Here is a 113,442-nt window from a genome sequence, read left to right on the forward strand (position 1 = left end):
CGCCATCGCCGCTCCTCCGCGGGCGGCTATCGGCCCCGATAACTAACCGGACAAGGCGACCTCTAGGCCACGCTTACCATACTACCCGGCCATCCTCGCCAGCAAGTTGCGCACGCTGGATGCATGCCACTTGCCCTTGCCGGTCGGGGTGCGGATCTGCTCATCGTTGAGAGCAGAGGCAAGGGCGCCGAGAGACTGGTGTCCCTCCGCCCGTAGCCTTTCTACCGTCGGCCGAAGACCATCGGCGAATTCGTTGGCCTGAGATGCCTTTGCCTCTGCCGCCATCGCATTGGCTCCCTGATAGCGCCGGAGCGCGGCCGCCCCGTTCGGATTGCCCAACTTCTGCCCTCGCGCTTTGGCAGCGGCCAGAGCCTCCTTGGTGCGCTTTGAGATCGCCTTGCGCTCTGCCTGGGCAACAGCCGCAAGAATGTGCACGGTCAGCTCATTGGCATCCGGCATGTCGGCGGCAATGAACTTCACTCTGCTATCCTGCATGGTTGCTAGGAAAGCCACGTTGCGGCTGAGGCGATCCAGCTTGGCAACCACCAGCGTTGCGCCGGTCAGCTTGCACCGCTCGATTGCCTTCGCCAGTTCGGGCCGATCGTCCCGCTTGCCGCTCTCGATTTCCTCGAAGGGCGGGGCGATCAGGTCCAGTCCTCGTTGCCGGCAGCATTCCTCGACGGCCCTCCGTTGCGCGTCCAAGCCAAGGCCGCTCTGCCCCTGTCGCTTGGTCGAAACCCGGTAGTAAGCAACCGCTCTATCCATGCTGCTGGCTCCGTATAACTTCCAGAAACGAACGTTAGCGGATATTGTATGGCAGATTACAAGCGAGTGAGCGAGCGGTTTCTCACCCCACTGGAGGCTAACAGGCGGGCCTTCGCCGGGCCGCCTGCGGTCGGAGGCTGGGCAAGCCTCACGCGCGTGCGTACGCGATAGCTGTTGCGTGGGGGCGGGGCAGGCGCAACAGGCCTTCACCAGCAGCTGACAGGCGAATGAGTGCGCAGCCCCATGGCTATGCTGGATGGGCGCGACCGGTGCACAATGGGGTGAGGGACTGATGTCCGCGATGCCTGATGTCTCGATTGCTCGACCCCCAGGCTTAGACGTCCGAAACGCCTCGCGGCTCAGTTGCTATCGATAGCAGAGGCGGGGATGCAGCCGCAACGACGTTTTGGCTGGGCCGAATGTGGCGCAGATCCTTACTGTTCCCGGTCGGTGCAGTCGGTGAAGTCAGTGATCCAGCATTATCTTCCTACGCGCTCTCTCACGCGCACGTACGCTTTATGATTTTCAATGGGTTAGCTGTTTTGGTGTGGGAAGGCTTAAATGGCAGATCACTGACTTCACCGATTTCACGTATTTTGGCGGGGCACGCCGGGCCTACGTGCGCGGACGTAGTCGACACGGAGCGCAGAATTTGAAAGGACCCGCCCAGGGCAAAGGGGGTCTTTATGCGCTTTTGCACAGCAGTTATCCAATAGGCGAGTTTTACTCGGCGGGTGAGAAGCGTGTGAGAACGCTCGAAAAGCTGCGTGAGCTTCGGTCCTTTAGTCGCGAGCCTTCACCGTCCGACCAGCATTTCGGCAGCGACGATCGCGTCACGAGGCGAAAGGGTCTTTTTCGCATAGATGGCACAACGCCTGCCGTTGACCTTAAACAGACCGTCCTTCGCATCGCGGTTTCGAACCACGCTGTATCCGCACTCCTCAAGCCGGTGGGGGATCTTTCGGCTATTCTTCCGGTCGGAGAGGAACGCCCGGTACTCCTCGCATGCCGCCGCGGCTATGGAGACGATCGTTACCGCATTTGGATTTCCGAGCGTGTCGAGCGCGTCGGCGAGTTCGGCGTTCTCCGGCGCTTGGTTGGATGAGACGATGTCCCAGAAGGCCGGCGTCTTCGGGGGTGGAGCCTTGGCGTCGAAGCTATCAAGCGACTGTGTGGCGAGGTACGCGGCGACGTGCTCGATCCCGCCGTCGCGGTACCAGCAATACAGTCCGGTCCAGTAATCGGCCGGGAACGTATCGCGGCTGCATTCCGACCAAGCGACATAATGCCGCCGATCGTCGGCCGGCAGATAGATGCCGTCTGTCTTGTGGTTGGTCGTGATGATCACCCCGCAAACGTTGAAAACGGCATACTCGCGCACGTGCTTCTCATCGACGCGCAGCACGTCCGGCGGGGCGGCCGTGTAGGTCTTCATATGATCGTAAAATGCAAACCTATCCACGTCGCCAAGGTCGCGCGCCTCGCTCACGCGAAGGATCACCGATTTCACGAAGCCATTGAACCGCCCGAGCATGTGTTGCGGTGAGACTTCGGCGAAGTTCCACGGTCCGATCGCTGCCTTTACCGGCTCGAGGATCGTGTCCTTCCCGATCCCTTGCGCGCCGCCCATGACAATCGCATGGTTGATCTTCTCGTGAGGCCGCTGGACGCGGTGCGCCAGCCAGTTGATCAAGTGCTCGGCATCGTCCGGATAGATCCGCCGAACGTGTTCCAACCAAGGTCCTGCCTTGCTCGCGTCGCCGTCGATCTTCGCTGGTGGCCGGTAGAGATTGAAGACATTGCAGTCGGGGCGGCGGATCCATCCTCCGTCCGAGATAAGCCGGTCGTGCACGATCTGCGGTTCGCCGGGCGCCCAGGTCATCTGCTCGACGGGACTGTTCTGATCGAGCCAGCTGCTCGCGTTCTGCTGTTTCGGTTTGTCTTTGTCGTCGAGGATAGGGTCTCCGAACCGATCCTTGAACACGACTGGCGGGATACGGGAGTTCACACTCGCCGCCGGCCAGAACTCACCTGTGGGCGCGAAGATGTAGGAATGCGACGGCATGTAGGCGTGGAAGTCAGAGAGGCGCACGCCGCTCGCGTCGATTTCCGGGCATGCCTCCAGCGACGGCGTCGGATCCAATTCCCCAGCAGCCCAATCCGGCATTTCCTGCCAGCCTGGATCTTCCGAGCGCCAGTCTTTGGCCGTGGACTCGCTCACCGCAGGCCCTCCATCAGCTCGGCATTGAAGTCCTTCGCACCGACCGGGAAGAAGGCCCGAGCCATTAGGCCGCGCCCAGCGAACGAGGCTCGCGCTTTCTCGGCTGCCTCTCGTCCCGCCTGATCGGCATCGCCGCCGATTGCGACGGAGTGCACGATTGGCGGGAACTGCACCGCCGGCAGCATGGACGCTCCAGCAGCCACCCAGGCTGCCCGCCCGAGTTCCTGCTGAAGCGTCAGTCCATCCTCCAAACCTTCACACACGACCATTTCCTCGGCCGCAGGCGCCAGGCGGATGGCCCCGCCTGCCACTTTTCCGAGCGAGAGCTTCGCCTTCGGCACGGCCGCTTTCCCGGTGCCAGCCTCGTTCAAGTAGGTTCGCTGGATCCCGCAAAGGCGGTTGTCCGGCCCGGCGATCGCGGCGACTAGACAGGGGTAATCCCGCCCCTTCTTTCCGTAGCGCAGGCGCAAGAACCGGATGGTCGGCGGGATCGGAAGCGTCAGACCACGCGAGCGAAGATAACTCTCAGCTGGCGTCCCCGCAGCTGGGATAGCTTCACGCCATATCGCCCGAGCCTCGTCGCGCCGGTCTAGTTTTTCTACCGATGCGGTTGGCTCAATCTCGATCGAAGGCAAATCGCCGCCGGTGAGCATGGCCGCAGCTTCGCGCAACCCGACATTGTGAGCGCGCTGCACGAAGTCGAGAACGTCGCCCGATGCCCCGCAACCGAAGCAATGGAAGCGGCGCCCACCGTCGAAAATGGTGAAGCTGGGGGACTGGTCCGAGTGGAACGGGCAGCAAGCCTTGAACTCGTGCCCGGCCTTCTGCAGCTTTGTCACCGGGCCAACCACTTGAGGCAACAGATAGTCCCGACGGATCACTTCCATGTTCAGGAGATCAGCCATTGTGGGGCTCCTGCATGTGCAGCGGCGGGTAGATAGGCCTTGCGGAAGTTTTGAGCAGGTCCCGTATGTTCCTCTCGGCCTCGCTCAGCGTCGGGACTGTCCCGAAGCTGGTGAATCTCCAAGTGGGGATTGACGCGCCTGGCATCCACACGCCCACGTCCCAGCCCTCCTCCGTCTGCACAGCGCGAAACCCGATCGGCATCAGGTCGACCGAGATCACGCGACCATCAGAGTGGAAGTGGATCTGAACAGGGGTGGCAGTTTTGTACTGAAGCTGATCCTTCCACGCTGGCCGCGTAGGCTCGACCAAGTGCAACGCTGGTCTTGTCTGCTCAACGGAGTTCGTGTATTGGTCCACCCGATCGCCGCCAAGCTGATCAGAGCCGCCCCTGCCCGGGCGGCTTTTTCGTTCAGGAGTTCGGGGCATGGGCGCTCACCTCCCGAGTTGACGTGAACCGAGGACGGCTCAACACCCATGCGTCCAGATCATCTCTCTGGTACCGGACGAACTTGCCCAGCTTCCGAAAAGGCGGGCCATCGCCGCGCCATCGATACTGCGCTAGCGTAGCCGCCTTGAAGCCGAGATAGTTGGCGGCTTCTTCCGCCGTCATCATCTTGCTCATTGCCGTTTCCTTCGCTCTGCGATGCAGTGATTTCGCATCGCCTCGCGTCTGCTTCTACGGACGCCCAGAGAGCGTCGTTACCGCCGTCAGACGATGCCCGATTAGTTGTGAAGGGCGCGTCACTGGCGAGACCGGAAGGCTTCCTCGAGCTCTGACTTTCGGAAGTAGAGCTTCCTGCCCTTACGGATGCAGGGCAGCAGTCCGTTCTCGACCATGTGATAGATCGCACGGGGTTTTTCGCCGATGTAGTCAGCGGCTGCTTTCGCGCCGCCGAGAAGATCATTCGCTAGCATTGCATTCTCCGAAAGGTAAAAGGTGCCATTACCCTAACGTACGAATTGCTTCCGTCAATTCCAAATGGTAGCGATGCCCTTTCATGGCGTGCGGGATGGGCGTTTGATGGATCTCAGTTTTGCCCAAGTGGAGAACGCACTTGCTCTCACGCACGGCATTGTGGACGAGAAACGGTCGGCCTTCGCCAGTCGCTTGAAGCACTTGCAGAAGCTCGGATTTCCGCCCGGAACCAACACTGGGCGAGGGCGCGCCGCGAACTACCGAGCTGAACACCTCTTCCTTTTGGGAGTTGTGCTCGAGCTCAATCAGCTGGGTGTATCGCCTGAAAGGGCGATCGCCGTCGCGCAGGCAGGCCTGCCCAGCATAGCCAGAGGCATCCGAAACATAATCCGAGCTGGTCCACCGAGTGGTGGGAGATCAAAGACCTTTTTCTTTGCGTTCGACCCGGCGGTCCTTGCTGATCTCATGGGGATGGACACCGATGAGCAACGAAAGTCGATTTCGGCCCGCTGTATTGGTTTGAAGACGTTCCGAGGGGCAATCGAACGATGGGGTGAATGGGGGCTAAGGCGTCTTGCTCTTGTCAACCTGTCGCAGCTCATCTGGGATTTGGCAGAGTTTAGCCAAGGTTCGCCGACTGAGCAGAAAGTGTTCTTCGAAGATCTGTTCTTGTGGGCAGAGACAGTAGTTCGGCCAGATGGCGATACGTAAGCGCACCTGGACCGCCCCGGACGGCACTCCGAAGCAGGCGTGGCTTGTCGATTACCGCGACCAGGCAGGCAAGCGCCGGTTTAAGCAGTTCGCCCGCAAGAAAGATGCAGACGCGTGGATCACGCAAGCGGCTTGGGAAGTCTCGAAAGGGGTCCATACTGCCGACAGCCAATCTTCCACAGTCGCCGCCGCCGCGAAGCTATGGATCGAGAAGGCCGAGCAAGAGGGCAGGGAGCGAGGAACGGTCCAGCAGTACCGCCAGCTCTCGAACCTCCATATCGTCCCCCTGCTGGGCACTGAGCGCCTTTCCCGGCTCAATCGGCCCCGCATCGAGGCTTACCGCGACGAACTGCTGAAAACTCGCTCCAAGGCGATGGCCGGCAAGGCCGTCCGGGCGCTGTCCAGCATCCTGACCGAAGCACAAAGGCGTGGGCTGGTTGCTCAGAACGTGGCCCGCGACGTGAAGGTCGTTCGCTCGTCACGTGAGAAGGGCAAGGTCGAGATACCGGCCAAGGCGGAACTGAAGGCCCTCTTGGACAACGCCGCCGATGATTTCCGGCCCCTAGTTATGACCGCCATCTTCACCGGCCTGCGCGCCTCTGAGCTGCGCGGGTTGCGCTGGTCGGACGTGGATATGAAAGGCGGCTCGATCACCGTTGTGCAGCGTGCCGACAAGTTCGGGGAGATTGGCTCGCCCAAGTCGGAGGCAGGGCACCGGACCGTTCCGATCCCGCCCGCGCTGATCACTGAACTGAAGGCGTGGAAGCTGCGCTGCCCCAAGGGCGAACTCGGCTTGGCGTTCCCGAACACAAAGGGCGGAGTGCAGAACTACGAGCATCTGCTGCGTCGGAAGTTCTTTCCCCTCCAGGTCGAAGCCGGGATCTGCAATCAGGTGGGCAAGGATGACAAGGGCGAGCCGATCCTGAAGGCCCGCTATGGCTTCCATGCTCTGCGCCACGTCGCTGCAAGCGCGTGGATCAAGCAGCGGATCGATTTGAAGCGCCTGCAGGTCTGGATGGGTCATTCCTCGATCCAGATCACGCTCGACACCTACGGCCACCTGCTGGCCGATGCCTCAGGCGATGCCGCATTGATCGCGGCGGCACAGGCGGAGTTGCTTGGCTAGATGCAACATGGATGCAACATGATATGGGCAAAGCCAGCTTTATCTAGGAGCTGCAGAAGATTCCTAATCTGGGGGCCATGGGTTCGAATCCCGTCGGGCGCACCATTCCCCTTCAGTGTCATGGTTGCTGCCCTGAACTAAGTGCGCGCGCCTGGTTGCGAACGCGGCTGATCACACCCCGTCTCCGCAACCTCCCCCTATCGCGCGGCGTCCGCTCGTTCGCGGATCTTGCCTAGCGAGCGATCAGCCGATGCGACCAGGCGCTGCGAGTCGATCTGCGTCAGTTGGCTATCCCGCTTCACGACATTCCCGCCAACCATAACCGTGCTGACGTTCTCGGGCCTTGCCGAGTAGACGAGAAGTGACGAAGGATCGGACACAGGGAAGCCCATGTTGAGGGCTTGCGTGTCGATCAGGATCAGATCGGCGAGCTTTCCTGGCTCCAGCGACCCAATGCGGCTGTCCAGCCTGATCGCACGGGCTGCCTCGATTGTTGCGAGTTCCAGCACCTGGCGCGGCAACATTGCGAGTTCATCGCCGCTGACGGCTGCCTGCACCAGATGACCCGCCCGCATGACCGCGAACATGTCGGGTGCGCCGGCGAGAGCGCCATCGATGCCGAGTCCGACGCGGCTGACCCGGTCGGTATAGTGCTTCAGCCGGGTGAGGCCGAAGCCGACCCGCTGTTCGGTGATCGGGGTCAGCGCGATCGCGGAGCCTGCGTCCTGGACTGCGCGCAGAGCCTCAGGCTCCGCACCGGTTGCATGTACGAGCACCATGTCCTGCCCCAGCAGACCGCGTGAAATCAGCAGGTCCAGCTGGTCTGGCCCGCTGTCGCCGCTGATATGCGTGGAGACAGGCAAACCGATCGCGCGTATACGGCGAAGCTCCTCCAGCGCAACGGACAGGACCGCCTCACCCGCACTGGCGGTGGGCGTGCGCCAACCGAGTCCAAGATCGATCGGCGCCTCGCCCGCCCAAGCGGCGCGGTTCCGATGCAGGCTTGCAAGATGATCGATCGCGAGCGGGACATCGGGCGCCAGCTTGTCATGCCCGGCGTAAAGGAACCGCGCCCGGATTCCCGCATCGATGAGGCCGCTCAGTGCTGCTTCGGCATCTTCGGGCGTACGGATGTTGTCGCAGTAGGCAAGGGTGGTGGTAATGCCCGCCTCCAGCGCTCCGGCTGCGCCGAACAGCGTACCGATGCGCATGTCCTCGGGCCGATAGGCAGCGCCGAGCCGCTCGGTCAGCCGGAAATAACGCGTCTCGGGGGAGCGGCCGAACAGCCCGCGCATCTGCGAAAGCCAGAGGTGATTGTGCGTGTCCACGAAACCGGGGAGCAGGATCTGGCCACGCGCGTCGATGACCTCGGCTCCGTCGGCCGCGAGCCCGATGCCGACAGCGGCGATCTCGCCCCCGCGTACCAGAACGTCCGCGCGCGGCAGGTCTCCGGCTGCGCCCATCGTCATCACGTAAGCGTTGCGGATGAGAAGCGGCCGCGGCACACGCGGTTGCGGCAAGACCCGCGCAGAGCATGTCGCCAGCATCGTCGCCGCAGCGCTTTTCAGAAATAGGCGGCGGCCCAGCGGAAGACAGTCGGCCGACTGCACTATTCCTGTTCCCGTGCACTTGCCGGAGAGTTGTCCAGCGCGGCGAGCAGCTGCGCCCCGAACCGGTCCGGCGCCTCAACCTGCGGGGAATGGCCGAGATCGGCGAAGGTCACGAGCCGCGCATCCGGAATGCGCTGCGCTGCTGCGGGCGCCAGTTTCGGGATGGGCCTTAACCGCTCTGCCACTTCGGGCGGGGCCTGCCCCTTGCCGAAGGTGGTCGTGTCCAGCATTCCAATCATCAGCGTCACGCGCATGGTCAGCCGCTCAAGATGGTGCGAGACGGGCTGCGTCAGGATCATCTCGCTGGTCTTGGCCTGCGCGAAAGCGACGTCCTCGCCATTTTCGCTTGCGTATTGGCCCGCCAGCATCGTCACCCAGCGATCGTAGCGCGGCTGCCATTCCCCGTGATAATAGACATTGCGCTGATAGGCCTTGATCGATGCGAAGTCCTTCTCGCGCTCCTGCGTGACCAGCTCGTCCAGCGGGAGGTAAGGCACACCCTCGGCCGTGCGGTCGGTCAGGCCGAGCGGATTGACCAGCACCAGGTGATCGACCGCTTCCGGGTACATGAGCGCGAAGTGCATCGCCAGCATGCCGCCGGTGGAATGACCGATCACAATCGCGTCCTCGACACCGCGCGCTTTCATCAACTCTCGCGTGGAATGGGCCAGCATCGCGAACGTATATTGCGCCTCCCGCGGCTTGGATGACTTGCAGAACCCGATCTGGTCAGGGATCAACACGCGGTATCCAGCCGCCAGCAGCGCGCGCCCGGTGTCTTCCCAGGTCGCGCCGCAGAAATTCTTGCCGTGGAGGAGGACAATCGTGCGACCATTGGACCGTTCCGGCGCCACATCCATGTAGGCCATGTGCGCAGGCGTGATGCCGACGGTAACGGGGAACTCCCGTACGGGCCAGGGATAGGCGAAGCGTTCGAGATTCGCTCCCAAAGCAGGCGCGGCGTTTTCCTGCGCCTGCACGGGCGCCCCTGCACACAGGACCGCAGCAAGAACGGAAATCGCGAATGTGCTGCCCGAACGCCGCATGTCAGCTCAGGAAATTGGCTGAGCGTCCGGCATTCACGTCCAGCGTCATTCCGCTGATGTGATTGCTTTCCGGGCTGGCGAGGAACACCACGGCCCGGCCGATCGCCTCCGGCTGGGTCTGGTCGACCGGCAGGACGTTGCCCTCACGTGCATCGCGATCGGCTTGTTCCTGCGTTTCCTCGGTCCAGCGGCCGCCGACGTCTCGATAAGCCATCGTCGTCTCCACCGGACCCGGCGCCACCGCGTTGACGGTGATCCCCTCCGGACCGAGGTTCAAGGCCGCGGCTTTCATCACGCCCGCGGCACCCCACTTGGAAGAGCCATAAGCGAACAGCGGAGTGCCCGAACGCCCGGCAAGCGAGGTGGTGACGATGATCCGTCCTCCGGGCCGGGGAAGCACGTCGGCAGCCGCCTTGATCGTATTGGCTACCCCGCGGACGTTGACGGCATGAATGGCGTCGAAGACGTCGGGCTCATAGCTGGCAAGGCTGTCCTCGGCGATGTTGATGCCCGCGTTGGCGTGGACGATGTCGAGCCGTCCGAACCGCTCCACCGCTTGGGCAACCGCCTGCTGCAAGGCCGGCAGGTTGCGCACGTCGGCCACGATGGGGAGCGCCCGCACACCTTCCGCTTCCACCATGCGCACCGCCTCGGCCAAATCCTCACGCGAGGCCAGGGGGTAGGGCATGAAGGAAAAGGCATCGGGGTCGGCAATATCGAGCAACGCGACATCGGCGCCGGCTTGGGCAAGCGCGACCGCCGTGGCGCGTCCAATGCCGCGAGCGGCTCCTGTGACGAGCGCAGCGCGCCCTACCAGCGGTTTGCCCGTGGTAGGTGCGGATCCAGCAGTCGGCGCTGCTTGCGCAACAGGGGGTCCCGCAGCGGCGGCAGAAGCGGCCGCGGCGGACAGGATCAGGGTTCGGCGGTCGAGATCGGTCATGGGCGCTGTTCCTCCTCAAACTTTTGCTGAACGACAGGCGCACACAGCAGCGATCTTGCCGGTGGGATTTGCGCCCCGGCTCCAGCGCGGGTGAGGCTTACCTATTCGGCCTGCGCCACGATCCGAACCGGTACCCCTTTGGCCGCAGGCGTTTTCGATAGCTTGTCGTGATACCACAACGGGATCAGCGGGTTCATTTCCGGGTAGTATGCACCAAGAGTGCCGCGGGGCAGGTCGAAGGGGGTGACTGCAAGGCCATCCACCTGACGGTGGACGCCATCCCCGGCATCGCTCACGAGCGAAACCGTCTGGCCTTCCTGCAGTCCCGCCGCTTCGATTTCCTCCGGGCTCATCAGCAGGACGTCGCGCGTGCCGTCGATGCCGCGGAGGCGATCGGAATACCCGTAGATGGTTGTGTTGAACTGGTCATTCGACCGCATGGTGATCAGCCGGAAGCGTCCCGGCTCATCAGGGACGCCCATGGCCGACAGCGTGTCGGGCGCCGTGAATTCGGCCTTCCCGCTCTCGGTCTCCCAGATCCGCTCGCGCGCCTTGTTGCCCTTGTAGAAGCCGCCGGGCGTGAACAGCCGCTGGTTGAAGTCCTTGAACTTGTCGGGGTAGGTCGCTTCGATCAGGTCCCGCACCTTCGCGTAATCCGCAACCCATTCGTCCCACTTGACGTTGGGGTTCGGCGGCAAAGTGGCCTTGGCAATCCCGGCGACGATCGCAAGTTCGGGAAGAAGATGCTCGCTGGCGGGCTCCTTGTTGCCGACGGAGCCATGAATCATGCTGAGGGAATCCTCCATCGTGACCGCCTGCTGTTCTTCGGAACGGCCGCAGCACGGAAGGAGATAGGCGACCTCCCCGTTGATCAGGTGACTTCGATTGAGGCGGGTCGCGATCTGTACCGTCAGGCGCATGTCCGACCATGCCGCTTCCATCTTCTCACGCTCCGGAATGGCGCGCACGAAGTTGCCGCCAAGGCCGATGAACGCCCTTATCGAACCGTCGAGGATGCCCTCACACGCCTCCACGGTGTTCACGCCTTGCTTCGGGGGCGGATCGAAGTCGAACAGCGCCTTCAGGCGATCATAGGGGACGAGGTCGGGCTTCTCGGAAATGCCGACGGTCCGCTGGCCCTGCACGTTGGAATGGCCGCGCACGGGCGAGATGCCGGCACCCTCGCGCCCGATGTTCCCGCGCATCAACAGCAGGTTCACGAGCATGCCGATGGTCTGCGACCCGTGGACCTGCTGGGTCACACCCATGCCGTAGATGCCGATCACCTTGTCGGCTTCACAATATACGTCCGCTGCGACCGCAAGATCGCTGCGCGAAATCCCCGACTCTTCCTCGATCTGTTCCCACGAAGTGGCGTCGACCTTCGCCTTGAACTCCTCGAAGTGAGCGGTGTGCTGTTCGATGAAGTCGACGTCGAGCAGGTGGGTTCCGGTTTCGGCCCACTGCTTTTCCTCGCGCTCCAGCACGTATTTGCAGAGCCCCATGATCACCGCGATGTCGCCGCCCGGGCGGACCTGGCAGTACAGGGATGAAATCTGTGTCGACTTGGAAGTGACCATCTCCACCGGGCTCTGCGGGTTCGCGAACTCGATCAGACCCTTCTCACGCACCGGGTTGAAGGTGATGATCTTTGCGCCGCGCTTCACTGCCCGCTGCAAGGGATGCAGGAAACGCGGACTGTTGGAACCGGTGTTCTGGCCGAAGAAGAACATCGCGTCGCACTTGTCGATGTCTTCCAGGGTGCAGGTGCCGACCGGCGACCCTGTGACTTTCTTGAGGCCGACCGAAGTCGTCTCATGGCACATGTTGGAGCTGTCGGGCAGGTTGTTGTGCCCGTAAAGCCGCGCGAACAGCGCATAGCAGTAGGACGTTTCGAGACTTGCCCGGCCCGAGGCGTAGAATACCGCGGATTCGGGATCGAGCGCCCTCAGTTCGGCGCCGATCGCCTGGAATGCCTCACCCCAGCTGACCGGCACGTACGTGTCGCTCGCCCGATCATACCGCATCGGATGGGTGAGGCGTCCCGTCTGCTCAAGATCATGGTCGCTCCAGCCCTTGAGTTCGGTGACGGTATGTTCGGCAAAGAATTCGGGTGTCGCGCGGCGGCTCGTCTGCTCCCACAGGGTCGCCTTGGCGCCGTTCTCGCAGAATTCGGCGATGTGCGGATGCGCAGGCTTCGTCCAGGCACAACTGACGCACATGAAGCCACCCGGCTTGTTCTGCCGCCTGAGCAGGTCGAAGGCTTCAGGGCCGTCCACCTCTTTCCCGAAAATCCGGGCGATGCCCTTCAGCGAGCCCCAGCCTCCGGATGGTCCTTCATAGTGGACCGCATCCTCATCCTGGTGGGTGGCGGCGTCGTCATCGTGGGCCATCTCAGGCTCCTTGCTCGGGCAGGATCACGGAAGACACGTTTCCCCCGCTCCGAGAAAAGGCCTTCTGCGCGCTCTGGTTCCCGATCGGGGACGATCCGGCACTCCCGGTCGGCGGACGCTCCCGGCAAGGGGTCGTCTCCTCGTCAGCCGGTGCGCTCTGCGGCACCGTTTTCCTCCCGCAGGTATATCGTCTGCGTGGGGAAGGCGACAGAGAGGCCTGCCTCGTCCAGCCGCTCGAAGATCATCATCAGCAATTCCTGCCGGAACTTAAGGCTTTCGGCATAGTCGACCACCTCTATGTAGGCGAAGACTTCGATGTCCAGCGAACTGGGGCCGAATTCCTTGAGCGTCGCGCGGGGTGCATCTTCGCTTACGATCGGATGCTCTTCCAGGATCTGCTCGATTATCTTCACCCCCTGACGAAGCTGCGCGGGCGTGATGCCGTATTCCAGCCCTACGATGGGGTTGAACAGGAAGCGATCGCGGCGGGCGTAATTCTCGATCTGGCGGGAGGAAAAGTCTCCGTTGGGGATCGTCACGACCGTCCTGTCGAGCGTGCGGATGCGGGTGGAGCGCATCCCGATGTCCTCCACGGTGCCAAGCACGTCGCCGACGCGGCAGAAGTCGCCGACCTCGATCGGCCGGTCGGCGACGACCATCACGCTGCCCACGAGATTCTCGACCGTCTTCTGCGCGCCGAGCGCCAGCGCGAGGCCGCCGATACCGAGAGCGGCGATGCCGGTGGTGACATCGATCCCGAACGTATCGAGAATCGCGACCGTGGCGATCGCGAGCACGATGAGCTTGACCGCGCGCCGTGCGAGGGTGATCGCGGAAACGGCCTGGCGTCGCTCGACCACTCCCAGCCGGCTGGTGAGCAGCGCTGCAACGGCGTCCACCAGCCTGATCGCGAACCAGGCAAGCGCGACCCAGGAGACGATCCCGATATAGCGCAGCACAAACTGCCGCGCGACGATGGATACCGGCGCCTCGGTTCCCCAGATCCGGAACACCACCACCGCCAGCAGCAGGCCGAAGGGTGGCAGCGCTGCGTCCAGGAAACGATAGATGCCGCTGGTTTGCGGAGTTCTGAGAGTGCGGCGCAGCGACCACAGGATCAGGGCGGAAAGAGCGCGCAAGCCAGCGAAGACCGCCACGAGAAGGCTGAGCAGAACGAACCAGTCGGCAAACGGCGCGCCGGCAACGAGAAACCCTTCCTCCACCGGAACGGCTGAGGAAAGCTCCTCCGCCCGGTCCTCCAGCGCTGCAATGGTCGTTTCCGCGATCTGCCAGACCGGCGTCTCCTCGCTCGCGGCTTCCCCGCCAGCTTCCGCAGCACCAGCCTGGACAGTGTCTTCTGCGCCAGGCTCCGGTTCCGCTGCGCTCCGCGTCAGCAGGATCGGCACTTCCTCCGCCCCGCCGAGTTTCCCCACCCGTTCCATCTGCGGCGGATAGCCGTCGGCAGGCGTTCCTTCCGGTTCGTTGGACAACTCACCGTAGGGGATCAGCCTGCCGCCGGCGTCGAGCGACTCCTGGAGCGCTCTGGCCAGCGTGGCGCCGCGGACAGGGTCTTCGTCCTCAAGCGCGAAGTAGTTGCCCGCGCGCGCGTAGTCCTGCTCAGCAAGCGCGCGGATCAGCGCTGCGACGGTTGAGCGGGGGGTTTCCCGCTCAAACGGGTCGGGCCGCTGTTCCGGCGTGGTGGCGTCTGCATCTGACGATGCAGACACGGCCAGTTGTGCCGCAGCCGGACAGGCGCCGAGCACGAGCGCGATCGGCATGAGCAGGCGTAGGACAATCGATCGAGGCATGGTGCCTCAAACTCCAAAGCCGTGGCGGATTCAAGAGGCGGGTGCGGCCAGACCCGACGGGTTGATCAAGCCATGGGCCGGGGAGGTCCTGATCCCGCCCCTGTCTGAGTTCCGCTCCCGCAGTGACCAGCATGCGCACAGCCGGCGTTGTCTGGATCAGCGGGGAGATATGCCACGAGTGTCGCCGGGTTACCGGCGCGCGACGATGCACGCAGGTTCACGCGCGGCGGTAGGAGCGCTGACGCCAGTTCATCACATGCCCGAAAGCCATGACAAAGGCGCCGAAGCTGGTGACGACCGGCTCCATCCACGATCCGTGAAGCGACAGGCCGACCGCCATCAGCAGAAAGCCGGCCACGCCCACCCACAGCGCGGCAAACCACCTGCGGCCGCGCGCCGCCCTGAACAGCACGCCGAGACTGAACGGGATCGCAAGCGCCAGTGCCCAGACATGGGATATCTCGGGCAAGGCAAGCCAGGCGGACCATGCCGGCAGAAAGGCGATCAGCACCGGCAGCGCCAGGCAATGAAGGACGCAGGTCAGCGACGCGCCGATTGCGAGCGCGTCGAGCAGGTTTGTCTTTGCCGTTGGCGAGCTGACCGGTTCCACGCCTGTTTACCTCGTTCGATTGGCCATATGATATAGTGTATCATACCGCGCGAGGTAAAGCCCATTCTGTGAAAAGCTGCGGGACGGGCTGTGGCGCTAGCTGGCGCAGCTCCTGCATCGCTTCTCGAGTTTCAGAATGGGCCGCGTCACGGCGAATCCATCTCTCGTCGCGGCAAGCCGGACGGTTCGTGCGGTTTCGTCGTCATCAGATGTGCGGGGTCGCCGCAGTCGTCGCAGATCAGAAAGATGCAGTCGTGAACGCAACCGGGATGGACATTCGCCAGGTACACGTTCCGGCTCTCAACCCTTAGGGCCGGGTTGTGCGCCACGAACAAGTCGAGGATGGGATAGACGCTGTGGCGCGGCTAGACGGCGGCCTTCAATCGCTCAGTCGATCGGCTACCTCATAGGCACTGACCGGCTGCGCCGAGGCGGCGAGCACTTCGAAGACTTTCTCGCGCATCGCCGTCCGCGATGAGCGCTTCGCGAGCGGCCGCAACATGCGCGGCGTCGTTCAGCGGCAGGTGAGTGTGAGCAGCAGCCGCCCTGCTCCATCGTTATGGGCCTCGAGACGCAAGGCTCAGGGGTAAGAGCCGAACAGGAATCCGAGAGGGGAGAATAGCCGGGCGCCGAACACGCCCGGCTATTCCTGTAATCAGGCGAAGCGGTCCACCAGATGGGCCGGTCCCACGACTTCGACGCCTTCGCCCAGCTTCCTGCGGCGGGCGATCCACTCCCGCAGTTGTTCAGCGGAGGTGTGATCGAAGCCTTGCACCTTCTCCAGATGCAGCCGGACGGGACGGGAAAGCGGGATCATCTCCAGCTTCTTGGTAAGCCCGGTCAGGCTGACGAACGTCGCGCTGCCTTCCAGCCACACATCCCGTGCCTCTCCTTCGTCGTTCTCATCAAACTTCAGGCGCAGGCTGCGCATGTGAGGAATGAGTTCGATCACGGTGAGCGCCAAGCCCACCAGCACGCCGGTCAGCAGATCGACCGCGACGACGAGGACGAACGTGGCCGTCCAGATCACCGCCGGAAGGACGCCGTAGGAGGCGTAGAGGTGCTGCACGTGCTTCAGGCTGACAAGGCGCCAACCGGTTACCACCAGCACGCCCGCCAAGGCCGCCATCGGGATTTCGCGCAGCAGCCACGGCAGCAGGGACACGAAGCCGAGGATCCAGATGCCGTGGATGATGGTCGACAGCCGGGTCTTGGCACCTGCCTGGACGTTGGCGGAACTCCGGACGATGACGCCGGTCATCGGCAACGCGCCGGCAAGTCCGCAAAGGAAGTTGCCGATGCCCTGCGCGCGCAGTTCCTTGTTGTAGTCCGTGCGCACGCCGTCATGCATGCGGTCGACGGCAGCCGCGGACAGCAGCGTTTCCGCACTGGCGATGAAAGCAACGGCGACCGCCGCGAGGATGATGGCGGGCTGCAAGATCAGGGCGACGAAGCCGTCGTCCGGCGGTGCAATGGCGCCGACGATCGATTCCGGCACATCGACGCGCGTGATGTCGAGCTGAAGCGCCCAGGCTACCAGTGTGGCAACCACGACGCCCAGCAGGGCGCCGGGAAGCAAGCCAAGGTGCTTCGGCCTGAACTTTTCCCACAGCAGCATAACCGCGATGGTTATGAGGCCGATGAACAAGGCCAGTTCGGTCGCTCGCAGATCGAACGGCGTAAGTCCGAGCAAACGAGCCGGCATGGCCGCGAGATTGGCAACACCGTTCGCCAGCGGCTGCGCGTCGAACAGGACGTGGAACTGGCTGAGGATGATCAGCGCGCCGATCCCGGCCAGCATCCCGTGAACCACCGCGGGAGAGATGGACCGGAAAAACGCGCCAAGCTTGGCCCAGCCGGCAAGAAGCTGCAGCGCCCCTGCCAGCACCAGCATCGGCCCCAGGGCGGTCAGCCCGTTGTTGGTGACGAAATCGAACACCAGCACCGCAAGTCCGGCTGCCGGGCCGCTCACCTGCAGAGGCGAACCGGAAAACATCCCGACGACGATCCCGCCGATGATCCCGGTAATCAGGCCTTTTTCAGCGGGGACCCCGGAAGCGATCGCAATGCCCATACACAACGGCATTGCGACGAGGAACACCACGACCGACGCGGTCAGATCGCGTGAGAAGTGCTGAAACATCCCTTTTTCAGCGACCGCAGCGCTCATGCGGCGACTCCCGCCCTTGCCGCTGTCGGGCTCTGCCGGCGACCATGGAGGGCGACGGGCAACTTCGCATCTTCACGCAGGGGCACGAATTCTCCGCTTTCGCCGTCGAGGCCCAGCACCTGACCGGCGTGAATGTCCACGAACCAGCCGTGCAGGGACATCTCGCCAGCGGCAAGCGCGGCCGCGACAGAGGGATGGGTCCGCAGGTGCGCGATTTGCGCAGTCACGTTTTCGAGGCTGATGGCCCGGATGCGCTCCGCACCCTCGAGCTCCGGCTGGCACGTGCTCACCACGTGTTCGGCGGCCGCACCGTGACGCAGCCAAGCTGCGACATTCGGCATGTTTGCCAGCAGTTCCGGCTCAGCCAGTGCCTTCATGGCGCCGCAGTCGGAATGGCCGCAGACGATGATGTCGCGCACCTTGAGGGCCGCCACCGCATACTCCACGGTGGACGAAACGCCGCCGTTCATGGTCGCGAACGTTGGAACGATGTTCCCGGCGTTGCGGCACACGAACAAGTCGCCGGGGCGCGCCTGCATGATCTCTTCGGGCACGATGCGCGAATCGGCGCAGGAAATCATCAGCGCCTTGGGGCTCTGGCCGTTGCGGGCGAGTGAGCCGTAGAGATCGCTGCTGTTGGGAAATACGGTTTTCTCGAAGCTGAAAACGCGTCCGATTAGCTCGTTCACGGGCCTGTCCTCCAGATGGCAGCCGCGGCGATTCTGCCACGGCGAGTTACTGCACACCTAGGCCTTCAGTTTCTCCGCAATCCTTCCCGTTTGTAAGAAATTGTTGCTGCGCAGCAGAACTCGGCGAAACGTTACTGCTGCAGGATGATCGGAAGGCGAATAACTGCTCGCAGCCCACCCTCAGGGCGGTTCGAAAGATCGAAGGTACCGCCTTCGGCACGGACGATCTGGTCCACGATCGACAGGCCGAGCCCCATTCCGGGGGTGTTTCGGCTGCGCGCTTCGTCGAGACGAACAAAAGGCTGCAACACGTCCTGAAGGCTTGCGGCGTCGATTCCCGGGCCGTCGTCCTCCACGACGACGACAAATTCATCGCCCTCTGCCCGCAGACGAACGACGGCGTTGCCGGCGTAGTGCAGCGCGTTCTCGATCAGGTTCGAAAGCATCCGGCGCAGGGGCAGGGGGCGGCCGTTGATCTCCAGGTGGGCGGGGCCGTCGTAGCGGGCGTCCAGCCCCCGGTCCCGGGCATCATCCACCAGCGTTTCGGCCATCGCCGCGATGTCGAGGCGCTCCAGCGTTTCCTTGTGATCGATCCCTTCGCTGAAAGTCTGGAGCGACTGCAGGAGCATGCGGATCTCGACGATGTCGTCCATCATGGCTTCCCGGTCCGCCGGGTCGCCGGTGTCATTCTCCAGCCGCATCTGCAGCCGCGTCAAGGGAGTCCGCAAGTCGTGAACGATGGCGCAAACCGTCAGCTGCCGGTTTCGGATCAGCTGGTGGATGCGATCCTGCATGATGTTGAACGCGCTCACCAGCTGGCGAACTTCGGGAGCGCCCGCGACCGGGATTGGGCTCGGTTCGTCGTCGCCCACCTTCCGGGTGGCCACCACGAGGTTGCGTAGCGGCTGCAGCGCAGCACGCACCAACAGCACCCCCACGATGACGAGCAGGAGCGCCGGCAGCATCACGAAGACGGCGCGTTGCGCGTTGAACCGCCAGGCTTCGTTGACGTCCGCCGAGAAGGAGACGACCGAACGATCGCTCAGGATCATGCTCCCGCCGACGTCGCCGCCATTGCTCAAGGGTTCGAGGTGGAGCCTGAGCCCGGTCTGGGACAAATCCGGCTCCCGCTTGAGGATTTGCTGCCGCAGGCCGTCGAGCTCAAGGCTTGCCGCCGCGCGGGTCGCCTCCTGCGCCCAGTTGGCCCGAAATCGTTCGGTGTGCAGCTCTTCCACGATTTCGGGCCGGGCGTGGGGCGGAGTCTGCTCAAGCATGCGATACGCCACGACGAGCTGATCCGACATGCGGGAGGCATCTTCTCCCTGAAGGGAGAACTCATTGGCGCGTTCGAACATGATTGCGCTGAGGATCAGGTCCAGCACGACCACCATGACCAGAATGCCCAGCAACCGGCCGAGCAGGCCAATGGAACGCACGCGTGTCACGCCAGGCTGACGCCGGCGCGGAACATGTATCCAATTCCCCGCACCGTGACGATAGGCGCTTCTTTCCCCTCATGGCTCAGTTTGCGGCGCAGGCGGCTGACCAGCACGTCCACGCTTCTGTCCGAGGCATCGCCGATGCGGGAGCGGGAAAGCTCGATCAGCCGTTCCCGGCTGATTGCCCGCTGCGGCTCCTGCAGGAAAACGCTCAGGAGGTCGAACTCGGCCGTCGTCAAATCGACCAGCGCTCCGCTGGGTGAGCGGAGTTCGCGCCGTGAGAAGGACAAGTGCCAGTTGCAGAAGACAGCTTCATCCCGTTTTTCATGTGGTTGCGACGCGTTGTTGCCATGGCGCCTGAGAACTGCGGCGATCCGGGCGATCAATTCACGCGTGCCAAAAGGCTTCGGCAGGTAATCATCGGCACCCAGTTCCAGTCCGATTACCCGGTCCGCTTCGTCCCCGCGAGCGCTGATGAAGATCACCGGCAAGTCGCTTTCCGTTCGCAGGCGTCGCAGGATCTCGATTCCGTTCTTTCCGGGCAGCATGATGTCGAGCACGACGAGATCGACACGTCCGTTCTCAAGCAGGACCTGCATTTCTGCTCCGGTCGAGGCAGTCAGAACGTCATAGCCATGCTCCTTCAACGCCCGCGCGATGAGCAAGCGAAGCTGGGGATCGTCTTCGACAAGGAGGATGGTCTGGCTGGACATAGGGCTGGGGGAAATCCGCGCATCCGGGCGGCTGGAGGCATCATCCATCTAGCTGCCCGCCCGCTCCGCTGCAACACGGCAGGTCATGCCATGTGCCCGATATGGCAGAGCGGTTGCTGTCATTTCCAGATCGCGGCTCATCGGCGTACCGGTGAGGTGCGGCGGCGTACATGCTTTGGCGGGGCGCCCGTCGACTTGGCTGAGGCAATCAGTGTGCGCGGCAACACGTTGTTTTTCTCCCCTTTGCATGGCGAAGATCGGGGATAGCCGGAGAAACGTTTCGGGGGCACGCCGAATGCGTAACAAATTGTTGCCGCCATTCACTGTCATCGTTCCCGCGTAGGTCCGGAGCGAACCCCTGCGCCGGGCGTTGAGCCGGTAGAGGAATGGAGGCTGCGTTTGGAACACGCCGGCAGGACCACCAAGTCGAACCGGAAGTATGCCAAGGGACTTGCGCGTGCATTCGCCGGGGCGATCCTGTTCTCCTTTCCCCTCATGATGACGATGGAGATGTGGTGGCTCGGCTTCTACGTAGACCGGACTCGGCTCCTCGTGTTCGTCATCCTCACGTATCTCCTGCTGATTCCCTTGTCCCGCTTCGTCGGCTTTGAGCGGACCGATACGGTTCTCGAAGATGTCGCGGACACGACTGTCGCGGTTGGCGTCGGCATCATCACTTCGGCCATCATGCTCCTGGTCCTCGGGATCCTGGAATGGGGCATGGCGGTCAACGAGATCGTGGGGAAAATTGCGATCCAGACGGTGCCTGCCAGTTTTGGGGCCATTCTCGCCCGCGGCCAATTGGCGGAAGAAGAGCAGTCGGAACAGCGGCAGTCGAAACAGTCCGACGATCCCGCCAAGCGGTATCTCGGTGAGTTGATCATCATGACAGCCGGCGCCTTGTTCCTCGCGTTCAATGTTGCACCGACCGAGGAAATGATCCTGATCGCGTTCAAGATGACGCCGCTGCACGCCCTCGCGCTGATCGCGATCTCGATCGGCGTGCTGCACGCATTCGTCTATGCCGTAGGCTTTGGCGGCGAGGAGGAAATGCCCGCTGACACGAGCCTGATGGGCGGCATCATCAACTACAGCATCGCGGGATACGGCATCGCGATACTCGTCAGTCTGTACGTGCTGTGGACCTTCGGCCGGACTGACGGAGCGTCGGTCTTCCAGATTGCAATGATGGTGGCGGTTGTCGGCTTTCCTTCCGCCCTCGGCGCCGCAAGCGCCCGGCTGATTATCTGACAGGAACAGGTCGTGGGTGAAGAAAAGCGCAAGAAGTCATCGTCGCTCGAATGGATTGCCGGAATCGTCGGCTCCTTCCTCACGCTGTCCCTGGTCGGGCTGATCGTGTGGCAGGATATTCGCCAATCAGGGAATCCTGGCCCCGTCATCACCGTACACGTGAGCGAGGTCGAAGCGGCAGGGTCGGGGTACAGGGTAGAATTCGTGGCCCGGAACATCACGGTGGCCACGGCGGCATCGGTGGAGATCGAGGGGGCGCTGAAAGGCGTGGCCGACGAACCCATCGTCAGCCACACCAACTTGTCCTACGTTCCTGGCAAGTCGGAGCGGAAGGGCGGGCTTTATTTCCCGATCGATCCTTCCACCGGCCAGCTGGAAATCCGCGCGCTCGGCTATTCGAAACCGTAAGGGGCGCGATGCCCGCACTCCGACATAGCCGAGTTGCCTGATCGATAGCGGCTTCGCCCGGCGGTCACATCGTAACGACGACCTTGCCGACTTGCTGGTTCGATTCGAGATAGCGGTTTGCTTCCACGATTGAATCGAACGGGAATATCTTCGCGATCACCGGCTTCAGGTGTCCGCCTGCCAATCCGGCAAGGATCTTGTCTTGCGCGTTCTTGTAGCGGTGCGGGTGGTTCCAGATCTCGCTGGCTACCCAGCCCCGCATCGACAACCCCTTGAACGCGCACTGCCAGTGGGGATACGGTGTGGGTTGTCCGCTCAATCCTCCGTAGATGAACAGGATTCCACGCGGGGCGAGGGCGGCGGCGAGGGTTTCGACGTAAGGGCCGCCAACCGGATCGAACGCGGCGCGTGCGCCCGTGCCGCCGGTGATCGCCATCACTCGCTCCGCAAGGTCTTCCTCCTCCGTCGCAATCACATGCGCGGCGCCCTGTTCCAACAAGGCATCGGCCTTGGCGCTGGTGCGGGTGGCGGCAATGGGAATGGCTCCCGCCCAGTTTGCCAGCTGGATCGCGGCGATCCCGACGCTGGAGGACGCGGCGCGGATGATCACGCCATCCCCAATCCCGATGTCCGCCACTTCGATCAAGGCAAAAGCCGTCATGTACTGCATCCAGATCGATGCCGCTTCCGCCGGTGTAAGCCCCGGCGGGGCGGGCAGGAGGATGCGGGCGGGCACAATCGCTTCTTCTGCCCAGATGCCGTATTCGCCCTGGGAGATCATGGGCAGCACGCAGACCCTGTCACCCAGCGCGAACCCCTGCACGTCGCGGCCAAGGGCCAGGATCGTGCCGACGCCTTCATACCCGATCAGGCTGGGGAGCTGCGGGCGCACCGGGTAGTTGCCGGCCCGGTACATCGCTTCCGCCCGGTTGAGGCCCACAGCCTCGACCTTGATCCGCACTTCGCTGGGACCCGGGCTGCCGATGTCCATATCTTCAAAGCGCAATGCATCGGGGCCGCCGGTCTCATGAAAACGTACGACTTTGACCATTCCCGCATCTCTCCTTGTCAGAGGGTAAGAGTGATCGGCCAGAATGACTTTGTCCAGACCGTTCCGGGGCCGCCGCACAAAGAAAAGGGGCCCCTCCCGAAGGAGAGGCCCCGAAGGCGTCGGCTCTCGCCGCAGGGACTAGAACTTGACGTTCGCACCCAGGTAGAAGCGACGGCCGTTGACGTCGTAGAAGGTGTTGTTGAACTCACCCCCGGGCAGCTGGCCGAGCGCGAGATTGGCGGTCGGGTTGATATTGGTCCGCGGCGGTGCCTTGTCGAACAGGTTTTCGACACCGAAGCGAACAGTCACATCTTCGGTAACACCGTAGCTGCCGTTCAGGTGGAACAGGTTGTACGCCGGTGCACCGGTCGTCGGGGTCGACCCGAACTGTGCTTCTGACGAGTCCTCCACCGAGGGCAGGTGCTGCCACTGAAGGGCAATCCGCGACCGGCCTATGCCATACCCGACCGTGGTGAAGACCCGGTACTCATAGACGCCCTGGCTCAGACCGCCTTCGGTGGTGCCGAAGGTCCCGGTGTAGTCGACCAGCGGCAGGACCGGCAGGCCGGCGGACCGGAAGTGCAGTTGGTAGTTGACCAGTGCGTTCACGTTGAGAGTACCCGGACCAACATCCGCCGCCCAGTCAAGCTGTGCGTCGATACCGGAAACCTCGAACCGGTTGTTGTTCACGTAAGTGGTGAGCACGTTTCCGAGACCGCCAGTCTGAACCCGCGGAACGTTCTGGCAGAACTCGGAGTTCGCCGCCGCGACCGGATCCGTCGCGATGAGCGGGTTAAGGCCTACGTCGAAGCACTGCTGAAGAGCGGTAGCGACGGTCTGGGCACCGATCGCGTCCTTCACGTTGATGCTGTACCAGTCGACGGAAAGCTGGAACCGCGACAGCAGGCCTGCAGTGAACGGCGAGCTTACGACCACGCCCGCAGTCCAGGTATCGGCAGTTTCCGGCACAAGGTTCTGGTTACCGACCAGGGTCGGGAATGCAAAGCCGAACGTGCTCGGATCCTGCGATGCGCTTCCGGCGTAGAACTCGCGGTCGGCATCCGGATTGCCCGACTGCTCCATCAGAATGCGGCAAACCGCCTCAACCTGCGCGCCAGTCGCATTGATTCGATTGGCCGAGAAGCTCAGCGGGTTCGCCAGGGAGCAGGGATCCCCGGCGGTGTTGATGCCGAACGTCTGCTGCGGCGCCAGGAACAATTCGCCGATGTTCGGCGCGCGCTGTGCACGGTTGTAGCCGCCACGGACCCGCAGCCAATCATTAAGCGCCCAGTCCCCCAGGATCTTGTAGGTGTATTGGGTCCCGGTGGTGCTGTAGTCGGAGATACGGCCGCCGATCTCGAGGCTCAGGTCCCGGGCAAACGGGAGATCCCGGACGATCGGAATGAGCAGCTCGCCGTAGACTTCCTTGACGTCATAGTAGCCGTCAGAATTACCGCTCGGATAGATGCCGAGAGCCTGGTCGTTGAAGGAACGGCCCTGCGTCGTCAGTGTATCGTTCTGGAATTCAAAGTCGTTCTCGCGGTAGCTGGCGCCCGCTGCAAAGCGGAGCTCACCGCCCGGCAGCTCGAACAATCCACCCTGGACGTTCGCTTCGGCGATTGTCTGCCGGAATTCGGAACGATTTTGCAGGTCGGCCCGAACTGCCTCAAGGCAGTCTTCCGAGAACCCACCCTCTGGCGGAATGAAGAAATTCAGACCCGAGGTGCACGTCGCTGATGATGCGCCGAAGCCACCGAAGGCGGCATTGCCCTGTGCCGAGAACCCGCGACCGAAGTTCGGTGCAGTCAAGACCGCACGGAGGCGCTGGAGCGAGTAGATTCCCGTCTGCACCGCGTAGGTTGACGACACGCCATGGTTGACGAAGGCTTCCCAGGTCCAGTCGAGGCTGGGAACACTGCCCTGCAGACCGGTGGTGATGTTGTACGTCATCACGTCGGTAGAGGTCTCGCGATTTTCGGGCAGCAGCGTCTGAAGTGTAAACGGCGCGTCCGGATTCTCGCGGCTGTTGAGCAGCGTCCAAAGATCGTCAGGAAGCTGGTCCTGATCGAGCCCCTGCGGATCGATGATTGCGCCCCAGCCCGCGAAGACGGGACCCGGCTCGTTCCGGGTGAAGGTTTCGACATGGCTGAAGAGAGCCTGTCCAAACACGCCGATCCAGTCGTTGATCTCGTAGTTACCGCGCGCAAAGGCGTTGTAGCGGGTCAGCGGCAGGATCAGGAACAGATCCGTGTTGTTCTGCACAAGGTCTCCGGCAGCGGTAACCTTGTACTCGGTGCCGAGGGGGCCATTGAAATTGGGAACCCCGCCACGCGCCTGGAACGACTGGGTGAATGCACTGCCATCGGTATTGGTGAATACCACCGTCCCTGGCGGAATCTCCGGATTGGCGCCAGGGAACACCGTCGAGAAGTCCGGCAGGTTGGCGAAACCGAAGTTAATGCCCGGATTATTGATGAAGAACTGCGCACCGGAATCCGTGAGCGGATCTTGCCACAGATCCCGGAACCAGGGGCGGTTGCGTTGCATGTTCGCACCGCGATCGTTCATCGACAGAGCAAGGCTGACATTCCCGCGCCCGTCATCGAAGTCGGTGCCCATGATGCCGGAAATCTGATACTCGAACCCGTCGCCCCGCGCAGTGACGCCCATCTGGCCGTCAAGCTCAAGCCCTTCGAAGTTCTTCTTCAGAATGAAGTTCGTGACGCCGGCAACGGCGTCCGCGCCGTAGGTCGCCGAGGCGCCGCCGGTGATCACTTCGACCCGCTCAATCGCCGCGGCCGGGATCGTGTTGATGTCGGTAACGCCAGACGCGTTGCTCGGGGTCGACCGGCGACCCTCGAGCAGGACGAGGTTACGGTTCGCGCCAATGCCGCGCAGCGAGATCGTGGCCGCACCCGGCGTGTTGGTCGCCGTGGGCTGGATGTCTGCACCAGCCGTCGGCGTCTGCGCCGGAACGAACTGGGGAAGCTTGTTGAGGTTCTGCTCCAGAGCGGCCGTGCTGGACTGTTCGAACAGGGCCTGGTCGACCGAAACGATCGGGCTGGTCGCCTGATAGTCGGGCCGGGCAATACGCGAACCGGTGACGACGATCTGCGAGATGCCCTGCTGTTCGGGCGCCGGCGGGAGAGTCGGGTTAAGGACTTCGCCGCTGTTGTTGTCGAGAACGTCTGCGCCGACTTCCCGGTCGACGTCCGGCGTGATCTGTCCCGGGGAGGGAAGGGCGGTACCGCGCTCCTGAGCCATGGCAGGGCTGGCGATTGCAACGGCGCTGGCGCTTCCGGCCAGCAGGAGAGCCTTGACGACCCCCGTCCTCGTGATTTGCAAACTCCTCACTTCAAACTCCCTTTGGTTTGCTGACGACTGCTGATGCTGCCGTCTTTTTTCAGTTTCTGTTAAGTTCAGGACCCGTAAGCGACGGGTATGACAAGGCGCTACAAAGCCAGCCGGAGCCGCGATGCGCGACGGACTTCGTGAAAGGATTTGAGTAGCACGGGGCGATGCAGGTTGCTGCACCGTTTGGAGCCGAAAGCGCAGCCTTGCGCAGAACCCATTTCCATCCCTCCCTTGCCGGGCCGCTGTTGAGTCGCGGTTTTCCCTTAGACATGGCGTCATATGGCTGCTCGTTGACAGTGTCTAGAGGACAGTGCTGTCAGAAGCGGCGGTAGGCACGTTGCGGGTGCCTGAACAACGCCGGAATCCGCGTCTTGTTTGTTTGGCGAATACAGTCAAAAAATTCTGGACTTTTGAAACGCCGCGGTTTTTCAGCCGCGCAGGGAGTGTTGCAGGAAGGTGGCTTCTCGCCCTGTGGTAAAAATGCACCGCTCACGTGAAATTGCTTGCAGGGCTATTCATTTCGCGACCGCGGCCTCGCGCCGGGGCGGATTGTGCGCAAGCGGGTAGGCAAGTCCCGACAATCTGTTACACCAATAAGGCTTGGCGGCGGCGGACAACAGCTTGGCTGCAGAAGCGGCGAGGATGAACGGGAATGAAAAACCAGGCAGCCTCGATGCTGCCCCCTTCTGGGGAGCGCGCGGACCCCGCGACAGGATCACCGGGCTGGCGAAACACGGTGCACGATCACGCGCGGCAAGTCTGGCTACATGCAGTTGCCCGGATCAAGCGGGGGGAAACGGCCCTGCCGCCGGGCGGCGACGCCTGGCCGGCGGGAAAGGTTCTGCCCGGTTCGTTATCGGGTGAGGCGAAGGAAATCCTCGATTCTTATACCATAGGGGCCGCTGCTCAAGCAGTGGCAAATGGGAGCGCAAGCGAGGAGCCGCCGGCGGAATTCATCTCGCGCCTTGATCTCATCCTGGACGGGCTGGCCCAATCCGCGGCCACGCGGCAGAACGAGCAGCAGGTAGAGCCGGCGCTCGCACCGCAGATTTTCCAGAGCGAATTGTGGCAGGTGCTGCACAAGGCGCGCGAGAGCGCGGAACTGTCCTACGCCCGCGAGTTCGACCTGGTGGAACTCGACCGGCGAATACTGTTTCTGCTGCGCAACCGGGGCCCGCTCGTCCCCGCCGGGCTTTCGAGTGCCGTGGGCGTGGACAAGGCGCAGGTCAGCCGCTCCGTAAAGCGCCTGCTGGAACTCAAGATGGTTGAGCGGTCGCAGATCCGGGCTCCGATTACACTGACGCGGAAAGGCGAAAGTCTGGCGGACCGGCTCCTGCGGCTTGCCGAATTGCGCAACCGGGAGCTCACTTTCGACATCAATGACCGGGAGTTGTCGGAGTTCTTTTCGATCATCGAGATCCTGCTCGACCGGGCGGTAATGCTTTATGAGCAGGAACGTGAACTCGCCCATTCGCAGGGGCGGAGCGAAGCCGAGCTGATCGGCATGGGGGCCTTGCAGGAACGCAAGTCCGGCGACCCGGTCATCATTGATCGGTCGAGAATCCTATCGCCGCTGATGACCCTCAGCTCATATTTCATGCGCAGCGCCGCGCTGGCCTACAAGCGGCTGACCGGCCTTTCGAACTTCGAAGCGTGGGTACTGACGGAGATTTCCAAGAATCCGCCGACCGAGTGGCCCAAGCTGGTCGCCGCGCTGGAGCGGGATCACAGCCAGGCGGGACGCACGGTCACCATGCTCACGGATCGAAGCCTGATCACGCGCGAGGGCAAGCCGGGTCGGCGCCACGGGCGGTTCACGCCCACCGATGAAGGCCAGCGGCTGTTCGAGATCATTCGGGAGACGAGCCGCAAACGCAGCGCCTTTCTCATGGCGCCGCTCCCTTCTGACCGGCTTTCCGGCTTTCTCGCCACGTTCGAGAAGATTCGCCGCAACACCGTCGTTCAGATGGAACGCGAGCGGGCGTTCGATGTGCTGGAACGCGATTCCTGAAAGCGTGAGGCCGCCAGCGGTTGTGCGTTACTTGACGCGCTGAATGCGGGCAGCCTCCTGGTTTCCGTAACGGAAAAGATAACCGCCCAGCGCGCCGCGCTCGATCTCCACCGTGTCTCCCCTGCTGGGCGGCCGATAGTAGTTCGGCACGGACTCCGTGAACATCCACTGCGCGCCGTCCTCGAGCGTTACGAGATACATACCCGGCTGGCGCATTTGCGCGGACACGACGCGCGCGGTCAGTTCCTTCGCCTGACCGTTGCCGGTAAAACGCTCCGGCGTGCGCATGCTGTCCGCGCCGAACCCTTCAGTCCTTGCCTGGGCGGGTGCAGCGGGGGCAGGCGTCGCGGGAACTCCGCGCGGAGTTTCGCGAAGTCCGAACCCGGCCGGATTACCTGACGACGCACCCGGACGGATGTTGTTGTCGTAACAGGCGAGCCGGGCCGATGGGTCACCGATCTTGGCGCATTCGCGCAGGATGTTGACCACGACCTGGTCCGGAATCTGGGCGGCAGCCGGGGCAAGCGGCGCCAGGCAGGCGGCTCCGGTCAGCAGGATCGCAGCGCGATACGCACTCATGAAGATCTCCTCTCGTCCGCCCGACAGTGGCGGGAACCCGCGGGTCGTGCAAGAAGAATGCACAAGGCCGCGAGGCGGAACACCGCCGCAGGCGAGTTTATCGATCCCGGCGGCAAAACAGGGCAGGCGGATCCGATCTGTTCACGCACTTCATTTCGCAATAGCGCATCAGGGATGAGCGCGAATCCCCAAGGCATCACGGAAGCCGAAGCCGCCAACGAGCTGATGCGGCTGGCGCGGTCCATCGCCCGGCACAACCGGCTTTATCACGCGGACGACGCGCCAGAGATATCAGACGCGGAATACGACGCGCTTGTGCGGCGCAATGCCGAACTGGAGGCCGCTTTTCCGCATCTGGTTCGCCCTGACAGCCCATCCCGCGCGGTGGGCCACGAAGTCTCCGCCTCCCCCCTTTCGAAAGTTCGGCACGAGGTCCGGATGATGAGCCTCGATAACGCGTTCACGCCGGAGGAAGTGGGCGAGTTCGTCGCCCGTGTGCGCCGGTTCCTCAATCTTCCGGATGACGAGCCAGTCGCCTTCACTGCCGAGGAGAAGATCGACGGGCTATCCTGCTCGCTCCGCTACGAAAACGGTGCACTGGTGCTCGCGGCAACGCGCGGTGATGGGCAAGTGGGGGAGAATGTTACTGCGAACGTAGCCTGTATCCCGGACATTCCGCCGCAGCTTAAAGGCGCGGTGCCCGCGCTGTTTGAAGTGCGCGGCGAGGTGTACATGGAAAAACAGGCTTTCCTCTCGCTCAACGCCGCGCAGGAAGAGAAGGATGAGCGGCCGTTCGCCAACCCGCGCAACGCCGCGGCTGGATCGCTCCGGCAAAAGGATGCCGCCGTAACCGCTCAGCGGCCCCTGCGGTTTTTCGCCCACGGATGGGGCGCGGTGAGCGAGGTGCCTGCCGAAGGCCAGTTCGAGATGATGCAGCGGATCGCGGAATGGGGCTTTGCCCTTTCCCCCGGGCTGAAGCTGTGCCGCTCGGTTCCTGAAATGCTGGACCACTACCGTGGCATCGCCGACCGGCGCGCGTCCTTGCCGCACGAAATCGATGGCGTGGTCTACAAGGTCGACCGGCTGGACTGGCAGCAGAGGCTCGGCTTCGTGGCGAAGGCGCCGCGCTGGGCGATGGCGCACAAGTTCCCTGCCGAAAAGGCTGAGACCACGCTGGAAGGTATTGCGATCCAGGTTGGGCGCACCGGCAAGCTGACGCCGGTGGGGCGACTGACGCCGGTGCTGGTCGGCGGCGTGACCGTCACCAATGTCACTCTGCACAACCGGGATGAAATTGCCCGGTTGGGGCTGCGGGAAGGGGATCGCGTGCGCATCCAGCGCGCGGGCGACGTGATCCCGCAAGTAGTAGAGAACCTCACGCGCGACGAAAGCCGGGAGCCGTACAAATTCCCGATCCACTGCCCGGATTGCGGCAGCGAGGCCGTGGCCGCAGAAGGCGAAGTGGACATCCGCTGCACTGGCGGGCTGATCTGCCCCGCGCAACGAATGGAGCGGCTGAAGCACTTCGTCAGTCGCGGCGCTCTGGATATCGAAGGGCTGGGTGAGAAGACGATCCAGCAGTTCCTGACATCAGGCTGGCTGGAAGGGCCTGCTGACATTTTCCGCTTGAAGGGCCGGCGCAAGGATATCGTCGCGCTTGAGGGGTGGCAGGACAAGTCTGTGGATAACCTGTTGGCTTCCATTGAGGCGCGCCGCAGGCCGGATGCTGCGCGCCTGCTGTTCGGCCTCGGCATTCGCCATGTCGGCGCGGTTACCGCGCGCGATCTGATGAAGCACTTCCACACGCTGCCTGCTTTGCGGAAAGCGGCGGAAAAGGCGCGTGGTGGAGACGAAGACGCGGCAGGGGAACTGACATCCATCGAAGGGATCGGTCCGGTAGTGGTGGAGGCCCTGGGGGATTTCTTCCACGAGGAGCACAACCTGCAGGCGTGGGATGACTTGCTCGGCGAACTCGATCCGCCCCACTATCAGGTCGAGACGCGGAGCAGTCCGGTTACCGGCAAGACCGTTGTCTTCACCGGCAAGCTGGAAACGATGAGCCGAGACGAAGCCAAGGCCCAGGCCGAAGCGCTTGGCGCCAAGACGGCCGGGGCGGTCAGCGCGAAGACGGACCTTGTAGTGGCCGGCCCCGGCGCTGGGTCCAAGCTCAAGAAAGCGGCCGATCTCGGGATCGAGGTGATCGACGAAGCTGCGTGGGCGGAAATCGTCAGGACGGCAGGATAGCTAAAGATGCGAAAAGGGCGGCGCGGATGATCCGCACCGCCCTTCTCGTTCTTGCGCCTGGGCTGGCTTATCCGCGCTCACCGCGAGGAGTGGGCGGCGGCGGCGGCGGCGGCGGCGGCGGCGGAAGCGGGCAGTTCGCGTTCATCGCCACGACGACGCCGTTCGGGCAGGTCTTCGTCTGCGGGGGAGGCGGCGGGGGCGGCGGCGGCGGGGGCGGCGGCGGAGCCGCAACGACCGGGTAAGCCACCGGCGCGCGACCGCCGAAGTTGAACATCAGGCTCGCCAGAACGGAATGAGACTGGAACTCGGTCTCGAACCGATCGTCGTACGGGCTGGACATATCCAGATCATCGACCCGGAAGTACTTGTACTTCAGCCCGACGTCGACGTTGGGGGTCACCGGGGCGCGAACGCCAGCGATCAGCTGCCAGGCAAAACCGCCATCGGAATCGTCGACCAGCGGAGCGGGTCCACCTTCCGCGTCTCCGTCCAGATCGGCCCAGGCGTAACCGGCACCACCGCCGGCGAAGAACTGAGGACCGGTATCCGGGCCCAGATCAATCAAGCCGTTGAGCATCAGGCTCTTGACGTTCATGTCACCGTCAAGATCGTACCCGCTGTCGATCGCAGCCGTGGTCGGATCGAGATCGAGCGTGGTGGAATTGGCCATCACGTTGTTGAGGCCGACGCGCTTGTATCCGGCTTCACCTTCAAGCCGGAACGCACCGAAGTCGTATCCGAGAATGGCGTCGGCTTCCCAGCCGCGATCCGTGTCGAATGTTACGAGATTACGATCCTGGTCATCGATAACGTCGTTGCCATCGACATCGACATCGAGTTCGACATCGGAACCGAAGACGACGCCGCCTTCGATTCCCGCGTACATGCTGCCGTCACGAGCGAGCGCTGGCGTTGCCAGAGCCGTCGAGACGAGCGCGAGTCCAATGATTGCTTTGCGCATAGGGAGTTCCCTGATTCCTTTTCCTCATGCGGAGGCCCCAAACGGCCTCCGGGAGATCGCGGGGCCGTTTGATTCCGGCCGCGGTCTCTCACGTCGAAAAACAGTGCACCCGCTCAGGTGTTCCTCTCCTGCTGCAAGTCTTATGATCTGTTGCACAAGTGTCACAGCGAGCCATCGGTCCCGTTCGGTGATCCCCGCCCGCGTTCTTGGCGAAAGAAGGGCCCCTGCTGTTCACGTGCTGGAGGAGGCGGCCCGGACCATCATGACCGGGTGTGTCGTTGCCCGAACGGGCCGATGCTCCTCTGGCTCCCGGTCGCGCCGGTGTCACTCCTGAATGCGCGGAGCCTCACCGGGAGCGGGGACCCATTTCATGACGCCGCCGGCGAAAGGCGTCCACCAGCCGATTTCCACCCCTGCTTCGGCCAGCATGTTGCTGGTCCACTGGTTGCATGTGTTGGCTGCCGTGTAGCGGCCCGGGGCATCGTAGAACACGTCCTGCGCTCCGTACCCGGGGTAGGAGCGCAGCGGCTTTGGCGGGATCGATCCCTCAATTGCCGAAACCAGCTCGCGGTATTCCGCGCGGGTCAGTGTCAGCGGGCGAGCATGTTCGGACGGGGCGGGACGAATGTAATGCCCGATGTGCAGCAACCCGCGGCCGCCCGCTCCGATCACCCGCAGGACCGTCATGGGCGACAAGTCGGCCCAAGTGCGCGTGTTGAGGAACACTTCGCGCTCTCCCCAGCTGACCGACACATGGGTGTAGGGGTAATGCGCTGCGGCGATGTCGGCTGCCGGGAACGTGGTGCGCCAGTCCTTTTCCGGCGTCACCAGCGGCAGGATCAGCGCGGTGTGAACGCCGTTCGTCTCGACCAGGATCTGGATGCCGTCATCCGCCTCCTGCCACCCGGAATTGCGCGGAATCGAAGACCCGGCCCACCCGGCCAGCACGAACACCGCAAGCGCCAGCACCACTCCCAGCGCGACGGCTCGGGCGGCGAGGGCTATCTTCCGGATCGTCTGCGCAGCCACAAAATCGACCAATCACCGTTCACCAGCCGCGCGGCGAGGCGGAAACCTTCTCGGCGATAGGCCCGGCGAACGGCTTGCTCCTGCGTTTCCAGCAATCCGGCGAGCAGCAGGCTTCCCCCGGAAGGGACGGCCCGGGCGAAAGCGGGGGCAAGCTCCACCAGCGGGCCGGCAAGGATGTTGGCGATCAGCAAGTCATAAGGGCCCCGCGCCTGCAGCAGCGGGTCATCCATCCCGTCGGCAACGACCATCGTCAGCGCGCCTGGACCCGATCCAAGCGGTATTCCGTTCTGTTCCGCGTTGTCCTCAACCACCCCGACACAAACCGCATCGATGTCGCTGGCGGTGGCTATCGCCCTGGGCCAGAGGTCGAGCGCAGCGAAAGCCAGCAGCCCGGTACCGGTGCCGATATCCGCGACCACCCGCGGCGCGAGGCCCCGCCGTCGCATCGCGGTCAACATCCGCAGGCATCCGGCGGTCGTCGCGTGCTGGCCGGTGCCGAACGCCTGGGAGGCCGGAATGGTGAAGCTGGTGATGCCCGGCTCCGCGCTTGGCGAAAACTCCGGCGTGTGGACGAAAAACTTGCCGGCGCGGATCGGGTCCACGCCTTTCTGGCTTTCGCTTACCCAATCAGCATCGGGCAGCTGCTGGATCTGGAACTCAGGCACTTCATCCTCGAACAAGGCGGTGATCGCCGCCTTGTCCCCTCTGGTCGGTTTCCGGGGAAGATAAGCCTGCAACACCCAGTCATCGGGCCGATCCTCGGCCACTTCGCTGCCGGTCAGGACGATGTCCCAGTCCCAGTCCTCGGCTCCTTCATGTGCGAGCAGTGCGGCCCGGATCACGACCTTGGGGCCGAACGCGCTGATCTTCCAGTTAGCCACGGGCTTCCTCCGCCAGACGGTCGTCCAGCCGTTTCCGGATACCATCGGCATAGGCGCGGCAGGCCGCTGGGTCGTCCAGACTGCCCTTGAGCAGACGCTCGCGCATTCCGCTTGCGGTGGGGTGCGGTGTCAGCAGGATTTGACAGTCGAACTGTGCGACCTTGTCGAGGCCCACGCGATAAGCCGCGAGATAAGCAGGATGGTCGCCGAAGCGGTATGCGTCGTTGCTGATCGGGGAGAGACTGTCCGCATAAACTATCGTGCGGCAATCGCCTCCTGCGCAGGATTTCCACTGCCAGCTTAGTGCGCCGGGCGAATGACCGGGAGTGGTTGTCGCCATCAGCGCCAGGTCGCCCAGCCGGACCACCTCGCCATCCTTCACTTCTCCGTCCACCCGGGCGGGGGGGAAACTGTCGAGCGTTCCAAATTGCGGATCGTCCGGCGCGGCGATGCCGCTCGTCAGAACAGGCGCCGCCTTTGGAGAGGCCAGCAAGCGCGCTCCGCTGCGGCGCTGCAGTTCGGCAAGGCCGCCGACATGGTCGAAGTGCTCATGGCTGTGGAGCAGGAGCTTTACGTCCGACATCCGAAGCCCGAGCGCTTCGACGTTCCGGGCGATGAGATCGGCGTCTTTCGCGGTTCCGCCGTCAATGAGGACATGGCCTGCATCGGCAAGGCTGTCCCCGGTGATGAGGACGGCGGCGATCCCGCAGGTGCCGACGTAGTAGGAATTGCCGTGGATCCGGAACGGTGGCCCCGGCTTGTCCCATTCGTCCCAATCCGCACAGCGGTCGGTCCAATGCGCCTGATCCGCGGGAGCGGACGGGGGCGGGGTTTGCGACTGGGCCGGGGCAGCCGGGAAACCGCTCAGCAGGACTAGCGCCCAAGCCGCCCGGTCCAGGCTAGCGGACATAGCTCGCCCCGTTGGCATCCAGCGTGGCCCCGGTCAGGCTAGGCGGAGCATCAAGTGCGCAGAACGCGGCGACAGCGGCAATCTCTTCGGGATTGGCCACGCGACCAAGCGGGATGTCGGCCAGCAGGCCGGGTCCGCCCCGACTGGCGAGATAGTCCCCGGCCATCGACGTTTCGGTGAATCCGGGCGTGATCGCGAAGCTGAGGATGCCCTTTCCGGCATAGGCGCGCGCGATGGTCTTGTGCAGGGCCAGCATCCCGCCCTTGGACGCGGCATAGTGCCAGTGCGCAGGCGAATCGCCGCGGTGACCGGCCCGGCTGGCGACATGGACGATCCGCCCTTCCTGTCCCTTGTCCAGCCAGTGGAGCACGGCATGGCGGGAAAGCTGCGCGGAAGCCGTCAGGTTGATCCCCAAGGTCCGCTCCCACTGGTCCATCCAGTCTGTGTCGGAGGCATCGAGCGGATTCGATTCGAACACGCCGGCGTTGCTGATCAGCACGTCAATGCGCCCGCCGGCGCGTTCCAGGGCTTCGTCCCACAGCCTGCGCGGCGCTTTGGGATCGGTCAAGTCTGCGGCAATCGTGTGGTCGTCGGTGCTGCGGGTTGCGTGACCGATCACGGTCACGCCGCGGTTGCGCAGCGCTTCAGCGGTTGCCTTGCCGATGCCGCGGCTCGATCCGGTAAGAAGAATGGTGGTCATGACCCGGTTCGTAGTGCGGGAAGGGCGGTCATCCAAGCCCTGTCCGGCTGCCTGTGCAAGAACGTCGGCATCGCGCACCGCGTCGCTCCGCTTGCCTCGCATTCCACAATCGCTAAGGGAGGGGCACATTTCGCATTCACTCGGGAAGCATCCATGGCCGAACGCCCGATTTCACCGCATCTGTTCGAAGGAGCCAGGCTGCACTGGCGCTGGGGCCCCCACATGGTGGTCTCGATTCTCCACCGGATCACCGGGCAAGGCCTGGTCTTCGTGGGCCTGCCGATCCTGCTCTGGTGGCTCGGCGCGCTGGCGTCCGGGCCGGAAAGCTACGCCGTCTTCCTGGCGGCGGCGACGTCCATCATCGGGTACATCGTGCTGATCGGGCTCAGCTGGGCACTTTTTACCCACTTGTGTTCCGGAATTCGGCACCTCGTGCTCGACATCGGCGCGAACTACGAGATCGACCGGAACAAGATCGGCTCGATCGTCAGCATCGTGGGCGGAATTGTGCTGACCGTGATCTTCTGGCTCGCGGTTTTTCTGTTTTAGGAATTGTTCGATGGGTAACGGAACGGAACTCGGCCGGGTTCGCGGCCTCGGTTCGGCGCACCACGGCGCGCACGACTGGCGGCTGATGCGCTATACCTCCGCTGCCAGCCTGGTGCTGGTCGGCTTTCTGCTGTTCTCCTTCCTCCTGCTGCCGGACTTGTCGTACTTGTCCGTCCGGGTCTGGATGGCGCAGCCGCTGGTGGCGACCGCGCTGGCACTGCTGGTGATCGCAGTCTTCTGGCACTCCCGCCTCGGCGTAGTCGAATTGATCGGGGACTACGTCCACGATGGCGGCAACAAGTTCGCCGCGATTATGGCGGTTAATCTCCTGACCGTGGGCGGTGCGGCCTTCGGCCTTGTTTCCATCGGGCGCGTCGCCTTCGGGGCTCTTCCTGCATGACCACCAATCCTTCTCCAACGACCCCGTCCACCACGCCGATCGGCGCGGGCGGAACCCAGCCGTCCTATCGGATCATCGACCACACCTATGACGTGGTGGTGGTGGGTGCCGGCGGATCGGGCCTTCGCGCTACAATGGGATCGGCCGAAGCCGGCCTGAAGACAGCCTGCATCACCAAAGTGTTCCCGACGCGCAGCCACACGGTTGCCGCGCAAGGCGGCATCGCGGCCAGCCTGGGCAACAACTCGCCCGATCACTGGCAATGGCACATGTACGACACCGTCAAGGGATCGGACTGGCTGGGCGATCAGGACGCGATCGAATACATGGTCCGCGAAGCTCCGCAGGCCGTGTACGAACTGGAACACGCCGGCATGCCGTTCAGCCGCAACGCGGACGGGACAATCTACCAGCGGCCGTTCGGCGGCCACATGCAGAACATGGGCGAAGGTCCGCCGGTCCAGCGGACTTGCGCCGCGGCCGACCGCACCGGCCACGCGATGCTGCACACGCTGTACCAGCAGAGCCTGAAGTACGACGCGGACTTCTTCATCGAATACTTTGCGCTGGACCTCATCATGGACGGCGGGCGCTGCAAGGGCGTGATCGCCTGGTGCCTCGACGATGGGACGATCCATCGCTTCCGCGCCAAGTCCGTGGTTCTGGCGACGGGCGGATACGGCCGCGCCTACTACACTGCGACCAGCGCCCACACCTCCACCGGAGACGGCAACGGAATGGTGCTTCGCGCCGGTCTGCCGCTGCAGGACCCGGAATTCGTGCAGTTCCACCCCACCGGCATCTACGGCGCGGGCGTGCTGATCACCGAAGGCGCGCGGGGCGAGGGCGGGTACCTGACCAATTCGGAAGGGGAGCGATTCATGGAACGCTATGCCCCGTCCGCAAAGGACCTTGCCAGCCGCGACGTTGTCAGCCGTTCGATGGCGATCGAAATGCGCGAAGGCCGCGGCGTCGGCCCACATGGGGATTACATCTACCTGCACCTCGATCACATCGATCCCAAGGTGCTGGCCGAACGGCTGCCCGGCATCACCGAAAGCGGGAAGATCTTCGCCGGGGTCGACTTGCGCCGCCAGCCGCTGCCGGTCACGCCAACGGTGCACTACAACATGGGCGGCATCCCGACCAACTACCACGGCGAAGTGCTGACCATTGGCGCGGACGGCGATCCGGAAACGGTCGTCCCCGGCTTGTTCGCGGTGGGCGAGGCGGCTTGCGTCTCGGTCCACGGCGCCAACCGCCTGGGCTCCAACTCGCTGATCGACCTTGTCGTGTTCGGCCGCGCCACCGGGCACCGGCTCCGGGACACGATCAAGCCGGGCGAAGCGTTCGAGGAACTGCCGAAAGACAGCGCGGATCTTGCGCTCAGCCGCCTCGATCACTTCCGCCACGCCAAGGGCGGATCGCGTACCGCCGAAATCCGCACCGACATGCAGCGCACGATGCAGGCGCATTGCGCGGTGTTCCGGGACCAGGAACTGCTGCAGGAAGGCAAGGACCGGCTGGCCGTGACCTACAAGCGGATGGAGGACATCGCGGTTGCCGACCGGTCGATGATCTGGAACTCCGATCTTGTGGAAACGCTAGAGCTCGACAACCTGATCTCTCAAGCCAGCGTGACGATCGCTTCGGCCGAAAACCGCAAGGAAAGTCGCGGAGCCCACGCGCGGGAAGACCACCCGGATCGTGACGACGCGAACTGGATGAAGCACACGGTCGCGTGGTTCGATGGCTGGGGCGGCAAAGGCGGCCAGGTCCGGATCGACTACCGCCCGGTCCACACCCATACGCTGACCGGCGATGTCGAGTACATCAAGCCGAAGAAGCGGGTTTACTGAGCATCCGGCCGGGGTGACGCGTTGCTCGTGTCGCCCCGGTCCACCCGCCGGACAGTTTCGATCCTGACCGGCTCGGCCAGCAGCTGGCCTTTCATCCAGCCTTCGCCTTTCTGCGGATCGATCGGCGCGTCAAAGATCTGGCGGATGATCTCCATCCCGCTCACCACGTGGCCGAAAGCGGCGTAACCCGCCCGTGCATCCTCGTCCGCCGCGTCCGGATCGGCATCAAGGCCGGGTTGATCCGACAGCATGATCGAAAAGTCGCCGGTCGCCGTTCCGGGAGCGTAGCGGGCCATCGACAGGGTTCCTGCCTTGTGCAGGATTCCGGTCTGGCTGGTTGGCTCGTGCGCGATCGGCTCCAGCACTCGGTCGGGATCGTTCTGCGTCCCTCCTTGCACCAGTCCGTTGGGCTGGTCTCCCCAGTCAAGCCGCATCGCGCGATAGAACGCGGTGCCGTCAAATCGATGCGCGTCGACATAACGCAGGAAATTGGCGCTGGTGACGGGAGCGCGCTCCGTCTCGATCGCAAGGGTGATCGGACCCAGCTCGGTGTCGATCAGGACTTCCTGCGTTTCGGGAGCGGGGACGGAAGGCGTTCCCTGCGCGAATGCGGGTGTGGAAAGAAGCAGGGCGGCAGAAAGGGCGAATCGCTTGAACATGCGGGAATGATGGCACCGGTCCCGCCCGACCGCCACTTATCCCGGCGGCGATCCATGGAAGTGCCAGGGGTCTGACTTATTGCAAGTCCGCGAAGGTATCGCACTGATCCTCGTCGCCGGTCTGCAGACCCACTTGCAGCCACCGCGTTCGTTGCTCGCTGCTGCCGTGGGTGAAGCTTTCCGGGCTGACCGCTTGTCCGGCCTGACGCTGGAGCGTGTCATCCCCGATCGCGCTTGCGGCGGTCATCCCTTCCTCGAAGTCACCCGGCTCGATCCGTTCGCGGTTCCGGCCGGCCCACACCCCGGCGTAGCAATCGGCCTGAAGTTCCAGGCGGACGGAAAGCTCGTTGGCGGCTTGAGGATTCGCCTGCTGCAACTGGCGCACCTGCCGCGCAGTTCCGACAAGGTGCTGGATGTGATGGCCATACTCGTGCGCCATGACGTAGTACCGGGCAAAGTCTCCCCGGGCGCCAAGCTGCTGCTGCATCTGGTCGAAAAAGGTCGTGTCGAGATAGATGCCCTGGTCCGCCGGACAATAGAACGGGCCCATCGCCGACGAAGCGGCGCCGCAGCCGGAACGGGTTCCGCCCTGGTAGAAGTTGAGCACCGGCTGCTGGAACGGAATTCCGGCCTGCTGGAAGCGCGGCTGCCATGTCTCGTTGAGGGAGCTGAGGGCGTTGCAGGATTCCAGCGCATACTGGTTGGTTTCGCACACCTCCGTCGCGCTTTGTCCCTGTGCCGGCCCCTGGAACCCCGGTCGCGGCCCGACGGGGGCCTGCTGCACGGTGCCCCCGCCGCCCAGCATCTGGGCGGGATCTATGCCGAAGAACACAGCGCCGATCAGCGCGAGGACCAATGTTCCGCAGCCGAACCGTCCGCCTCCGCCACCGGGAAAACCGCCGCCGCCTCCGCGGTTTGATACCATGATGTTGGCGGGGTTGAACCGGTTCAGCCGCATCGTGAATTCTTGCTCCGCATTTCCGCGAAAAAAGGCTGGACCGGACCGGCCACCCTCCCGCACATGACGAACAGGTCAATCGCTGTGGAGTTAGATATGTTCCTTGACGGCAAGCGCGCGCTCGTCACCGGCTCCACCTCGGGGATTGGCCTCGCCATTGCCCGGGCGATGGCCGCCGAAGGTGCCGATGTGGTGCTGAACGGCTTCGGCGAGGCGGGTGAGATCGCGGTACTCCGTGATGAGTTGAAGGCGACCCACATCAACGCCGACCTGACCGCCACGAAGGGCGTAGAGGATCTGATGGGACAGGCGGGGCCCATCGATATCCTGGTCAACAACGCCGGAATGCAGCACGTCTCCCCGGTGGAGGATTTCCCGCCGGAAAAGTGGGACGCGATCATCGCGCTGAACTTGTCCTCCGCCTTCCACACCAGCCGTTTGGCGGTGCCGCACATGAAAACGCAGGGCTGGGGGCGGATCATCGCCACGGCCAGCGCCCACTCGCTGACGGCCTCGCCCTTCAAGAGCGCATACGTCGCGGCCAAGCACGGGATCGCCGGGTTGACGAAGGTTCTGGCGCTGGAACTGGCGACGTCCGGGATCACCGCCAACTGCATCAGCCCGGGCTACGTCTGGACCCCCTTGGTCGAAAACCAGATTCCCGACACGATGAAGAGCCGCGACCTCACGCGGGAGCAGGTGATGAACGACGTCCTTCTGGCCAAGCAGCCCACCAAGAAGTTCGTCCAGCCGGAAGAAGTGGCCGCGCTAGCGGTGTTCCTCTGCCGGGACGAGGCGCAGAACATCAACGGAGCGAACTATTCGATCGACGGCGGGTGGACCGCCGAATGAGGCAGCAGGCAAAGGCATTATGCCCTTTTCGCACCAGCCTCTAGCACGCTTCACCCAGCGCGGTTACATGGGCCGCCACGATTCTTCCCGCGCGATTCTGCCTGAGCTATTCTAATGGTGGCACTATGAACATCGAAACCGGCCTGACTTTTGACGACGTCCTTCTCAGGCCGGCGGAAAGCGACATTCTCCCTTCTCAGGCGAGCACCAAGACACGGCTGACGCGGGATATCGGCCTGAACATCCCCGTTCTTTCCTCGGCAATGGACACCGTGACAGAGGCCGAGATGGCGATCGTCATGGCGCAGCTTGGCGGGATCGGCGTGCTCCACCGCAACCTCTCGATCGAGGAACAGTGCGACGCCGTGCGCCGTGTGAAGCGGTTCGAAAGCGGAATGGTGGTCAACCCGATCACGATCAGCCCGGACGCGACCCTGGGTGAGGCGCAGGCCCTGATGACCCGGAACCGGATCAGCGGCATCCCCGTGGTCGATGCATCGGGCAAGCTGCACGGCATCCTGACCAACCGCGACGTGCGCTTCGCAGACAATCCGGGTCAGCCGGTAAAGGAGCTGATGACGCACGAAAACCTCGCTACGGTGAGCGAAGGCGTCAGCCAGGAGGAAGCCCGCCGCCTGCTGCACCAGCGCCGGATCGAAAAGCTGCTGGTGGTGGACAGCGCCTACAAGTGCATTGGCCTGATCACCGTCAAGGACATCGAAAAGGCCGTGCTCAACCCCGATGCGACCAAGGATTCCACCGGCCGCCTGCGCGTGGCGGGGGCGACCACGGTGGGGGACAAGGGATTCGAGCGGACGCAGGCGCTGGTCGATGCGGAATGCGACGTGATCGTCATCGACACGGCGCACGGGCATAACCGCAACGTCGCCCGCGCCGTGGAGCAAGTGAAGAAGCTGTCGAACTCCGTCCAGGTGATCGCCGGGAACGTCGCCACCGCCGAGGCGACCCGCGCGCTGATCGACGCGGGGGCCGATGCGGTGAAGGTCGGGATCGGTCCGGGCTCCATCTGCACGACCCGGATCGTCGCCGGCGTCGGCGTGCCGCAGCTCACTGCTGTGATGGAAAGCGCGGCCGAAGCCGCCAAAAGCGGAGTTCCGGTGATTGCCGACGGCGGCCTCAGGACCAGCGGCGACGCTGCCAAGGCGCTGGCGGCAGGCGCTTCCAGCGTGATGATCGGATCCCTGCTCGCGGGGACCGAGGAAGCGCCGGGCGAGACGTTCCTCTATCAGGGGCGCGCCTACAAGGCCTATCGCGGCATGGGATCGGTCGGCGCGATGGCGCGCGGCAGCGCGGACCGTTACTTCCAGCAGGACGTCAGCGATTCGATGAAGCTGGTGCCCGAAGGGATCGAAGGGCAAGTCCCCTACAAGGGGCCGGCGCGCGACGTGGTCCACCAGCTGGTTGGCGGGATCAAGGCGGCGATGGGCTACACCGGCTCCGCCTCGATCGAGGACCTGCAGCAACGGGCAAAGTTCATCCGCATCACCAATTCCGGCCTTGCCGAAAGCCACGTCCACGACGTGGCGATCACGCGAGAGGCACCGAACTACCCTACGCGATGAGCGTGGCTCCTCCCTTGCCTGATCGGTTTGCCGCATGACCCCGGCTGCGCGCGTTCAGGCTGCGATAGAAATGCTCGACCTGATCGTCGGGGCGGCGCGGGAACAAGGCCCGCCCGCGGACCGCATTCTTGCCGAGTGGTTCCGTGGCCACCGGTTCGCCGGATCGAAGGACCGGCGCGCGATCCGGGATCTGGTCTATGCCGCGATCCGGGCATGCGGCCCCGTGCCGCAGAGCGGGCGCGCCGCGATGCTGCGGCTGGCGGCCGACGACTCGGATCTAGCCCCTTTGTTCGACGGATCGCCCTATGGCCCTGCGCCGGTTATGAGCGGAGAACCCGTGGCGGAAGGCGGGGTTGCTCCGGCTTGGCTGGTGGAACGGCTTGAACGCTCCGGCATCGCGAGGCAGCAGGCCCAGGCGCTGTTGGGCCGCGCGCCGCTCGACGTCCGGGTCAATGCCCTGAGGGCGGATCGCGACACCATCGACTTGCCCGAGCCCGGCGAGCCGCTGGCTCCGGCACAAGGCTTGCGCTTCCCTTCCGGTACTCCGGTGGACCAGTGGTCCGCGTATCAGGACGGGCTGATCGAGGTGCAGGATGGGGGAAGCCAGATTGCCTGCGAAGCTGTTCGAGCGGGACCGGGAGAGACCGTGATCGACTTGTGCGCCGGAGCTGGCGGCAAGACGCTGGCGCTGGCGGCGATGATGCAGAACGAAGGCGCGCTGATCGCCGCCGACACGGACCGGTCGCGTTTGTCGCGCCTGGGGCCGCGGGCTGAACGCGCCGGGGCAAGAATAGCGGAAACGGTGCTGCTGAACCCGGGGCGGGAATTGCAAGCTCTGGCACAGTGGCAGGGCAAGGCGGACGCGGTGCTGATCGACGCGCCCTGCTCTGGCACGGGAACCTGGCGACGCAATCCCGAAGCGCGCTGGCGCCTGACGGAAGCGCAGCTGGCGCGGCTCACGCGGACACAGGAACACCTGCTGGACATCGCGGCCGATTTGCTGCGGCCGGGCGGGCGGCTGGTCTATGTCACATGCTCGCTGCTGGACGAAGAAGGGCCGGACAGGATCGCCGCTTTCCTGTCCAAGCATCCCGGCTGGCAAGCCTCACAGCTCGATCTGCCCCGCGGCGCCGGGCGTGGAACCGGAGTTCGCCTGACTCCGTTTAGCGATGAGACCGACGGGTTTTTCATCGCGGGTGCAGAAAAGCCATGATATTCCTGACGTTGTGATGGCAGTATCCGATCCGTCCTCGCTGCCCGCGCTCAAGGAGTTCGTGATGCGTTACAGCCCTGCCGCCTTTGCCTTGTCCCTGGCGATTGCGCTTACAGCCAGCGTATCCCACGGTGCCGACCGGGAGATCGATCCGCGCGCGCTGGCGCTGGAGGAGCAGGGAAGGGCGCTGCTCGCCGCGGGTGAAGTCCAGGCCGCGGTCGACGATTTTGAAGCGGCGCTGGCGATCGATCCAAGCCACGCACGCCTTTACCTCGATCTGGGAGACGCCGCACGCCAGCAGGGCCTGGATGGCAAGGCGATCCACTACTACCGCGTGGCATTGGACAAAGACCCTGGAAACCTTGCGGCAATCACCGGGGAGGGCATGGCGCTGGTGGAGAAGGGCGCCGTGACGCGGGCCCGGCAGAACCTGGCCCAGCTCCAGTCGCTTTGCGGCACGAACTGCATGGAGACGAAGGAGCTTGCCTCCGTCATCGCACGAGGCCCGCAGCGGACGGTGCTGACCGCCGAAGCTTCGACTCCGGACGAAGGCGTCGTGCAGAACTGAGGCCGGGTTCCGCGAAGCGTCAGATCCTGTCGCGAAACGCGTCCAGAATCGCGGCATAGACTTCGCGCTTGAACGGGACGATCAGGTCAGGCAGCTGCGCCGGATCGGCCCATCGCCACTCGCAGAATTCCGGTGGATCGTGGGCCTCCAGATCGATGTCCGCGTCCTGTCCGGTAAAGCGCGCCAGGAACCAGACTTGCCGCTGGCCCTTGTACCGCCCGCCCCACAGTTTCCCGTCGAGTTCGGGCGGCAGGTCGTAGTAAAGCTCATCCCCCAGCCGATCGATCAACTGGACCTGCCCGGGCCGAACGCCGGTTTCTTCCGCCAGTTCGCGGAAGGCGGCCTGCTCAAGATCCTCTCCATCATCGACGCCGCCCTGGGGCATTTGCCAATAATCGGCCAGCTGGTTGTCGATCCGCTTGCCAACGAAGACTTTCCCGTCGGCGTTGACCAGCATCACCCCGACGCAGGGGCGGTAACGGGCGGGGTTCTTCTCGTTCACAAATGACGCTCCAGCAAAAGTTTGGTGGCTGAGATGATCGCGTGCAGGTCTTTCTGCGCGCTCGGGATCGCCTTACGCAAATTGGCGAAGCCGTGGATCGATCCCCGCATCTCCAGATAGATCACGTCCACCCCGGCTTCCACCAGGCGGGCGGCATAGGCTCGTCCGGAATCGCGCAGCGGATCGAGGGAGGCTGTCGCAACGACAGTCGGCGGCGTGCCCTCGTGCCGGGCAAGGATCGGGTGGTTGCGCGGGTCTTGCGGAACGGGTGCGTAGCTCGCGGTAAAGAACGCCATGGCTCGGCTCGACAGCAGGAAACCTTCCGCAAAGTCGCGGTACGACGGGTGCCGGGTGATGTCGTCGGTCAGCGGATAGATCGGCACCTGCAGCACCACCGGCGCCATCGCCGGGTCTCGGACCAGTGCCTGCGTGGTCACGATCGCAAGATTGCCGCCCGCGCTGTCGCCGATCGGGATCAGGCCGCTGACCTTCAGGCTGAGCTCGTGCGGACTTTTTGCTGCCCAGCGCGCGGCGGCCTCGGCATCTTCGGGTGCAGCGGGGAAGGGGTGCTCCGGCGCCAGCCGGTAATCGACCGCCAGTAGCGGCAGGTCCAGTTCGGCCGCCAATTCGGTGCACAAGGCGTGGTGACTCTCCAGATCGCCCGCCACGAAACCGCCTCCGTGGAGGAACAGCAGCAGCGGCCCGGCCTCCCGACGCTCCGCCTGTGCGTCGTACAGCCGCAGCGGAATGTCTCCGGCAGGCCCGGGGCAGGACAAGTCCCGGATCACCGGCAGGTCACGGGCGGGTCGCTCAACCATCGTCTGCATCGCGCTCATCGACTGCCGCACCTGCTCGATCGGAACCTCGTCCAGTTCCGGCCGCTGAAGTGAGCCGAGGAGGTCGAGAAGGGCGCGTACATCGTCACGCACGTAGGGTTCGGTGTCTGTCATTCGTCTCTTCCCCCATCTGCGTCCGGAAACCCGGGAGTGCCGGTTGCAAGCTCCCCCCATGCGATTGCTTGCGCCACAGAAAAACTTCATTGCGGCAGCGGAACTGCGAACCTACTTCGCTGGTCCAATACAAGCAATCGGCGTGCATCTGGCGCGCGAACAGGAACAGATCATGGCGACCAAAGCGGCCGAACGGCCGGCCGACACCCAGGCTCCCGAAGCGGTAGTGGTTCGTTTTGCGGGCGACAGCGGCGATGGCATGCAGCTGACCGGGGGACAATTCACCCTGTCGACGGCGCTTGCCGGCAACGACCTGGCGACCTTCCCGGATTTCCCGGCGGAAATCCGCGCACCCCAAGGGACGCTGTTCGGTGTGTCCGCCTTCCAGATCAACTTCGGTTCGACCCAGATCGAAACCGCGGGCGACGCGCCCGACGTGCTGGTGGCGATGAACCCCGCGGCGCTGAAGGTGAACCTTGCCGCGCTGAAGCCCGGCGGTCTGATCATCGCGGACAGCGGTGAATTCGGCCAGCGGAACCTCGACAAGGCGAAGTACGACCGTAATCCGCTGGAAGACGGCAGCCTTGTGAAGTGGGACCTGCTGGCGTTCGACATTTCCGCGCTGACGCTGGAAGCGGTCAAGCCGTTCGGCCTCGGCAACAAGGAAGCCCTGCGCTGCAAGAATATGTGGACGCTCGGCCTGGCGCTGTGGATGTTCGATCGCGATCGGGAGCCGATCATCGAATGGCTGCGCGGCAAGTTCCGCAAGGCGCCCGAACTGGCTGAGGCGAATATCGCCGCGCTCAACGCCGGCCACGCCTATGGCGAGACCGCTGAGATCTCGGGTCCGCTGAAGAAGCTCCACTTGCCGGCCGTGGAAGCCGAGCCCGGGCTCTACCGCACGATCACCGGAGCGGAATCGGTCTCGCTTGGCCTCGTGGCGGGCGCGCAGCTAGCCGAGCTGCCGCTGTTCTTCGGCGGTTACCCGATCACTCCGGCGTCCGCGATCCTGCATCACCTGGCGCGGCTGAAGGAATTCGGCGTCACCACTTTCCAGGCGGAAGACGAGATCGCGGCGGTCTGCGCAGCGATCGGCGCGTCCTACGCGGGGCAACTGGGCGTGACCAGCTCGTCCGGCCCCGGCATCGCGCTCAAGACGGAAGCCATGGGACTCGCGATCATGACCGAGCTGCCGCTGGTGATCGTCAACTCGCAGCGCGGCGGACCGTCCACGGGCCTGCCGACCAAGACCGAGCAGAGCGATCTTTACCAGGCGGTTTACGGCCGCAACGGCGACGCGCCGATGCCTGTGGTCGCGGCCCGCAGCCCGGCCGATGCGTTCGAATGCGCGATCGAGGCTTGCCGCCTCGCCACGCAGTACATGACGCCCGTGATGCTGCTGACCGATGGCTACATCGCCAACGCCGCCGAACCCTGGAAGGTGCCTGATCCCGCCAGCTATGAACCGTTCCCGGTGACCTTCCTGGAAGAGAAGAACGCAGGGGACGACCTGCTGCCCTACAAGCGTGACGAGAAGGGCGCGCGTCCCTGGATCAAGGCCGGCACTCCCGGCCTGATGCATCGGATCGGCGGGATCGAGAAACACGTCGAAACCGGCAACATCGATTATTCGCCCGCGAACCACCAGGCGATGACGGATCTTCGGAAGAACAAGATCGAAGGCATTGCCGTCCCTGACCAGGACGTCGTGCTTGGCAATCAGCGGGGCGCCCTTGCGGTGGTCGGCTGGGGCTCCACTTTCGGACCGATCCATCAGGCGGTGCGCCGCGCGCGCAAGGCAGGGCTGGATGTCAGCCACATCCACGTGCGCCATATCTGGCCGCTCCCGAAGAACTTGGGCGAGCTGCTGGCCGGTTTCGACCGCGTGCTGATGCCGGAAATGAACACAGGCCAGTTCAAGACGGTGCTGCGCGACCAGTTCCTCGTCCAAGCGGAAAGCCTGACGAAGACAAGCGGCCAGCCGTTCTCGATTGCCGAGATCGAAGAAGCTATCGCGAAGTACTTCGACGGAATTCTGGGCAACGAAGGCGGTACGGCGCCGTTCGATCCCGGCCAGTTGCCGGAGCCGCTCTCCGGCTACGACGATGGTACCTATCCCCCGCGCGATGCTGGCGCGGCGGAGCCGAATACCGGCTCCGACACCAAGGCGGTTAACCAATGAACGACATGACCCCCATCACCACCACGCTGAAGGACTGGGAGACCGACCAGGAAGTTCGCTGGTGCCCCGGCTGCGGCGACTACGCGATCCTCAAGGCGGTGCAGCGCACCCTGCCGCAGCTTGGCGCCGATCCGGCGAAGACCGTGTTCGTGTCCGGCATCGGCTGCTCCAGCCGGTTTCCGTATTACGTCGAAAGCTATGGCTTCCATACGATCCACGGCCGCGCGCCTGCGTTCGCGACCGGGATCAAGCTCGCCAATCCGGACCTGGACGTCTGGCTGGTAACCGGCGACGGCGATGGCCTTTCGATCGGCGGCAACCACCTGATGCATGTGTTGCGGCGGAACGTGAACATGCAGATCATGCTGTTCAACAACGAGATCTACGGCCTCACCAAGGGCCAGTTCTCGCCCACCAGCCGAATCGGCACCACTTCGCCGTCTACTCCGCTTGGCTCCATCGACCGGCCCGCGAACCCGTGCGCGTTCGCACTGGGCGCGGGAGCGCGCTTCGTGGCGCGGGCCTATGACATTTCGAAGGAACTTCCCGATGCGCTGAAGGCTGCGCATGCCCATCAAGGCGCGGCGTTTGTGGAGATCTTCCAGAACTGCATCGTCTACAACAAGGACGTGTTCGAAGGCTTCACCGATAAGAAGAACGCGCCGCAGAACCAGCTTTGGCTGACCGACGGGGAACCGATGCTGTTCGGCTCCGAAAAGTCCGGCGGGATCAAGGGCATTGCGCTCGATCTTGACCGGCTGGAACTGAAGGTGGTCGACGTTGCGGACGGCAACTGGCAGGATGCCGGCGTGCTGGTCCACAACGCGAAGAACCGCACGATCGCGCACTTGCTTATCGAAATGCCTTTCGGGCCGTTCCCGATGGCGCTCGGCGTGATCTACGACGATCCGGCCCCGACATTCGAAAGCGCGGTGATCGAACAAAACATTGCTGCCAGTGCGGGCAAGGAAGCGAGCCTGGCGAAGCTGCTTGCCAAGGGGCAGACCTGGACCGTCGACGGCACCGCGCAAGACCCGAACTGATCCCTCTCGGCCGGAGAGGGCGAAACCGCTTCGGCTGACAGCACCGGCAAGGTAGGTTGAGGAACAATGGACAACCTCACCCACAGCCTTGCCGGCGCGCTGATCGGGCAAGCGGGGCTCAAACGCCGAACCGGGCTGGCGATGCCCGCGCTGATCATCGGCGCGAATCTGCCGGATATCGACGCGACCTGTGCCTTGCTCGGCACCCGAAGCCTCGCGCTCCGGCGCGGACTCACCCACGGTCCGATTGCCTGGGTGATCCTGCCGCTGGCGCTGGCTCTAATCCTCTACGCCTACGATCGCTGGCAAACCCAACAGGGAACGCGGCCTGAAGAACGGCTGCCGGTTCGCTTCAGTTGGCTGTTTGCCTTGGCCTTCCTCGCCTGCCTCACGCATCCTGCCCTCGACTGGCTGAACAGCTACGGCATCCGCTTCCTGGAGCCGTTTAGCCACCGCTGGTTCTATGGCGATGTGCTGTTCATCATCGATGTGTGGCTGTGGGTCATCCTCGGGCTGGCCGCGTGGATTTCCCGGCGGCGGGAAAAGCGCGGCGGGAACTGGCCAATGCCCGCGCGCATCGGCTTGATGCTGGCGCTGGCCTATATCGGGGGCAATCTGGTGATCAGCCGGGTGGATGCCCGATCGACCCATCAAAACCATGCCTTTGCGCGGGTGGTAATTGCCAGCCCGGTTCCAGTCCAGTTCTGGAACCGGCAAACGATTCTAGGCGACGGAACGGGGCGGTGGCTGGTGGATGGCGCCCGATACGGGGAAGTTCGACTCGCGAGCTGCGATCTTGCCGCTGTAGCCAGAGTTGATCCCGAAGCCGCCGCTTTCCTGTTCTGGTCACGAGCGCCGTTTGTCGAACGTGCGGGAGAAGGCTGGAGCTTGCGCGATGCGCGGTTCGCCGGATCGATGGCCAGCGACCGTTTCAGCGTCCCGCTACCACCGGGTACTTGCTGACGCGAGACGCCTAGGCCGCACAGCGGCGTGCCCGCTCCGACCCCTTGGGGTCTCCTGAGTCCTGGTCTGAGACGCTTGCGGAGCGTGCGAGCAGGGACGCGCGGCCGGCGGTCTGCCGCTTATGGTAGCCCGACTCTTGCGGGAGACGGCGGAGCGGGTTCAGGCGAGGGGCTTGGGGGCAAAACTTCCGGCTTGGTGCGGCCTCGCTCCGGCGTAAACTCGGGCACGATGCGTTTCAGCGTCGCGCGTGCCTCGCGCAGTTCCCGATGCGCGAGTTGGTCCTGCAATTCCGCCAGCAGACGGTCCAGCTCCGACTGAGGAATAAACCCTTCCCGAGCGCGCAGGATCCGGGGGTGCGACGAGGGTATCGGGTTGTTGCCGATCAGCAGCTCTTCGTAGAGCTTCTCGCCCGGCCGCAAACCGGTGACCCGGATTTCGATGTCGCCGTCGGGATTGTCTTCGTCGCGCAGGGTAAGGCCCGACAGCGCGACCATGTTCCGCGCCAGATCCAAAATTCGCACAGGTTCGCCCATGTCCAGAACGAAGACGTCGCCGCCCGTGGCCATTGCACCGGCCTGAATGACCAGTTGCGCGGCTTCGGGGATAGTCATGAAGTAACGGGTCATCTCGAGATGGGTGAGCGTGATTGGCCCACCGTCGAGAATCTGTGATCGGAACAGGGGGACAACCGACCCGCTGGAGCCAAGGACGTTTCCAAAGCGAACCATCGAAAAGCAGGTTACGGGATGTAACGCGGCCATCGCCTGCAGCACGTTTTCGGCCGCTCGTTTGCTGGCTCCCATTACGTTGGTTGGGCGGACCGCCTTGTCGGTGCTGATGAGGACGAAATTTTCCACCTCGTAGGCCACGGCGAGTTCCGCGACCGTCCGCGTGCCAAAAGTGTTGTTCGCAATGCCTTCAGCGATATTCGCCTCGACCAGCGGCACGTGCTTGTATGCCGCGGCGTGGAAGATCGTGGACGGCCGCCATTCGGCCATGATGCTTTCGATCAGGTCCCGGTCTCGTACCGATGCCAGCAGCGGTACAAGCTGAATGCCGCTCGAGGCGATGCGCTTCTGCAGGTCGAGCTCGATGGCGTAGAGGGCGTACTCGCTCGAATCGATCAGCAGCAGCACCGCGGGATCGTAGCGTGTGATCTGACGGCAGATTTCCTGCCCGATCGATCCGCCCGCCCCGGTGACGAGCACGACTTTGCCTTCGATGTTCCGGCGCATCAGCGCTTCGTCAGGCGTGATGGGAAGCCGGCCGAGCAGGTCGTCCACGTCGACTTCGTGCAATTCGCCGATCGAAACCTTGCCGCGCGCGATGTCGAGCACTGCGGGAAGTGTTTTCACGCGCAAGTCGTGGTTCTTCAGCATCTCCACGATCGCCGCGCGCCGCGCCCGGCTGCAGGATGGCATGGCCAGCAGCACGTCCGCCACTTCGAAACGTTCGACGAGGCGCCCGACATCGGTTCCGGCAAAGACGGGCAATCCGTTGACCGTTCCTCCGATGAGCTGCGGGTCGTCGTCAAGGTAGCCGATCAGGCGCATGGCCCTGCTGTCCGTGATGGCCGAGGCAAGCTGGCGGCCGGCGGATCCCGCACCGTAGATCAGCACGCCGGGTTCGCGATTGCGGCCCTCGAACCCGGGTGGTGCTTCGCTCAGCCAGCGCTGAACGAGGATTCGTGATGCGGCCACCAGCAGCAGCACCACGATGGGCTGCAGAAGGCCGATTGTCCGCGGCACACGGGGAACGCCGTAGATCGTGAAAATGAGAAAGTAGACGGCACCGTAAGCCGCGACGGCTTTCGTGATCATCAACGCGGCAGACCAGCCGGAATACCGGAAAATCGCGCGGTAGAGGCCGAATCGCACGAATATCGGGAGAGCGAGGATCAGCGCGGCTCCGATCGGCGTGAGCAGATCATAGCCGTCCGGAATCTTGCCGATACGCAGGTAGAACGCCAGCCATGTCGCAGTCACAAGCAGAAAGCCGTCGAAGACGAGCGCGATTGCACGCTTTCCGTTGCGCGGGAGGCCAATCAGGTGCGCAGAAAACTGCCGGAAATCAGGCATTTATATGTCTCTTCGCATGAGGTGTATAGGCGGAAGGGCAAGATTAATGATGAACACCCTTTTTCCCGACTACGCTCGCCAAAGTGAGGAAGATGATCCGCACGTCGAACGCGAAAGTCTTGCGTTCCATGTATTCGCGTTCGAGATCCACCTTTCGGGGTATCGACAATTCGTCGCGTCCGTTGACCTGCGCCCAGCCGGTAACCCCCGGCACCAGTCGATCTATTCCGTGCTGCGTCCGCAGCGCGATCAGATCGCCCTGGTTGAACAAGGCGGGGCGCGGCCCGACCAGCGACATATCACCGCGAAGCACGCTCCACAGCTGCGGAATCTCGTCGAGGCTCGTGGTGCGGAGCAATCTTCCGATGGGAATCAGTACGGCATCAGGATCACGCAGCAGGTGCGTTGCAACGGGCGGTGTGTCGCGGCGCATGGTGCGGAACTTTGGCATCCGGAACAGTCGGTTTCCACGTCCGACCCGCTCGGACCAATACAGGACCGGACGCCCGTCGGACATCCAGATCGCCAGCGCAACACCGGCAGCCAGCGGAGCGACAAGCGGCAGTGAGGCGACCACGACAGCGATATCGAACAGACGCTTAACCATGACAATTCCAGATGATGTTCGCGATCCCCTTAGCGGTGTGTGACGCCGAATGGAACTACGCAACATGTCGGTGCCGCCTTCCTTTCTCGGAAGAATTTGCCATAGAGCCGGCATGTACGGCACGCGCCTCCCCTTGCTTGTAATCGGCGGCAACAGCGCGATCGGGCGCCATATTCTCGAACTCCTACCCGATGCTCGCGCCATCGCCCGGGACGGCGGCGGCGGGCATGTGAGCGCGGTAGGCAGCTATTTCGACCTTGCTCCCGATGCATTTGCAGGGGTGCACACGGTGATAAACTGCGCTGGGCTGGTCCAGGGCGGAGAGGATGAGCTGCGACGAGTCAACTGCGACCTGCAGCAGGAACTTGCTGAGAAGGCGAGGGCGGCAGGCGTGGCCCGGTACGTGGCAATTGGCTCGTTCTCCATCTTCGGGGCTCGCGAACAGATCACCGCCGGGCTTCAGCCTGATCCGATCGATGCCTACGGCCGCTCCAAGCTTGAAGGGGAGCGGCGCCTCGCGGCGGCGCAGGGGGAGGGATTTGGCGTCCTCAGCGTTGCGTTTCCCGCCATCATTGGCACGAGCCGGCCCGGTAAAGTGGAGCGCATGCTGCACATCTGGCGCCGTACACGCGTTTGGCCGATGCCTGCGGGCGACGTCCAGCGGTCGATGATCGGTGCAAAGGCCGCTGCACGCGTGCTGGTCGCAGCAGGCAGCAGCGATCGGACCGGGAGAGTGCTGGCCGCCGACCCTGTGCCGTTTACCTATCGCAGCGCGGCGCAGTGGATGCGGGAGGATCTTGGCGCCCGTGTGGGGCTGGCCCGTGTTCCAGGCGCCGTGGAAGCGCTGTTTGCCGCATCGGCGCCAGGGCTTCATCGCTCCCTGATGGCGGACAGCATGCTCCGTCCCGACGACAACTTCATGTCCACGCAGCGCCTCGAAAGTTCGCTCCGGCCCGAGCTCGTCGCTTCTGCCAAGAGGAAATCCGCCTTGTGACCAAACCCGTTCTCTGGGTCGTATCGGAATTGTTCTATCCCGAGACTACGTCCACCGGCTACTTCCTTACCGGCATCGCGGAAGGGCTGACCGATCGTTTCGACGTGCGCGCGCTATGCAGCCGGCCCACGTACAGCGAACGTGGGCAAGCAGTCCCACAGCAAGAAGTGCACGAGGGCGTCCACATTCGCCGGGTGCGCTCGACGAGTTTCTCAAAGGACTTCTTGCCGGGGCGTATTTTGAACATGGTGACGTTCAGCGCGGCCGCAGCGCTGACTGCGCTGTTCCGCTTCGGCAAGCATGACCACGTCCTTGTCGTGACGAACCCGCCGCTTGTCACGTTGTTGATCGGAGTCATCTTGCGGGTGCGCGGGTTGAGAGGCGTCTTGCTCGTGCACGATGTCTATCCTGAAGTGCTCCATGCGACCGGACATCTCCGGCCGGAGGGGGCCGGGAGCCGGGTGGTCAGCCGTATGATGCGGTGGGTGTTTCGATCCTACGACGAGGTCGTGGTGCTGGGCCGCGACATGGCGGAACTGATCCGGCGCAAGATAGGTGCGGGCTGGCCAATCACGATCATTCCGAACTGGGGGGACCCGGCAGAGGTGCAGCCGCTAGTCCGTTCGGCGAACCCGTTTGCGCAGCAGCATGGCCTGGTCGACAAGACGGTGGTCCAGTTCTCGGGGAACCTGGGTCGGACGCATGATGTGGAGACCGTGCTGGAAGCAGCCCGCCGCCTGCAGCAGCGGGATCGGCTGCGATTCCTGTTCGTGGGATCGGGCGGGAAAACGGGCCGGATCGAGAAGACCGCCGAAAGTCTTCCCAACGTTCTCTTCGCCCCAAGGCAGCCGCGCGAGATGCTGGGCCCGATGCTGTCCTGTTCGGACGCGACGCTGATTGCCTTCACCGACAACATGCTCGGCGTCTCCGTGCCCAGCCGCATGTACAACGTGATGGCGGCGGCCGCGCCGATCGTGGCGCTGGCCGACGAACGCTCGGAACTCGCGCAAGTCGTGCGCGAAGAGGGGTGCGGCTGGACATTGCGTACCGGAGACGTCGACGGGCTGTGTGCATTGCTTGAACACATCGACAGCGAAGCAGGGCAGGCCGAGGCGCGCCGGCGCGGCGCGGCCGGTCGGGAAGCCATGCTGCAGCATTACACCGCGCCTGTGGTGATCGAGCAGTTCGCCGAGGTGCTTTCCGCGCGCAAGTAGCGCAGCGGCAAAGTTTTCAGGCGCTACGTTTCCCGTTGCGCAACTCGGCCACTTCGCCCTTCAGAGTTTCGACCTCGCTAGCGAGCTCCTGCACGGCCTTGATGAGTGGGGCGATCAGTTCCGCGTAGCCCAGCGACAGGACATCTTCCCCGCCACCGCGCGCGTGATCCTGGAAGCCGCCGAAATCGGTTCCCGTACGATTGATGACGTCGCGAACTTCCTGGGCCACGAGACCATGATGATATCTCTGGCGCTTCTGGCTCTGTGTGCCTGCCGCCACAGCTTCGGCTGAGTTGTAATCGTCGCGCAGGTTCCAGCGGAAGTCGACCGGTCGCAGGGCCCTGATGAAGGAAAGGCCCAACCGGGTGTCCCGGATGTCGGCCTTGTCACGCTCATCCGATCGCAGTTGCAGCGGGGCAAAGGCATGGGGCACCGCGTGTGAATTGCCGAGCTGCACCTGATTGCTGCCCGTGACCGCGGCGCCTGTGCCAAGGCCGGTGCAGTTGTCCCACCCCTTCAGGGTCCCGAGTGCGCGCGATCCCACCGCCGTGTTGCCGTTTCCGGTCATGAGCAGGAGCAAGGCGTCACGTCCGACTGCGGTGTTGTCGGTCGCATTTCCCTGTGCGGAACTCAGCGCATAGCTGCCGATGCCCGTATTGCTGTTGCCTGAGACGAGGTTGGTCAGCGTTCCGATGCCGACGCACACGTTGTAGTTGCCTGTCTTCGACCGCATCAGCGCTTCTGAGCCGATTGCGGTGTTGAGATTCCCGCTGACGTTCGCGTTCATCGCGACGTGGCCTATGGCAATGTTGCTGCCGGTCGTTTGCCCCTCAAGCGCAGCCCACCCTATGGCAAGGTTGTTGTTCCCCTCGTTCACAACCAGGGCATAGGCACCAAGGGAGACATTGCAGCTGCCGTTCGTTCCGGTGATCTGGCTTTGGGGACCGATGGCCGCATTCCACTGGCCAGTCGTGTTGTCGCGCAAAGAGTAGGCCCCAAGCGCTATGTTCTCGAAGCCGGTCGTGTTTTCCTGGAGCGCGAAGTCACCGATGGCGAGGTTCGCATCACCAAGGGCAAAGTAGCTGCCGGGGTATCCGGGGGCTTCCTGGCCCCGCGCACCCGTAGCGTCACCTACCACGCTGGAAAGGGCTCGGTTTCCGATGGCAACAGAGCTGCGAACATGCTCGGCGGATGCGAGGGCATCGACGCCCCACGCGAAGTTGTTATGGCCTCCGACATTGGAATGCAGCGCTCGCAGGCCGCGGGCTTCGTTCCCGACCCGGATGTAACCCCCCGGCGGCTCCGCCAGCGGAGTCTCGTCGACGTTTTTCTGAGTGACCGCGCCCGTCCCGGCGAAACCTGCGCCAAGCCCGATTTCCACGCGCTCCGGCAGAATGACGGCATGGCCCCCGTGACTCACCAGCGCACCCGGCTCAAAGCGCAAGGTGACGTTGCGATAGGCAGACCAGTCCGCGTCGGTGGCCAGAGACCAGTTCCCCTTGGGGAACACCAGGGAAGCGGGGTTATCCATACCCAGTGACGTCAAGGCAAGGTGCACCGCCGGCGCGATGCTGTTGCCCTCGACCGCCCCGAAGTCGGTGATGTAGACCACTTCCGACAGGCGCTGCTCTAAAGGACGCGGAACCGCCCAGGGTCTTTGCAGGCGATAGAGGTCATTCTCGACCGGGTCCGAAGCGCTCAGCCTTGCAAGGGGGACAGTAGCCCCGGTTGCAGCCAGACCGGCCAGCGCACGACGGGTGAATCTTGGCAAAGCTTCGTCTCCTAGACGACCACTCCGGGTACTGTCTTCAAGCTCGGGAGGGGCGTGTCGGCAGGGGTACAAGGCCAGCGAGAGCTTGTCGACGGCTCACCAGCCGGCAGGTTCGATGAGGTGAGGCGGAAGCGCATAGTTTATCTCGCATCCCGCCGGGGTGTTTGATATAGGCCCGTCTTCCGGTTCCGTGACGGCAACGCCAGCTGGCACACTGGGTTCCAAGCGCAGCGAAGAGGTCGAATGCAACTCGATAGAGCAGAGGTCGGGGCCGGCGTGGCTCGGCGCGCGCCAGGTTCGGTGCGCTCGCAGGGGCGTCAGGCGCCGCGAAAAAGGGCGAGCTCGGCGTGGTCGCCGGCCATGATCAACGTCGTCGGCCTTCTGATACTTCTGTTCTTCACCGGCGGCAGTTCACGGATGGATGTCTGGTCGCTGGTCCTGTTGCGGCCGATTGCCGTCCTTTCCTTGTGTTATGGGCTGTGGGCCCTGACGCGGGCGGATGTTGCTCGCTATCGCTTCCTGCTGTCGATGGCAGTGCTCGTCACCGGGGCGGTTGCCATTCAGCTCGTGCCTCTGCCGCCGTTTATCTGGCAGGCGTTGCCGGGCAGGGGTATCATCGAGGCGATCGATGATGCTGTGGGGCTGTCCGGCGTCTGGCGTCCGATCAGCCTGGCGCCGCAATTTACCTGGAACGCCTTCTATGCGCTTGCGGTGCCGCTGGCGATCCTGGTCAATGCCGTTCGGCTGGACAAGCGGGACCAGCGGTGGATCATGCTGACGCTTATCGCGGGCGGGGTGCTCACGATTGTAGCGGGCGTCGCGCAGATCAGCGGTGGTGCGCGTTCGCTTTATTTTTACCGCATCAGCAATTTCGGCCTTCCTGCCGGCATCTTCGCGAACCGCAACCACGCAACCTTGTACCTGGCAGCGCTGCTTCCGCTGCTGGGAGTGGTCATCGCGTGGCGGGATGTCGATGCGCGCGTCGCACGCGGTCAGCGGTATCTGGCGCTCGCCGGTGCGCTTACAGTTGTTGCATTTCTCGTGGTGGCCGGCTCGCGCGCCGGACTTGGCGCCGGGATTGTCGGGTTGGCGACGTTTGTCCTGATCGCGTTCGTCGGACATGGTCGAGGCGGCTGGCGCGCGATCTCACGGGCGCAGTGGATCGGCGTCGCGATCGTGCTCCTCCTCGGGGTCGCTATCGTCCTGTGGGCAGCCCTTACTGGTAACGCTGCATCGATCAGTCGTACATTTGACAGCAGCATGGAAACCGAAGCGCGCTACGATGTCTGGCAGCTGACGCTTGCGGCTGTGCCTTATTACATGCCGCTGGGCAGTGGTGCCGGAACGTTCGAGCGGATTTTCCAGGTTCTGGAGCCGGACAGCCTGCTCAGTGCAAATTACTGGAATCACGCTCACAATGACTGGCTTGAGAGCTTGCTCACCTTCGGTGCCGTTGGCGCAGGCCTAATGGTTGTGGCTGTGTTCGCTTTTGTGGTAGCGGCGACTCGTGTCGGGCGTCTTCCCCGGGGGTACTCCCGCTCCATGGGTGGGGCTGGACTTGTTATCGTGCTGCTGCTGGCCCTGGGAAGCATCGTCGATTATCCGTTGCGCGCTCCGCTGATCTCAGCCTTGTTTGTGCTGGCGTGCGTGTGGGTCGCGAAAAGCCTCGAAACGCCCAGGACGAGCGGCGGCATAGCATGATGGCGAAGCGCGCATTTCTATCAACAGGTATGAAGCTCAAGATGAACGTTGGTCATTTCGCTGCGGTTCTGGTTCTCCCCTCGCTGTTGCTGGCAGGATGCGCCACGTCGAAGCCTTCGGCAGAGCCGGGGACGGCCGTCACGCGCCTGGATCAGCAGGTGATGCCCAATCCGACCCGCGCCGACTTGCCCTTGTCCACCCGCGTCTATGCACTTGGTGCATTCGACGAGATCCGGATCGATGTCTTCGGCATCGAGCAGATGACTGGCCTGACGATGCAGGTCGACGGCGGTGGTCAGATCGCCTTCCCGCTTGTGGGAACGATAGACGCTGCAGGCAAGACCACCGGCGACCTTGCTGCGGAGATAGAGACGGGTCTGCGCCAGGCGCATGTCCGCAACCCGCGGGTGACGGTTAATCTTACGGAAGGGGTCAGCAATGTCTTCACCGTACAGGGAGAGGTCGGAGAGCCCGGGGTTTATCCGATCAAGGGGCGCACGACTCTCATGAGTGCGGTCGCATCCGCTCGCGGCACGACCGAGTTCTCGAAGCTGAAGGATGTCGTTATTCTTCGCACGGTCTCCGGCCAGTCCTATGCCGGCCTCTATGATCTCGGCGCGATACGTGAGGGTGTATACGCCGACCCGGAAATCTTCGCGGGCGACGTCGTGATGGTTGAGGAGTCGCGAGGCCGGCGCCTGTTCCGCGATGTTCTGCAGGCTGCGCCGCTGCTGACTTCGCCCCTGATCATTGCCTTGCAATAGGTCCTGGGCAGCAGATCTAGGCATCTGTTCGATTCAATACGCTCCGTAATGGGCACTACTAGGTCCAGACTAACCTATGAACACCGCGATCAACATGAAATCTGGTTGGCTGACCGAACCGGATCCCAATCTGCCCGCGCAGGAACAGCCGCGCGGCGGTACGTTTGCTCCTTTGCTCCTTCAGTATTGGACGAAGGCGCTGCGGTGGCGATGGATCATGATCGCCATCATCGGCGGCTGTCTGCTGGCGGGCGTGACGATTACTCTTTTGATGCCCAAGCGCTACACGGCTCAGTCGCAGGTTGAGATCAGCCGCGACCAGAAGCAGATCACCAATGTCCAGGGTCTCGAGTCGCAGGAGGCGGGCCGGGATATCGAATTCTACGCAACGCAGTACGCGCTCCTGCAGACGCGCCCACTTGCAGAACGAGTGGTCGCGGACTTGAACCTGCTTGCCAATCCCGCCTTCTTCGTTTCCCAGGGAGAGGGGGACCGGTACGAGGAACTGGTTGAAAACCGTGATCTTGCGACACTGAAGCGAGAAGCGGTGGACTTGCTGCTGTTGAATGTGACGATCGACCCGGTCCGCACTTCGCGCCTTGTGAACGTGCGCTTCACCAGCCAGTCTCCAGAGCTTTCGGCCGCGATTGCCAATGACTGGATCAAGGCGTTCATGGCATCCAACATCGCGCGCCAGTTCGCGTCGACTGCGGATGCGCGTGAGATCCTCGAACAGCGCCTTGCCGTCCTGCGCGACCGGCTTGAACAGTCGGAGCGGCGCGTTGTGAACTATGCGACGAACCAGGGCATCGTGACCCTTGATCAGGCGCGCGACGAGACGGGTCGCTCGATGATAGGTCGCACGCTCGTCGCGACCGACCTGGAAGCGCTGAATGAGGCGCTTAATGGGGCGACCGCTGCGCGGATCGCTGCCCAGGCTCGCACGAATTCAAACCCGGGCGTTTCTTCCGAGGTCATAAACAGCCAGGCGATCGCGCTGTTGCGTCAGCAGCGCGCCGAAGCGGCAGGCAACTATGCGCAGCTGCTCGAGAACTTCGAGCCTGATTTCCCGCAGGCCCGCGAGGCGAAGCGGCGTCTCGACACGCTCGATACGATGCTCGAGCGCGAAGTCTCGCGAATTTCGGGCAATCGCGACGAGGAGTATCAGGAGGCTCTGCGCCGCGAGCAGGAACTGCGGGAACGGGTAACCGACCTGAAGCAGAGGCTCGACAGCCAGCAGCGGGCGAGCATCCAATACGCGATCTTCCAGCGCGAAGCCGACACGAACCGCCAGCTGTACGACGCGCTGCTGCAGCGCTACAAGGAGATCGGCGTTGCCGGGACCGTCGCGGCGAGCAACGTCGCCATTACCGAGCCGGCCGAAGTGCCGCGCCAGCCGTCTTCGCCAAGCCTGTTGATCAATCTCACCATTGCATTGCTGGCCGGCGTGTCGCTCGCCGCACTCACGGTGTTCGTCCTCGACCAGATCGACGAAGGCGTTCACGATCCGACCGAGCTGAAGGCGGAACTGGGTGTTCCTCTTCTGGGTTATACCCCGGCGATCGAGGGAGTGGTTCAGGACGAACTGGCCGACCCGAAGTCCGCGTTCTACGAGGCCTATTTCAGCGTCCGATCGAATCTCAGCTTCGCGACGACCAAGGGCTTCCCGAAATCGCTGATGGTCACCAGCACGCGGGCGGCGGAAGGCAAGAGCTCAAGTTCGCTTGCGCTTTCCGCGGTGCTTGGGCGCACTGGGCGCAGGGTGCTGCTGATCGACGCCGACTTGCGTTCGCCGTCGGTCCACGGCCTGCTCGACCTCACAAATCTGGAGGGTCTCAGCACCGTACTTTCGGGTCAGGAAGATTGGCGTTCCGTGGTGCAGCCGACCTCGCTCAAGAACGTCTCCGTTATCGCGACTGGTCCGATGCCGCCGAATGCCGCTGAATTGCTGAGCGGCGACAGTCTCGATCGCATGCTCGGCGAATGTGCCGCCGAGTACGATCATGTCATCATCGACGCTCCGCCGGTACTGGGGCTTGCCGACGCCCCGATCATCTCCCGTACCGTGGAGGGTGTTGTGCTGATCGTTGAGTACCGCGGTCCCGCTATCCGGACGATCAAGTCGTCCATAGAGCGGCTGCGGCAAGCCCACGGACATATCTTTGGTGCCGTGCTGACCAAGATGCGCACGCGCGACAGCGGGTACGGCTACGGTCGCGGATTCGGTGACGGCTACAGCTACGGCGATGACGAAGATGCGCGCACCACCGTCGCCTGACCGCAGGCGCCGGGGCCGCCGGGGCAGGATCTCTGTAACGCCGGGAGCTGCGATCGCCGCTCTCGGCGCGCTCCTCCTTGCCGGCGTGGCCGCGCGGGATGCGGTGGTGCCTTTCCTCGCGGCTCGCAGCCCGTCGCTGGCACTCAAGCTGGCGCCGCAAAACGCCAGTGCCATTGTCAGCGTGTTCAATTCGGCGATCACGTCGGGGGCTGCCGACGGACAGGAGATCAGCGGCTGGATAGATGCTACGCAACTGGCATTGCGCAGCGATCCGTTGAACGCCCGCGCGCTCCGCATGCTTGCCTATGTGAGCGGGCAGGATGAGGAAGACCTGCCCCGCGTCGAACGGCTTCTGTCACTGTCCGAAAGGGTTTCGCGCCGCGATCCGCTGGCGCAGATGTGGCTCATCGAAAATGCGGTGCGCGATGGGGACGTCGACAGCGCCTTGCGTCACTACGATCGGGCGCTGACCACTCGTCCGTCCAGCGCAGGGCAGCTGGTGCCGGTACTCGCATCGGCTTTGCGTGAACCGCTGGTACGGCAGGCTCTCGTGCCGTATGTGCGCGCTGAGCGCCCTTGGATTGAGCCAATGCTTTCCGTTGCGATCGACCAGGCGCGCGATCTCGATCCGGTTGTGGCCTTCTTCCGCAGCTATGGAGGCGCGCGCGCTGTACCTGGCCATGCCGAACTGGAAGCGCGGCTGCTGGAAAGACTGGCCAAGGCAGGACGGATCGACGACGCAGTGGCATATGCCGCCAGCGCCGGTGCCGACCTGAAGGCTTTCGGGATTACCGAATCCACGATCGACGAACGTTTTCGCCCGCTGGTCTGGACTTTTTACCAGGGTGCAACCGGCGAGGTTTCCGCTGGGCCGGACGGCGAATTGGCGGTGTCGGTCGACAGCAATACCAGGATCGTGGCTGCCACCCGGGTCGTGTCACGACCAGCGGGAAGCTATACGCTGGTGGAAGCAGTGAGCTACGCCGATTCGGCGCGGGCGCCTGAGATCACCTGGACTGCCTACTGCCGCACGGCCGAGGGTTCGCGCCAGTTCTGGACACGTACGTTGCCTGTCGTGCCGGATGCCAGACAAGTAGAGGCGCCTCTCCAGATCCCCAGCGGCTGCTCGGGCGTGCAGTTTGACCTGGAAGTCACGGGCGCTGACGCGATTGGCCGGTCAGAAGTCACGATCAGCAACTTGACGCTGGAAAAACGCTGAGTTCCAAGTGATGCCGCGAGGCCGCCATGATCTTTTTCCGCCGGTGGAGCCGCCGGGGGCAGTGCAGCCGCACGGCCCCGGCCGCTTCGCCATGGCAGCGCGCGTCCTCGACCCGGTCCTGAGCTTTGTCCGTGGGCTTCTGGGGAACTACCGCCGCGAAGTTGCCAACATGGGCTGGTTGTTCTTTGATCGGTTCGCGCGGGTATTTGGCAATTTCGTGATCGGGATACTGGCTGCCCGGCTGCTCGGGCCAGCCAGTTTCGGCGGGATCAGCTATGCGCAGACGGTAATCGCGTTTCTTACCTTGGTCGTGGCGCTTGGCCTCAACGGAGTCGTGATAAAGCGGCTGGTCGATCACCCGGCCGAGGCTGGCAGAACCCTGCTGACTAGCTTTGCCCTCCAGTTCGTGGCGATGCTGGTGGTGACGGCGGCCACTGTTTCCCTCGCACTGTTTGCCCAGGACGACGACCCTTACAGCCGGATCGTGGCGATTGTGGCGTGTGGGCTGATCCTCAGGCCGACCGAAACCTTTCGTTACTGGTTCGAAGCCAACGTGAACGCTCGCCGGGCCGTGATTGCCGATAACGCGGCTTTCCTGATCTCCGGTACCGCAAAGATCGCGGTCCTTTACACGTTCAGGAGCGTCGAGGCCCTGGCCTGGACGCTTGTGGTGGAGCAGCTGCTTGGCGGCATCGGCCTGGCCATAGCCTATGCCACCGACCGGAGCCGGCCGGGCGGGTGGAAGATCGACTTGGGTGTGGCCAAGGAGCTCCTCGTGGGAGCTTGGCCGCTGCTGCTCTCCGGGCTTGCGATCGCCATTTACATGCGGATCGACCAGTTCGTCATCATGTCGATGCGCGGGGCCACGGAAATGGGCATGTATGCTGCCGCGGTGCGCTTCAGCGAGATGTTCTACGTCCTCCCGACGATCCTCGCGACATCCTTCTTCCCACGATGGCAGGCGATGATGCGGGATTCGGGCGGCGAGCACTCCGCAGCCATTCGCACGGCGATGTACTGGATGGTCGGCATCAGTGCAGTCATCGCTGTTGCCCTTACCCTGCTGGCCGGGACAGCAATTCAGTTTCTCTACGGGGAGCCTTATGCCCGCGCGGTGCCGGTGCTCCAGGTTCACATCTGGACCGGCGTATTCGTAAGCATCGGGATTCTCGGCAACCAGTGGTACCTTTCACATGGACTGCAGAGCTGGACGCTGCTCTTCACCGTTCTGGGCGCGGCGGCGAACTTCGGGACCAACCTGCTGTTGGTGCCTGCGCTGGGTGCGGTCGGCGCAGCAATCGCGTCTCTCTGCGCGCAGATTATCTCCACCTTCCTCGCCGACGCGCTGAGTGCGAAGACGCGGCCGCTGTTCTTTATCAAGCTTGAGGCGCTGGTGTGGCCGCTGGCCGTATTGCGACGCAGGCTGTACCCGGCCGCAAAGTCAGAAGGCCCTGCATCGTGAACACCAATGATCTTCCGGTTCTCTTCATCGTTTTCAACCGCAAGGACACCTCGCTCGAGGTCCTGAGCGCCATTAGCGATGCGCGGCCGACCCGGCTCTATGTTGCCGGAGACGGCGCGCGTGCGGACCGACCGGGGGAGGCCGAGCAGATCGAGGAGGTCCGCCGTGCCGTCCTCGAGGCGATTGACTGGCCCTGCGAGGTCAGAACCCGGTTCCAGGATGAAAACCTCGGCTGCCGCCGCGGAGTAATCGCCGCCATCGACTGGTTCTTCGCCAACGAGGAAGAAGGGATCATCCTTGAAGACGACGTCGTGCCGTCGCCGGACTTCTTCCGCTTCTGTGCTGAGATGATCGAACGATATCGCGACGAGCCGCGCGTCATGATGGTGTCGGGGTTCAATCCGCTGGGGGCGGGGGTTCGATCATCCACCTATCTGTTTTCCAGTCTCGGCTCGATTTGGGGATGGGCAAGCTGGCGCGACGCGTGGGCGCGCTATGACGTTGGCATGACCGGGTGGAATCCAGCCCTCGCAACCCGGCTGCGGCAGCGACACGGGCGAGCGACGGCACGCTATCTCAGTCATATGTTTGACTTCCACCTGAGGCACAACGTCGACACGTGGGACACCCAGTGGACGTTCACCATCCAGGCACATGACGGGCTTGCGGTTCTGCCGGAAGCCAACCTTATTCGAAACATCGGCGTGGTAGGAACGCACTCCAGTATCGAAACGCGCAATCACAACGTCGCCCATGGTGAGATTATCTGGCCGCTTGCGGCTAAAACCCGCGAACCGATAGACGATCCGGAGTATCGCAAACGCCTGACGGAGGAGATCCTTGGTTCCGCGATGCTCGTCTCCGCCCTTTCCCAGACTGCTCGAAAACTGCGCCTGCATCGGCTGGCCAAGTGGGTCTACCAAACCTTTCGCAAGATGAGGAACCGCCCGCGTGTCTGAATGGATGAGCGTTGCGAGCGACCTGCCTCGCGATCCGATGCCGCGCGAGGTGCACGGCTTGTTGAACGGGCGGCGCATTTCGGCGCCCCTCGGGCAGGGGATTTGCGCCCTCGGCGAGGCGCGCTGCCGCACCATCTGGCGGAGCATCTGAAATGGCGACGCATGCGCTTCCGGGCGCATCTGCTCCGGTGGATGTGCAGACCGGGCCCCGAGGCCTGGCGAAATGGGCCACGTTCCACAATCTCATTCTCGCGATCTGTATCGCCATCCTGGGCTTGCGGCTCTGGACCATCTTTCAGGGAGGAGGCTGGGCGGATCGGGCCCAGTTCTTTGGCGAAGGTGACCTGCGGCCAAACCTGATCGACTTCGTATTCAGTGAAATTCTGGTCAATTATCTCGTCGTTCGGGTCATCGCATTCCGCTACAGTACCGTCGTGTATGGGCTGCTGGTTCTCTCTGCCTTCGCCTATTTTACGCGTGTTCCTCTAATTCTTCTTACAGTTGCCATCTTCTTTTCGGCGGGGATTACCAAGCGTGCGAAGGTCGTTTTGGGAGCGGCAGCGCTCTCGATGTCGGTCTTGCTGCTATACATCCGCTTCGGGGAAGCCATCGTTTACGGGGAGGCGACGGCCACCTTCTTCCTCACCTATCCGCTTATCGGCATTGCTCGCCTGCTCGAGACGCCACAGATCTACGATCCCACGGCGCTGCAGTATCTGGGCTTGTTCTTCAAACCGCTCGATGCGGTGCTGTTCGTGGTCGACTACATCCAGCAGTACGACGGCGAACTTTCGCCGGGTCGATTCGTCGGCATAGATCTGACGCGGTTCGTCTACATCCAGAGCCTGCAAAGCGCATATAACGCCTTCGGGACGGTCCTTTACCCCTTCATCCTGATCGCAGGATGGACGATCGGGCCAATTCTGTTCGTGCTGTTCATCATGTTCCAGTATCTGATGTACAAGTTCGCGACGCAAAGCGAGGTGATCAGTCGGCGCTTCCTTTATGTTCTTCTTACAACCGGTGTGCTATTCTCCTGGGCGTCGCCTTTTGTCTGGCTCGCACCGCTCCTCTTCACCAAATTCACCAATCGGTCGCAGAAATGATGGCGACCCGCGCGACCGGTGGCGCCCCGGACACTTCGGACAGACTTATTCTCGACAGCATCATCTTCGGTCTGCAGAGATTTGGGGGAATTTCGAACTTTTGGTCTCGTCTGGTCGAAGCGACGGGCAAGTCAGGCGTGTTCCCCGCTGCAGAGCTGCTGCTCCCGCGAACCTTACGCGCGCATCAGATGCCGGACCTGACCGGTTTTTCCGTGCGTCGCGAAACGACCCCTACTGCTGCGGCCCGTTACCTGCCTGTGCCGTCCGCGTCTCGTGGAGCGACATTTCACACGTCGTACTATCGAACTCCGTTCGGCCCGGTCGATCGCTACCTGACATCCGTCTATGACTTTACATATGAGCGGTATTTCGAAGGATGGTCCAAAAGGGTTCACCACTTCCAGAAGCGCAACAGTATTCTTGCGGCAGACATGGCGATCTGTAACTCCGCATCGACCCGTGCGGACCTTCTTTCATATTTCCCGCAGGTAGATCCCGCGCGTACATGTGTGGTGCCGCACGGGGTGGATCAGCAGATGTTTTATCCTGATCCGGAGACGCAGCCGGGCAGGCCTTATGTCCTCTTCATCGGCCAGAGGGTCGGGTACAAGCGGTTCGACCTGGCAATCTCAACCGTCGAGCGGCTGCCCGATATAGCACTGGCGGTCGCAGGGCCCCACCTGACCCAGGCGGAAAAGGCGCACCTGGAATTGCGCCTGCCGGGACGGTGGACCGAGCATGCTGCGGTAAGCTCCGAAAAGCTTCGGCGGCTATACAGCAGCGCGTATGCCTTTGTGTTCCCGTCCGACTACGAAGGATTTGGGTTGCCGATTCTGGAGGCGATGGCATGCGGCTGTCCTGTCGTTGCCGCTAATCGTTCGTCCTTTCCCGAGGTTACCGGCACTGCTGCGCTGCTGGCTGACGCACAAGACCCGGACGCTTATGCGACGCTGCTTCGCCGCCTCGAGAACGAAGATCGGCGCAATGAGCTGATCGAGGCCGGTCACCGGCGCGCCGATCTGTTCAACTGGGACAGCGCATCCGCCCAGATATGGGAGCTCTACCGTTGACCGACATGCAGCCTGAAGACGGAACCTCACCCGGTCGCATGCAAGACGGACGCAGCCTGTGATTCATCTGATCTATCCCCACCGCGCTCGCGACGCCGCACCGGACGTCATCGGTCACACTCTCCTGACGGAGCTCGGCCGGGACTGGCCGGTTACAACGCACGATTTCGACCGCACGTACACGATCAGGCCGGAGCCGGGAGATGTACTCATCGGTCACGCACACGCGGTTTCCCGAACGGTTTTTCGACGATCGTTGCAGGAACCGGGCTGGTCCCGGCGGATATTGCTTCAGCCATACAATACCGACTGGCAGCAAGTCGGCTTCCTCGACGATGTCGTCGATCACTGCGACCTTTTTCTCGCGATTACCGGCCGCTACTGGTTTGAGCACCCGAGCGCGGAGACGCGGCGGTGGATGCCGAAGATGGTTCATCTGGATCTTGCGGTGAACCGCGCACGATTTCCCCGGCTGCGCGAGACGGCTGCACCCAAGGGGGCGAGAAAGTTCCTATATATAGGTAACGACCACCCGGGGAAGAACTTGCAGTATCTGGACCGAATTGCGGGAGAATGGAGCGGCGGCACGATCGACTGGGCCGGGCGGGGCAAGCCGCTGCGTAACGTCCGCTCCCTGGGATTTGTCGACTTCTCATCGGAAGCAGGGCGCCGCCTGATCGCCCAGTACGACTTTATGATCACTGTCGGCCGCGCCGATGCCAATCCGACCTCTGTCCTCGAAGCGATGAGCTGGGGCCTTACTCCGGTTTGCACGCCAACGAGCGGCTATGTTGGGGAACCATCGATCGTCAACGTCCCCACCGATGACGTGAGGGGAGCATGCAAGGTCCTGGACGATCTGCAGTTTGCAGAAGAATCCGAGGCCATTGTCGCAAGGCGCCGCCTTGCTGATGCACGCCTGACGGAGCACTACAACTGGGAGCGTTTCGTCGGGCAAGTTCGTGAGGCGATCCGCTCTGATGCGTCGCCGGCGATCGCGCGGCGCGAGACCCCGCGAACCGTCAGCGGCGGCACGGATCTAGGCATGGCAGCGAAGCTGCTCGTCCGGAACATCCTCTACCGTCTGGAGGCACGCTTTCCCCAGTTAGGGGTGAACGGCCCGGTGGTGACGCAAATTCGTAATTTTTTCAGGCGCTGACTGGACACCCGTATCGTTCTGGCGGAAACCTCTGTAAGGCGCCTTGCTCTCGAAAATGCCTGCAACAAGTGTGGCAGATTTCGAGAGGGACTTCGGTGAAGGGCAAGAATTTTCAATGGGTAAGGTTGTATCGATCACTGGGATCACCGGACAGGATGGTTCCAGTCTTGCCGAGTTGCGCCTGAAAAAGCAGTCCGAAGTTCGTGCCGCCGTGGGCCGCTCTTGGTCTGCCGATTTCAAGCTGATCGGCCATGCAGTGGGCCAGCACGACTCGACGTGCAAGCTCGTTCGCCGAGCTGGCGAGTATCTCGTCATTGCTGCGAAGTACCCGCAGCTACGCGATAGTGGATTTGCCTTGGTAGCCAGCCGATGATGACGCCCGCCGTTTCCGCGAATGAGCTGGATGGTGAGGGTGTGTCGGCCGACCCGGACAGCACCATCGCCTGCCGCCTCTGCGAGGCTCCGGCCGCTGCGACGTTCACGCTCCGGCTTATCGAAAAGCACGTCGTTACCTTCTACCGCTGCAGCGGGTGTGGCTCACTGCAGAGCGAGGAGCCATACTGGCTGGACGAGGCCTATGCGAATTCGAACCTGGCTCGGATCGATACGGGGGCTGCGCAGCGGAATCTCACCAACCTGTCGGCGGTGTACACGTGGGCCCGCATCTCCGGCACACGCACGATATTTGATTTCGGTGGCGGCGATGGGCTGCTGTGCCGTCTGCTCCGTGATTATGGCCTCGATGCTCGAATGGAGGACCGCTACGCTGTCGCAGGATATGCGCAGGGAGTCCCGACGGAGCGTCCGCGCCGGCCGGTCCTGTACACTGCGTTCGAAGTGCTTGAGCACTTCGCTCATCCGCAGACGGATCTGGAAGCTCTTTTCGCCGCCCGGCCGGAATCGCTCCTCGTCACAACCGCTTTCTACGAGGGGCAGGGGCCCGACTGGTGGTATCTTGCACCAGCGTCCGGGCAGCACGTCTTTTTCTACTCGAAAGACGCGATGCGCCTGATCGGCAAGAGGTTCGGCTACTCAGTCCGCTTTCTCGGGAAGTACACGCTTTTCGACAGGGTTCCGCGGAACGCCGCTACGAAAGCGCTGACGGGGAGCATGCTCAACATCGTTGGCATCCGCGCCATCCGCACCCTCCTGATGCTCCTCCCCGCGACGGGAGCAGCGCGCGATTTCAAGCGGCTGACGGACGAAAAATCTCCCTGACCGGCCGATCGACGCCACTTCCGGGGTAGCCGCCGCAAGGCCGCCCAGAAACCGACGCCGCGCCCATGACAACAGGCTCGGCGAGAATACCGAAGACAGGACTATGTTGAATATGGCACGCAAGGGTTACGGTCGACGTCGCGTTCTGGTGACAGGTGGTGCCGGGTTCCTGGGATCGCACCTGATCGACCGCCTGATCGAGCGTGGGGATGAGGTTCTGTGCGTCGACAATCTGTTCACCGGGCAGAAGCAGAACCTCGATCATCTCCATGGCAATCCGGCCTTCGAGTTCATCCGCCACGATGTCACATTCCCGCTCTATGTGGAGGTGGACGAGATCTACAATCTCGCTTGCCCGGCGTCGCCTGTTCATTACCAGCACGATCCCGTCCAGACGACCAAGACCAGCGTACTCGGCGCGATCAACATGCTCGGCCTGGCCAAGCGGTTGCGGTGCAAGATCTTCCAGGCTTCGACGAGCGAAGTCTACGGTGACCCGACCGTCCACCCCCAGCGGGAGGAGTACTGGGGCAACGTCAATCCGGTCGGCGTGCGATCCTGCTACGATGAGGGCAAGCGGTGCGCAGAAACCCTGTTCTTCGACTACCGGCGACAGCATGACCTGCCGGTCAAGGTTGCCCGCATCTTCAACACCTATGGTCCCCGGATGCATCCATCGGACGGGCGCGTAGTGTCGAACTTCGTGATGCAGGCGCTGAAGGGAGAGCCCATCACCATTTATGGCGATGGTTCGCAGACGCGTTCGTTCTGCTATTATTCGGATCTCATCGACGGTTTTCTGCGACTGATGGACACCCCTGACGACTTCACCGGGCCTGTAAATCTGGGCAACCCGTCGGAGTTCACTATCCGCGAACTGGCCGAGCAGGTAATTGCGCTCACTGGTTCGAAGTCGAAGATACATTCGTTGCCGTTGCCGCAGGACGATCCGAAGCAGCGCCAGCCCAACATCGAACTGGCACGGCGCGAACTCGGGTGGGAGCCGCAGGTCGCGCTCAACGAGGGGCTTCGTCATACGATTGCCTACTTCGACAAGCAGATGAGCGAAGAAGGCCTGGCCGAAGCGGCGATATAGTGCTTGGCGAACCGGCCGCCACTCGCCTAGACGAATTCACGATGTCGACCGCTTGTCCGCCGCGAATGCGCAATTACGCCGCTGCTCTCCTCTGTTGTGTTCTCGCCGCCTGTTCGGACTCCCTGCCCGAGGGGGCGTGGCAGGATGCAGCAGCGCAACCGGAGGCCGCTCAAGCCGTGAGCGCCGAGCAGCGCCGTGCGGCGAATGCTCTTTCGTTCGGCGACCAGCAGGCGCTGGAGGATGCCGGCTCTCCCTACCTCCGCGCCCTGGCTTGCCGTGAAGCCATCGCTTCGGTCGTCGGTCGGCTGCAGGAGTCGGGGCTGGTGTCCGAACCGCAGCTTGCACTGCTCGACCGTGCTCGCGGGATCTATGCCAGCCGGGTGGAAGCGGCTGGGCCGCAGCCCGAAGCGCGCCCCGCAGAATCGGAGGGCGAATCAAACGCCGAAGCGGCGGTCGATCCGGCAGCCGCGATGGGCTCAAAGGCGCAGCTGGCGATCGCCTGCCTTCAGCGATTGCAGTAGCGGAACGACTTGCAGCAGAAGCTCACGATCGAGTTAGGTCGAGTTTTCCGCTGGTCTAATCGAAGGTGAGTGAGGCAGGCGCCGGTGAGCCAGACGCCGGTGAGCCAGGCGTTTCGGGCGCCTCTGCTCTTCGGCGCCCCTTTGCCAGCCTCTAATCGTTAGCCACTCAACCGCGCTCCCCCTCCGGCTGTCATCACCCCTGAAGCTTGGCGAGCTGATGATCATGAGGCGCCGAGTTCAGCCGGTCCCGATCGACCCGGCAAGATGTATCTCGAACAAGCGAAGCCAAATCGCTTGGGCCAAGCCTGCGGCCAGCGGATCCCGCGGAATAGAGCTTCTTTGTTTACATGCAGCTGCGCGCAGCGCTGCGCATGAACAGGGCGTCTTCGCACGTCCGGCCCGCTGCGGACCAGTTCGATTACGTCCGTCCGGAGGCTTCGATCCGTTCCCGATGGCAGGTCGGGAAATCTTCGCTCAGCAAAGCGACGATCCTGTCGGCCACGACTTCGGGTGGCTTCACGGCTTCGGGATCTTCACCCGGGAAGGCGCGCGCGCGCATGGCCGTGCGGGTACCGCCGGGATCGAGGATGGCAACCCGCGTCTCGGAGATCCGCTGAACTTCGTGCGCGTAGGTCAGGAGCAGGGTATCGAAAGCCGCCTTGCTTGCCCCGTAAGCGCCCCAGAAAGCCCGCGCTTCCGAACCGACAGAGCTCGTCATCCCGATGACCCGCCCTTGTTGTCCGCGCTTCAGCAAGGGATCAAAGTTGACCAGCAGAGCCTGCGTCGCAAGTACGTTGAGCGTCAGAGCCCGGTTGAACTCGCGCTGCTCGATGTGCGTCACAGGAGTGAGCGTGGGCAAGATTGCAGCGTTGATGACCAAAATGTCGAGTCGATCCCACCGTTCCGCGACAGCGTTGGCAAGGCGCGCTATCGAATCGCTTTCGGTCAGGTCCATCGGCGCGATCGTCGCCGCCCCACCATTCTGGTGAATTGCCTCCTCGACCTGCTCAAGGTCGCCGGCGTTGCGGGCAGTAATCACGACGTGGGCCCCGGCCGCGGCCAAGGCCTTGGCCGTGGCGGCGCCAATGCCGCGGCTTGCACCGGTGACGAGGGCGATCCGCCCCTCAAGCGGCTTGTTGCCAGACATCAGGCGACCTTGTTGGCCGGGCGGTCGAACGCGGGGTGATCGGCCCGGGCGGCAAGATCGGTCAGGCGCGTCGGATAATCCCCCGTGAAGCAGGCATCGCAGTACTGTGGGCAGGCGTTGTTGCGCTGTTCGTGCCCGACTGCGCGGTAGAGCCCGTCGATCGAGACGAACGCCAGACTGTCGGCCTGGATGAATTCACACATCGCGTCGACATCCATTCGCCCGGCGAGAAGCTTGGAACGTTCCGGAGTATCCACCCCGTAGTAGCAGCCATAGCCGGTCGGCGGGCTGGCGACGCGGAAGTGCACTTCCTTCGCGCCGGCATCCCGCATCATCTGGACGATCTTCAGGCTGGTGGTGCCGCGCACAATCGAATCGTCGATCAGTACGATGCGTTTGCCTTCCACCAGCAGGCGGTTGGCGTTGTGCTTGCGCTTCACGCTGGAATGGCGCGCGCCTTCCGAAGGCTGAATGAAGGTCCGCCCGACATAGTGGGAGCGGATGATGCCGAGTTCGAATGGGATACCCGATTGCTGCGAAAACCCGATTGCAGCAGGAACCCCGCTGTCCGGCACCGGCACCACCAGATCGGCATCGGCCATGGCTTCGATGGCCAGCTGAACGCCGATCTGCTTGCGCGATTCGTACACTGAGCGCTTGTTGAGGATGGAATCCGGTCGGCTGAAATAAACATGTTCGAAGATGCAAGGCCGCGGCGAAATGGTGCCGAAGGGATGATGGCTCCGGACATTGCCGTCAAAGTCGATCTGCAGCAGTTCCCCGGGTTCTACCGCACGGACGAATTCGGCCCCCACCACGTCCAGTGCCACCGTTTCGCTGGCGAACACGGTCGCATCGCCCAGCTTGCCCATGACGAGCGGCCGGATGCCGAGCGGATCGCGGCAGGCGATCATCCCTTCCGGCGTCATGCAGATGAGCGAGTAGGCGCCTTCGACCAGGCGCAGCGCGTCCACGAACCGGTCCAGCAGCGTGGGATACCGGCTGGTTGCAACAAGGTGGATAATCACCTCGGTATCCGAGGTGGACTGGAAGATGGCGCCCTTGCGGACGAGGTCGGCGCGGAGTTGCCCGCCGTTCGAGATATTGCCATTGTGCGCAACGGCAAAGCCACCGGTCGCCAGATCGGCATAAAGCGGCTGCACGTTACGAAAGCCTGATCCACCGGTGGTGGAATAGCGGACGTGCCCCGCCGCCATCATCCCGGGCAGTTCCGCGATTGTTTCTCCGCTGGCGAAGTTGTCCGCCACGTGGCCAAGCCCCTTGTGGGAGAAGAATTCACTCCCGTCGAAGCTGGTAATGCCGACGGCTTCCTGTCCTCGATGCTGGAGGGCATGAAGGCCAAGCGCACAGATGGCCGCGGCATCCATCGCGCCGATCAGGCCGAAGACGCCACATTCCTCGCGCAGTTTGTCGCCGTCGAGGTCGCGTAAAGGATCGGTGAAGTTCATCGTTCCCCGTGGGAATTGCTGCCGCGTCCCAATGGGGACGAACGAGCGGGTTTGCAAGGAGGCGGTCGGTTTATCACCGGCAGGATGAACCGGGCGAATATGAAACGGGACGGAGGATCGGGCTCCGTCTCAGGCGCGTGCGGGGCCCACCGCGCGGGGTTTGCGAAACCGCAGCGCGATCATCAGCACGAACGGCCAGAAGAGCGTGCTGACGATGTCGAGGGTCGTGTCGGGCCACTTCCAGCCCCCGTAGTTGATCCTGTCCAGGACCTCATTCCCGATCTCTGCGACGCAGACGAAAGCGAAAGGAACGGGCGAAGCGAGCGAATAACCTGTTACCAGGCGAGCGGCCAGCATGACGGCCAAACCGGCATGGACGTGCAGAAGCGTATCGGAAGCGCCCGTGCTGTCACCGATCCACGCGATCAGCCGCCCATATTCACCTACAAGATACATACGATGCTCAACCCGCAAGCTCACTCATGTAAAGCGGCGTCTGAGCTGGGGCACAAGGCCCGTTACCGAGCGCGGCGAAGGAACGCAGGTACTTAGATAAAATGGTCGGGGAGAGAGGATTCGAACCTCCGGCCCCTGCCTCCCGAAGACAGTGCTCTACCAGGCTGAGCTACTCCCCGACCGGCGCCCGCACAGGCGGACGAAGGCAGAGCCGGGCCTATAGGCACGAGGAAGCGGGCTGGCAAGCAGGCAATTGCACCGCTAGATAGTATCGATGGCTACCACTTTTCGCCCGACCGATTCCGGCAACCCGCGCCACTATGAATGGCAGTATCTCGATCTCATGCGCGAGGTCTGGCGCCGGGGAAGCGAGCGGATCGACCGCACCGGGATCGGGACTCGCTCCCTTTTCGGGGCAACGATGCGCTTCGATCTGTCCGAGGGGCGGATGCCGCTGATCACGACCAAGCGAGTCTGGTGGAAGACCGCGACCCGCGAAATGCTGTGGTTTCTGACCGGCGAAACCAACATCCGCCCTCTGCTTGAGCAGGGCGTCACCATCTGGAGCGACTGGCCGCTGGCGCGTTATCGCCGGGAAACGGGAGAGGACATCGCGCAGGGCGAGTTCGAGCGGCGAATCGTCGAAGATGCCGGTTTCGCCGCTCGCTGGGGCGATCTCGGCCCGGTCTATGGGAAGCAATGGGTCGACTGGCCAACTTACGAACCCGCAGGCGAAGGGCTTTACCGGGAGGGGCAGGGGATTAACCAGGTTGCGCAGGTAGTGGAAAGCCTGCGAACGAATCCGGGTAGCCGCCGCCACATCATCGAAGGCTGGAATGTCGCCGAACTGGATCGGATGGCGCTGCCTCCCTGCCACAAGACTTACCAGTTTCACGTCGCCGAGGGACGGCTCAACGGTCTGCTGTTCCAGCGCAGCTGCGACCTGGCGCTGGGCGTGCCGTTCAATCTCTGGTCGGCTGCGTTGTTGCAGCGGATGCTGGCGGAGCAGGCGGGGCTTGAGCCCGGCGAGTTCGTCTGGATGGGCGGTGACGTCCACTTGTACCTCAACCATGCAGAACTGGTGGAGGAACAATTGAGCCGAGAGCCTGCGGGTGACCCACGGCTTGCGATTACACGCTGCCCGCCTTCCATCTTCGAATACCGGATCTCGGATTTCGAGGTCACGGACTATCACCCGCAGGGCGCGATTTCCGCGCCGATCGCGGTTTGATCGCGAGTCAGCGGTGGTAGTCGAGATACCAGTCGACGAAAGCGGAAACGCCTTCCTCTATGTGCACGGTGGGCGTGAAGCCGGTAAGCGCACGCAGCAGGCTGATGTCGCCAAAAGTCTGCGGCACGTCGCCCCGCTGCATCTCCGTCAGGTTCAGTCCGGCCGTTCGGCCCAGCCGGCGTTCGATTACCGAGATGAAGTCCATCAGCCGAATCGGTGTGCCGTTCGCGACGTTGATGATCCGGAACGGCGCTGTGGGAGAAAGGGTGTCCCGAGCCGATTCGCCGGGCACCCTGTTCGCTTCCGCCGGAGCAATCGACACGAGCCTCCCAAGTGCTTCAACCACGTCGTCGATGAACGTGAAGTCGCGCGCCATGTCGCCACCGCCGTAGACATCGATCGAATGCCCCTGCCGGATCGCCTTTACAAACCGGAACAGGGCCATGTCCGGGCGGCCCCATGGGCCATAGACCGTGAAGAAACGAAGGACCGTGGTCGGTATCTGGAACATGTAGGCATAGGAATGGGCCATCACCTCCATGCCCTTTTTGGTCGCGGCGTAGAGGCTGAGCGGCTCGTTGGAGCAGTCGCTTTCCGAAAACGGCAGGCGCTCACTTGCGCCGTAGATGCTGGAGGTAGACGCGATGAGCAGGTGCTTCGGGGGCTGCTTGCGCGCAAGTTCCAGCACGTTGCACGATCCGAGCAGGTTGCTTTCCACGAAAGTACGCGGCGCCTCTCGCGAATAGCGCACGCCCGCCTGCGCAGCGAGGTGGACGATGACGTCCGGGGGAGCATCCGCCGCTCCTTCCAGCGCGGCACGGTCTTCCAGCCTGCCCGCGACGTGCCGATAGCCTTCCATCGCGCAGAGCCGGTCGAGCCGCGCATGCTTCAGCCGGACGTCGTAGTAGTCGGTCAGCCCGTCGAAGCCGGTGACCGCGTGACCCGCCGAAAGCACCCGCCGGGCCAAGTGGAAACCGATAAAACCTGCCGTTCCGGTGATGAGAAAGCGCATCGATCCACGGCTCCCGTTCGGCCCTTGCACGGCACCTTAAGCAGCGGGCCTCGTTTCACAACCGCGGCCGCCCAGCGCATGAGAGGCGGAGAAAGCCTGTGACGGAAGAGTTATGACCAAGGGCGAAGACAGAAAAAACCGGCCGGGGCTGTCGCTCCATGTGCCGGAACCCAAGTTCCGTCCCGGCGACAAGGTGGATTTCACCCACCTTGCGATCCCCGAGGCAGGCGACCAGCCGCGGCCGGATGAATCCTGCGCAGCTTCGGAGACATTCCCGCTCTGCACCGACTTGGTCCGCGTGCTGGATGATGAAGGGAAGGCGTGCGGCCCGTGGGACCCGCGCCTGTCGCCGGACCGGGTGCGCGCAATCTTGCGTGACATGGCGCTGGTCCGTGCATTCGATGAACGGATGTACCGCGGGCAGCGGCAGGGAAAGACCAGCTTCTACATGAAGTCGACCGGTGAAGAGGCGACCTCGGTCGCTGCCGCCCACGCGCTCGCTTCCGACGACATGGTGTTTCCCAGCTACCGCCAGCAGGGTGTGCTGATCGCGCGCGGCTATCCGCTGATCGAAATGGTCAACCAGATCTATTCGAATCGCGGGGACAAGCTGAAGGGCCGGCAGCTGCCGATCATGTATTCCAGCCGAGACCACAGCTTCTTCAGCATCTCCGGCAATCTGGCGACGCAGCTTCCCCAAGCGGTCGGCTGGGCGATGGCGAGCGCCATCCGGCACGACAGCCGCATTGCCGCAACCTGGATCGGGGAAGGCTCCACGGCGGAAGGGGATTTCCACTCTGCCTTGACCTTCGCCACGGTCTACAACGCGCCGGTGGTGTTCAACATCGTGAACAACCAATGGGCGATTTCCAGCTTTTCCGGATTTGCCGGGGCTGAGCGCACCACATTCGCGGCAAGGGCAATCGGGTATGGCGTTGCCGGGCTGCGCGTCGACGGCAACGATCCTCTCGCGGTCTATGCGGCGCAGCGCTGGGCGGCAGACCGCGCCCGGTCGAACGCCGGGCCGACCCTGATCGAATTCTTCACCTATCGCGCGGAAGGCCATTCCACGTCCGACGATCCTTCGGCCTACCGCTCTGCGCAGGAGCGGGAGGAGTGGCCGCTGGGCGATCCGATCATGCGGCTGAAGAACCACCTGATCGCGCTGGGCGAGTGGACGGAAGAGCAGCACGCGGAGATGGACCGTGAACTGGCAGAGCGCGTGAAGGCCGCAACCAAGGAAGCCGAGGAGAACGGAATTCTCGGCCACGGCCTGCACCATCCGTTCCACACCATGTTCGAGGACGTGTTCGAGAAACTGCCGTGGAACCTTGAAGAACAAAGCGAGCAGGCAATCCGGGAAAGGAACATCAAGTGGCCGGAATAGAGGAAGAGCCGGTCAGCCTGGCCGAAGCGCCCGTCCGCAGTCTGTCGATGATCGAGGCGATCAACGACGCGCTCGACATCATGCTGGAGCGTGATCCCGACGTGATCCTGCTGGGAGAGGACATCGGCTATTTCGGCGGTGTGTTCCGCGCCACGGCTGGTCTGCAGCAGAAACACGGGAAGACCCGGGTGTTCGACACGCCGATCAGCGAAGGCGGGATCATCGGCGTAGCCGTGGGGATGGGGGCCTACGGTCTGAGGCCAGTGCCGGAAATCCAGTTTGCCGATTATATCTATCCCGGGCTCGACCAGCTGATCAGCGAGGCGGCACGGCTGCGCTATCGTTCGGCCGGGGAATTTATCGCGCCGATGACGGTGCGTTCTCCTTTCGGCGGGGGAATTTTCGGCGGGCAGACGCACAGCCAGAGCCCGGAAGCGCTGTTTACCCACGTTTCCGGCCTGAAGACGGTGGTGCCGAGCACGCCGCACGATGCCAAGGGGCTGCTGATCTCCGCGATCGAGGACAACGACCCGGTGATCTTCTTCGAACCCAAGCGGATCTACAACGGGCCGTTCGACGGGTATTACGACAAGCCGACGAAGCCGTGGAAGGGCCATCCCGGCGCCCGGGTGCCGGAAGGCTACTATTCCATCCCGCTCGGCAAGGCGCACACCGTGCGTTCCGGCAGCGCAATGACGGTGCTCGCCTACGGCACGATGGTGCATGTCGCCGAAGCCGTGTGCCGAGACAAGGGCGTGGACGCGGAGATCATCGACCTGCGCACGCTCGTCCCGCTCGACATCGAGGCTGTGGAAAACTCTGTGGAGAAAACCGGCAGATGTCTGGTCGTCCACGAAGCGACCCGGACATCCGGCTTCGGCGCTGAGCTTGCGGCACTGGTGCAGGAGCGGTGCTTTTATCATCTGGAAGCTCCGGTCGAACGCGTGACCGGCTTCGACACCCCTTATCCCCACAGCCTCGAATGGGCGTACTTCCCCGGGCCGATCCGCATCGGCGAGGCTATCGACCGGCTTATGGAGGCCTGATTTGGCACGTTTTGCATTCAACCTGCCCGATATCGGGGAAGGCATAGCCGAGGCGGAAATCGTCGACTGGCACGTGAAGGTCGGAGACCGGATCGAGGAAGACGGCCGTATTGCCGACATGATGACCGACAAGGCGACGGTCGAGATCGAGAGTCCGGTCTCCGGTACGATCGTTGAGCTGGCGGGTGAGGTGGGGGATCGGATCGCCATCGGCTCTCCGCTCGTGGTGCTGGAGGTGGAAGGCGAGTTGCCGGATGAGGCAGCGGAAGCCCCCGCGCCGAAGGCCGCTGCCGTCGAACGCCGGATAGAAACCGAGACCTCTGACGCCAGCGACGAGAAGGACGCGCGTCCGCAGCCGGGCGGTGAGAAGACGAGAGCCTCGCCCGAACCCGCTCCTCCCGAACCTGTGCAGAAAACCGAATCGGCGTCTGCCGGGGCGGAGCGCGAGGAACGCCCCGCCAAGGTGCTCGCCAGTCCCGCCGTCCGCAAGCGGGCGAAGGACCTGGGCATCGATCTGGGTGAGGTGCGCCCGGCAGAGGACGGCCGCATCCGGCATTCCGACCTCGATGCCTTCCTGTCGTATGGCGCGGCTCAAGGCTATGCGCCCGCGGGAGCGGCCCGGGCGGATGAGACGATCAAGGTGATCGGGCTGCGGCGCCGGATCGCCGAGAACATGGCTGCGTCCAAACGCCACATTCCGCATTTCTCCTACGTAGAGGAGTGCGACGTGACGGAGCTTGAAAAGCTCCGGGCGGATCTCAACGCCAATCGCGGCGGCAAGCCGAAGCTTACCCTTCTGCCGTTGCTGATCACCGCGATCTGCCGCGCGTTGCCCGACTTTCCGATGATCAATGCCCGCTACGATGATGAGGCGAACCTGGTCACCCGGCACGGCGCGGTGCACATGGGGATCGCCACAATGACCGATGCGGGGCTGATGGTGCCGGTAATTCGCAACGCACAGGCGCAGAACCTGTGGCAGCTGGCGAGCGGGATTGCTCGTCTGGCGGAGGCGGCGAGGAACGGGACAGCGAAGTCGGACGAGCTTTCCGGCTCGACCCTGACCGTCACTTCACTGGGCCCCTTGGGCGGCGTTGCCTCCACCCCGGTGATCAATCGGCCGGAAGTGGCGATTATCGGGCCCAATCGGATCGTCGAACGCCCGATGTTCGTGCCGGACGGAATGGGCGGAGAGCGAATCGAGAAGCGCAAGCTGATGAACATTTCCATCAGCTGCGATCACCGGGTGGTCGATGGTTACGATGCGGCGGCCTTCGTGCAGGCGGTAAAGACGCTGATCGAAACGCCTGTCCTGTTGCTGGCCTAGACCGAAGCGAGCAACTCCACGATCCGTTCGGCGCTGCGACCATCGCCGAACGGATTGCGCGCCCGTGCCATCTCTGCATGCGCCGCAGGATCGTCCAGCAGGCGGAACGTCTCCGCGACGATTCGATCCGGATCGGTGCCCACCAGCCGGGCCGTTCCCGCCTCGATTCCCTCCGCCCGTTCGGTCGTCTCGCGCATGACCAGCACCGGCGTGCCAAGGGCAGGCGCTTCTTCCTGCACGCCGCCGCTATCGGTCAGCATGAGACTGGAAATCTGCAAAAGCCGGACGAACTGCGGATAATCGAGCGGGTCCACCAGCGCGATGTTTGGCACGTTCGTCAGCTTCGATTCGATCACCTGCCGCACTTCGGGATTTAGATGCACCGGGACGATGAGGCCGACATCGCCGCGTCCCGCGATCCGGAGAATTGCCTCGGCAATATGTTCCAGGCCGCGGCCGAAGTTCTCTCTCCGGTGCGTGGTCACGCCGATGATGCGCTTACCGGAAAAGCGCTGCTCGAGCTCGTCGAGCGCTGAGGCAAGGGCGGGTTCGTTATCGATTCGCCGGCTCATCCACTGCAGCGCGTCGATGACCGTGTTACCGGTCTGGTGAACCGTCGCGGGATCGATGTTTTCACGAATCAACGCCTCACAAGCCCGCTGAGTGGGGGCAAAGTGCAGCGCGGCTAGCGTGCCGATGATCTTGCGGTTCACTTCTTCGGGCCAGGGCTGGTGAATATCGCCGCTTCGCAATCCCGCCTCGACGTGTGCCACCGGAATTCGCCGGTGGTAGGCGGCCAGCGCCGCGCACACGGCGGTGGCCGTATCGCCTTGCACGACGACCCACTCGGGCCGTTCCGAATCGAGCACTCGGCCGATTCCGGTGATCAGCTTCGCCGTCAGCTCATCGAGCGACTGGCCGGGGCTCATTACCTCGAGAACGTGGTCGGGCCTGATCTCCGCAACCTCCAGCACCGGGTCCAGCAGTTCGCGATGCTGTCCGGAAAGGCAGGTCCGGCTGAGAAACCGCGTGTCTCCTGAGAGAGCGTGGAGGATCGGGAACAACTTGATCGCTTCGGGCCGGGTGCCGAAGACGGTGAGGATGCGTTTCGCGCCAGTCATGGATGGTTTGCCAACTTTGTTCGATGATGTGGTGCAGGGCTGTTGACAGCCCCCCGCACCTGCCTTAGTGGCGCGGCTCCCAAGCGGCGAACCGCCCAATTATGCGGGTGTAGCTCAGTTGGTTAGAGCGCCGGCCTGTCACGCCGGAGGTCGCGGGTTCAAGTCCCGTCACTCGCGCCACTTGGGAAAATTTCAGCTCCGCCAGCGGCCTGTCTCCATCCAGATGAGAAAGCGCCGCAGCGGCAGGAGCCAGGCGACGCCCAGCACCAGATAGATCACCGTCTGCACGAGCACCGGCAGCTGTCCGATCCACTGCGAGGCCCAGGCGACTCCCAGTGCATAGAGTGCCAGTCCCGCCAGCAGCAGCAGTATGCCGATCGGGATGCGAAAAGTCGGTTTCTCGCGCATCAGAACGGCCCGTACAGCCGCGTGGGCGTGACGATCGTGGACAAGGGCATGTCGTGTTCCTCGACCGGCAGGAAATCCACTTTCTGAGCATCCCACGCTAGCCCGATGGCCAGAACACCCGGATGGGCGGCCAGCCAGCGATCATAGTGGCCTCCGCCCTGGCCGATCCGCTCTCCACGCTCGGTGAAGCCGACCAGCGGCACGAACAGGACATCCGGCACCACTTCGGGCGCATCGGCGGGCGGTTGCAGCCCGAATGCGCCTGGTTCCAGCTCGTCATCGACGTATGGGTTTGCCCACTGGCGAAAATGCATCGCTCCCTCGAACCCGTCGAAAGCGGGCAGGGCAATCCGATGCCCTCTTTCAAAAAACCAGCGGGCGTACGAGTCGGTCGGCGCTTCGCCGGGAATAGCGCGATAAAAGCCGATCACTGCCGTTTCCGGGATTTTCTCGGTGATAGCGGCGGGCGGGCGGTTGAACACCAGCGCACGCACGGCATCCGGCAGGGCGTCCATGTGCTGGCGCCGGGCTTTGCGCAGTCTGCGGCGCAATTCTTGTTTCGTGATCATGTAAGGGTTCCTAGCCGTTCGCGGCCTGCCAAGTCGAGGGACGGCTAGGGCGAAGGAAGGTGACGGAACCACCATGGGTCGTTTGCCGGGAAATCCTCTGACGCCTCGACGTCAGGTGGGCGCCGTATACGTCGGACCAGGGTCCGGGCAGGGACAGCTCCCATGGATTGCTTATAGCCTCAGGGATATTCTCTAACAGCTCGTACCGGGCAGTACCGTCAGGCTCAATCTAGGTAGACGAACCGTCATCCTCAAGATGCGCGGCAAGGTTTTCCATCCGTTCGGCCAGCGATTCGAGCGTTTGGGCGAAATTCGTCCCCGTGCTCGCGGCCTGCGCCCGCAATTCGGAAAGCTCGTCCGCCAGCATCAGGGCTGCAAACAGCAATCCGCGCGCTTCTGACTGCCCCGGAGTGGCCCTGACCTTTTCATCGATCAGGCGGCCAAGCTGCGCGACATGCTCCTCTTCTCCCGGAGCGCAGGCGACCTTGTAGGGCCGCCCGCCGATCTGGAGTGTGACGTCACTCATCGCCGAGCGATCCGATCAACCGGTCCAGGTCGCCAAGCGCGGCGCCCACTTCTGCTTGCAGGCGCGCGTGCTTTTCAGCCAGTGCGGGATCGGGAGCAGGCAAGGCGGCAGGACGTGCGGCGGCGCATTCGATCCTGCCTGCGGCAGCCTCGATTCTCTCCAGCGCTTGTTCGATCCGCTCCCGCTCCATGGGCAGGGGCGTTAACCGACGCGGCAGCCATGTGCAAAGGCGGGAGCGAAGAAAGTGCGCAGGCGGGTTGTCGCCTGGCGAAGTTCCCAGGTGCGCTTGACGCAACACGGCCGCTCCGCAACAGAGGCGGCGCGCCGATTCGCCCGCGGAACTTCGCCGCGTGCCCGTTCGGGAGCCTGACTGGAGACGCCTGATGAGCCTTGCAGATGTTCGCCCTTCTCCGATGGCCAACGCGATCCGCGCCTTGTCGATGGATGCCGTCCAGGCCGCAAACTCCGGCCATCCCGGGATGCCGATGGGCATGGCCGACGTCGCAACGGTGCTCTGGTCCAAATACCTGAAGTTCGATCCCGCGGCGCCGAACTGGGCCGACCGGGACCGCTTCGTTCTGTCCGCCGGCCATGGGTCGATGCTGATCTACGCGCTGCTGCACTTGTCCGGCTATGCCCGCCCGACGATGGAGGACATCCGCAACTTCCGTCAACTGAGCAGCCCGGCTGCCGGTCACCCGGAGAACTTCCTGCTTGATGGTGTCGATGCGACCACCGGTCCGCTGGGGCAGGGCTTCGCCATGGCGGTGGGTATGGCGATCGCGGAGCGGCACCTGAATGCCGAGTTCGGGAACGACCTGGTCGATCACCGCACCTGGGTCATCGCCGGCGACGGATGCCTGATGGAAGGCATCAATCATGAGGCGGTCGGCCTTGCCGGGCATCTGGAACTGGGTCAGCTGATCGTCCTGTGGGACGACAACCGCATCACGATCGACGGCAGTACCGATCTTTCGCGCAGCGAGGACATCATGGCGCGCTACAGCGCCAGCCGCTGGCACGTAGTCAGCTGCAACGGGCACGATGCTGAAGACGTCTCTCGCGCGATCGAGGAAGCGATGAACGATCCGCGCCCGTCGCTGGTCGCTTGCCGAACTGTGATCGGCAAGGGCGCGCCGAACAAGGAAGGCACTTCCGCAACCCATGGCGCTGCGCTCGGCGACGAAGAGATTGCCGCCGCGCGCAAAACGCTGGGCTGGACGGCGGCTCCGTTCGAAATTCCCGAGGATATTCTCAGCCAGTGGCGTGCGACCGGCGACCGCGGCAAGCAGGCGCATGCTGAATGGAAGAAGCGGCTTTCCTCCAACTCGCGCGGCGATGAGTTCACCGCGCGGATCGAGGGCAAGCTGCCGCAGCTCACCGGCTGGAAGGACTACAAGGACCAGCTCGTCGCCGACAAGCCCAAGCTGGCGACTCGCAAGTCGAGTGAGGCCGCGCTGGGCGTGCTGACCGAAGCGGTCCCCGCGATGATCGGCGGTTCGGCCGACCTCACCGGGTCCAACAACACCAAGACGAAGGCGACCGGGCCCCTGACGGCGGAAAACTACGCCGGACGCTATGTCTATTACGGCATCCGCGAATTCGGCATGGCCGCGGCGATGAACGGAATGGCGCTGCATGGCGGCGTGATCCCGTTCGGCGGGACGTTCCTGGTGTTCTCGGATTATTGCCGTCCCGCGATCCGGCTTTCTGCCCTGCAGCAGATCCGCGTCGTTTATGTGATGACGCACGACTCCATCGGCCTCGGTGAGGATGGACCGACCCACCAGCCGATCGAACACCTGCAGTCGCTGCGCGTGATGCCGAACCTGCTGGTGATGCGGCCTGCGGGCGCGCTTGAGACCGCCGAATGCTGGGAAATTGCGCTGCAGCAGGAAAGCTGCCCATCGCTGCTGGCGCTGACCCGTCAAAACCTGCCCGAACTGCGCACCGACGCAGGCGAGAACCTCTGCGCGCGCGGCGCCTACCGGCTCCAGCAAGCCAAGGCTGCCCGCAAGGTGGTGCTGATCGCCACCGGTTCCGAAGTATCCCTTGCCGTCGAAGTGGCCGAACGGCTCGAATCCTCGGGGATCGGGACCGACGTGATCTCCATGCCCTGCACCGAATTGTTCGACGAGCAGCCAAGCGCCTATCGCAATGACATCCTGGCGAGGGGTGAGGATGTGCTGCGGGTCTCGATCGAGGCAGGCAGCACGATGGGCTGGGAACGCTACACCGGCGATGGATTGAACTTCGGGATCGACCGCTACGGCGCGTCCGGCCCGATCGATGAACTGTATGAGAAGTTCGGGCTGACCGCCGAGGCGATCGTGCCGAAAATCACCGCTAAACTAGGTAGTTAACAGGAGTTTCTTTCATGGCGACGAAAGTAGCGATCAACGGTTTCGGTCGGATCGGGCGGCTCGTCGCCCGTGCGCTGCTGGAACGCGACGATCATGATTTTGAACTCGTGGCGATCAACGATCTTGCCGATGCCGAAGCCAATGCGCTGCTGTTCAAGTACGACAGCACGCACGGCCGCTTCCCCGGCGAAGTAAGCGCAAGCAGCAAGGGCATCACCGTCAACGGCAAGACGATTGCCGTGACCAGCCAGCGCAACCCGGGCGACCTGCCGCACAAGGAAATGGGCGTCGAAATCGTGCTGGAATGCACCGGCTTCTTCCAGTCGAAGGAAGCCAGCCAGCCGCACCTCGACGCGGGAGCCAAGCGGGTTCTTATCTCCGCCCCGGCCAAAAACGTCGACAAGACGATCGTCTTCGGCGTGAACGAGGATCAGCTGAGCGCGGACGACATCATCGTCTCGAACGCCAGCTGCACCACCAACTGCCTCGCTCCGGTAGCCAAGGTCCTGCATGAAACCGTCGGGATCGAGCGTGGATTCATGACCACGATCCATTCCTACACCAACGACCAGCGGATGCTGGACCAGATCCATTCCGACATGCGCCGCGCCCGCGCCGGCGCGCAGAACATGATTCCGACTACCACTGGCGCGGCCCGTGCAGTCGGGCTCGTGCTGCCGGAACTGAACGGAAAACTGGATGGATCGTCCGTCCGCGTGCCGACGCCGAACGTCAGCCTGATCGACTTGGTGTTCGTACCGGGACGCGACACTTCGGCCGAGGAACTGAACGCTGCGCTCAAGGCTGCGGCGGAAGGGCCGATGAAGGGCGTGCTTGAATACACGCAGGAACCGCTGGTCAGCAGCGACTTCAACCATCAGCCGGCAAGCTCTACGGTCGATAGCCTGGAAACCGCGGTGCTGGAGAGCAAGCTGGCCCGTGTCGTTTCGTGGTACGACAACGAGTGGGGCTTCTCCAACCGGATGATCGACACCGCCGGGGTGATGGCGCGCTACTTGTAAATGACGGCTGGCCGCCTCGCAGGGATTGCGCGGCGGAATCGGTCGCGCGGGGAAATGGTGACGCTTTCGAGCGTCGCCGTTTCCCGCGCAGCCGGAGTCGAAGGGGATTTTCGAGGCGCGCTGAAGCCCGGCCGCAACCGCCGTCAGCTTTCGCTGATGGAAGCGGAGAGCTGGGCAGAGGCGCTGGCGGACTTGCGGGTGGACATACCCTGGTGGAGCCGTCGGGCAAATCTGTTGGTGGAGGGGCTCCGCTTTCCGCGCGAGGCAGGCATCCGCATCCGCATCGGCAAGACGTGTCTTCTCGAGGTCACGATGGAGTGCGACCCCTGCCGCCGCATGGAGGAGGTCGCACCGGGGCTGGAAGCCGCCTTGCGGCCGGACTGGCGTGGCGGATTGCTGACAATCGTCCGGGAAGACGGCCATATCGCGCTAGGCGATGAAGTGAGGATTGAGGGATGAACCGGTTTCGCACGCTTGACGATCTCACCGACGTGAAGGGCAAGGTCGCCCTGGTCCGCGTCGATCTCAACCTGCCGATGCAGGACGGCGAAGTGACAGACCTGACCCGGGTCGAGGCGGTGGCTCCGACGATACTGGAGCTGTCCGATGCCGGAGCGAAGGTTCTGCTGCTCGCCCACTTCGGCCGCCCGAAGGGGGAGCGCCGCTCCACCATGTCGACCAGCCTGGTTCAGGGGGCCGTCTCGCAGGTGCTTGGCCGCGAGGTGATGTATATCTCCGAAGTCTCGGGCCCGATCGTCGAGCAGGCTCTGGGAATCATGCGGCCGGGTGACATCGGTGTGCTGGAAAACACCCGGTTCTGGCCGGGTGAGGAAAAGAACGATGCCGAGTTTGCGCGAACGATAGCGGAGAACGGCGATTTCTACGTCAATGATGCCTTCTCTGCCTCTCACCGCGCCCACGCCAGCACCGAGGCGCTCGCCCGCCAATTGCCCGCCTATGCTGGCCGGGCGATGCAGAAAGAGCTGCAGGCGCTCGAGCAGGCGCTTGGGAACCCGGAGCAGCCGGTTGCGGCAGTGGTCGGTGGGGCCAAGGTTTCAACGAAGCTCGCGGTCCTGGAACATCTTGTCACGCGCGTGCAGCACCTGATCATTGGCGGGGGCATGGCCAACACCTTCCTTGCCGCGCGCGGGGTCGATGTCGGCAAGTCGCTCTGCGAACACGAACTGACCGGGACGGTCAGTTCGATCCTCGAGGCGGCGGACAAGGCCGAATGCACCGTCCACCTGCCGTACGATGTGGTGGTGGCCAAGGAATTTGCGCCCAATCCCGCGTCGCTGCGCACCTGCAACGTTCGCGAAGTTGCGCCGGACGAAATGATCCTCGATGTCGGACCGCAAGCGACGGAAGCGCTGGCAGACGTGCTGAAGACCTGCCGCACGCTGGTGTGGAATGGCCCGCTTGGAGCCTTCGAAACCCCGCCGTTCGATACGGCGACGGTTGCGCTCGCACGCACGGCTGCAGCTCTTTCCAAGGAAGGACTGCTGACGGCGGTGGCGGGCGGGGGCGACACGGTCGCCGCGCTCAACCACGCGAGTGCCGCGCAGGATTTCACTTACGTTTCAACCGCTGGCGGCGCTTTCCTCGAATGGATGGAAGGCAAGGAGCTGCCTGGCGTCGCCGTACTGGCGAAGTAGATTACCCGCTGTCTCAAGGGAGAACGTGATGAACCAGCAGCAGATGACCGAAAAGATGGCGCAGGGGCAGGGCTTCATCGCCGCGCTCGACCAGAGCGGCGGATCGACCCCCAAGGCGCTGCGCGGCTACGGAGTTTCGGACGACGAGTGGAGCGGCGATGAAGAAATGTTCGCCAAGATCCATGACATGCGCAGCCGGATCATTTCGGCGCCGAGCTTCAACGGTGACAAGATCGTCGGTGCGATCCTGTTCGAGAAGACGATGGACGGCTCGGTTGACGGGAAGCCGGTTCCGACCGCGCTGACGGACAAGGGCGTGGTTCCGTTTCTCAAGATCGACAAGGGTCTGGAGGACGAGGCGGACGGCGTCCAGTTGATGAAGCCGATTCTCGGCCTCGATGACCTTCTCCGCCGGGCCAGCGGGCTGGGCGTGTTCGGCACCAAGGAACGCTCGGTGATCAACGCGGCCAATCCCAAGGGGATCGCCAACGTTGTCGCCCAGCAGTTCGAGGTCGGACGGCAGGTACTCTCCCACGGAATGATGCCGATCCTTGAGCCTGAGTACTCGATCAAGGCCAACGACCGCGCGGAAGGTGAGAAAATCCTGCGGGAAGAGATCCTCAAGCACCTCGATGCGCTGGAAGACGGGCAGCAGGTGATGCTGAAGCTCTCCATCCCGGCAGAGCCGAACACCTACCGGGAACTGGTGAAGCATCCCAAGGTGCTGCGCGTGGTCGCCTTGTCCGGCGGCTATTCCCGCGATGAAGCCTGTGCGGAACTGGCGAAGAACGAGGGCATGATCGCCAGCTTCAGCCGTGCGCTGCTGGAAGAACTCCGCGCTCAGATGAGCGATCAGGATTTCGACGCAGCGCTGAAGGAAGCGATCGACGCAATCTACCAGGCGAGCACGCAGAAAGTCGCGGCCTGAATGGTTTGCGGGGGCGGGGCCTAGGTCCCGCCCTCGAACCAGAAGCGATAGTCCCTCGCAGCCGTTTCGGTACCGGCGCGCTTTTCCGGCAGGCCGGTGACCAGCGTGATCGCTGTATCGTGAAGCGCGTAGGGTTCGCCCAGTGTCAGCGGCACCGTCTCGGCCCAACCTGCGCCCGCAATCCGGGTCGATACGATCAGGCGCCCGGCGGTTATGCAGCGCGCGTTTTCCGGGCACCGGCTATCCTCGATCACGCGTTCGGGGGTTGCGATCAGAGCTCCGACGGTGACTCGCTGGCCGAGTGGCACGGCTCCGCCAACTTGAGCCGGGGCGATGCCGGACATGGCGGCGCAGGCGCCGAGGATTGCGAGGACCGGAAGGACGGCGAGCTTCTTCATGGCACTGAGCTAGCGCCCGGGACGGTGTCCCGCCAGTGAACCGTCATCCGGTCGCTTGCCGCAGCATGGCCCGCAGGGTCAGCGCGTCCTGGATGGCATGGCCTTCAAGATCGTTGTTGAAGTAGGCCCAGACTGCACGGCCGCTGCGCGCCTGCTCCATGATCCAGTCGCTCCAGCCCAGCAGCCCCTCATCCGAGTAGCGTCCCCAGTACTTGCCTTCGCCGCCGTGGAACCGGACATAGGCAATTGGTCCGGTGGCGAGGCGCGGACTGGTGGAGCCGGGCATGTCATGGACGCAGAAACTTGGGCCGTACCGTTCGAGAACCGCGAAAACTTCTTCCGTGTACCAACTCGGATCGCGAAACTCGAAGACGTTGATAACGTCCTTCGGGACGATCTGCAGGAAAGCCTCGAGCCGCTCAGGGTTGCACCGGAATCGTGGCGGAAGCTGGTAGAGTATCGGGCCCAGGGCCCGGCCGAGGTGGCGAAAGGATGCCATCATCCGCTCCAGCGGCTCCTCGCATTCCCGTAGCTTCTTCGCTTGCGTGAGAAAGCGGTTTGCCTTGACCGCGTAGCGGAAACCGAGCGGAGCCTGGTCGCGCCAGGCGGCGAATGTTTCGGGCTTCGGCAGGCGGAAGAAGCTGTTGTTTATTTCTACGGTGTCGAACTCGTCGGCGTAATGGGCGAACCAACGCCTGGCCGGCAGGCCTTCGGGGTAGAATATTTGCCGCCAGTGCTTGTAGACCCATCCGGAACAGCCGACCCGTATCGGCGCGACAGCATCGGGAGCAGACGATTGGACGATCATACAGGGGAGAATGCAGGCAAGGGCGCTTCGGCACCCGGCAAGGCACGATGCGAGCTATACCTGATCTCGCCACAGGAAGTCGGCGGCAGTTTTCCGGGGCGGCTTGAGCGGGCGCTGGATGCAGGTCCGGTCGCCGCGTTCCAGTTCAGGGTGAAGGGAATCGATCAGCACGAGGCTGCGCGGCTGGCGGCTCCGCTGCAGGAGATCTGCGCCGCGCGCGACGTGGCCTTCATCGTCAACGATTCGGTGGCGCTGGCAAAGCGCATCGGCGCGGATGGGGTTCACCTTGGCCAAGGTGACGGCGATGCGCGGGAAGCGCGCGCGGCGCTGGGGCGCGATGCCCAGATCGGCGTGACATGCCACGCCAGCCGCCACATGGCGATGGACGCAGGGGACGCCGGCGCGGACTATGTCGCGTTCGGCAGTTTCTTTCCGAGCATTACCAAGCCGAGCGAACACCGGCCAGAGCTGGATTTGCTCACTTGGTGGCAGAACCTGTTTGAAATCCCATGCGTCGCAATCGGCGGCATCACGCCGGAAAACTGCGGGCCGCTGGTGTCCGCCGGGGCCGACTTCCTCGCAGTGAGCGGTGCGGCCTGGAACGGGAACGAGGCAGAAGCGGTGCGCGCCTTTGCCGCCAAGATCGAAGCGGCGGGGACTTAGCTCCGCACGCACCGCAGCCGGCTGGGCCTGCCGCTGGCGTCAAGCTTGCGCAGGAAAGCCTGGCTCTCCACCTGATAGGTCGCGCCCTTGAACGGGCCGCTGGTCATTGTCAGTCGCTGGCCCGTAAGGAGATAAGTGCCCCCTCCGCGTGCAGCCTGATACCGCGATGCGCTGACGATCGAAAAGTTCTCGTCCGGCTGTTCCCGCCCGGTAGCGCCGGCTGCATCGCCAGGCAGCTCGCAAGTGAACGAACCGCGGTCAAGCGTGCCGATGCGGCCGTCGGCAAGCGCCGGGGACGCGGCGACCGCCGCGATGCAGGCCAGAGTGGCAAAGCGTTTCATCGTTCTCACACCTCCTTATAACGCATCGGGTTTGCTCCGTCATGAATGAACTGCGGGTCGCCTGCTTGCTCCACCGGGCCCGAACGGCTAGGGCGCCCCCATTCCCTCAAAGACTTGAAGGCTTGGCATGAAGATCAGCGGCGTCGATATCCGTCCCGGCAACATTCTCGAATACGAAGGCGGTATCTGGAAGGTCGCGAAGATCCAGCATACCCAGCCCGGCAAGGGCGGCGCCTACATGCAGGTCGAGATGAAGAACCTCGTGGACGGCCGCAAGACCAATGTCCGCTTCCGCAGCGCCGACACTGTCGAGCGGGTTCGCCTCGACACGAAGGAATTCCAGTTCCTTTTCGAAGACGGCGAGCAGCTCGTGTTCATGGACAAGGACACTTACGACCAGATCCACCTCGATTCCGACCTTCTGGGCGATGCGAAGGCATTCCTGACCGACGGAATGGACGTGACCCTGGAACTCCACGACGAACGGCCGATCAGCGTTCAGCTGCCCGAACAAGTCGAGGCGACAATCGTCGAGGCCGATGCCGTGGTAAAGGGTCAGACGGCGAGCTCCAGCTACAAGCCGGCGATTCTCGAAAACGGCGTGCGGGTGATGGTGCCGCCCCACATCGAAAGCGGAACCCGCATCATCGTCGATGTTTACGCCCGCGAATATGTGAAGAAGGCCGATTGATGCGCTTTTTTACTCCCTTTGCCGCCGCGCTTCTGCTGCTTCCCATTGGCGGGACGGCTGTCGCCCAGGACACCGCGGCTCCGGCAGCCGCGGAACCAACCGACGCCGATCTGCGTCGCGGTGCGATCATCCTGCGCTCGTTCGAAACGGTTATCGCCGCGGAAGAAGCCGACAACGCGCTGAAGAGCACGCTGTTTGCCTGCCTGTACAACAACAGCCTGGGCGAGATCAGCAATGCCGCCCGAAAGATAATTGCTGCGAACGAGTCGCTGAGCGAGGACAATGCCCAGCAGGTCTACGCTGCGGCTGCCGTGGCGTGTGGGGTGAAGCCGGGCGGTCCCGAGCAGCCCGGCGCGCCGGTGGGGCGCTGACCGGTCATGGCTGCGATCACCGGGCTCATTCGTGTCATGGAGCGGGCCGCGCGCAAGGCGGGTAGCCGCTTGCGGCGCGACTTTGGCGAGATCGAACACCTGCAGGTTAGCCGGAAGGGGCCTTCCGATTTCGTCTCGAAGGCCGATCAGGCGGCCGAGCGGACAATCTATGATGAGTTGCTTCAGGCGCGCCCCGACTGGGGGTTCCTGCTGGAGGAAGCGGGCGAGATCGCCGGCGACCCGGGGAAGCCACGCTGGGTGGTCGATCCGCTCGACGGGACCAGCAACTTCCTCCACGGCATACCGCACTTCGCGGTGTCCATCGCAGCGCAGGAACCGAAGCCCGGCGGCGGCTGGGGTGATGTGACCGCCGCGGTCGTCTACCAGCCAGTCACGGACGAAACGTTCTGGGCCGAAAAGTCGCGCGGTGCGTGGCTGCAGGACGCCCGGCTGCGCGTTTCCTCGCGCCGAAACTTGTCCGATGCGTTGATCGCCACCGGAATCCCCTTTCAAGGACACGGTAATTTCGCCGAGTGGTCCCGCATCTTCGCAACGGTAGGGCCGCAGGTCGCGGGCATCCGGCGCTTTGGTTCGGCCGCGCTGGATCTGGCCTGGGTAGCCGCTGGCCGGTTCGATGGCTTCTGGGAAAGCGATTTGTCCCCCTGGGACACGGCGGCCGGTTGCCTGCTGGTGCGCGAAGCCGGCGGGTTCGTCAGCGATTTCCGAGGCCGGTCGCTACCGATCTGCGACGCGCAGCTCCTCGCCGCCAACGATTCCCTGCACTCCAAGCTGCACAAGGGCATCGCGGCCGCACTGAAAGACTAATCCCGGCCTTCTTCGGCCAACTCTCTTGCGGTCGTGCTCTGGCACAGCTAATCGCGACTGCATGAGAGGAGCCCCTGTGGCGGAATCGGTAGACGCGCTCGACTCAAAATCGAGTTTCTCCGGAAGTGCCCGTTCGAGTCGGGCCAGGGGCACCAGTTCGATAAGCCGGTTACGGCCGTGGTAGTCTGATTAACGACATGCCGGCCGTACCCTCCTTTCATGCCGCTGCGGCGATGATGGTTACCGTGGCGATGTTCGTCGCGTTTGCGCGCGGACGGCTGTCGACCGAAATCATCTCCCTGCTGACCATCGCGGTGATTGCGGTGGGGCTGTACTTCTTCCCGTTGCCGGGCACCAAGCCGACGCAAGGGCTGGAACTCGCCTTTTCAGGCTTTGGCCACTACGCCCTGATCACGATTTCTGCGCTGATGATCATGGGGCGCGGGCTTGTGGTGACCGGCGCGCTCGAACCGGCTGCGCGTCTGCTGGAACGCGTGTGGAAGTTCAACAAGCACGTTGGCATGCTGGTGTCGCTGCTGATCGCCGCATTCCTGTCGATGATCGTCAACGACACCCCGGTCATGGTTCTGCTGATCCCGATTTTCGTCAGCCTGGCCAGCCGAGGGGCGATGTCGGCGTCGAAGACCCTGATCCCCCTGAACGCCGCGGTCCTCATTGGAGGCATGGCCACCACGATCGGGACATCGACCAACATTCTGGTCGTCTCGATTGCGCGCGATCTCGGAATGCCGGAAATGAGCGTGTTCCACTTCACCCCGATCGTGCTGATGGCTTCGGTTGTCGCGCTGCCATACGTCTGGCTGGTGATGCCGAGGCTTCTGCGGGATAACCGGACCCTGGCGGACAGGGAAGAACGACGGTTTGTAACGCGGCTGCGGATCCCGGCAGGAAGCGATCTCGTGGGGAAGGGCTATGACGAGATCCTGAAGCGGCTGCCGGATGATTTTCGCTTCGAGGAACGTCCTGCCGGCCTGTTCGAAGCAGGCCAGCGGTTGCGGATTTCCGGAACGCACGACGGGCTGCAGGAAGCGATCCGAATTCTGAAGGGCCAAGTCGCACCTGGATGGATTCTTGACCGCATCCAGCGCACGTCCGCGCAGCAGAGTGAGGATATCGGGGTTCAGGAAATGGTCGTGACGGCCGACTCCCGCCTGCTCGGCCGGACGCTTGCGACCTCTGGAATTGCGGATCTGTACGGGGTCGCGGTGCTCGGCATTCATAAGCCGAAGCGGCTGCTTCACGCGGACGATGCGCAAGACGCGCAAGTTAGCGATAACTCCATCGGCGAAGGCGACGTCCTGCTGGTGATGGGCCTTCGATCAGGGTTGGAAGAGTTTGCGCTGACCGACGGCCTGCTGGCGCTGGAAGGGGGGCAGGAAGTCCCGCGCCGGTCCAAGGCGCTGGTCGCGGCCGTGATCATGTTCGGCTCGATCGCGCTGGCCTCGCTGGGTTTGCTGCCGATTGCCATTGCGGCCCTTGGCGGGGCCATCCTGATGTTCATCACCGGCTGCGTTCGCTTCGACCGGGTGGGCAGGGCCCTTTCAGCCAAGGTGATCGTGCTCGTTGCAGCCAGTATCGCTATCGGGCGGCTGATCCTCGACACCGGGGCGGCCCAGTGGCTGGGGGAACTGCTGGGCGCAGGGCTGCAGTATCTGCCTCTCTCAATCGTCCTCGCCGCGATCATGCTGTTCGTCACGCTGCTGACCAACTTCTCGTCCAACGCGGCCGCGGCAACGGTGGGCACGCCGATCGCCATCAATATTGCGAACCAGCTCGGCGTTCCGGCCGAGCCGCTGGTCCTGGCGGTGCTGTTCGGTGCGAACCTCTGCTACGCAACCCCCATCGCGTACCAGACGAACATGCTGATCATGTCGGAAGGGGATTATACCTTCCAGGACTACCTGCGAACGGGAGTGCCTCTGGTCCTGCTGATGGTCGCGACACTCTCGTTCCTGCTCGTCACCACGTACGAGATGTAAGGTCAGATCTCCTGGCGGGGCGCGGCTTCACCGGATTTCGCTTCCCTGCGGTTGTGGCGGACTGACCACCACAGCGAAATCCCGATCAGAGTCGCGCCGATCAAGCCCGTGATCGTCTCCGGAATATGGAAACGCGCCGAAAGCAACATGATCGCGCCCAGCGCGATGATTGCCCAGAACGCGCCGTGTTCAAGGAAGCGGTATTCGGACAGCGTGCCCTTCTGAACCAGCATGATGGTCATGGAGCGGACGAACATGGCACCAATCGACAAACCAAGCGCGATCACGATCATGTTGTTCGAAAGCGCGAAGGCGCCGATCACCCCGTCAAAGCTGAACGAGCTGTCGAGCACCTGCAGGTAAAGGAATCCGCCGAGTCCGGAGCGGACGGCGGCTCCTTGCAGTTGCGCTGCTTGCTCCCGTGCTTCCAGGATGGTCCCGATGGCTTCGACCGCGATGAACGTGACGATCCCCAGAATTCCAGAGGTAACGAATGTCAGCGCTTCTTCATCGGGAAGCATGGAGGCGATGCCCCACAGCACCAGCAGCAGCAGCGCGATTTCTGCCGCAGGAACGGCGGAAAACCGTGCCAGACGCGATTCCACCACGGCGATCCAGTGCACTTCCTTGTCGGCATTGAAGAAGAACTTCAGCCCGACCATCGCCAGGAAGGCGCCACCGAAACCGGCGATGCCGACATGCGCGGACGAGACGATGCGCTCGTACTCCTCCGGGTTGTTGAGCGACAGGTGGATGGTTTCCACCGGGCCGAGGCCCGCGGCAACGGCCACGATCGCGAGCGGGAAGACAACCCGCATCCCGAACACCGCGATTGCCATGCCCCAGGTGAGGAAGCGCCTTTGCCAGACTTCATCCATTTCCCGGAGCACGGTGGCGTTCACCACCGCATTGTCGAAACTCAGCGAGATCTCGAGAATCGAGAGGACAACCACGATCCACAGAATCTTGGCCGTGCCTTCAAGGCTTTCGGTCGAACTGATCCCGTACCACGTGGCCAACCCGAGGCAGAAGAGCGTGAAGAGTATGGAACCGCGATAAAAGGCAAGCACTCGGCGCTCCTCGTGAGACGTGACGGTAGGGATGTAGATTACTTGGCTTGGTACGTCTGTTCCGGGCCCGGGAAAGTCCGTCCGCGCACTTCGCTCGCATAGCTCTCTGCGGCGGCAGAGATCATCTCGGCCATCTCGCCATATCGTTTGACGAACCGGGGCACACGCTCAAACATGCCGAGCATGTCCTCGGTCACAAGAACCTGGCCATCGCAGCGGACCGAAGCGCCAATGCCGACCGTGGGACAGGCGACGGCTTCGGTTACCGCCACGGCAATCGGCTCCACCACACCTTCGACTACGAGGCAGAAAGCTCCCGCCTTTTCCAAGGCCTTCGCATCTCCGACGATCTTCTCAGCTTCGGCATCGCTTCGGCCGCGGGCGCCATACCCGCCGAGTACGTTCACCGCCTGCGGGGTCAGGCCGACATGGCCCATGACGGGGATTCCGCGGCGAACGAGGAAGTCGACCGTTTCAGCCATGGCTTCTCCGCCTTCCAGCTTGACCGCCGCGGCGCCTGTTTCCTTCAGCAGCCGCGCCGCGCTTTCGAACGCAGCTTCCGGGGACGCCTCATAGCTGCCGAACGGCATGTCGATAACGACCACCGAGTGATAGCTTCCGCGCACGACTGCCGCTCCGTGCAGCGCCATCATCTCCAGTGTCACCGGAATGGTTGAGGGCAGGCCGTAGATCACCTGGCCTAGCGAGTCGCCGACCAGCAGGATGTCGCAATGTTGATCGAGCAACTGCGCCTGCCGCGCGGTGTAGGCGGTCAGAACCACGATCGGGTGTTCGGTCACGCCGTCGCGCTTGCGGTCCCGGATCGCCGGCACGGTCAGTCGGCGCATCGGCTCGGGCATCGGATGCGCACGGCTGGCGGAGGTATCGATCTGGAAAGTTGACATCGGCCCGCTTTAGACGCGGCAGGAAAGCGGGGAAAGCCCGCAGATTACGCCTTGTGTTCACCAAACGCGGCGCTAGCTTCCCGCGCGGCGGACAAGCGCGGATTCAGCTCGTCCGTGGGAGGAAACGTATGATTTTCGGCCGTGTAAAGCCGCTCGATGCCATTCTGGAAACAGCGCAGAAGAAGTCCCTGCATCGATCCCTGGGCTGGTTCCAGCTGACCCTGTTCGGCATTGGGTCGGTCATCGGTACAGGGATTTTCGTTCTGACATCCGCCGGTGCGCAGAAAGCCGGGCCGGGCCTGATGCTCGCCTTCATAATCGCCGGCATGGTCTGCATCGTTGCCGCGCTCTGCTACGCCGAGATTGCCGCGATGATTCCGGTCGCGGGTAGCGCCTATACCTACAGCTACGCGACGGTGGGCGAGTTCGTCGCCTGGACGGTGGGCTGGGCGCTGATCATGGAATACGCGATCGCCGCTGCCGCTGTGTCGGTCGGCTGGTCGGGGTACTTCACAGGGACCATTCTCAACGAATTCATGGGAATAGACTTACCTGCCTGGTTGCGGGCCGGTCCGCTGTTCCTGGGAGGCGAAGCCGGAGGTGTCATCAATCTTCCCGCGATGGTCATCGCGCTGCTCGTCACGGCCCTGCTGATCGTCGGCACCAGCGAAAGCGCGAAGGTGAACGCGGTGCTTGTGGCGATCAAGGTGATCGCCCTCGCGGCGTTCGTCGCCCTGACGCTGCCGAGAGTCGACACGGCAAACTTCAATCCGTTCCTTCCCGCCGGCGTCTTCGGCGGTTTCGGAACCGGAGTTGGCGCGGTCGGCGCGGCGGCGACCATCTTCTTTGCCTATGTCGGGTTCGATTCGGTTTCGACCGCGGCGGAGGAAACCCGCGATCCCCAGCGCAACGTGCCGATCGGGCTGATCGGATCGCTGCTGTTCTGTACGGTGTTCTACATCCTTGTGGCGGCGGGTGCCGTCGGCACCATCGGGGGGCAGCCGATCCTCGGGCCGACCGGGGTGCCTTTCCCGGCCGGTTCGGAAGAGCTTGCCCGCCAGTGCGCCATGCCGGAACATGCAGCGGCTCTGGTCTGCTCCGACGAGGCTCTGGCGCACGTTCTGCGGCAGATCGGGTTCTCCTGGGTTGGCAACATGCTCGGGATTGCAGCGTTTCTTGCCTTGCCTTCGGTCATTCTGGTGCTGCTTTTCGGCCAGACACGTATCTTCTTCGTGATGAGCCGTGACGGCCTGTTGCCGGAAGTCCTCAGCCGCGTGCACCCGCGCTGGAAGACGCCTTACATCGTCACCGCGATTACCGGAGCGGCCGTGGCAGTCGGGGCGGCGTTCTTTCCGGTAGGGAAGCTGGCGGATATCTCGAACGCCGGTACGCTTTACGCGTTCACCCTGGTGGCGATTGCGCTGCTGATCCTGCGCAAGCGGGACCCTGAACGGAAGCGGCATTTCCGCGTTCCTGCCGCCACGCTTGTCGGACTGCTCACGATCGGAGGCTGTATCTTCCTGTTCCTCAACCTGCCAACCGAGGCGATGCTGTTCCTGCCGGCATGGGGCGCGCTGGGGTTGCTGGTCTACTTCCTCTATGGCCGGCGGCACAGCCATCTCGGCAAAGGGATGGTGGAGGTGCATGAGCCTGAATATGCGGACATGGAGCCTGACATCCCGGGGGTCGACGATACCGGTCGTTAAAAAGGTTCGAGCCAGCAGGGGATCCCCTGCTGGCTCGTCTCCTGTCAGGACCTGAGGCCGGCGGACTGCTCCACCTGCTCCGGCATCGGCCTACAGCGTCGTTTTGGTATTTTCCTTGCGAGCTTCTGCGCGAACGTCTTTGCCAAGCATCATCCTGGCCGTGGTGAGCATGCCCAGATCGCTGTTCCAGAGTTCCGCCGTGCCCAGATCCATACGTAGCATCAGCAGGTTCGGATCGTCCTTGCCGCCCGGGAAGTACGCTTCCACGAAGTTGCTCCACTCCTCGTTCAGCCTTTCGCGGCTGAGTTCTTCCCGCAATGTCCCATTGAACCGCGCAAAGATGTCGTGCCCCTTGCCTGCGAAAGTTGCAGTTGCAGGGCCACCCTGGGCAAACGTGTGGTCGCGGCTGGTAAAGAACCAGATCGCGCTGTCTGCGTCCTTGTCCAGCTGAGCAGTCATCGGCACGGCCGTGTGCGGATCGCTATCGAGCTGGAGGAAGACATAGGGCGAATCGGCCAAGGCCTTCCAGAACTTGTGCTTGAGTTCTTCGGGCTTGCCATCCTTGTAATTCATCATGCGCCTCCTTGCTTCTTCTGGCGAACGGGCACTTGGCCGGGTTGTTCCACCAGGAGAGCAAGGGCGCCTGCCGCACCCGTTAGCGGCAGCGAAGCTGCTTTTCGGCCTCTTGGCCCGACAGGGCGCCAGCGGCAGCACCCAAGACGGTCCCGGTCGTGCGATCGCCGGCCGTATCGACGGCCCTTCCGGCCAGAACGCCGGCGACACCGCCGACAATCAAGCCGGTCTTGCCGTCCTCACGCCGGCAGTAGTACTGGCCATCGCGTCCGCGCCAGACCTGGTCCGACGAGATGCGGCGCGGTTCGTAGTAGCGGCCCTGGCTGTCGTACATCTGTGACTTCTGGATGCGGTTCTTCGGCACCGGTGCCCAACGCGGCGAACCGGCGGTAACAGGTAAGGCGGGAACAAGCAGCGAAGCTGCGGCGATGCCGAGAAGAGTGTTCCTCATGATCCTGACTTTCCGTTGAAGTTGGTTATTGCTTCACAACGAAGAGCTTCGTTCAGCGATCCAAAAATGCGGTTTATCCGATAAAGTTTCCGGCTTGTGCTGCCGAATGTGAGTCGCTTGGACGTGGCGACAACAACGGCGCGAAGCCTCCGAGGACTTCCGCTCGAGTTGCCAGCTCCATCTCTTGCAACTCAGTGGGCCCTCTGCTTCTCCTGGCGGCGGCACTCGGCCCAAGTGTTTCGTCGGGAGAAGCAAGGGTGCTGCCACACCTGTCAGCGGCAGCGCAGCTGCTTTTCAGCCTCGCGGCCCAGCAAAGCGCCGGCCGCCGCGCCGAGGACCGTTCCAGTGGTGCGGTCGCCGCGCGTATCGATGGCTCTTCCAGCCAGTAGACCGGCGGCACCCCCGACGATCAAGCCGGTCGTGCCGTTCTCACGCCGGCAGTGGTATTGGCCATCACGCCCACGCCAGACCTGGTCCGAAGAGACGCGGCGCGGTTCGTAGTAGCGGCCCCGGCTGTCGTACATCTGCGACTGCTTGGCGCGCTTCCCGTGCGCCGGGGCCCAAGGTGGCGGATCCGCCGCAGCAGGGACAGCCGGAAGAAGCAGCGAAGCCGCGGCGATACCGAGAAAAGTAATCCTCATAATCCTGACTTTCCGTTGCAGTTGGTCATTGCTCCACAACGAGGATTTTCGTTCAGCGATCCACAACCCCAGATTAACAGAAAAAAATTTTCGGGGGCGCCGCCAAACTGTTGCGGGCATGTGACAGGCGAGGTGAGCCTACCCGAGAGCGGCCTGTTTCTCTTCTGCCAGCCGGTCCAGTTCCGCCCGGGTTTTCTTCTCCGCCGCAGTCTTCAACTGCCCGCACGCTGCATCGATATCGCGGCCGCGCGGCGTGCGAACCGGGGCCGAGATGCCCCCCTCGAACACGATTTCCGAGAAGCGGCGAACCCGCTCCGGAGTAGAGCATTCGTAAGGCGCGCCGGGCCACGGGTTGAAGGGGATCAGGTTCACCTTGGCCGGTAGCTTGTAGTGCTTGATCAGTCGGACCAGCTCACGCGCGTCCGCATCGCTGTCATTGCGATCCTTCAGCATGACATATTCGAACGTGATCCGGCGCGCGTTCGAAGCGCGAGGATAGGCGGCGCAGGCTTCCAGCAGCTGCTCAATCCCGTACTTTCGATTGAGCGGCACGATCTCGTCGCGGATTTCCTTGTTCACGGCGTGAAGGCTGACCGCGAGGTTGACCCCGATTTCTTCGCCGCAGCGCTCCATCATCGGCACCACGCCGCTGGTAGACAGCGTGATGCGCCGCTTGGACAGAGCTAGGCCGTCGCCGTCCATCACCAGCTTCAGCGCGTCGCGCACGTTGTCGAAGTTGTACAGCGGCTCACCCATGCCCATCATGACGATATTGGTCAGCAGGCGACCGTCCGCCGTATACTCGGCCGTTTCCTCTTCATCCGCATCCGCCCCCTCGGCTTCGGCGAAGTCCATCCGTCCTTTCGGCCATTCGCCGAGTGCATCGCGGGCCAGCATCACCTGACCCACGATCTCCCCGGGCGTAAGGTTGCGGACCAGCCGCATGGTTCCCGTGTGGCAGAAGCGGCAGTTCAGCGTGCAGCCGACCTGGCTCGATACGCAGAGCGTTCCCCGATCCGCATCGGGAATGAACACCATTTCGAAATCGTGTCCGTCGGCCGTGCGCAGCAGCCACTTGCGTGTACCGTCGGTGCTGTGCTGTGCCTCGACCACATCGGGCCGGCCGATGACGAAGCGCTCGGACAGCCAGGGACGCATGGTCTTGGCGATATCGGTCATCGCGTCGAAACTCGTGACGCCCCGATGATACAGCCAGTGAAATACCTGCTTGGCCCGCAGCTTGGCCTGCTTTGGGTCGAGGCCAGCCTGCGCGAACAATTCGGCGATCCGCAGCTTTGGCAGTCCGATCAGGTCCACGCGGCCATCCTCGCGCGGTGTGATGTCGCGAGCGACGGGCACGGGATCAATCTGTCCCGGGATCGGCATGAGAGCGGTGTCGGTCATAAGTGGGCGATATAGGGTGAGCTGTGCTCCGTGGCAAAGATGCACGATGAATTGGTGGTGCGCCGCGGCAAAGCGGCAACTCCGCTGCATTCAGGCTCGCATGGAGATCAGGGTTCCGGCTTTCTGTCGGCTTTCTGTCACGGCTCGCCGAGTGCGAGTGTTGCACAAAAGCATCGGCTTTTCCGTTGTGCTGTGTTCATGAAACCTCACTCCTTCCGGCTCATTCCTCTTGCCATGCGGCGTGTGTCGCAGATTGAGTAAGTAACGGAGTTTACGAATGAAAAAGGGTCTCACCCTAGTCGCTGCCGAATCTGCGGCGGTGGTTGCCACCCCTTCCTTCGCGCAGTCGATCTACTCGGATTTTTCAGGTCCGTGGGTCGCAGGCGTTGCCGGATATGACAGCAACAAGGCCGGGAGCGAGCAGTACGACAACCTCGATCCTGACGTGGACCATTCGGCTGAAGGCATCGTCTACGGCGTCGCCGGCGGCTACGATGTTGACATGGGGAATGTCGTAGTTGGTGCCGAAGCCGAACTGACGGATTCGACCGCCGATTCCGACTACGACAACAACTTCACCAATTTCGGCCTCGGCAGTGTCGATACCGGGAGGGACATCTACGTCGGTGCTCGCGCAGGCTACAAGATCTCGCCCGCTACGTTGCTGTACGTCAAGGGCGGCTACACCAACGCCCGGTTCAACTACGTCGGCGGTGACGGCACGACCGACTACGATCGCAACTTCGACGCCGATGGATACCGTGTCGGTGCCGGGGTCGAGCGGAAGTTCGGCAGCAACGCCTTCGGCCGGCTGGAGTATCGCTATTCCAACTACAAGGAAGGCGAACTGGATTTCGAGGCGGAAGGCATTGCCGATAGCGACCGTTTCGACATCGACACGGATCGCCACCAGGTCGTGGCCGCCGTCGGCTGGCGCTTCTGATCCAACGACGTGAGCATCGGCGGGCCGGAGGGGCAACCTTCCGGCCCGCTTCTTTGCGTGGGATCACCGCCTGCGGAGCGCCGGCCCTTGATGTAATGCAAAGCGGGTGCTGCGGACCGACCGCCCGCACCGCGCGTGTCAGCCGCCTGCGGCCGGGTCCGGGTACCGGATCGCCACGACTTCCCATTCTTTTTCACCTTCCGGCAGCCGGACCGTGCGCAAATCGCCCACGGCGGCACCGCGCAAGGCACGGGCAATCGGCGCGCTCCAGCCGATCCGTCCGTCGGAGGCGTTCTGCTCGTCATCTCCCACCAGCGTCAGGGTGCGTTCGTTGTCGTCTTCGTCAGCGATGGTCACGGTCGCGCCGAAAAAGGCCCGGGACTGATCGGGCTGGCTCGCGGGATCGATGACTCGCGTGGCTTTCATCCGCCGGGCGAGGTGGGCCAGTTCCCTGTCGATCTCCCGCATCCGCTTGCGACCGTAAAGATAGTCGCCGTTCTCCGACCGGTCGCCATTACCCGCCGCCCAGCTGACGATCTCGACGATCTCCGGACGCTCCTTACCCAGAAGATGGTCATACCGCGCCTTGAGCGCGGCGTAGCCGGCCGGGGTGATCGGGTGGGAAGGAGGAGGCATCTGCTGCCGATAGGCGAGTTCGTCCCGCAGGCAAAGGCGAGCCGCTGTGGGCGGCCCGCCTTTGCGCAGGGATCACGTCAGCGCAGGAACTCGCGAAGCTGGCGAGTCCTGCGGGCGCTGGCCTTGTCGGGGTGCAGGGTTTCATACACCGCGGCGTTTTCCAGCACGCGCTGCACGTAGTTGCGCGTTTCGAAAAACGGGATCTGTTCGATCCAGTCGATCCACTGGATCGAACCTGTTCGCGGATCGCCGTTCGCGCGCAGCCATTTGTTCACGTTGCCCGGTCCGGCGTTGTACGCGGCAACGGCGAGCGGGTAGCTGCCGTCGTAGTAGCCGAGCATCCGCTGGAAGTAGCCATCGCCCAGCCGCACGTTATACGCCGGGTCCTCGATGAGGGAGGAAGACATATAGGTCATCCCGCTCCTGCCCGCCTGCTCCCGAGCAGTCCCCGGCATCAGCTGCATCAGCCCCCGCGCACCGGCATGGCTGATCGCGTTCTCGGCGAACTGGCTTTCCTGGCGGGAAATTGCGTGAACCATCGTCCAATCCGTGCCGGAAGGCGTGACCAGCGTCGGAAAACCGAGTGAGATCAGGCTTTCGTGGCCGTCAGCGGCCGCCGCATCGGCCAAGATGACCGCCAGGTCACGCCGCCCGATATTCTGGGCCAGCTCCATCGCCAGCTGGTAGTCGGCGGGCGTTTTCGCCTGATTGGCGAGTTCGCGGTAGAACCGGATGCCCACGTTCCATGGAGCGTCACGCGCTACTTCCATCACCGCCTGCGTCAGCGGCCTGGCCATGAACGTGGCCCGTTCCGCTTCGGTCGGAACGATGGGCTGGCGCTGCGGGATCGCCACCGGGCGGCCAAGCTTTTCCAGGGCCAGCATGCCGTAATACCGGTCGGAATAATCCGCCGCCATTTCGAAGTAACGTTGGGCGTCGGCTGCCTGGCCGGCCTTTTCGGAAGCCAGCCCGGCCCAATAAAATCCCTTCGAGCGGGTCTGCGGCGTTCGGGCCGCCGCGCCGTAGCGGTAGAACAGCGGGGCTGCACCGGCGGCATCGCCCAGCTCCCACAAGGCACGGGTTCCACCAAGCCACATCAGCGAAGTGTAGTCGTCGCGCAGCTTGTAAGGCTTGGTGGAAATATCTTCACCCGGAGCGAAAGCATCGTCGACCGAGGCGGCAATCCGCTGCGCGCGCTGCCCCGGGGCCAGCCGGGCCACGTTCAGCAGCTCGCCGATCCAGGCGGTTTCATCCTGCGGGCGAGAAGCGAGCGGGGGCCGGTTGGCGAGCAGTTCCACCGCCTGGGCATCGCGGCCTTCGGTCCGCAGCTCCCGTGATCGGTTCCACAAGTATCCGGGATCGGTCAGGGCCGCCGCGTCGGATGTCCATCCGTCGCCGCCCTGCAGAATTGCCAGCCGCGCAGTAAACAGCCCGCGCTTGTCAGGCGAGGTATAGGCGAGCAGCCGTTCGGCAGCCTGCCGGTCCCGCGACCAGAGCAGCGCGTCCATCCGCGCATCGTGATCGGCCTGCGTGAACTGAGTGCCGTACATGGCCAGGATCGCCGCCTCGACGGTACTGTCCATCGACCCGCCGCGCCAGGCGGACCGAGCCATCTCCACCGCCTCAGCCGGACGGGTGCCCATCAACGCCAGCGCGTACTGTGCCCGTGCGGGATTGGTCAGCGGAGGGAAGCGATCGAAGAAGGCGACGAGACGATCGTTCGGCACCTGCTCCGCATCGAGCCGCGCCTCTGCGTAGGACCGCAGCTTTTCCTCGTCGGGAAGTCCCGGATAGGTGAGCAGGAACCCGGCGTAATCGCCGAAGCTGTAATTCTTGTTCGCCGAAAGCTGCTGCCATTGCGCGATTGCCGGAGCAATTCGCCCCGGCTGGCGCGATACGAGCTGCGCGCGAGCATTGTCCCAATCTGCGGCAGTCCAGCTCGCTGCTGGCTGCACGATTACGGTTTCCTGCTCCGCGGTTGCCGGCGCCGAAGCGACGAACAGCGGGAGGGCAAGAATTGCGATGTTTTTAAAAGGAAGTCCGACCATGCTGGACATTCTACCCACGCTCTCCTTATCAGTCGCTGAACATGGTACGGTTGAGGCGTGCAGCCGATCCCGCTTCCCTCGATATTGTTCCAAGAAAAGGGGATAAGTAAATGTTTTCGGGCTCGATTCCGGCTTTGGTCACCCCTTTTTCCGGCGGATCGTTCGATGAAGGCGCGTTTCGCCGCCTGATCGAATGGCAGATCGAAAACGGCAGCAGCGCGCTGGTCCCCTGCGGCACGACCGGGGAGGCTTCGACCCTTTCGAACGCGGAACACCACCGGGTGATCGAATTGTGTGTCGAACAAGCCGCGGGCCGTGTGCCGGTGATCGCCGGTTGCGGCAGCAACGACACCAAGAACGCGCTGCTCCACATGAACTTTTCGAAGAAGGCGGGCGCGTCCGCCGCGCTGTGCGTCGCCCCCTATTACAACCGGCCGAGTCAGGAAGGCCTGATCGCGCACTTCTCCTACCTTGCCGAACATTCCGACCTGCCGATCATCCTGTACAACGTCCCGGGACGCACGGTGACCGACATCGAGCCGGAAACCGTCTGCGAACTGGCCAAGCGCTTCCCGGATCGCATCGTCGGCATCAAGGATGCGAGCGGGGATCTAAGCCGCGTGGTCGATCACCGGATGGGTATCGGCAAGGATTTCTGCCAGCTTTCTGGCGATGACGAGCTCGCGCTGCCGGCGAACGCCGCAGGCGCGGCCGGGTGCATATCGGTAACCGCCAACGTCGCGCCCGCGCTGTGCGCCCAATTCCAGCGGGCCTGCGCCGAAGGCGACTTCATCCGGGCCCGCGAATTGAACGACCTTCTGTACCCGCTCCACTACGCCATGTTCGAAGATGCGAGCCCGGCGCCGGTGAAGTATGCCCTCAGCCGCGTGCACGACTGGCTGACCGACGAGGTGCGCCTTCCGCTGACTCCGTGCAGCGACCGGGCGCGCAAGGCGGTGGACGAGGCGCTGGAGCACGCCAGGCTCGTCTGACGAGGCCTGAACTCTTCTGATCAGACCCGGACTCTTCTGACCAGACGGTGACACGACCCGGTCGTATCAGTCGACCGGGTTGTGCGCCTGCACGAATGCAACCGCTTCCGTGAGCATCTGGTTGCGCGTGCGGCTCCGTGAAAGCCAGTGGTCTTCATCCTCCAGCTCCACGAGCCGGAAGGGCTTGTTCGCCCGCTTGAGCGCGTCCGCCATCTTCTCGCTTTGCTCGAAAGGCACGACAGTGTCGTCGCGCCCATGGATCAGCAGGATCGGAGCGTCGGCTTGTCTCGCGAAGCGGCTGGGCGAAATGTCGTCGAATCCGGTGCGCGAACCGAGTTCCTCTGTCAGGGAGAGCCGGAAAAACCTTCCCGATCGGTTCAGATAATAGTCGATCGGGTACATGAGGGGCAAATCGGCAATCGGCGCCACGGCCACTGCACAGCGGTAGACCCCTTGTTGCATCGTGACTCCGACCAGTGCGGCATAGCCGCCGTAGCTTGCGCCGACGATGCAGGCGCGGCGAGGATCGACAACCCCCTGCCGAGCCAGTTCGGCCAGGCCGTCCGATATGTCGGTCTGCATCTTGCGGCCCCATTCCTTGTGGCCCGCCCGGACGAATGCGTCGTCGCGATTGGTCGAACCGCGGAAGTTCGGCTGGAACACGGCATAGCCGCGCGATGCGAACGCTTGTGCCCACCAGTCGAACGCCGCGTCGTCATGCGCGTGCGGTCCCCCATGCGGCAGCATGACCAGCGGCAGGTCCTTCGCGGGGCGGCCGGGCGGCAGTGTCAGGATGCCGTCGAGTTCCAGACCGTCGGCCGCCGTGTAGCTGATCGTGCGGATCGGCCCCACTTGCTCCGGCAGGATGGAGAACCGCTCGTACGCGATGCTGTTTGCCCGCATCGCGTCCATGTCCACGCGGTACCAGGTGCCGCTATCCCGATTCCCGCTGGTTCGGACGAGCGCGTGCGTGAAATCCGCAGTCCAGTCGCTCAGCCGGACGTCGACGGCGGGGAAGGCCCGGTCGATCCTGTCGGCGACCTTCTGGTGCTCCACGGCGAAAAAGTGAGGGTGGCCAGTCGTCTTGGACCGGTATCCCAGCAAGCGTCCGTCCACGTGCGTGAAGTAGCGATCAACTTCCGCCTGATCGAGAAACCGATGTGGCGGAGCGTTCCCGTCCAGCGGAGCTTCGAGCCACTGTGTCGTCCCGCTTTCCGGATCGGTCTGCTGATAGATCATCGTGTCGCCCCGGGGGCCTAAAGCCACAATATCCACATCGCCTGTCCGCGCTTTCCCGGATGCGATCTGGCCGCCAGCGCCTTCGATGGTCCAGGATCCGGCATAATCGATGCGCAACGTGGCGACGACTGACCCGTCCGCTCCGATCAGCCAATCGGCATCGCCACCAGGGGGCGATGCATCAGCGATCCGGACGGCCTGGTTGGTTTCGAAGTCGACCGAGTACAGGGCCGGTCGCGGATGGGGAAGGGCGTAGCCGCCCCGGCTTCGAACCAGTTCCAGGCCACTGAAGAAGCCGTGCCATTTTCCTTCGATCTTCCGCGTGCCGAAGCTTCCGAAAACGGCGGGAAAGGTCGTTGGCTGGTCTCCGAACACGAACCGGATCTTCCCGGCTCCCCGTGCAGGGATGATAGCGACTCTGCCTACCTCGACCTTTTCGGGGTACCGTCCCGTGTCGATCTGCTCCGTCCGGGTCATGGTCAGCAACGCCCATTCGTCGCCCACCCAGTCAATCCCCCGCACCTTGACGTCGCCGATCTCCATCTTCCGCAGCGGCTGCATCTCACGGTCGAAAACGATCAGCAGGCGCTTGCCCTGCGCCGTGGCCACCGCCGCAATGTGCGCGCCGCTGTCGGAAAGCTCCATCATCTCGAAGTCGGGAAGGGAGCCATAGGCCGTCAGCGGAGGCGGCTGGACCGGCTGGGCCGCGGCAGGCGTGCCCGGCAAAACCACCACGCACGCGGCAAAACGCAGAAGCGCATTACGAAAATTCGGCATTTGAGACCCCCGTCGGTCTCCGCAGAGTTGCAGTTGATGCCTCGCAGCGCAAGGGAATGACGAGCAGCAGAAGAAGCACGCGGAAGGGGGTTTCGTTCGGCGGTGCGGCAGCCTACATGCCTTCGCCATGGCCCGCCCGAAACCCGCCACCTTCGACAAGCAGAAGACCGTCGCCGAAAACAGGCGCGCGCGGTTCGACTACTTCATCGAGGACAAGTACGAAGCCGGGATCGCCTTGTCCGGCACGGAGGTGAAGTCCCTGCGCTCCGGCGAAGGCTCGATCGCTGAATCCTACGCGGAAGTTCGCGGCGCCGAGGTGTGGCTGGTCAACGCCAACATTCCCGAGTTCAGCCACGGCAACCGCTTCAATCATGAACCGAAGCGCCCGAGGAAGCTGCTGCTGCATGAGCGTGAGATCAGCAAGCTGACCGGCGCGGTCGAGCGGCAGGGCATGACCCTGGTGCCGCTGTCGGTCTATTTCAATTCGCGCGGCCGCGCGAAAGTCGAACTGGCGCTCGCCAAGGGCAAGCAGGCGCACGACAAGCGGCAGACGACGAAGGACCGGGACTGGCAGCGGGACAAGGCTCGCATCATGCGGGAGCGCGGCTGAAGTCGTTAAACGAGCCGTTCAGGCTGGTGGTCGCATGATTGCTTTCGCAGTTGCCGCATTCGTGTAATCGAGGCCCCGATGAGTACCCGCCTTAGCCGCTGGGCGAAACGCCAGATGCCGAGCCGAGAGCAGCTTGAGCAAAGCCGCTTCACGCGCGGTCTTGCTCGGCGTTCGGAGCTTTGGCGGCTGACTCGCCGCTCCGTTCCCCGGGGAGTTGCGATAGGGCTGCTGGTAGGGATTTTTGCCCTGATCCCAGGCGTCCAGATCGTCGGCGCGGCCCTGATGTGTGTTCCGTTCCGCGCCAATGTCCCGATTGCCGCGGGTATGACGTTCCTGTCGAACCCGGTCACCACGCCGCTGATCCTCGCCGGATCGCTTTACCTTGGAAACCTGCTCGGGTTCCACGCCGATATCGCCGCGCTGACGACGCTCTATTCCAAGGGTGCGGGGGTGGGGGAGTGGGCTGCGTGGCTGCTTTCCGACGCAGCCCCGGCGCTCGTTCTCGGCTTGACGATCATCTCGGTTGCCGCAGCGGCGATCGGGTACTTCGTGACGTCGTTCGTCTGGCGCCATCTCGTGATGCGAAGGCGCCAGCGGCGACTGATCCTCTACAGGATGCTTGATCCCGCCGAATGAGCAACTCTGCCGCAAACCCGCCCCGCAATGTTGAAATCCTGCTGGTTGCGGTCGCGATCCTGGCCAGCATTGCGCTGGTCTTCATAGCGACCGAACACGTAGTCCCCACGATCGCCTATGCCGGGGGGCTGCTTGCGCTGGGCCTGATTGTCCTCGCGGTCACTCGGCGAAAGCCCGGGGCTGAGGACCAGGCCGGCATGACGCCCGACTGGGCGGTGACACTTGCAGCCATCGAGCGGCAGGACGTGGGAATCGCGATTACCGACCGCGCCAATCGTCTGGTCTGCGCGAATGGATTGTTCGAATCCTGGTTCGGCTTCTCCGGCGCGCCGCCAAGATTGCCCGTGAACCAGTTGTCTGCGGAAGAGCTTGCCCGAATTGTCCGCAGCGCGTGGCGCGACGGGCAGAGCGATCCAGTTGAGATCGAGGATGGCCAGCGCCGCTGGACGGCGCAGGCGCAGCGGGCCGGGCGCGCCGACGATTACCTCGTCTGGCGATTTGCTGCGGTGGAGGCGAGCGAAGCGGTCGATCCGCAGCACGTGGCCGGTGTTTTGGCCGGCTCGCTCAGCCGGGGCGGGATCGAACTGGCGCTGGTGGGGCCGGGTGGAGCAATCCGCGCCGCCAGTTCGGGGCTGGCGCGCCGGGCAGCTGGAGATGAAGAAGCCAGTATGGCGGGGCAAGACTTTGCCAGCGTCATTCGCGCCGCGGGAGATCGAGTTTACTTCACGCGCGAAGGCCGCAAGGGCAGCGCGCAGACCTTGGTCGAAATCCCAATGGCCGACTCGCCAGCAGACGGGGACGTGAGCGATTCGCTGATGGTCCTGATCGACTCGAGCGTCGTTGCAGCGGCGGGGGAAGCGAAAGGTCCGGCCTCGCCGACAGAAAGTCTTTTTGATCATCTGCCGCTTGGACTGGCGGTCACCGACCGGGATGGGCGCTTCCTCACTGCGAACGCGGCTTTCCGACAAGCGGCGGGGATCGAGGCGCAGCAAGCGCTGCCGCCCTATCCGTCGGACCTCGTCCTGCCGCACGACAAGGCTGCGGTGTCCGACGCCGTACGCCGCTGCGGGCAATCGCGAGGCCTGAGCGGCCGGATCGACGTGCGCCTGAGAAACCAGCCGGGAGGAACCGGCGCACTGGCGTTTGCCGGGATGCGGGGGCCCGGAGCGGCGGCCGTGTTGCTGACCCTCGCCTCGCCTGGGCAGGTCGAGCGGCCTGATGCTGCTCCCGTTCGGGTGACGGAGAGCTCAACGGGCGGTGGCGGGGAAATCCTGCTGATCGGGCATGAGGAGACGGTGCGCACTGTGGCGGAGCGAGCGCTGACGCGGGAAAATCATCGGGTCACCGTTGCCGTTGATGCCGAGGAAGGGCTGCACCTTCTGAGCGATCACGCGTTCGACATGGTGATCGCTGACGCTCTTCTGCCCGGGACGGAAGGGGCCTCGTTGGTGACGGAAATCCATGCCATCCGCGCAAACCTGCCGATCCTGTTCCTGGCGGATTATGCCGAGGAGCAGCTTCTGCGCGATTTGACCGGCGAACGGGCAGACGTTCTTGCCAAGCCTTTTGGCGTTCAGCAGATCGCCGCGCGCGCCGCCGCGCTTTTGCAGCGAACGTGAGCGCCAGGAAAGTTTTCGTTCTCCCCTTGTTCCTGTAGAACAAAAGCGATACATACACGTCAGTCGATGAATTGCGCGGCCCTGCCTGTTGGGCCTAGGAATATGATGGAGGCCATGTCATGGCGGCTAATCTGAAAGTGGTGGACAAGGAAAGCAATTTGGACCGTCAAAAGGCGCTCGAAGCCGCGCTTGCCCAGATCGATCGGGCGTTCGGCAAGGGCTCGGCCATGAAGCTCGGCAGCCGCGAGGCGATGCAGGTCGAAGCCATTTCGACCGGATCGCTCGGCCTGGATATCGCGCTCGGTGTCGGCGGATTGCCCCGCGGCCGGGTTATCGAGATCTACGGTCCGGAAAGCTCGGGCAAGACCACGCTCGCCCTGCACACAATTGCGGAAGCGCAGAAGGCGGGCGGCACGGCCGCGTTTGTCGATGCGGAACATGCGCTTGATCCGGTTTATGCCAAGAAGCTCGGCGTCGACATCGATGAACTGATCGTCTCGCAGCCCGACACGGGCGAACAGGCGCTGGAAATCGTCGATACCCTGGTGCGGTCAAATGCTATCGATGTTCTGGTGGTCGACTCGGTCGCCGCTTTGGTGCCGCGCGCCGAAATCGAAGGTGAAATGGGTGATAGCCACGTCGGCTTGCAGGCGCGGCTCATGTCGCAGAGCCTGCGCAAGCTGACCGGCTCGATCAGCCGCTCGCGCTGCATGGTCATCTTCATCAACCAGCTGCGGATGAAGATCGGCGTGATGTACGGTAACCCGGAAACCACCACCGGCGGCAATGCGCTGAAGTTCTACGCTTCGGTCCGGCTGGACATCCGCCGCACCGGACAGATCAAGGACCGGGATGAGATCACCGGCAACGCCACGCGCGTGAAGGTGGTCAAGAACAAGGTCGCCCCGCCGTTCAAGCAGGTCGAATTCGACATCATGTATGGCGAAGGCGTTTCGAAGATCGGTGAAATCCTCGACCTCGGCGTCAAGGCGGGGCTGGTGGAGAAGTCGGGCAGCTGGTTCAGCTACGACAGCATCCGTATCGGTCAGGGACGTGAAAACGCCAAGCAGTACCTGAAGAGTAACCCGGAGGTCGCCGATCGGTTGGAAGCAGCGATCCGCAGCCGGACGGACGCTGTTGCCGAAGAAATGATGACGGGGCCGGACACGGACGATTCTTCCGAGGATTGATCCAGTCACGGATAGGAAACAACAAGCCGGCGCGGTGTCCGACCGCGCCGGCTTTTTCCTGTTCGGCGGGAACGTTCACTCTGATCGGGAATTCTGTTTTGCCGCTGGCGGTGATCCCGCTTGTGGCTCGGGCGCTCAGGCCCTAATTGCCGCCCATGCATTCGACGAACGACATCCGCCGCGCCTTTCTCGATCACTTCGGGCAGAATGGACACGATATCGTCCAGTCGGCGCCGCTGGTTCCGTACAACGATCCATCCCTGATGTTCGTCAACGCGGGGATGGTGCCGTTCAAGAACGTGTTTACGGGGCTTGAAGCTCCTCCTGCTCCACGCGCCGCCAGCTCGCAGAAGTGCGTCCGCGCCGGGGGCAAACACAACGACCTCGACAATGTCGGCTACACCGCGCGGCATCTGACGTTCTTCGAGATGCTGGGCAACTTCAGCTTCGGCGATTATTTCAAGGAACGGGCAATCGAGCTCGCTTGGGGTCTCGTCACCGGCCCGTTCGGCCTCGATCCCAACCGGCTGACGGTCACCGTCTACCACACCGACGATGAAGCGTTCGGCTTGTGGCGCAAGATCGCCGGACTGCCGGAAGAGCGGATCATCCGCATCGCGACCAAGGACAACTTCTGGGCCATGGGTTCAGATGGGCCCTGCGGACCCTGTTCGGAAATCTTCTGGGACCATGGGCCTCAGGTCGCCGGCGGCCCTCCGGGATCGCCCGAAGAGGACGGAGATCGCTTTGTCGAGATCTGGAACCTCGTGTTCATGCAGTACCTGCAGGAACAGGATGAGATCACGGGCAACCTCCCGCGCCCCAGCATCGACACCGGGATGGGCCTAGAACGAATCGCTTCGGTTCTGCAGGGCGTGCACAACGTGTTCGAGACCGACACCTTCCGCCACCTTGTCGGCGCGAGCGAAGACCTGATCGGCGCGAAGGCTGCCGGTGACAGCCTCGCCAGTCATCGGATCATTGCGGATCACCTGCGCTCGACCAGCTTCCTGATCGCCGATGGCGTGCTGCCGTCGAACGAAGGCCGCGGCTACGTCCTGCGCCGGATCATGCGCCGCGCGATGCGCCACGCACACCTGCTCGGCGCGCGCGATCCGCTGATGCACCGCCTCGTGCCGACGCTCGTCAGCGAAATGGGCCAAGCGTTTCCGGAACTTACCCGCGCACAGCCGCTGATCCAGGAAGTTCTGGAACGAGAGGAAACCCGTTTCCGTCAGACACTGGACAAGGGCCTGCGCCTGCTAGACGAAGCCACGGCCAACGTCGGCGCCGGGGGC

The 113,442-nt window shown here is 63.4% G+C and carries 105 protein-coding genes, 3 tRNA genes and 1 other RNA gene (1 of these 109 only partly in view); 55 read left to right on the top strand and 54 right to left on the bottom strand.

The annotated features are described in order from the left end of the window. Nucleotides 1–81: 81 nt before the first annotated feature. From ELY13_RS03945 to ELY13_RS15525, 5 genes are all read right to left on the bottom strand, one after another. The gene (locus ELY13_RS03945; protein ID WP_126172602.1) at nucleotides 82–765 is read right to left on the bottom strand and encodes a recombinase family protein; all 684 of its coding nucleotides are present in this window, start codon (nucleotides 763–765) and stop codon (nucleotides 82–84) included. A gap of 796 nt (nucleotides 766–1,561) precedes the next feature. Further along, entirely contained in the window at nucleotides 1,562–2,986 is a 1,425-nt protein-coding gene (locus tag ELY13_RS03950; RefSeq protein ID WP_126172603.1) for a primase-helicase family protein, read from the bottom strand. Continuing rightward, nucleotides 2,983–3,891, bottom strand: a complete 909-nt coding sequence (locus ELY13_RS03955) for a DUF7146 domain-containing protein (RefSeq protein WP_126172604.1) — start codon at nucleotides 3,889–3,891, stop codon at nucleotides 2,983–2,985. Before ELY13_RS03955 ends, ELY13_RS03950 begins: the two co-directional genes overlap by 4 nt. A gap of 410 nt (nucleotides 3,892–4,301) precedes the next feature. Next, a complete protein-coding gene (locus ELY13_RS03960) occupies nucleotides 4,302–4,514 on the bottom strand; it encodes a helix-turn-helix domain-containing protein (RefSeq protein ID WP_126172605.1) in 213 nt (70 codons plus the stop codon). A gap of 119 nt (nucleotides 4,515–4,633) precedes the next feature. Next, entirely contained in the window at nucleotides 4,634–4,807 is a 174-nt protein-coding gene (locus ELY13_RS15525) for a helix-turn-helix domain-containing protein (RefSeq protein WP_126172606.1), read from the bottom strand. A gap of 64 nt (nucleotides 4,808–4,871) precedes the next feature. On the opposite strand from ELY13_RS15525, the gene ELY13_RS03970 reads away from it, so the two are divergent. Beyond that, a complete protein-coding gene (locus ELY13_RS03970; protein WP_126172607.1) occupies nucleotides 4,872–5,519 on the top strand; it encodes a hypothetical protein in 648 nt (215 codons plus the stop codon). Continuing rightward, on the top strand, nucleotides 5,506–6,645 hold the full coding sequence (locus ELY13_RS03975; protein WP_126172608.1) for a tyrosine-type recombinase/integrase: 1,140 nt from the start codon (nucleotides 5,506–5,508) through the stop codon (nucleotides 6,643–6,645). The genes ELY13_RS03970 and ELY13_RS03975 overlap by 14 nt, the downstream gene beginning before the upstream one ends. A gap of 197 nt (nucleotides 6,646–6,842) precedes the next feature. On the opposite strand, the gene ELY13_RS03980 is transcribed toward ELY13_RS03975, so the two are convergent. From ELY13_RS03980 to ELY13_RS04030, 11 genes are all read right to left on the bottom strand, one after another. Then, on the bottom strand, nucleotides 6,843–8,150 hold the full coding sequence (locus ELY13_RS03980; protein ID WP_206435975.1) for an amidohydrolase family protein: 1,308 nt from the start codon (nucleotides 8,148–8,150) through the stop codon (nucleotides 6,843–6,845). A gap of 104 nt (nucleotides 8,151–8,254) precedes the next feature. Beyond that, nucleotides 8,255–9,301: an alpha/beta fold hydrolase gene (locus ELY13_RS03985; RefSeq protein ID WP_126172609.1), complete on the bottom strand. Its 1,047-nt coding sequence runs from the start codon at nucleotides 9,299–9,301 to the stop codon at nucleotides 8,255–8,257. A gap of 1 nt (nucleotide 9,302) precedes the next feature. Continuing rightward, entirely contained in the window at nucleotides 9,303–10,241 is a 939-nt protein-coding gene (locus ELY13_RS03990; protein WP_126172610.1) for an SDR family oxidoreductase, read from the bottom strand. A gap of 101 nt (nucleotides 10,242–10,342) precedes the next feature. Continuing rightward, nucleotides 10,343–12,634, bottom strand: a complete 2,292-nt coding sequence (locus ELY13_RS03995; protein WP_126172611.1) for an FdhF/YdeP family oxidoreductase — start codon at nucleotides 12,632–12,634, stop codon at nucleotides 10,343–10,345. 143 nt (nucleotides 12,635–12,777) lie between these two features. After that, the gene (locus tag ELY13_RS04000) at nucleotides 12,778–14,412 is read right to left on the bottom strand and encodes a mechanosensitive ion channel family protein (RefSeq protein ID WP_241233536.1); all 1,635 of its coding nucleotides are present in this window, start codon (nucleotides 14,410–14,412) and stop codon (nucleotides 12,778–12,780) included. 247 nt (nucleotides 14,413–14,659) lie between these two features. Continuing rightward, the gene (locus ELY13_RS04005) at nucleotides 14,660–15,052 is read right to left on the bottom strand and encodes a MerC domain-containing protein (protein ID WP_126172613.1); all 393 of its coding nucleotides are present in this window, start codon (nucleotides 15,050–15,052) and stop codon (nucleotides 14,660–14,662) included. Between the two features lie 379 nt (nucleotides 15,053–15,431). Beyond that, nucleotides 15,432–15,554 carry a hypothetical protein gene (locus tag ELY13_RS15530; RefSeq protein WP_277600625.1) on the bottom strand — a complete coding sequence of 41 codons (123 nt, stop codon included), beginning with the start codon at nucleotides 15,552–15,554 and terminating at the stop codon, nucleotides 15,432–15,434. Nucleotides 15,555–15,707: 153 nt separating this feature from the next. After that, a complete protein-coding gene (locus ELY13_RS04015; RefSeq protein ID WP_126172614.1) occupies nucleotides 15,708–17,222 on the bottom strand; it encodes a SulP family inorganic anion transporter in 1,515 nt (504 codons plus the stop codon). Beyond that, complete coding sequence (locus ELY13_RS04020) at nucleotides 17,219–17,911, bottom strand: carbonic anhydrase (RefSeq protein ID WP_126172615.1); 693 nt, start codon at nucleotides 17,909–17,911, stop codon at nucleotides 17,219–17,221. The genes ELY13_RS04015 and ELY13_RS04020 overlap by 4 nt, the downstream gene beginning before the upstream one ends. 131 nt (nucleotides 17,912–18,042) lie before the next feature. Continuing rightward, nucleotides 18,043–19,347 (bottom strand): ATP-binding protein, encoded by a 1,305-nt coding sequence (locus tag ELY13_RS04025; protein ID WP_126172616.1) that lies wholly within the window; start codon nucleotides 19,345–19,347, stop codon nucleotides 18,043–18,045. Between the two features lie 5 nt (nucleotides 19,348–19,352). Further along, entirely contained in the window at nucleotides 19,353–20,063 is a 711-nt protein-coding gene (locus ELY13_RS04030) for a response regulator (RefSeq protein WP_126172617.1), read from the bottom strand. Nucleotides 20,064–20,462: 399 nt separating this feature from the next. Here ELY13_RS04030 and ELY13_RS04035 point away from each other — a divergent pair, with 399 nt between their 5' ends. Together ELY13_RS04035 and ELY13_RS04040 are read left to right on the top strand one after the other, a co-directional pair. Continuing rightward, nucleotides 20,463–21,314, top strand: coding sequence for a TIGR02587 family membrane protein (locus ELY13_RS04035; RefSeq protein ID WP_126172618.1), 852 nt, complete (start codon nucleotides 20,463–20,465; stop codon nucleotides 21,312–21,314). 12 nt (nucleotides 21,315–21,326) lie between these two features. Next, entirely contained in the window at nucleotides 21,327–21,722 is a 396-nt protein-coding gene (locus ELY13_RS04040) for a hypothetical protein (protein ID WP_126172619.1), read from the top strand. A gap of 64 nt (nucleotides 21,723–21,786) precedes the next feature. Here ELY13_RS04040 and ELY13_RS04045 read toward each other — a convergent pair whose 3' ends face one another. Next, complete coding sequence (locus ELY13_RS04045) at nucleotides 21,787–22,773, bottom strand: zinc-dependent alcohol dehydrogenase family protein (protein ID WP_126172620.1); 987 nt, start codon at nucleotides 22,771–22,773, stop codon at nucleotides 21,787–21,789. A 138-nt stretch (nucleotides 22,774–22,911) separates the two neighbouring features. After that, nucleotides 22,912–26,037, bottom strand: coding sequence for a TonB-dependent receptor plug domain-containing protein (locus ELY13_RS04050; protein WP_206435976.1), 3,126 nt, complete (start codon nucleotides 26,035–26,037; stop codon nucleotides 22,912–22,914). A 742-nt stretch (nucleotides 26,038–26,779) separates the two neighbouring features. Between ELY13_RS04050 and ELY13_RS04055 the strand changes: the two genes are divergently transcribed. Beyond that, nucleotides 26,780–28,138, top strand: coding sequence for a MarR family transcriptional regulator (locus tag ELY13_RS04055; RefSeq protein ID WP_126172622.1), 1,359 nt, complete (start codon nucleotides 26,780–26,782; stop codon nucleotides 28,136–28,138). A 27-nt stretch (nucleotides 28,139–28,165) separates the two neighbouring features. Here the strand turns inward: ELY13_RS04055 and ELY13_RS04060 are convergent, their stop codons facing one another. Then, nucleotides 28,166–28,717 carry a hypothetical protein gene (locus ELY13_RS04060; protein ID WP_126172623.1) on the bottom strand — a complete coding sequence of 184 codons (552 nt, stop codon included), beginning with the start codon at nucleotides 28,715–28,717 and terminating at the stop codon, nucleotides 28,166–28,168. A gap of 174 nt (nucleotides 28,718–28,891) precedes the next feature. Between ELY13_RS04060 and ligA the strand changes: the two genes are divergently transcribed. Further along, a complete protein-coding gene (gene ligA, locus ELY13_RS04065) occupies nucleotides 28,892–30,961 on the top strand; it encodes an NAD-dependent DNA ligase LigA (protein ID WP_126172624.1) in 2,070 nt (689 codons plus the stop codon). Nucleotides 30,962–31,028: 67 nt separating this feature from the next. Here ligA and ELY13_RS15535 read toward each other — a convergent pair whose 3' ends face one another. The 5 genes from ELY13_RS15535 to ELY13_RS04090 all read right to left on the bottom strand — a co-directional run bounded on the left by ELY13_RS15535 (nucleotide 31,029) and on the right by ELY13_RS04090 (nucleotide 35,442). Further along, nucleotides 31,029–31,922: an outer membrane protein gene (locus ELY13_RS15535; protein ID WP_126172625.1), complete on the bottom strand. Its 894-nt coding sequence runs from the start codon at nucleotides 31,920–31,922 to the stop codon at nucleotides 31,029–31,031. 324 nt (nucleotides 31,923–32,246) lie between these two features. Beyond that, nucleotides 32,247–32,963, bottom strand: a complete 717-nt coding sequence (locus tag ELY13_RS04075) for a DUF2459 domain-containing protein (RefSeq protein ID WP_241233537.1) — start codon at nucleotides 32,961–32,963, stop codon at nucleotides 32,247–32,249. Further along, a complete protein-coding gene (locus ELY13_RS04080; protein WP_241233538.1) occupies nucleotides 32,924–33,832 on the bottom strand; it encodes a 50S ribosomal protein L11 methyltransferase in 909 nt (302 codons plus the stop codon). The genes ELY13_RS04075 and ELY13_RS04080 overlap by 40 nt, the downstream gene beginning before the upstream one ends. Then, on the bottom strand, nucleotides 33,825–34,742 hold the full coding sequence (bla, locus tag ELY13_RS04085) for a subclass B3 metallo-beta-lactamase (RefSeq protein WP_126172627.1): 918 nt from the start codon (nucleotides 34,740–34,742) through the stop codon (nucleotides 33,825–33,827). Before bla ends, ELY13_RS04080 begins: the two co-directional genes overlap by 8 nt. Then, entirely contained in the window at nucleotides 34,732–35,442 is a 711-nt protein-coding gene (locus ELY13_RS04090) for an SDR family NAD(P)-dependent oxidoreductase (protein ID WP_126172628.1), read from the bottom strand. Before ELY13_RS04090 ends, bla begins: the two co-directional genes overlap by 11 nt. Before the next feature lie 153 nt (nucleotides 35,443–35,595). Here ELY13_RS04090 and sdhC point away from each other — a divergent pair, with 153 nt between their 5' ends. The 3 genes from sdhC to sdhA are packed head-to-tail and all read left to right on the top strand — an operon-like array spanning nucleotide 35,596 to nucleotide 38,250. Further along, nucleotides 35,596–35,991, top strand: a complete 396-nt coding sequence (gene sdhC / locus ELY13_RS04095; RefSeq protein ID WP_126172629.1) for a succinate dehydrogenase, cytochrome b556 subunit — start codon at nucleotides 35,596–35,598, stop codon at nucleotides 35,989–35,991. Nucleotides 35,992–36,001: 10 nt separating this feature from the next. After that, nucleotides 36,002–36,391, top strand: a complete 390-nt coding sequence (gene sdhD, locus ELY13_RS04100; RefSeq protein WP_126172630.1) for a succinate dehydrogenase, hydrophobic membrane anchor protein — start codon at nucleotides 36,002–36,004, stop codon at nucleotides 36,389–36,391. Continuing rightward, nucleotides 36,388–38,250, top strand: coding sequence for a succinate dehydrogenase flavoprotein subunit (gene sdhA, locus ELY13_RS04105; protein ID WP_126172631.1), 1,863 nt, complete (start codon nucleotides 36,388–36,390; stop codon nucleotides 38,248–38,250). The genes sdhD and sdhA overlap by 4 nt, the downstream gene beginning before the upstream one ends. Here sdhA and ELY13_RS04110 read toward each other — a convergent pair. Beyond that, the gene (locus ELY13_RS04110) at nucleotides 38,244–38,909 is read right to left on the bottom strand and encodes a peptidylprolyl isomerase (RefSeq protein ID WP_206435977.1); all 666 of its coding nucleotides are present in this window, start codon (nucleotides 38,907–38,909) and stop codon (nucleotides 38,244–38,246) included. The two genes, sdhA and ELY13_RS04110, sit on opposite strands and share 7 nt — an antisense overlap. A 76-nt stretch (nucleotides 38,910–38,985) precedes the next feature. After that, nucleotides 38,986–39,867 carry a KPN_02809 family neutral zinc metallopeptidase gene (ypfJ, locus tag ELY13_RS04115; RefSeq protein ID WP_126172632.1) on the bottom strand — a complete coding sequence of 294 codons (882 nt, stop codon included), beginning with the start codon at nucleotides 39,865–39,867 and terminating at the stop codon, nucleotides 38,986–38,988. A 96-nt stretch (nucleotides 39,868–39,963) separates the two neighbouring features. Between ypfJ and ELY13_RS04120 the strand changes: the two genes are divergently transcribed. The 4 genes from ELY13_RS04120 to ELY13_RS04135 all read left to right on the top strand — a co-directional run bounded on the left by ELY13_RS04120 (nucleotide 39,964) and on the right by ELY13_RS04135 (nucleotide 44,083). Next, the gene (locus ELY13_RS04120) at nucleotides 39,964–40,719 is read left to right on the top strand and encodes a 3-hydroxybutyrate dehydrogenase (protein WP_126172633.1); all 756 of its coding nucleotides are present in this window, start codon (nucleotides 39,964–39,966) and stop codon (nucleotides 40,717–40,719) included. Between the two features lie 125 nt (nucleotides 40,720–40,844). Next, nucleotides 40,845–42,302 carry an IMP dehydrogenase gene (gene guaB, locus ELY13_RS04125; protein ID WP_126172634.1) on the top strand — a complete coding sequence of 486 codons (1,458 nt, stop codon included), beginning with the start codon at nucleotides 40,845–40,847 and terminating at the stop codon, nucleotides 42,300–42,302. Nucleotides 42,303–42,336: 34 nt separating this feature from the next. Beyond that, entirely contained in the window at nucleotides 42,337–43,515 is a 1,179-nt protein-coding gene (locus ELY13_RS04130) for an RsmB/NOP family class I SAM-dependent RNA methyltransferase (RefSeq protein WP_126172635.1), read from the top strand. A 16-nt stretch (nucleotides 43,516–43,531) separates the two neighbouring features. After that, nucleotides 43,532–44,083 (top strand): tetratricopeptide repeat protein, encoded by a 552-nt coding sequence (locus ELY13_RS04135; RefSeq protein WP_241233539.1) that lies wholly within the window; start codon nucleotides 43,532–43,534, stop codon nucleotides 44,081–44,083. Nucleotides 44,084–44,102: 19 nt separating this feature from the next. Here ELY13_RS04135 and ELY13_RS04140 read toward each other — a convergent pair whose 3' ends face one another. Both ELY13_RS04140 and ELY13_RS04145 read right to left on the bottom strand, forming a co-directional pair. Beyond that, nucleotides 44,103–44,585 carry an RNA pyrophosphohydrolase gene (locus ELY13_RS04140; protein ID WP_126172637.1) on the bottom strand — a complete coding sequence of 161 codons (483 nt, stop codon included), beginning with the start codon at nucleotides 44,583–44,585 and terminating at the stop codon, nucleotides 44,103–44,105. After that, entirely contained in the window at nucleotides 44,582–45,535 is a 954-nt protein-coding gene (locus tag ELY13_RS04145; protein WP_126172638.1) for an alpha/beta hydrolase, read from the bottom strand. Before ELY13_RS04145 ends, ELY13_RS04140 begins: the two co-directional genes overlap by 4 nt. Nucleotides 45,536–45,707: 172 nt before the next feature. On the opposite strand from ELY13_RS04145, the gene ELY13_RS04150 reads away from it, so the two are divergent. From ELY13_RS04150 to ELY13_RS04160, 3 genes are all read left to right on the top strand, one after another. Further along, a complete protein-coding gene (locus tag ELY13_RS04150; RefSeq protein ID WP_126172639.1) occupies nucleotides 45,708–47,717 on the top strand; it encodes a 2-oxoacid:acceptor oxidoreductase subunit alpha in 2,010 nt (669 codons plus the stop codon). Further along, nucleotides 47,714–48,760, top strand: a complete 1,047-nt coding sequence (locus ELY13_RS04155) for a 2-oxoacid:ferredoxin oxidoreductase subunit beta (protein WP_126172640.1) — start codon at nucleotides 47,714–47,716, stop codon at nucleotides 48,758–48,760. Before ELY13_RS04150 ends, ELY13_RS04155 begins: the two co-directional genes overlap by 4 nt. 66 nt (nucleotides 48,761–48,826) lie before the next feature. Continuing rightward, nucleotides 48,827–49,723, top strand: coding sequence for a metal-dependent hydrolase (locus ELY13_RS04160; RefSeq protein WP_126172641.1), 897 nt, complete (start codon nucleotides 48,827–48,829; stop codon nucleotides 49,721–49,723). A gap of 119 nt (nucleotides 49,724–49,842) precedes the next feature. Here the strand turns inward: ELY13_RS04160 and ELY13_RS04165 are convergent, their stop codons facing one another. Both ELY13_RS04165 and ELY13_RS04170 read right to left on the bottom strand, forming a co-directional pair. After that, a complete protein-coding gene (locus tag ELY13_RS04165) occupies nucleotides 49,843–51,801 on the bottom strand; it encodes a polysaccharide biosynthesis protein (RefSeq protein ID WP_126172642.1) in 1,959 nt (652 codons plus the stop codon). Between the two features lie 43 nt (nucleotides 51,802–51,844). Continuing rightward, on the bottom strand, nucleotides 51,845–52,408 hold the full coding sequence (locus ELY13_RS04170; RefSeq protein WP_206435978.1) for a sugar transferase: 564 nt from the start codon (nucleotides 52,406–52,408) through the stop codon (nucleotides 51,845–51,847). Nucleotides 52,409–52,520: 112 nt separating this feature from the next. On the opposite strand from ELY13_RS04170, the gene ELY13_RS04175 reads away from it, so the two are divergent. Further along, a complete protein-coding gene (locus ELY13_RS04175) occupies nucleotides 52,521–53,402 on the top strand; it encodes an NAD-dependent epimerase/dehydratase family protein (protein WP_164549692.1) in 882 nt (293 codons plus the stop codon). Continuing rightward, complete coding sequence (locus tag ELY13_RS04180; protein WP_126172644.1) at nucleotides 53,399–54,616, top strand: glycosyltransferase family 4 protein; 1,218 nt, start codon at nucleotides 53,399–53,401, stop codon at nucleotides 54,614–54,616. The genes ELY13_RS04175 and ELY13_RS04180 overlap by 4 nt, the downstream gene beginning before the upstream one ends. A gap of 16 nt (nucleotides 54,617–54,632) precedes the next feature. Here ELY13_RS04180 and ELY13_RS04185 read toward each other — a convergent pair whose 3' ends face one another. Then, the gene (locus tag ELY13_RS04185; protein ID WP_126172645.1) at nucleotides 54,633–56,387 is read right to left on the bottom strand and encodes a tail fiber domain-containing protein; all 1,755 of its coding nucleotides are present in this window, start codon (nucleotides 56,385–56,387) and stop codon (nucleotides 54,633–54,635) included. A gap of 360 nt (nucleotides 56,388–56,747) precedes the next feature. On the opposite strand from ELY13_RS04185, the gene ELY13_RS04190 reads away from it, so the two are divergent. From ELY13_RS04190 to ELY13_RS04245, 13 genes are all read left to right on the top strand, one after another. After that, complete coding sequence (locus tag ELY13_RS04190) at nucleotides 56,748–58,088, top strand: O-antigen ligase family protein (RefSeq protein WP_164549693.1); 1,341 nt, start codon at nucleotides 56,748–56,750, stop codon at nucleotides 58,086–58,088. A 29-nt stretch (nucleotides 58,089–58,117) separates the two neighbouring features. After that, nucleotides 58,118–58,852, top strand: a complete 735-nt coding sequence (locus ELY13_RS04195) for a polysaccharide biosynthesis/export family protein (protein ID WP_241233540.1) — start codon at nucleotides 58,118–58,120, stop codon at nucleotides 58,850–58,852. A gap of 217 nt (nucleotides 58,853–59,069) precedes the next feature. After that, a complete protein-coding gene (locus tag ELY13_RS04200; protein ID WP_164549694.1) occupies nucleotides 59,070–61,130 on the top strand; it encodes a GumC family protein in 2,061 nt (686 codons plus the stop codon). Between the two features lie 106 nt (nucleotides 61,131–61,236). Continuing rightward, entirely contained in the window at nucleotides 61,237–62,349 is a 1,113-nt protein-coding gene (locus ELY13_RS04205) for a tetratricopeptide repeat protein (protein WP_164549695.1), read from the top strand. Nucleotides 62,350–62,359: 10 nt separating this feature from the next. Then, a complete protein-coding gene (locus ELY13_RS04210) occupies nucleotides 62,360–63,811 on the top strand; it encodes a flippase (protein WP_126172649.1) in 1,452 nt (483 codons plus the stop codon). Continuing rightward, on the top strand, nucleotides 63,808–64,770 hold the full coding sequence (locus tag ELY13_RS04215) for a hypothetical protein (protein ID WP_126172650.1): 963 nt from the start codon (nucleotides 63,808–63,810) through the stop codon (nucleotides 64,768–64,770). The genes ELY13_RS04210 and ELY13_RS04215 overlap by 4 nt, the downstream gene beginning before the upstream one ends. 152 nt (nucleotides 64,771–64,922) lie before the next feature. Next, complete coding sequence (locus ELY13_RS15140; RefSeq protein WP_206435979.1) at nucleotides 64,923–65,876, top strand: hypothetical protein; 954 nt, start codon at nucleotides 64,923–64,925, stop codon at nucleotides 65,874–65,876. 188 nt (nucleotides 65,877–66,064) lie between these two features. Further along, a complete protein-coding gene (locus ELY13_RS15540; RefSeq protein ID WP_277600631.1) occupies nucleotides 66,065–66,946 on the top strand; it encodes a glycosyltransferase family 4 protein in 882 nt (293 codons plus the stop codon). Between the two features lie 58 nt (nucleotides 66,947–67,004). Next, entirely contained in the window at nucleotides 67,005–68,105 is a 1,101-nt protein-coding gene (locus ELY13_RS04225; RefSeq protein WP_126172652.1) for a glycosyltransferase family 1 protein, read from the top strand. A 70-nt stretch (nucleotides 68,106–68,175) separates the two neighbouring features. Then, nucleotides 68,176–68,478 (top strand): hypothetical protein, encoded by a 303-nt coding sequence (locus ELY13_RS15150; RefSeq protein WP_206435980.1) that lies wholly within the window; start codon nucleotides 68,176–68,178, stop codon nucleotides 68,476–68,478. Further along, entirely contained in the window at nucleotides 68,475–69,323 is an 849-nt protein-coding gene (locus ELY13_RS04235) for a class I SAM-dependent methyltransferase (protein WP_126172653.1), read from the top strand. The genes ELY13_RS15150 and ELY13_RS04235 overlap by 4 nt, the downstream gene beginning before the upstream one ends. A gap of 112 nt (nucleotides 69,324–69,435) precedes the next feature. Then, nucleotides 69,436–70,419, top strand: a complete 984-nt coding sequence (locus ELY13_RS04240; protein WP_126172654.1) for a UDP-glucuronic acid decarboxylase family protein — start codon at nucleotides 69,436–69,438, stop codon at nucleotides 70,417–70,419. Nucleotides 70,420–70,595: 176 nt separating this feature from the next. Beyond that, nucleotides 70,596–70,940 carry a hypothetical protein gene (locus tag ELY13_RS04245; RefSeq protein ID WP_126172655.1) on the top strand — a complete coding sequence of 115 codons (345 nt, stop codon included), beginning with the start codon at nucleotides 70,596–70,598 and terminating at the stop codon, nucleotides 70,938–70,940. Between the two features lie 418 nt (nucleotides 70,941–71,358). Here ELY13_RS04245 and ELY13_RS04250 read toward each other — a convergent pair whose 3' ends face one another. From ELY13_RS04250 to ELY13_RS04265, 4 genes are all read right to left on the bottom strand, one after another. Then, nucleotides 71,359–72,087, bottom strand: a complete 729-nt coding sequence (locus ELY13_RS04250) for an SDR family NAD(P)-dependent oxidoreductase (protein WP_126172656.1) — start codon at nucleotides 72,085–72,087, stop codon at nucleotides 71,359–71,361. Then, nucleotides 72,087–73,556 carry an amidophosphoribosyltransferase gene (gene purF, locus ELY13_RS04255; RefSeq protein WP_126172657.1) on the bottom strand — a complete coding sequence of 490 codons (1,470 nt, stop codon included), beginning with the start codon at nucleotides 73,554–73,556 and terminating at the stop codon, nucleotides 72,087–72,089. Before purF ends, ELY13_RS04250 begins: the two co-directional genes overlap by 1 nt. Nucleotides 73,557–73,685: 129 nt before the next feature. Continuing rightward, the gene (locus ELY13_RS04260) at nucleotides 73,686–74,012 is read right to left on the bottom strand and encodes a hypothetical protein (RefSeq protein ID WP_126172658.1); all 327 of its coding nucleotides are present in this window, start codon (nucleotides 74,010–74,012) and stop codon (nucleotides 73,686–73,688) included. A 102-nt stretch (nucleotides 74,013–74,114) separates the two neighbouring features. Then, nucleotides 74,115–74,191: transfer RNA gene (locus tag ELY13_RS04265), tRNA-Pro, on the bottom strand. A gap of 95 nt (nucleotides 74,192–74,286) precedes the next feature. Here ELY13_RS04265 and ELY13_RS04270 point away from each other — a divergent pair. Continuing rightward, complete coding sequence (locus tag ELY13_RS04270; protein ID WP_126172659.1) at nucleotides 74,287–75,243, top strand: thymidylate synthase; 957 nt, start codon at nucleotides 74,287–74,289, stop codon at nucleotides 75,241–75,243. Between the two features lie 7 nt (nucleotides 75,244–75,250). On the opposite strand, the gene ELY13_RS04275 is transcribed toward ELY13_RS04270, so the two are convergent. Next, nucleotides 75,251–76,255: an NAD-dependent epimerase/dehydratase family protein gene (locus ELY13_RS04275; protein ID WP_126172660.1), complete on the bottom strand. Its 1,005-nt coding sequence runs from the start codon at nucleotides 76,253–76,255 to the stop codon at nucleotides 75,251–75,253. 112 nt (nucleotides 76,256–76,367) lie between these two features. Between ELY13_RS04275 and ELY13_RS04280 the strand changes: the two genes are divergently transcribed. The 3 genes from ELY13_RS04280 to ELY13_RS04290 are packed head-to-tail and all read left to right on the top strand — an operon-like array spanning nucleotide 76,368 to nucleotide 80,015. Beyond that, nucleotides 76,368–77,642, top strand: a complete 1,275-nt coding sequence (locus ELY13_RS04280) for a 3-methyl-2-oxobutanoate dehydrogenase (2-methylpropanoyl-transferring) subunit alpha (protein WP_126172661.1) — start codon at nucleotides 76,368–76,370, stop codon at nucleotides 77,640–77,642. Nucleotides 77,643–77,689: 47 nt separating this feature from the next. Then, complete coding sequence (locus tag ELY13_RS04285; RefSeq protein ID WP_206435986.1) at nucleotides 77,690–78,688, top strand: alpha-ketoacid dehydrogenase subunit beta; 999 nt, start codon at nucleotides 77,690–77,692, stop codon at nucleotides 78,686–78,688. A 1-nt stretch (nucleotide 78,689) separates the two neighbouring features. Continuing rightward, nucleotides 78,690–80,015 (top strand): dihydrolipoamide acetyltransferase family protein, encoded by a 1,326-nt coding sequence (locus ELY13_RS04290; RefSeq protein ID WP_126172662.1) that lies wholly within the window; start codon nucleotides 78,690–78,692, stop codon nucleotides 80,013–80,015. On the opposite strand, the gene wecB is transcribed toward ELY13_RS04290, so the two are convergent. Next, nucleotides 80,012–81,136 carry a non-hydrolyzing UDP-N-acetylglucosamine 2-epimerase gene (wecB, locus tag ELY13_RS04295; protein WP_126172663.1) on the bottom strand — a complete coding sequence of 375 codons (1,125 nt, stop codon included), beginning with the start codon at nucleotides 81,134–81,136 and terminating at the stop codon, nucleotides 80,012–80,014. The two genes, ELY13_RS04290 and wecB, sit on opposite strands and share 4 nt — an antisense overlap. A gap of 103 nt (nucleotides 81,137–81,239) precedes the next feature. Here wecB and ELY13_RS04300 point away from each other — a divergent pair. Beyond that, nucleotides 81,240–81,316, top strand: a tRNA-Asp gene (locus ELY13_RS04300). A 12-nt stretch (nucleotides 81,317–81,328) separates the two neighbouring features. Here the strand turns inward: ELY13_RS04300 and ELY13_RS04305 are convergent. From ELY13_RS04305 to ELY13_RS04320, 5 genes are all read right to left on the bottom strand, one after another. Then, entirely contained in the window at nucleotides 81,329–81,544 is a 216-nt protein-coding gene (locus ELY13_RS04305) for a DUF2842 domain-containing protein (RefSeq protein ID WP_126172664.1), read from the bottom strand. Then, nucleotides 81,544–82,113: a 5-formyltetrahydrofolate cyclo-ligase gene (locus ELY13_RS04310; protein ID WP_126172665.1), complete on the bottom strand. Its 570-nt coding sequence runs from the start codon at nucleotides 82,111–82,113 to the stop codon at nucleotides 81,544–81,546. The genes ELY13_RS04305 and ELY13_RS04310 overlap by 1 nt, the downstream gene beginning before the upstream one ends. A 61-nt stretch (nucleotides 82,114–82,174) precedes the next feature. Next, nucleotides 82,175–82,332, bottom strand: a non-coding RNA gene (gene ssrS / locus ELY13_RS15640) — 6S RNA. 10 nt (nucleotides 82,333–82,342) lie between these two features. Next, nucleotides 82,343–82,639: a cell division protein ZapA gene (locus ELY13_RS04315; RefSeq protein WP_126172666.1), complete on the bottom strand. Its 297-nt coding sequence runs from the start codon at nucleotides 82,637–82,639 to the stop codon at nucleotides 82,343–82,345. After that, entirely contained in the window at nucleotides 82,632–82,829 is a 198-nt protein-coding gene (locus tag ELY13_RS04320; protein ID WP_126172667.1) for a hypothetical protein, read from the bottom strand. Before ELY13_RS04320 ends, ELY13_RS04315 begins: the two co-directional genes overlap by 8 nt. A 193-nt stretch (nucleotides 82,830–83,022) precedes the next feature. Here ELY13_RS04320 and tkt point away from each other — a divergent pair, with 193 nt between their 5' ends. From tkt to ELY13_RS04345, 5 genes are read left to right on the top strand one after another with little or no spacing between them, the layout of a single operon-like run. Next, on the top strand, nucleotides 83,023–85,002 hold the full coding sequence (gene tkt / locus ELY13_RS04325; protein ID WP_126172668.1) for a transketolase: 1,980 nt from the start codon (nucleotides 83,023–83,025) through the stop codon (nucleotides 85,000–85,002). Nucleotides 85,003–85,016: 14 nt separating this feature from the next. After that, nucleotides 85,017–86,024: a type I glyceraldehyde-3-phosphate dehydrogenase gene (gap, locus tag ELY13_RS04330; RefSeq protein ID WP_126172669.1), complete on the top strand. Its 1,008-nt coding sequence runs from the start codon at nucleotides 85,017–85,019 to the stop codon at nucleotides 86,022–86,024. Further along, nucleotides 86,025–86,483, top strand: coding sequence for an MOSC domain-containing protein (locus tag ELY13_RS04335; RefSeq protein WP_126172670.1), 459 nt, complete (start codon nucleotides 86,025–86,027; stop codon nucleotides 86,481–86,483). Continuing rightward, on the top strand, nucleotides 86,480–87,679 hold the full coding sequence (locus ELY13_RS04340) for a phosphoglycerate kinase (RefSeq protein ID WP_126172671.1): 1,200 nt from the start codon (nucleotides 86,480–86,482) through the stop codon (nucleotides 87,677–87,679). Before ELY13_RS04335 ends, ELY13_RS04340 begins: the two co-directional genes overlap by 4 nt. A 28-nt stretch (nucleotides 87,680–87,707) precedes the next feature. Then, entirely contained in the window at nucleotides 87,708–88,607 is a 900-nt protein-coding gene (locus tag ELY13_RS04345) for a fructose bisphosphate aldolase (RefSeq protein ID WP_126172672.1), read from the top strand. A gap of 20 nt (nucleotides 88,608–88,627) precedes the next feature. On the opposite strand, the gene ELY13_RS04350 is transcribed toward ELY13_RS04345, so the two are convergent. Together ELY13_RS04350 and ELY13_RS04355 are read right to left on the bottom strand one after the other, a co-directional pair. Further along, entirely contained in the window at nucleotides 88,628–89,005 is a 378-nt protein-coding gene (locus ELY13_RS04350; protein WP_126172673.1) for a hypothetical protein, read from the bottom strand. 43 nt (nucleotides 89,006–89,048) lie between these two features. Next, entirely contained in the window at nucleotides 89,049–89,813 is a 765-nt protein-coding gene (locus ELY13_RS04355) for a DUF72 domain-containing protein (protein WP_126172674.1), read from the bottom strand. Here ELY13_RS04355 and thiE point away from each other — a divergent pair. Continuing rightward, nucleotides 89,802–90,476: a thiamine phosphate synthase gene (thiE, locus tag ELY13_RS04360; RefSeq protein WP_206435989.1), complete on the top strand. Its 675-nt coding sequence runs from the start codon at nucleotides 89,802–89,804 to the stop codon at nucleotides 90,474–90,476. The two genes, ELY13_RS04355 and thiE, sit on opposite strands and share 12 nt — an antisense overlap. Here the strand turns inward: thiE and ELY13_RS04365 are convergent. Then, nucleotides 90,473–90,817: a hypothetical protein gene (locus tag ELY13_RS04365; RefSeq protein WP_126172676.1), complete on the bottom strand. Its 345-nt coding sequence runs from the start codon at nucleotides 90,815–90,817 to the stop codon at nucleotides 90,473–90,475. The genes thiE and ELY13_RS04365 overlap by 4 nt on opposite strands. A 127-nt stretch (nucleotides 90,818–90,944) precedes the next feature. Between ELY13_RS04365 and efp the strand changes: the two genes are divergently transcribed. The 5 genes from efp (at nucleotide 90,945) to ELY13_RS04390 (ending at nucleotide 94,704) form a co-directional block, all read left to right on the top strand. Further along, nucleotides 90,945–91,508 (top strand): elongation factor P, encoded by a 564-nt coding sequence (gene efp / locus ELY13_RS04370; protein ID WP_126172677.1) that lies wholly within the window; start codon nucleotides 90,945–90,947, stop codon nucleotides 91,506–91,508. Further along, entirely contained in the window at nucleotides 91,508–91,879 is a 372-nt protein-coding gene (locus tag ELY13_RS04375) for a hypothetical protein (protein ID WP_126172678.1), read from the top strand. The genes efp and ELY13_RS04375 overlap by 1 nt, the downstream gene beginning before the upstream one ends. 6 nt (nucleotides 91,880–91,885) lie before the next feature. Further along, entirely contained in the window at nucleotides 91,886–92,704 is an 819-nt protein-coding gene (locus ELY13_RS04380) for an inositol monophosphatase family protein (RefSeq protein WP_126172679.1), read from the top strand. 70 nt (nucleotides 92,705–92,774) lie between these two features. Next, nucleotides 92,775–92,859: transfer RNA gene (locus ELY13_RS04385), tRNA-Leu, on the top strand. A 42-nt stretch (nucleotides 92,860–92,901) separates the two neighbouring features. Continuing rightward, a complete protein-coding gene (locus ELY13_RS04390) occupies nucleotides 92,902–94,704 on the top strand; it encodes an SLC13 family permease (protein WP_126172680.1) in 1,803 nt (600 codons plus the stop codon). A 2-nt stretch (nucleotides 94,705–94,706) separates the two neighbouring features. Here ELY13_RS04390 and ELY13_RS04395 read toward each other — a convergent pair whose 3' ends face one another. Together ELY13_RS04395 and panB are read right to left on the bottom strand one after the other, a co-directional pair. Continuing rightward, nucleotides 94,707–95,774, bottom strand: a complete 1,068-nt coding sequence (locus tag ELY13_RS04395) for a DUF475 domain-containing protein (protein ID WP_126172681.1) — start codon at nucleotides 95,772–95,774, stop codon at nucleotides 94,707–94,709. Between the two features lie 38 nt (nucleotides 95,775–95,812). Beyond that, a complete protein-coding gene (gene panB / locus ELY13_RS04400; protein ID WP_126172682.1) occupies nucleotides 95,813–96,679 on the bottom strand; it encodes a 3-methyl-2-oxobutanoate hydroxymethyltransferase in 867 nt (288 codons plus the stop codon). A gap of 128 nt (nucleotides 96,680–96,807) precedes the next feature. Here panB and ELY13_RS04405 point away from each other — a divergent pair, with 128 nt between their 5' ends. Beyond that, nucleotides 96,808–98,385 (top strand): amino acid permease, encoded by a 1,578-nt coding sequence (locus ELY13_RS04405; RefSeq protein ID WP_126172683.1) that lies wholly within the window; start codon nucleotides 96,808–96,810, stop codon nucleotides 98,383–98,385. 90 nt (nucleotides 98,386–98,475) lie between these two features. On the opposite strand, the gene ELY13_RS04410 is transcribed toward ELY13_RS04405, so the two are convergent. From ELY13_RS04410 to rlmN, 4 genes are all read right to left on the bottom strand, one after another. Continuing rightward, nucleotides 98,476–98,958 (bottom strand): pyridoxamine 5'-phosphate oxidase family protein, encoded by a 483-nt coding sequence (locus ELY13_RS04410; protein WP_126172684.1) that lies wholly within the window; start codon nucleotides 98,956–98,958, stop codon nucleotides 98,476–98,478. An 82-nt stretch (nucleotides 98,959–99,040) separates the two neighbouring features. Beyond that, nucleotides 99,041–99,409 (bottom strand): glycine zipper 2TM domain-containing protein, encoded by a 369-nt coding sequence (locus ELY13_RS04415; protein ID WP_126172685.1) that lies wholly within the window; start codon nucleotides 99,407–99,409, stop codon nucleotides 99,041–99,043. A gap of 272 nt (nucleotides 99,410–99,681) precedes the next feature. Then, complete coding sequence (locus ELY13_RS04420) at nucleotides 99,682–100,050, bottom strand: glycine zipper 2TM domain-containing protein (protein WP_126172686.1); 369 nt, start codon at nucleotides 100,048–100,050, stop codon at nucleotides 99,682–99,684. A gap of 138 nt (nucleotides 100,051–100,188) precedes the next feature. Continuing rightward, the gene (gene rlmN / locus ELY13_RS04425) at nucleotides 100,189–101,454 is read right to left on the bottom strand and encodes a dual-specificity RNA methyltransferase RlmN (RefSeq protein ID WP_126172687.1); all 1,266 of its coding nucleotides are present in this window, start codon (nucleotides 101,452–101,454) and stop codon (nucleotides 100,189–100,191) included. 277 nt (nucleotides 101,455–101,731) lie between these two features. Between rlmN and ELY13_RS04430 the strand changes: the two genes are divergently transcribed. Then, nucleotides 101,732–102,397, top strand: coding sequence for an outer membrane protein (locus tag ELY13_RS04430; RefSeq protein ID WP_126172688.1), 666 nt, complete (start codon nucleotides 101,732–101,734; stop codon nucleotides 102,395–102,397). A 138-nt stretch (nucleotides 102,398–102,535) separates the two neighbouring features. On the opposite strand, the gene greB is transcribed toward ELY13_RS04430, so the two are convergent. Beyond that, on the bottom strand, nucleotides 102,536–103,033 hold the full coding sequence (greB, locus tag ELY13_RS04435) for a transcription elongation factor GreB (protein WP_126172689.1): 498 nt from the start codon (nucleotides 103,031–103,033) through the stop codon (nucleotides 102,536–102,538). Nucleotides 103,034–103,110: 77 nt separating this feature from the next. Next, complete coding sequence (locus ELY13_RS04440; RefSeq protein ID WP_126172690.1) at nucleotides 103,111–105,090, bottom strand: lytic transglycosylase domain-containing protein; 1,980 nt, start codon at nucleotides 105,088–105,090, stop codon at nucleotides 103,111–103,113. A gap of 101 nt (nucleotides 105,091–105,191) precedes the next feature. Between ELY13_RS04440 and dapA the strand changes: the two genes are divergently transcribed. Then, a complete protein-coding gene (dapA, locus tag ELY13_RS04445) occupies nucleotides 105,192–106,073 on the top strand; it encodes a 4-hydroxy-tetrahydrodipicolinate synthase (RefSeq protein WP_126172691.1) in 882 nt (293 codons plus the stop codon). Nucleotides 106,074–106,139: 66 nt separating this feature from the next. Here dapA and ELY13_RS04450 read toward each other — a convergent pair whose 3' ends face one another. Next, nucleotides 106,140–108,089, bottom strand: a complete 1,950-nt coding sequence (locus ELY13_RS04450) for an alpha/beta hydrolase family protein (protein ID WP_126172692.1) — start codon at nucleotides 108,087–108,089, stop codon at nucleotides 106,140–106,142. 127 nt (nucleotides 108,090–108,216) lie between these two features. On the opposite strand from ELY13_RS04450, the gene smpB reads away from it, so the two are divergent. From smpB to alaS, 5 genes are all read left to right on the top strand, one after another. Further along, nucleotides 108,217–108,699 (top strand): SsrA-binding protein SmpB, encoded by a 483-nt coding sequence (smpB, locus tag ELY13_RS04455; RefSeq protein WP_126172693.1) that lies wholly within the window; start codon nucleotides 108,217–108,219, stop codon nucleotides 108,697–108,699. Nucleotides 108,700–108,777: 78 nt separating this feature from the next. Further along, the gene (locus ELY13_RS04460; RefSeq protein WP_126172694.1) at nucleotides 108,778–109,335 is read left to right on the top strand and encodes a DUF2062 domain-containing protein; all 558 of its coding nucleotides are present in this window, start codon (nucleotides 108,778–108,780) and stop codon (nucleotides 109,333–109,335) included. Continuing rightward, nucleotides 109,332–110,954 (top strand): response regulator, encoded by a 1,623-nt coding sequence (locus ELY13_RS04465; protein ID WP_126172695.1) that lies wholly within the window; start codon nucleotides 109,332–109,334, stop codon nucleotides 110,952–110,954. The genes ELY13_RS04460 and ELY13_RS04465 overlap by 4 nt, the downstream gene beginning before the upstream one ends. 119 nt (nucleotides 110,955–111,073) lie before the next feature. Then, entirely contained in the window at nucleotides 111,074–112,144 is a 1,071-nt protein-coding gene (gene recA, locus ELY13_RS04470; protein WP_126172696.1) for a recombinase RecA, read from the top strand. Between the two features lie 155 nt (nucleotides 112,145–112,299). Then, nucleotides 112,300–113,442: the beginning of an alanine--tRNA ligase gene (gene alaS, locus ELY13_RS04475; protein WP_126172697.1), read on the top strand. The gene runs 1,530 nt beyond the window's last position; 1,143 of the gene's 2,673 nt are visible here — the first part of the coding sequence; it begins with the start codon at nucleotides 112,300–112,302; its stop codon lies off the right edge, out of view.

The organism is Altericroceibacterium xinjiangense, assembly GCF_003958635.1.
GTDB lineage: Bacteria > Pseudomonadota > Alphaproteobacteria > Sphingomonadales > Sphingomonadaceae > Altericroceibacterium_A > Altericroceibacterium_A xinjiangense.

Coding starts and splice junctions, on each gene's coding strand:
- ELY13_RS04285 (WP_206435986.1), top strand. CDS start 77,690: ATGATCGAGGCGATCAACGACGCGCTCGACATCATGCTGGAGCGTGAT.
- ELY13_RS04145 (WP_126172638.1), bottom strand. CDS start 45,535: ATGACAGACACCGAACCCTACGTGCGTGACGATGTACGCGCCCTTCTC.
- ELY13_RS04340 (WP_126172671.1), top strand. CDS start 86,480: ATGAACCGGTTTCGCACGCTTGACGATCTCACCGACGTGAAGGGCAAG.
- ELY13_RS04260 (WP_126172658.1), bottom strand. CDS start 74,012: ATGTATCTTGTAGGTGAATATGGGCGGCTGATCGCGTGGATCGGTGAC.
- ELY13_RS03945 (WP_126172602.1), bottom strand. CDS start 765: ATGGATAGAGCGGTTGCTTACTACCGGGTTTCGACCAAGCGACAGGGG.
- ELY13_RS04460 (WP_126172694.1), top strand. CDS start 108,778: ATGAGTACCCGCCTTAGCCGCTGGGCGAAACGCCAGATGCCGAGCCGA.
- guaB (WP_126172634.1), top strand. CDS start 40,845: ATGAACATCGAAACCGGCCTGACTTTTGACGACGTCCTTCTCAGGCCG.
- ELY13_RS04465 (WP_126172695.1), top strand. CDS start 109,332: ATGAGCAACTCTGCCGCAAACCCGCCCCGCAATGTTGAAATCCTGCTG.
- sdhD (WP_126172630.1), top strand. CDS start 36,002: ATGGGTAACGGAACGGAACTCGGCCGGGTTCGCGGCCTCGGTTCGGCG.
- ELY13_RS04200 (WP_164549694.1), top strand. CDS start 59,070: ATGATCGCCATCATCGGCGGCTGTCTGCTGGCGGGCGTGACGATTACT.
- ELY13_RS04135 (WP_241233539.1), top strand. CDS start 43,532: ATGGCAGTATCCGATCCGTCCTCGCTGCCCGCGCTCAAGGAGTTCGTG.
- ELY13_RS04130 (WP_126172635.1), top strand. CDS start 42,337: ATGACCCCGGCTGCGCGCGTTCAGGCTGCGATAGAAATGCTCGACCTG.
- ELY13_RS15530 (WP_277600625.1), bottom strand. CDS start 15,554: ATGTTGCGGCCGCTCGCGAAGCGCTCATCGCGGACGGCGATGCGCGAG.
- ELY13_RS04090 (WP_126172628.1), bottom strand. CDS start 35,442: ATGACCACCATTCTTCTTACCGGATCGAGCCGCGGCATCGGCAAGGCA.
- ELY13_RS04365 (WP_126172676.1), bottom strand. CDS start 90,817: ATGAAACGCTTTGCCACTCTGGCCTGCATCGCGGCGGTCGCCGCGTCC.
- ELY13_RS04405 (WP_126172683.1), top strand. CDS start 96,808: ATGATTTTCGGCCGTGTAAAGCCGCTCGATGCCATTCTGGAAACAGCG.
- ELY13_RS04060 (WP_126172623.1), bottom strand. CDS start 28,717: ATGAGTGCGTATCGCGCTGCGATCCTGCTGACCGGAGCCGCCTGCCTG.
- ELY13_RS04150 (WP_126172639.1), top strand. CDS start 45,708: ATGGCGACCAAAGCGGCCGAACGGCCGGCCGACACCCAGGCTCCCGAA.
- ELY13_RS04380 (WP_126172679.1), top strand. CDS start 91,886: ATGGCTGCGATCACCGGGCTCATTCGTGTCATGGAGCGGGCCGCGCGC.
- ELY13_RS04190 (WP_164549693.1), top strand. CDS start 56,748: ATGATCAACGTCGTCGGCCTTCTGATACTTCTGTTCTTCACCGGCGGC.
- ELY13_RS04335 (WP_126172670.1), top strand. CDS start 86,025: ATGACGGCTGGCCGCCTCGCAGGGATTGCGCGGCGGAATCGGTCGCGC.
- ELY13_RS04030 (WP_126172617.1), bottom strand. CDS start 20,063: ATGTCCAGCCAGACCATCCTCCTTGTCGAAGACGATCCCCAGCTTCGC.
- ELY13_RS04350 (WP_126172673.1), bottom strand. CDS start 89,005: ATGAAGAAGCTCGCCGTCCTTCCGGTCCTCGCAATCCTCGGCGCCTGC.
- ELY13_RS04275 (WP_126172660.1), bottom strand. CDS start 76,255: ATGCGCTTTCTCATCACCGGAACGGCAGGTTTTATCGGTTTCCACTTG.
- ELY13_RS04195 (WP_241233540.1), top strand. CDS start 58,118: ATGAAGCTCAAGATGAACGTTGGTCATTTCGCTGCGGTTCTGGTTCTC.
- ELY13_RS04110 (WP_206435977.1), bottom strand. CDS start 38,909: ATGTTCAAGCGATTCGCCCTTTCTGCCGCCCTGCTTCTTTCCACACCC.
- ELY13_RS04175 (WP_164549692.1), top strand. CDS start 52,521: ATGTACGGCACGCGCCTCCCCTTGCTTGTAATCGGCGGCAACAGCGCG.
- gap (WP_126172669.1), top strand. CDS start 85,017: ATGGCGACGAAAGTAGCGATCAACGGTTTCGGTCGGATCGGGCGGCTC.
- ELY13_RS04315 (WP_126172666.1), bottom strand. CDS start 82,639: ATGAGTGACGTCACACTCCAGATCGGCGGGCGGCCCTACAAGGTCGCC.
- ELY13_RS04355 (WP_126172674.1), bottom strand. CDS start 89,813: ATGATCGTCCAATCGTCTGCTCCCGATGCTGTCGCGCCGATACGGGTC.
- ELY13_RS04165 (WP_126172642.1), bottom strand. CDS start 51,801: ATGCCTGATTTCCGGCAGTTTTCTGCGCACCTGATTGGCCTCCCGCGC.
- ELY13_RS04210 (WP_126172649.1), top strand. CDS start 62,360: ATGCCGCGAGGCCGCCATGATCTTTTTCCGCCGGTGGAGCCGCCGGGG.
- ligA (WP_126172624.1), top strand. CDS start 28,892: ATGAGCGCGAATCCCCAAGGCATCACGGAAGCCGAAGCCGCCAACGAG.
- ELY13_RS04410 (WP_126172684.1), bottom strand. CDS start 98,958: ATGAATTACAAGGATGGCAAGCCCGAAGAACTCAAGCACAAGTTCTGG.
- smpB (WP_126172693.1), top strand. CDS start 108,217: ATGGCCCGCCCGAAACCCGCCACCTTCGACAAGCAGAAGACCGTCGCC.
- wecB (WP_126172663.1), bottom strand. CDS start 81,136: ATGACTGGCGCGAAACGCATCCTCACCGTCTTCGGCACCCGGCCCGAA.
- ELY13_RS04235 (WP_126172653.1), top strand. CDS start 68,475: ATGATGACGCCCGCCGTTTCCGCGAATGAGCTGGATGGTGAGGGTGTG.
- ELY13_RS03960 (WP_126172605.1), bottom strand. CDS start 4,514: ATGAGCAAGATGATGACGGCGGAAGAAGCCGCCAACTATCTCGGCTTC.
- tkt (WP_126172668.1), top strand. CDS start 83,023: ATGAGCCTTGCAGATGTTCGCCCTTCTCCGATGGCCAACGCGATCCGC.
- ypfJ (WP_126172632.1), bottom strand. CDS start 39,867: ATGCGGCTGAACCGGTTCAACCCCGCCAACATCATGGTATCAAACCGC.
- purF (WP_126172657.1), bottom strand. CDS start 73,556: ATGAACTTCACCGATCCTTTACGCGACCTCGACGGCGACAAACTGCGC.
- ELY13_RS04240 (WP_126172654.1), top strand. CDS start 69,436: ATGGCACGCAAGGGTTACGGTCGACGTCGCGTTCTGGTGACAGGTGGT.
- ELY13_RS04000 (WP_241233536.1), bottom strand. CDS start 14,412: ATGCCGATCGCGCTCGTGCTCGGCGCCTGTCCGGCTGCGGCACAACTG.
- ELY13_RS03975 (WP_126172608.1), top strand. CDS start 5,506: ATGGCGATACGTAAGCGCACCTGGACCGCCCCGGACGGCACTCCGAAG.
- bla (WP_126172627.1), bottom strand. CDS start 34,742: ATGTCCGCTAGCCTGGACCGGGCGGCTTGGGCGCTAGTCCTGCTGAGC.
- dapA (WP_126172691.1), top strand. CDS start 105,192: ATGTTTTCGGGCTCGATTCCGGCTTTGGTCACCCCTTTTTCCGGCGGA.
- ELY13_RS04270 (WP_126172659.1), top strand. CDS start 74,287: ATGGCTACCACTTTTCGCCCGACCGATTCCGGCAACCCGCGCCACTAT.
- ELY13_RS15140 (WP_206435979.1), top strand. CDS start 64,923: ATGGCGACGCATGCGCTTCCGGGCGCATCTGCTCCGGTGGATGTGCAG.
- sdhC (WP_126172629.1), top strand. CDS start 35,596: ATGGCCGAACGCCCGATTTCACCGCATCTGTTCGAAGGAGCCAGGCTG.
- ELY13_RS04045 (WP_126172620.1), bottom strand. CDS start 22,773: ATGGTCAAAGTCGTACGTTTTCATGAGACCGGCGGCCCCGATGCATTG.
- ELY13_RS04250 (WP_126172656.1), bottom strand. CDS start 72,087: ATGTCTGGCAACAAGCCGCTTGAGGGGCGGATCGCCCTCGTCACCGGT.
- ELY13_RS04320 (WP_126172667.1), bottom strand. CDS start 82,829: ATGGAGCGGGAGCGGATCGAACAAGCGCTGGAGAGAATCGAGGCTGCC.
- ELY13_RS03970 (WP_126172607.1), top strand. CDS start 4,872: ATGGTAGCGATGCCCTTTCATGGCGTGCGGGATGGGCGTTTGATGGAT.
- panB (WP_126172682.1), bottom strand. CDS start 96,679: ATGTCAACTTTCCAGATCGATACCTCCGCCAGCCGTGCGCATCCGATG.
- efp (WP_126172677.1), top strand. CDS start 90,945: ATGAAGATCAGCGGCGTCGATATCCGTCCCGGCAACATTCTCGAATAC.
- sdhA (WP_126172631.1), top strand. CDS start 36,388: ATGACCACCAATCCTTCTCCAACGACCCCGTCCACCACGCCGATCGGC.
- ELY13_RS04415 (WP_126172685.1), bottom strand. CDS start 99,409: ATGAGGAACACTCTTCTCGGCATCGCCGCAGCTTCGCTGCTTGTTCCC.
- ELY13_RS04390 (WP_126172680.1), top strand. CDS start 92,902: ATGCCGGCCGTACCCTCCTTTCATGCCGCTGCGGCGATGATGGTTACC.
- ELY13_RS03990 (WP_126172610.1), bottom strand. CDS start 10,241: ATGACCGATCTCGACCGCCGAACCCTGATCCTGTCCGCCGCGGCCGCT.
- ELY13_RS03955 (WP_126172604.1), bottom strand. CDS start 3,891: ATGGCTGATCTCCTGAACATGGAAGTGATCCGTCGGGACTATCTGTTG.
- ELY13_RS04440 (WP_126172690.1), bottom strand. CDS start 105,090: ATGTCCAGCATGGTCGGACTTCCTTTTAAAAACATCGCAATTCTTGCC.
- ELY13_RS04055 (WP_126172622.1), top strand. CDS start 26,780: ATGAAAAACCAGGCAGCCTCGATGCTGCCCCCTTCTGGGGAGCGCGCG.
- ELY13_RS04120 (WP_126172633.1), top strand. CDS start 39,964: ATGTTCCTTGACGGCAAGCGCGCGCTCGTCACCGGCTCCACCTCGGGG.
- ELY13_RS15540 (WP_277600631.1), top strand. CDS start 66,065: ATGCCGGACCTGACCGGTTTTTCCGTGCGTCGCGAAACGACCCCTACT.
- ELY13_RS04305 (WP_126172664.1), bottom strand. CDS start 81,544: ATGCGCGAGAAACCGACTTTTCGCATCCCGATCGGCATACTGCTGCTG.
- ELY13_RS04155 (WP_126172640.1), top strand. CDS start 47,714: ATGAACGACATGACCCCCATCACCACCACGCTGAAGGACTGGGAGACC.
- ELY13_RS04430 (WP_126172688.1), top strand. CDS start 101,732: ATGAAAAAGGGTCTCACCCTAGTCGCTGCCGAATCTGCGGCGGTGGTT.
- rlmN (WP_126172687.1), bottom strand. CDS start 101,454: ATGACCGACACCGCTCTCATGCCGATCCCGGGACAGATTGATCCCGTG.
- ELY13_RS04420 (WP_126172686.1), bottom strand. CDS start 100,050: ATGAGGATTACTTTTCTCGGTATCGCCGCGGCTTCGCTGCTTCTTCCG.
- ELY13_RS03985 (WP_126172609.1), bottom strand. CDS start 9,301: ATGCGGCGTTCGGGCAGCACATTCGCGATTTCCGTTCTTGCTGCGGTC.
- ELY13_RS04345 (WP_126172672.1), top strand. CDS start 87,708: ATGAACCAGCAGCAGATGACCGAAAAGATGGCGCAGGGGCAGGGCTTC.
- recA (WP_126172696.1), top strand. CDS start 111,074: ATGGCGGCTAATCTGAAAGTGGTGGACAAGGAAAGCAATTTGGACCGT.
- ELY13_RS04450 (WP_126172692.1), bottom strand. CDS start 108,089: ATGCCGAATTTTCGTAATGCGCTTCTGCGTTTTGCCGCGTGCGTGGTG.
- ELY13_RS04375 (WP_126172678.1), top strand. CDS start 91,508: ATGCGCTTTTTTACTCCCTTTGCCGCCGCGCTTCTGCTGCTTCCCATT.
- ELY13_RS04050 (WP_206435976.1), bottom strand. CDS start 26,037: ATGGCTCAGGAGCGCGGTACCGCCCTTCCCTCCCCGGGACAGATCACG.
- ELY13_RS04160 (WP_126172641.1), top strand. CDS start 48,827: ATGGACAACCTCACCCACAGCCTTGCCGGCGCGCTGATCGGGCAAGCG.
- ELY13_RS04280 (WP_126172661.1), top strand. CDS start 76,368: ATGACCAAGGGCGAAGACAGAAAAAACCGGCCGGGGCTGTCGCTCCAT.
- greB (WP_126172689.1), bottom strand. CDS start 103,033: ATGCCTCCTCCTTCCCACCCGATCACCCCGGCCGGCTACGCCGCGCTC.
- ELY13_RS04310 (WP_126172665.1), bottom strand. CDS start 82,113: ATGATCACGAAACAAGAATTGCGCCGCAGACTGCGCAAAGCCCGGCGC.
- ELY13_RS03995 (WP_126172611.1), bottom strand. CDS start 12,634: ATGGCCCACGATGACGACGCCGCCACCCACCAGGATGAGGATGCGGTC.
- ELY13_RS15525 (WP_126172606.1), bottom strand. CDS start 4,807: ATGCTAGCGAATGATCTTCTCGGCGGCGCGAAAGCAGCCGCTGACTAC.
- ELY13_RS15535 (WP_126172625.1), bottom strand. CDS start 31,922: ATGCGCAAAGCAATCATTGGACTCGCGCTCGTCTCGACGGCTCTGGCA.
- ELY13_RS04015 (WP_126172614.1), bottom strand. CDS start 17,222: ATGAGCGCTGCGGTCGCTGAAAAAGGGATGTTTCAGCACTTCTCACGC.
- ELY13_RS04170 (WP_206435978.1), bottom strand. CDS start 52,408: ATGGTTAAGCGTCTGTTCGATATCGCTGTCGTGGTCGCCTCACTGCCG.